The organism is Acinetobacter sp. SW-226, from assembly GCF_055632855.1.
Genome location: NZ_CM145752.1, coordinates 919,040 through 1,034,382 on the forward strand (window position 1 = coordinate 919,040; position 115,343 = coordinate 1,034,382).

Here is a 115,343-nt window from a genome sequence, read left to right on the forward strand (position 1 = left end):
TTAGTAAAATATAATTCGACTTTTATCTACCCATTTTTTAAATAAATACCGAAAATTAATGCAGAATATTGGATTAATTTTTTCTGCCAATCTAATCTGTATTCATCGCAACGAAGCGCTCTAAATCTAAGCAAAAGCTCGAGGGTCTGATTTTAGCCATTCGTTGAAGAAAATCCTAATATTATTACAGGAAATATCATGACTACATACCAAACAGCGATTGATGCAATCCGCGAATTAAAAGCAAAATTCGGTAGCACTTGGGCAGACATCAGTCCTGAAGATGCTGCGCGTATGCAATTACAAAACCGTTTTAAAACTGGTTTAGACATTGCTAAATACACAGCTGCGATTATGCGTCGTGATATGGCTGCTTATGATGCTGATTCTAGCAAATACACTCAATCTTTGGGTTGCTGGCACGGTTTCATCGCACAACAAAAAATGATTGCGAACAAAAAATACTTCGGTACAACTGAACGTCGTTATATCTACCTTTCTGGTTGGATGGTTGCTGCACTTCGTTCAGAATTTGGTCCACTTCCTGACCAATCTATGCACGAAAAAACTTCAGTACCTGCTTTGATCGAAGAAATCTACACTTTCCTTCGTCAAGCTGATGCGAAAGAACTTAACGATTTATTCCGTGCGCTTAAAAAAGCAAACGAAGCGGGTGATACTGCTAAAGCTGCTGAAATCACTGCTCAAATCGACGGTTTCCAAACTCACGTTGTGCCAATTATTGCGGACATCGACGCTGGTTTCGGTAACGAAGAAGCAACTTACTTACTTGCTCGTAAAATGATCGAAGCTGGTGCTTGTGCACTTCAAATCGAAAACCAAGTATCTGATGCTAAACAATGTGGTCACCAAGCTGGTAAAGTAACTGTTCCACACGAAGACTTCATCGCTAAAATCCATGCATTACGTTATGCATTCTTAGAAATGGGTCTTGATGACGGTATCATCGTTGCGCGTACTGACTCTGAAGGCGCTGACTTGACTCAAAAAATCCCAGTGGTTAAAGAGCCAGGTGACATTGCTTCTCAATACATCAGCTACTTAGACACAACTGAAATTGACATCGCTGATGCTCAAGAAGATGAAATCTTGATCAAACGTGATGGTAAATTACACCGTCCTAAGCGTTTAGCTTCTGGTTTATACCAGTTCCGTGCTGACACTCAAATTGACCGTGTTGTACTTGACTGTGTATCTAGCCTTCAAAATGGTGCGGATCTTCTTTGGATCGAAACTGCAACTCCAAACGTTGAAGAAATCGCTCACATGGTTAACCGTGTACGTGAAACAGTTCCAAATGCTAAGCTTGTTTATAACAACAGCCCATCATTCAACTGGACTTTAAACTTCCGTCAACAAGCTTACGACCGTTGGGTTGCTGAAGGTAAAGACGTTTCTGCTTACGACCGTGCTAAATTAATGAGCGCTGAGTACGATGCAACTGAATTAGCTGCTGATGCTGATGAGAAAGTACGTACATTCCAAGCTGATGCTTCTCGTGAAGCGGGTGTGTTCCATCACTTGATCACACTTCCTACTTACCACACTGCTGCTCTTTCTACTCATGAGCTTGCACAAGGTTACTTCGGTTCTGAAGGTATGTTGGCTTATGTTGCTGGCGTACAACGTAAAGAAATCCGTGGTGGTATCGCTTGTGTTAAACACCAAGCAATGGCGGGTTCTGACATCGGTGATGATCACAAAGAAATCTTCTCTGGTGACAACGCTCTTAAAGCGCACGATGATGCTAAGAACACAATGAACCAATTCTCAGCTCACTAAGCTTTGACTTGATTCAAAAAACCCTGCGAAAGCAGGGTTTTTTTATGGCTGGTGATTTTAATTGTGATTAGATATCAACTGGGCGATCAGATTTGAAATTTTAAGGGATTAATATAAATAGCCATATAATAAAGATCATACTCAAAGAAACGAATTGTGCAGCACTGCCCATATCTTTGGCATTTTTTGAAAGTTCATGACGTTCAAGAGAGATTCGATCCACCACGGCTTCAATTGCCGAGTTGAATAATTCAACAATGAGCGCCAGTAAACAGACTGCAACCATTAAAGCTTGTTCAAAACGGCTCACATCACATAAAAAGCTCACAGGAATAAGAATGAGATTAATCCAAAGAACTTGACGAAAAGCAGCTTCATGGGCAAAAGCGGCTTTGAAACCAGAAAGAGAATATTGCGTTGCATTTAAAATGCGTTTAACGCCAGAGCTACCTTTAAATGGGGAATATAGAGTCATAGCTGCCATTATTTTAAAATTTTAAACACAATACTCAAGTTATATTAAAAGTCGCTTAAAGATGTGATGAATGCCGTTGTGCTTTTAGATAAAGCTAGATAAAGAGTGCAGAACCATATACTCATATTTTTATTTTTTACCGAATGCCATTGAAAAACGAAGCGAGGTGCGCTGAGCAGAAAATATAATCTAATTGCTTCGGGAATGTAAATAACGAGCTTCTTTGCTTCTAAAAGCTGTGAATTGCTTTATGACCGAGAGCTGTGTAATTAGTGAAAATGCAATCTAAACTTGCTTTAATAAATATTTAAAACGTTGCCAGTGTATCTTTCTCTTATTTATAACCGAGATTGCACACCAGTCTAAAAGGGGGGAATCGTTTTCAGCGAGAAGGATATAAAGATGGGCTATTAGCCTTATGGCATGCACATGACCATAAAATCGGATGGTGTTGCTTGTTGTATGTTGGATTCGATTTAAGTCTGGTTAGGTCGTACCTATTTTTGCTCTCGATGCCCGATAATCAGTTATACAGCCTGAATGTATTCATTATTGATGGGGTATTGTAGCTACAACTGTACCGTTTTTATTATCCTGCTGATTGTCAGCTAAGCCTAGAGACCTTGTAAGCGATAGCGCATTTTTAGCTTTTTGCCTTCAAAGTTTAGTTAGTGTTGTGTCGTTAGTATTTGGATTAAACATGTCAAATTCATGTCTAACTACAGAAAATTAGTGGTTGTCATCAAATGGTCAAAAATATTTCTTCATAGTTTCTTCATATTTCGCTTTAATGTTCTCTTTCATGTTGTTAGGTCTTGTTTTTTAATGATTCGTCATGGAAGATCATGCATGTAGTTACATGAAGTTTTTAGATTCAGACCCTAACCCTAGAGTAACACCATTCCATGCTCTCTAAGTTTTTTATTCATCGGCCAATCTTTGCAGGTGTACTCGCAATTATTGTCATGGCATTTGGTTTGTTTGCAACCTTTCAGTTGCCTGTGGAACGTTATCCAGATATTGCACCGCCTAGAATTACGGTAGGTGCAACATACACAGGGGCATCGGCTGAGACTGTAGAAGAAAGTGTCACTCAGGTTTTAGAACAACAGATAAAAGGGATTGATCATTTACTTTATTTTAGCTCCAGTAGCGATTCAAATGGTCGTAGTCGAATCAGCATTAGCTTTGAAAATGGTACCGATCCTGATACTGCTCAGGTTCAAGTACAAAATGCGGTCAATGGTGTGATTAACCGTTTACCTGAAGATGTACAACGTCAAGGCGTCAATGTTTATAAGTCTTTGGGCGATACGCATATGGTGATTGGTCTATATGACCAAACAGGAAAAAGCAATAATATTGAGTTGTCAGATTATATGATGACCCACTTAGAGCAAGACTTAGCCCGTATTGATGGCGTTGGAGAGGTTGATGTTTTTGGTTCTCAGTATGCTATGCGTATATGGCTCAATCCACATAAACTACGCCAATATGGACTGATGCCCAGTGATATTCGTGCAGCGGTTGAAGCGCAAAATACCCAAGTTGCGGCAGGGGCAATCGGCGATTTGCCAACCCTATCAGATCAATATTTGAATGCTAAAGTGACATCTGGCACACGGTTAAAAACTGTTGAAGAATTTGAAAACATTATTGTGAAATCGAACCGTGATGGCGGTTTTATCTATTTAAAAGACGTGGCTCGGATTGAACTGGGCGCGGAAAATTACCAGTCGTTTAATACCATTAATGGGTTTCCTTCAGCTGGGATTGGGATTTCTCTGTCCTCAGGTGCCAATGCCTTAGCAACGTCTGCATTGATTAAACAAGAAGTTGCCCGCTTGTCTTCTAAACTGCCTGAAGGTTATCAAATTGTTTATCCGCGTGATAACACACCTTTTGTGCAAGAGTCGATTAAGGAAGTCGTCAAAACACTATTTGAAGCGGTGCTTCTGGTGATTGTGGTCATGTTTGTATTTTTACAAAACTGGCGTGCAACACTGATTCCGACCATTACAGTACCTGTCGTGATTTTAGGCACACTTGCTATTTTATACGTACTTGGGATGAGTATTAATACCTTAACACTATTTGCATTGGTCTTAGCGATTGGTCTTTTGGTGGATGATGCGATTGTGGTAGTGGAAAACGTTGAACGGTTGATGCATGAACAGAATATGAGTGCAGAGCAGGCCTCTATTACATCTATGCAGGAAATCAGCGGAGCATTGATTGGGATTACTTTGGTGTTAACTGCTGTATTTATTCCCATGGCATTTTTTGGTGGTTCAACGGGAGTGATTTATCGTCAGTTTTCTATCACTTTAGTGGCGGCCATGGCATTGTCTTTATTGGTGGCATTGGTGCTCACTCCTGCCTTATGTGCCCTCATTTTGAAACCGAATGATAAATCTGCCCGTTGGGCAACGTGGTTCAACTTAAAGCTAGATCAGTTAAAACAGCATTATTTACGATTAAGCACTCAGACGATTCAACACAGTAAAATCATGTTACTCATCTTTGTGGCACTCATTACCGTGTTTGCGTTGTTTTACCGGGCTTTGCCGACCAGTTTTATTCCAAGTGAAGATCAAGGTATTTTAAGTGTGCAATTTAAATTGGCTGATGGTGCACCACTGAGTCAAAGTCGTGTCGTTGGAGAAGAGATTCGCCAATATTTCTTAGACCAAGAACAGGCCAATATCAATTTGGTAATGATCCGTTATGGGCGTAACTTCTCGGGGACAGGACAAAACTTGGGTCAAGGCTTTATTGCACTCAAACATTGGGATGAGCGTAAGGGGAAGGACAACTCAGCGCAAGCGATTCGAGAGCGTGCAATTGCTCATTTTAATGCACATCGAAATGCACAAATTAATATTAATTTGCCGTCATCGGTGAATGGTTTGGGGCAAACCGATGGTATGGAGTTCTGGATCCGAGACATTAATGGTGAAGGTCGTGCTTATTTAGAAGCACAGTTCAAGGCTTTGCAGGAAGCATCCAAGCAGTACTCTAGTTTTAGCAATTTAGATAAACGTTCTAACCCCGATAAAGCTGAACTCAAGGTTGATATTAACCAACAGCAGGCATTAGCCAATGGGCTTAGTCAAACTGCGATTAACAGTACCTTGTCGAGTGCATGGGGTGGAACTTATATCAATGATTTCATTGACCGTGGTCGGATTAAGCGGGTGATTATGCAGGCTGATGCCGCGTTCCGTTCTAAACCTGAAGATCTTCAGGCTTGGACGGTGCGTAATGATCTGAACCAAATGATTCCATTTAGCAATTTTTCTCAAGTATCTTGGAGTGGCGGTCCTGAAGTGGTAAATCGTTTTATGGGTTATACCGCCCTAGAAATGGAAGCAGATACCGCCAGAAACGTCAGTTCGGGTCAAGCCATGCAAGATGTCCAGAAAATGCTACAAGCACATGAGGGGATTGATCTGGCTTGGAGTGGTTTATCTTATGAAGAAAATAAGTCTAATAACCAAGCATTGCTCCTGTATTTGGTCTCCATTGGCTTTATTTTTTTATGTTTAGCGGCACTGTATGAGAGTTGGAGTATTCCAACGGCAGTGATGAGTGCGATTCCATTAGGGATTGGTGGTAATATTTTGTTTAGTTATCTGACGGGCTTTCCAAATGATATTTATTTCCAGATCGCATTACTCACCACGATTGGTTTATCCTGCAAAAATGCGATTTTAATTGTGGAATTCGCCTCATTGGCACAGCAAAAAGGTCAAACAGCAATTCAAGCTGCATTAGAAGGGGCCAGCCTACGTCTACGTCCGATTTTAATGACATCTTTGGCTTTTGGGGCAGGTGTGACCCCTTTGGTTTTTGCCTTTGGTGCAGGGGCGGCAAGTCGTCAGGAAATTGGAGTAAGTGTACTCGGTGGAGTGATTTTTGGAACCGTGCTGGTATTGTTGTTTATACCTTTAATGTATGTTCTGGTTCGTCATGTGTTTCATGGGAGAACTCAGCAGGATGAAGTCTAAGTCCAAGCCGAAACATGTATAGAGTTTAATATGCATAGCGGATCTTTAAACTGTAGCCACAGGAAGCTCCAGATATTTAAAGATCCTTTGCTATACTCGGACAAATAAAGAAGAACAATATTTGAGTGGTATATGCCAAATCCATCATTTTCACAGCAAGATTTTGAAGATCAGCTAAATCAGCCCGATAACCATGCTTTTATCAAAAGCCTAAAACAGTACAGCACTGCGGATTTGGCTGATATTTTAATGGGTCTGCCTATACCTGCGCAAATTCAGCTATTGGAACAATTACCTCAAGCCAGTTATGTTTTTGAGTTTTTAGCGTTGACCGAGCAGCAGCAGCTAGCAGCGCAATTGCCTCAGACTTTGCTGCTGAGCTTACTGGCTCACATGCATTCGGATGATCGCACCGATTTATTTCAAAGCTTGCCTCTCGCGCTTCAAACTCAACTTTTTCTAAATTAGATGCGCAGATTCAAGTCCAACTGAAGACCTTGATGGATTATCCTGCTGAGTCCGCGGGCGCCATCATGACCACTGAGGTCATTACGGTACATGCTGAAATGACTATGCAACAGGCGATTCAACATATACGGTTACATGCAGCGGAAAGTGAAACTTTATATCTAATTTATGTCATTGATACATTGCATCGTCTGCAAGGGGTGATTTCGCTGAGACAAATCATCCAAGCCCCGCCTGAGCAATCTATTGCACAGGTTATGACTCACCATGTCATCACGGGTTTAGTCAGTGAAGATCAGGAAAGCATCGCACAGAAACTGGCCCATTATGATTTTATGGCTTTGCCAATCGTTGATGAGCAGCAGCGTCTATTGGGGATTGTGACCTACGATGATGCAATGGATGTGGTACAACAAGAAACCACAGAAGATATTTTAAAAAGTAGTGCGGTTGCGGCCAGTCCGCAGATGAGTATTAAAACGGCTCCAATCCTCTTACTGTATAAGAAGCGGGTGTTTTGGTTGGTATTTCTGGTTTTTGGCAGTTTACTCTCAGGGCTGGGAATTGCGCATTTTGAAGACTTGATTGCAGCACATATCGTTTTGGTATTTTTCCTCCCTTTACTGGTGGGAAGTGGCGGAAATGCAGGGTCCCAATCCGCAACTTTAATGGTACGCGCACTAGCAACGGGTGATGTACATTTTAAAGACTGGTTTTATTTGCTCGGACGTGAAAGTCTGGTTGCGCTGTGCTTAGGTGGGACCATGGCAACGGCAGTCTCTATTTTGGGCTATTTCCGTGGGGATATTTTGGTCGCCGTGGTTTTGGCGCTAAGTATGATGGGTATTGTGTTGATGGGGTGTCTGATTGGTATGAGTCTGCCGTTTATCTTAAACCGCATGAAACTCGACCCAGCCAGTGCATCTGCACCTTTGGTCACTTCAATTTGTGATGCATCAGGCGTGGTGGTATATCTGCTGATTGCATCGCAAATTTTAAGCTTGTCCTAAGCCTATAAGCACTTGTTTCAGCACAAAGTTAGCACAGAAAAAAGTGATAAAAACCAGCATAATTCAGTGGTTTTATGATGTTAATGTGGTTGAAATAATGGAGGTCAGTACCAACATGCCTGAACCCTTAGAACAAAAAAAATGAGCCAGCAAGATGTCATTCGTTTAGAGCGTGATTTGGCCAAATATGCCAATATGATGGATTCGGTGGTGCGTATTCCGTTCACCAAGCAGGGTGTAGGTGCCGATGCAGCGCTGAGTACTGTTCCCATCGCTGGGGATATCGCGGGTTTTGCCTTGACTTGTTATGCCATTTATAAAGCCAAACAAATTGGCGTGCCGCAAGAGAAATTAAGTCCAGTGTTGAAGCTGGCGATGATTGATGCCGTCGTTGGTTTTATCCCTGTATTAGGGACATTGTTTGATATTTTTATCCGTCCGAGTCGTAAAGCACTGGATGTGGTTCATGACCATATTCGGGAAGAATACCAAATTCATTCAGAGCATCATGTGACTCATCCCTTTCTTCATGAAAAATTGGAAAAGAAACAGCAACAGTCCGCATTTTGGCGAAATCCAGTAATTGCATGGCTTTGGCTACACATCCCCGATTTGTTTGGCCTGATCTTCTTGGTCTGTTTTATTGGCTTATTATGGTGGGGTGGCAGTGTGATGTGGCATTGGTTACAAGGACTAAACCTAGGATAGCTGCTGATGAAATTTGAAGGTCAGATTACGGATAATTTGCCAGCGATTGATTTGGTATGCACGGCTTCATTTTACCAAAGCTTGGGCTTTGATTTGATCTATCAGTCCGCAGAGTGGATGATTTTGCGTTTGGGTATGATGACACTGGAATTTTTCCATCATCCACATTTAGATCCAAACAGTTCATGGCATAGTGCCTGTATTCGCGCAGCGAAGATTCACCCCTATTATGAATATTGGTCTAAAGTGAATTGGGCGTTGTGGGAAACTGCCCGTATGACTGATATTCAGGATTTTGATGAGATCCGCCAGTTTTGTATCATTGACCCAAATGGCAGTTTATTACGCTGTATCGAAGTGACGATTGAATGAAGATGCATCTGTGATGCAGAGTCACAAAAAAGCCTCCAAGAGGAGGCTTTTTAAAATCTAGTGAACGAGTTTTTATGGACAATCGAGCTGTTGTAAAGCAGCAACACGTTGTTCAATCGTCGGGTGGGTTTGGAACAAAGCGGCTAAACTAAAGCCTTGCTCTTGACCTGCCGCGATCGCAAACGCTTTCATTTCTTTAGGCATGGCATCTGGAAGTTGTGATTCTGCTTGTAAACGCAACAAGGCTGAAATCATCGCTTGTTTGCCTGCAAGACGGGCACCTGCTTCATCTGCACGATATTCGCGGTAGCGGGAGAACCACATCACGATTGCAGAAGCTAAAACACCAAAGACAATATCAAGCACAATAGTAATGGCAAAATAAGCTAAACCAGGTGCTTCTCCGTCTTCACGTCCAAAGACGTTACGATCAATAAAATCACCTGCAACACGTGCAAAGAACATCACAAAGGCGTTCACGACACCTTGAACGAGCGCCAAAGTCACCATGTCACCATTGGCCACGTGACCAATTTCGTGAGCCAAGACTGCGCGAAGCTCGTCTTTATTCATACGCTCAAGTAAGCCAGTAGAAACGGCAACTAATGCATCGTTCTTGTTCCAACCTGTAGCAAAGGCATTCGATTGGTAAGAGGGGAAAATACCGACTTCTGGCATTTTAATACCAGAACGTTGCGCCAATTGAGCGACTTCTTGTAGCAACCATGCTTCAGCTTGGTTACGTGGGGCATTGGGGTCAATTAACTCTGTACCAGTTGTTTTCTTCGCCATCCATTTTGACATGAATAGAGAAATCATTGAGCCAACCATACCAAAGACAAAACAGATAACCAAAAGGTTACCTAGATTTAAGCCACCCGCGCCATGGTAACTACCGACACCGAAGAGTGACAAGATAATGCCAGCTACAACCAGTACCGCGAGGTTGGTTAGCAAGAACAAACCAATCCGCATCATTGAGAAAATCCTCTTATAATAAAAAAATAATCTGATTTATAAATCAAAAATCATTGATCTCAATATGAGGTGAAATTCTTCAAAATTCAAGAAAAAATAATAAAACTGCTATAAAAATTATTCAGAAATATGAATACGGGCGGAGGCGGTTGCATTTGTGGTGGCATAGGAACCCGGGGCATCAGTATAACTGCCATCAGAGGCTAGAATGATTTGGCGTGCAGGCGCAGTGCGACTCACGCTCAACTGTGTGCTTGGGGCTGAGTCTTCATTATAGTTAGCAGATTGCGCAATGACTTGAGTATTGCTTGCTGGACTATTTGAACTGATATTTAAGCTGCCTGAATATAAATTGCTATATCGACTGCTGACACGTCTCACGTAGTCTTGCGTTTCACGAAACGGTGGAATGCCACCATACTTTTGCACATTGCCTTCGCCCGCATTATAGCCTGCAAGGGCAAGGCTGGTATTACCATTAAAGCGTTTCATCAACCACGCAAGGTATTTTGCACCAGCGTTAATGTTTTGTTGTGGATCGTATGCATTCGAGACATTGAAGCGACGAGCAGTTGCTGGCATCAGTTGCATTAGGCCTTGTGCACCAACAGGAGAGCGGGCATTCACATTAAAGCCTGATTCTGTATGCATCACGGCTTTGATTAAGCCTTCTGAAACACCATGGGTTTGCGCTGCTTGGCGAATAATGTGGTCAAAAGCATTTTTGTTGCGACTATAACTGGGTAATACCGAGGATTCAGATGCTCCCCAATTGCTATAGCTGTGGATGTTGCTGTCTGGATAATAGGTTTTCTTTTCAACTTTTAAATTGCTATAACGACTTTGTTTATTGGTCAACAAAGTCGTGCCGTTCGAATCTTTGAGTTGATAGATGGTTTGACCTGCGTGACAATTCAGTGCTATGAACGAAATCGTCATACACCCCAAAACATAAAAATGAGTCAAAAGCAGCTTATTTTTCATTATCTATTATTAATCGTAAAAAATCGTTTTCAGTGACTAGAATTGAGTTTAGCAAAAAAATAACAGCCTGAAACTATTTTAAGTTCAAAAAATCTATGACTTTGTAAAAATCAAGTCCAATTGCTGAGAGAGTAATCAAAAAAAATAATTAATTTATTTTTAATGAGGATTGCTTGACTAAGATAAGATATTGAAATTAAACAAAAAATAAATTGATCAAAAAATGATCAATTTAAATAGAAGCCTTAAAGTATGGGATGAACACCTTGTCAAGCCTGCTAGAATCCACAAAGTTATCCACAGCTTTTGTGGAAAAATGTGGAAAAGTCCAAAAGATAAGCAGTTCAGCCAGAAAATGAACGCAATCGTTCAAAGTTAAACCGATTTTAATACATGAATATGACAGCAATGACAATTCATGAGAATTTACATTCTTTAGGTGCGAGATGACGACGAATCGGATAAAATTGCGCGGTATTTTTTTTAAGGTTTAACTCGTCTATGTTCTCGCCAGTTGAGTCCGATCAGGGATTTAATTTTAAACCAGAACTACCCACTAGCTCTGCGTATTATCGTTTGTTGAAAAAGCTACGCCGTCAGGTGGGTCATGCCATTCGTGATTTTAAAATGATCGAAGAAGGCGATAAAGTGATGGTCTGCATTTCAGGTGGTAAGGACAGTTACACCTTACTCGATATTATGTTGCAGTTTAAACGCATTGCACCGATCAATTTTGATGTGGTGGCGGTGAATTTGGACCAGAAGCAGCCTGGTTTCCCAGAAGATGTATTGCCGCGCTATTTAGAAGAAAATAATATTCCTTATTATATCTTAGAAAAAGATACCTATAGCATTACCAAACGGTTGACGCCTGAGGGCAAGACCTATTGTGCAGTGTGTTCACGTTTACGCCGTGGTTCTTTATACGGCTTTGCACAAGAAATAGGGGCAACCAAAGTAGCATTGGGACATCACCGTGATGATATCTTGGCGACGTTCTTCTTAAACTTGTTCCATGGTGGCAGTTTGAAAGCGATGCCACCCAAGTTGTTGTCTTCTGATAAAAAGAATATCTTGATTCGTCCACTGGCTTATGTGGAAGAAAAAGACATCATCAAATATGCCGAAATGCGTCAGTTTCCAATTATTCCGTGCAACTTGTGTGGTTCTCAGGAAAATCTGCAACGCGCTATGTTGAATGACATGCTGCGAGAGTGGGATAAGGCCCATCCAAAACGCCTACACAGTATTTTTGGTGCCTTGCAAAATGTGTCCCCATCACAATTGGCCGATCGTGAGTTGTTTGACTTTGAAGCCTTAGACAGTGAACGAGAGTTCGACTTTAAGGGTGAAAGTTGTTCAACGGAAGATGAACCTGAAAGCAAACGGATTAACATGGTCAATCTTGGCTTTGTGGCAGATTAATTTTGTCATTTCAGCCAATGCAAAACACCAATCATTGATTGGTGTTTTTTTTATGTGAATGATTTTGATAAACTTTGTATAAGAAATATAAAATATGAACGGTACGTACAAAAAACTTTAGGCACATATAAGATATACATGCTATAACAATCTGCAAGCGTATTTAGCTTCACAATGATGCCGTCTGGATAGGCAGCACACAACGAACAAAGAATTGAGGAAACATCATGCCTGCTTTTTTAACTGATGATTGGTTTTCAACCGTAGAAACATTAACTGCTCAAGCGGGGAATCTAAACCTTCCACCTGCACTTGCAAATCTTGCAATTAACTTAGTTGTTGCTGACAATGCGGGTAATACCGAATTATCTTTAGATGGTGGTGCAATTAAAAAAGGCTTGTCTTCAAATGCGAAAACAACCTTGAACATGGACGCTGAAACTTTACGTAAAGTCTTCCTTGAGTTTGATATGGCAGCAGCAATGCAAGCATTCATGACAGGAAAAATAAAAGTTCAGGGTGATATGTCCCAATTAATGGCATTGCAAACGGCAAAGCCAAGCCAAGAGCAAAAAGATTTATTTAAGAAAGTACTTGAGCTAACAGCTTAAGTATTCTGAAACAAAAAAAGCTTACCTCAAAAGGTAAGCTTTTTTTTGCGATGATGATCAATTCTGGGTATTCAAAGTTTAGATATTGACCAACTGTGGCGTGGTTTTAATGTGCTCAAGATAGGCACGGATACGTGTCACATACTGAAGCGCTTGTCGGTAGCGCCCATTTTTGGCTTGGTTATGCTCTAAATAAGCATAAAGATTGAGCCAGTTATTTGGGTCTTTACCTTGCGCTTGAATGCGTTTTTGAATCTGGCTCACCGCACCTGGCCCCATATTGTAGGCAACTAGTGCATACCAGTTGCGGTCAGGGAACGGAATATCGGTATAGCGGCTCAGCATTTGGTCGTAGTACTTAGCACCGCCTTGAATGCTTTGTGCAGGGTCGGTACGGTTATTCACGCCCATTGCTTTGGCCGTGCTATTGGTCAACATCATCAAACCACGAACACCTGTAGGAGAAACAGAGTTCGGTTTAAGATAAGATTCTTGATAACCAATGGCCGCTAACAAGTGCCAATCTAAGTCGTATTTTTGCGCTGTGCTTTTAAAACTGGCCTTATAGATCGGCATACGTTGACGCAAATCACGTTGAATCGTATTCCAGTTTTCAGGCTTCACGACATTGCGGTTGTAAAAAGAGGCCAATTGACCAATTGAACCTGATTGTTTACTTTGACATACGAATCCGCTGGCTGTTTGGGTGAGTGGATCATTCGCATGTTTAAACACCCAATTCAGCTCAGTATTGAGGCCATTTTTACGTAAAACGTTCAAATCACCACAAGTTGCAGAAAAAGTAGACAAATGCTTTTGTTCAATCGTTTGAACGCTGGCGGTTGTCATTGCAAAATTTGCTTTGCCTTGAGCGACCCATTTGAGTGCCGTGGCATTATCAGGAACCGTTTTGAAGTCTAGCTTTACATTTAAGCTATCTGCATAGTTACGTGCAAGGTCATAACCAAAACCATGCAAATGTTGACCATCTTTAAAAACGGTCGTTGGATTTTCCACTGAAACGACAGTCAATTTATTATGATTGACGACATTATCATATTGGTAAGTCTTACTTGCATTAATACTATGAAAAGGAATTAACAGAGTACTTAAAGCAAGGGCTTTCAACGGGAGAGAGAAAGTTAATGAATTAAGGCAAGGCCTCGATCCAGAAGTTGAACTACTGTGCATGTTGTCTCCGCTACAAGTAATTTATGCCCCAGAACGCAAAGGCAAAACCATGCCTTAAAACGAGTTCAAGTTTGCTAAATTCAATAAGGGGTTGGGCATTCATGACGTCATTCAAAATGACATGGGATTAAAGGAACTATGTAGAAAAACTACATAGATTAAAAAATAAGCAGCTAATTTAAGATGTGCGCATAATATCGGGCAAATTCTAAAGTGTCAAATTTTGTGCAATATTTTTTTAAGAAATGTAACATAACGATTTAATTTAATTAGGGAATTTATTTTATAAACTTCTGTTGTGAAGAAATAAGGGATAAAATAAATCTTTGTTGTAAATAAACCAGCTGATTTAGACGACATTCATCATGAAATCAAACTTAATTACACGTGTTGGTCACGACAAATTAGTGGCAGAATTAAAGCACCTTTGGCATGAAGAACGGCCTGAAATTACCAAGAAAGTAAACTGGGCAGCAAGCCTCGGAGACCGTAGCGAGAACGCAGATTATCAGTACAACAAACAGCTGTTACGAAAGATTGATCGACGTGTTCGTTACTTAGGGAAACGGCTTGAAGAGTTGCGAATTATTGATTTTTCAGAAGAGCAAGCGGGCAAGATTTATTTTGGGGCTTGGGTAGATATTGAAAATGAAGCGGGTGAGCAAAAAACTTTACGGATTGTGGGGGTAGATGAAATTTATGATCATCACCCACAGCATATTTCAATCGATTCGCCTATGGCGCGTGCTTTACTGTCCAAGCAAGTTGATGATGAGGTTGAAGTCGTGACACCAACGGGCAAAAAACTTTGGTATGTGAATGCGATTCGTTATGAAAACGGTGAAAATTTAGAGAACTAAATGATTTTGTTTTAATTTTAGCCACTTAGTGCGGTTTTTAAAGAAAAGTATTTGCCAAGTAGATCGAATGTTTATATTATGTCGCCCATGGAAGCGTGGCAGAGCGGTTTAATGCACCGGTCTTGAAAACCGACGAGGGTGTGAGTCCTCCGTGAGTTCGAATCTCACCGCTTCCGCCAAATATCTAAATAAGCCCTTGTAAAAACAAGGGCTTATTTTTTATCTGTGCTTTTACCCCTCAACTTACCCCATATCAAATTTTGGATTGGCCCAAACTAGAAATAACAATATAAAGCGATGCTGGACGGATAATTTATTTGGTCAAACTTATTCTTAAGTGCTCGAAGTTTGATTAATACTGAGATTATTCTTTCAATATTAATCATATAAGGTTTTGTTGTATAAACCTTCAAAGAGCTAAGGTTTAGCTAAGTGACTTAAGGTTTAAGTAATGACATTGGTAATGTAGTCTACTAGATTTAGTGAATCTTTGTATTTTTACTAGCTGAGATGGCTGCATCTGTCAGATACCCAGCAGATATGTAGGTTAGTTTTTCTTATGTTTCGATATACATTGCTAGAATTTTCAAACCAATCATTGTAAATGAGTAGATGAAGCTAGGCACTATTTTTTAGATAGCTAAGCCCAGTATTCGTCTATTTAGGTTTTTTAACAAAGGCATGAAAAACCACAGGATTTATGAAATTCTGAATATAGCCAGTGATTATATCTATAGATAGGCGAACTAAAATTCAATTCCCAAATAACATTAGGTCATTGTGTCTGGATCATTGCGATTTTAACCATGTTGACTTTGTGATTTAGCATAGTACTTATGAGTATGCAACCAAATCGCATATCCCTCATTTGATTCGAACTTACGTATACGCATAACCAACGATTAGTAGCCTGCTAAATTTCAGGTTCGAGCGTATTTGTGTTGCAAGTGTAGGGTTGAATCAGTATTTATCAGATGATTTGTTAACAAAGCTGAGTTTTCTAGTAAATGAACATATTTGCTTAACTCACTTGCATATTTTTTCACATCTTGTAAATTAGGTATATCGGTCTACCTATATAAAGCATTATGAATACCAAAACAGCAAAACAGAAAATTTTAGATGCAGCTGCAATTTTGTTTTATAACGATGGCATTACAAATACTGGCATTAATACCATTACGGACAAAGCTAAAGTTGCCAAAATGTCTTTATATAATAATTTCCCGACCAAGTCGGATTTGATCAGTTCTTATATTGAAGCGCGGCATCAAGAATGGCTGGAGCTGTATGCCGTGCGAAACCGTGATGCACATACACCAGTGGATAAAATTATTGCGGTTTTTGAAGCCTACCAAGATCATGCTGAATTTGCCTATGAGAAGGGCTTCCGCGGATGTGGTTTGTTGAATGCTGCGGCCGAGTTTCCTGCACACAGTGCTGAGCGTTTGGCGGTGAAGCAGCATAAAGATGAAATTGAAAGGATTATCTCCACACAACTGGTGCTGTTGATTGAAGAGCCAGAGCGAGTACAGCAAATTGCTTTGATGCTGTCTTTTTTACTCGAAGGTTCGATTGCTCGTGCGGGGCTTGAGAGTTCCAGTGAAAAAGTTTTAGCTGCAACGCAAATGGTAAAAACGATTTTAGCGCGAGAGATCATAGCGTGAGTCAGTCTATTTCTGCTGTTCCAAATTATGGTTTCATTGCGGTTCTTCTAGCCGCTTTTTTGTGGGGAACTACAGGAACGGTGGCATCCTTTGCACCTCATTTGAGTCCGCTGACAATTGGGGCTGCCGCGATGGGTGGTGGTGGTTTATTACAAGCACTGTTAGCACGTAAAAGTATCATCAGCCATCTGCCACACATCAAAGCCAATAGTGTGATGCTTAGTGTTGGTGTGATTTCCGTGTTTGTTTATCCTCTGGCTTTTTATTCGTCGATGCACTATGCGGGGATCACTATTGGCACAGTGGTTTCGATTGGCACAGCACCATTATTTACTGCGCTTTTAGAACGGGTATTTGACAGAAAACCGCTTTCCATGGCGTGGTTGGTGAGTTTTGTTTTGGGGGTAACGGGGGTGGTATTGTTGTCTTTGGGAGAGTCGCATACTACAGCAAATACAGAAGGCTTATCTCAACATAGACAGATATTGGGTATCGGCTTGGGTGGAGTGGCAGGCTTAACTTATGCTTTATATTCTTGGGCTGCAAAAAGAATGATTGACCAAGGATTAGATGCAAAAGCCACTATGGGACTGATTTTTGGACTCGGTGCTTTATTATTACTTCCCACTTTATGGATGACAGGCTCAAACTTGTTTGAAGAAAACATCAACCTGTATGTCGTTGGTTATATGATGCTTATTCCGATGTTTTTGGGTTATGTCTTGTTTGGTTATGGTTTGAAAACCGTGCCTGCCAGTAAAGCCATTACCTTAACTTTATTTGAGCCTTTGGTGGCTGCGGTATTGGCAATTCTGTTGGTGGGAGAGCAAATTGCACCAATCGGCTGGTTCGGGATGTTGCTAATTTCGATTTGCTTGGCACTGCTGAGCAAAGCAAAGTAAGTTTTTTGAAGCAGCCTGAAACAAAGAACAGCACTCAGTCATGCTATTGTAAATTTTTAGCTTCAGAAATTTACTGGTGTATAAAACATTTTAGCCGAGTGTTGGAAAAGCCGATACCCATTGATGCTTAGTTGAGCTAAGCATCAAGATGTGTACGGTAAATTTTATGATGCTTTATCCATAATTATAGATATTTCAAAATACGGATATGCTTGTTTTTATGTTTAAAAGCGGAGAATTTCAACATCAAAGGATAAAGTGCCACAGTCAAAATAATTGAGATCAGCCAAAGGGTAGAAACGTGATCTACACCAAAATATTCACCATGAGTTTTGCCAAATAGTGCGAGGGCAATGAGATAGAGGGCTTTAAGTGCATATAAATGGACGATATAAAAAAACATAGGTACGGAACCAAATACAATCAAGGGCTTGATCCAACCTTTACTTTCAAGTTTTTGAAGTAACACTAACAGGACTAGCCCTAGCCCGACATTCCATAAAATAAACAGTAGTGATGGTGGGTACTTGGTCAGATTCATAAAACTCATAACAGTTTCAATATTGGTCGGCATGCTAGACCATGCTTGATCGCCATAGATATTGAGCATTCTTAAAATAATAAATAAGCTGATACCGGCAAGCCCGAAGCCTAATAAGATTTGATTTCTTTTTGCGACATCGTGTGTGCTGTTAAATACGGTGTGGCCGATGCAATAGCCGAGAGTAATCACCCCAATCCAAGGCAGTACAGGGTAAGAGGTCCTAAAACGAATCAGATCTCCAAACTCAATCCAACCGCGTTCATGCAAAATAAACCAAAGGTTCTGTGCGATAGGCAGATGTGGGAATGACACTTGATCGAGTAAGTTATGTCCAAAAATAATGCTAAGACTAATACCCCAAAGCCATTTTTGCGACAAGCCAATTAAGCCCGCCAAGGCCACCATACTTAAACCGATAGCCCAAATTACCTGTAAATAGATGACATCGGGCGGGAACTGTCCTGTCCAAGCGAAATTAATCACAATCAGTTCGAGAAAAATCAAGAAGAGTCCACGCTTGAGTAAAAATTCGCGAGTCATTTGAACGCTGTTGTTTTTTGCTTGATAGAGATAAGCCGATAGACCCGTTAAGACCACAAAAACAGGAGCACATAAGTGGGCCAAAATTCGGCTAAAGAACAGGGGTTCTTCAGTGCCAGGGATTAGCATCGGGTCGGGGACTTGTTGATGGAGATAAAAAGTTTCTCGGACATGATCGACCATCATGATCAAAATGACGAGTCCTCTGAGGGCATCAATGGCTTGTAAACGTTGTGAAGGTGTAGACATAAATAAAGTTAAAAATGTTGTTATGGTATAATGTAACATTTGTTTTAATTCTTTGTAACTTAAATATCATCATTAAAACTTATATGTATGAACTAAATGGACTATTTAGAACGAAAATTTTTCTATTATTTTTTATAGACGACTGGTCTATTATTGATTTATAGTGTGGACATGAAACGATCAGACAAAAGTGAAGCCACACGACAACATATTTTAAATAGCAGTTTCGAACTGGTATTACAGAAAGGTTTTGTTGGCGTAGGCTTACAGGAAATTCTCAAAAACTGTGATGTGCCGAAAGGTTCATTTTATTATTACTTTGCTTCAAAAGAGGCATTTGGCTGTGCGCTTCTGGAACAGTACCTTGCTGACTATAAAGTCAAAATTGACCAACTGATGCAGCAAGAGCAAGGATGTGCTTATGCCCGTTTGGTTGCGCTTTGGCAGGCATGGATTGATAACCCATCTCATATTGAAAGTGATGTTGAACATCATAGCGATGGGGGATGGGCGCAGAACTGTCTGATCGTCAAATTGGCAGCAGAAGTTTCAGATTTATCTGAAGATATGCGTCGGATTTTGAACTTCGGGGTACGTAAGTTAACAGAACGCATATCAGGTCTAATCAAAGCAGGGCAACAAGACGGTTCAATTCCATCGCATATTGATGCTGAAAAGATGGCACAGACGATGTATCAGCTGTGGTTGGGCGCAGCTTTATTGGCAAGACTTGCACAAGATAAGCAGCCCCTATATTTGGCTATGGAAACTACTCAACAACTCTTACAACCCATCAAGGAATAAATAGATGCAAAGTATCATACATCATCATTTTGGTGAGCCTGTCGACGTATTGGAAGCAGCAGATATGCCAATGCCTGAGCCAAAAGCAGGTGAAGTGCGTATTAAAATGATTTTATCACCTATGCATAATCATGACGTGTGGACAGTGCGTGGTAGTTATGGTTATAAGCCGACACTACCCGCGATTGGTGGTAGTGAAGCTGTTGGTGTGGTTGATGCACTTGGTGAGGGTGTGCAAGGTGTATCATTGGGTCAGCGTGTGGCAGTTGCGGCGGTTCATGGTAGTTGGGCGGAGTATTTTATTGCACCAGCACATGGCATTGTCCCTTTAACGGATGCAATTGAGGATGAAACGGCAGCTCAGTTGATTGGCATGCCGATTAGTGCCTTGATGTTGCTTGAATTTGTTGACTTAAAAGCAGATCAATGGATGATTCAAAACACCGCCAATGGTGCCGTAGGGAAAACTGTGGCAATGATTGCAGCAGCACGTGGTCAAAAGGTAATTCATTTGGTACGACGTACTGAGGCTGTGGCTGAAATGCATGCTTTGGGCATTCAAAATGTCGTGGCAACAGACCAAGCTGATTGGAAAGCACAAGTCAAAGCTATTCATGCAAATCAGCCCCTGATGGTAGGGGTGGACTCGATTGGTGGAAAAGCCAGTGGTGAAATGTTGGCTCTACTGAGTGAAAATAGTCTCTTGGTGTCTTTCGGTAGCATGTCGGGAGAAGTGATGCAGATTTCTTCGGGAGATTTAATTTTTAAACAAGCGACCGTCAAAGGCTTCTGGGCAAGCGTGGTGAACAAAGAGTTGTCTTCTGAGCGTAAAAAAGCCTTAATTGTTGAGTTATTGACTTTAGCTGCCCAGAAAAAACTGTTATTACCTGTTGAAGGGGTGTTTAGTTTTACACAAATCAAAGATGCTGCCCTAAAAGCGACGCAAGGTGCGCGTCAGGGTAAAGTACTTTTGAAACCTTAATCATTTTTGACCTAGATCAGCGAAGTTGTTGATCTATCTATCATTCATAAAAATAAAGGATAAAGCGTATGGTGGGACAAGTTCTAATTGGCTTAATTGCACTGTTGCATGTGTATATTTTAGTTTTAGAGATGTTTTTATGGGATAAGCCCTATGGCTTAAAAGCTTTTGGCAATAGCCCTGAGAAAGCGCAGTTAACGAAAGTTATGGCTCAAAATCAAGGATTATATAATGGTTTTCTGGCTGCAGGTTTATTTTGGTCATTATGCGCACCTGAAAGTTATGCACTTGCTTTGGCGAACTTCTTTTTAGGCTGTGTTTTGGTTGCGGGAATTTATGGTGGGCTAACCGCTAGCAAGAAAATCATTTACATTCAGGCAGTCCCTGCCATTTTGGCACTGCTTGCAGTGAATTTTCTTTAAGTCGATTGAGTAGTCACTTATTGGATACACATCAAAAAAGCCAACGTGAAGACGTTGGCTTTTTTGATGTGTGGCTAGTTATTTTACTTCAGGTAAGTCAAACCAAATGACCTGAGCATCGTCCAGTGCTTTGATTTTAGTAACATCTATAAATGCAATCGCATCACCTGCATGGATTGTATGTTCAGCCACTTGGATTGAGCCAGAAATTACATGTACATAGTTAACATGTTGTGTGGCTTTAATCGAAAGGGTCTGATCTTTTTCAAGTACAGCCGTTTTCACTTCTGCATCTTGACGAATATGCATTGGTGCGTTGTCGTTTGGACCACAAATCAGATGCCATTGGTTGGGTTGCTCATGCGGATCAAGACGAATCTGTTGATAATTTGGGGCTGCATCTCGTTCATTTGGAATGATCCAAATTTGTAGTAAATGCACTTGCTCATCACCTTGATTCATCTCACTGTGTTGTACGCCAGTACCTGCACTCATCAGTTGCCATTCCCCCGCAGAAATACCGCCATGGTTGCCCATGCTGTCTTTATGGGTAATCGTGCCTTTGAGCACGCAGGTTAAGATTTCCATATTGTCATGAGGGTGTTGTCCAAAACCTTGATGTGCTGCAATGAGGTCATCGTTGATAACACGTAGAGCACTGACGCCCATGTATTTCGGATTATACCAACTGCCAAATGAAAAGCTGTGTTTAGACTCTAGCCAACCAATATTGACATGACCACGGTCTTGGCTACGATGAATGAAAGCATCCATTTTGAACTCCAATCTTATTTTTAATCTATGGCGTAATTTTAGTGTTTTATATTTGTTGATGAAATGGTGAATTTGCAATGTTGCGTTTCAATATTGAAATGATAGCTCTGTCTTAATTTAGATCACAATACTGTTCGCGAAAATCTTTCCAAATGTAGTTTTTGCCTTGCGCATATTCAGCTAAAAATTGTTGATGTAGCTTCGGTTGGGCTTGCATCCAATTATTTCCCCATTTCACACCGAGTGGGGCCGCTTTATCTTTAAAAACAAAATAATCATCAAGGCAAGTACTGCTTTCAACGTAGAAGGCTGTATCTTGATCGTCGAGATAATTTTCGTAATTAATAGAATTGGGTGGGTTTTTTAAGAATACTTTATCACTGGCGGTGAGTAGAATTTTCTGTTCAAAGTGCTTTAATTGACCTTGTTTGTACTCATAGCGGGTTTCAATATTATAAGGATGTACGGTTTGATAGTCACCTGGGGACTTGGTGCTGTATTCCAGTATTGCGTTATTGTAATCTGATAAATCTTTATCCCATTTGGGGCCAAAACTCATTCCATCTTCAATAACAGGAGCCACGAATTGCACGCGGTGGAGCTGTTGACCATTCGTGTCGATTTCAATAATTTCGTAGCTGTATCGGTAGCGATTGTTGGCATAGATAGAGTTTATCTCTGCATTGGCTTTTAATTCCGCAGGGGTATAGGCATAGCGGGTACGAAAGATCAGAGCAATGTATTTGTCTGTTGGCATAATTGCAAATAGCTCATGGTCTTTGACGGTGTGTTTGAGCTGTGGTTGTAGAGTAATTTTTTTTCGATTTTCCGCATAAGCATCGCCAATAGCGAATATGGCTGAGTGCGGCTGGTTTAAATAAAACAGTTTAGGCTTTTGCCCTGTTCGAATCGCGTAATAGTGAATCGGAGATTTGCCTGCGATGACATAATAGCGTGTATTCAAAAGTGGCTCTCTGAGACTATCTTGCTCTGGAATGTATTGGGGATGACGGATTTTTTCCTGATCCTCCAGACTGTCAAATGGGTTGTCAGATTCCACCGCATAAGCAGAAGCATCCACGCTGGTCACGATTTCCTCATCTAATTCAGCAAAAGTCGGTGTCGAAAGTGACAGTAAGCAAGCCAAAGGCATTATTCTTTTTAAAGTGTTCATCGTCATTTTTATGTTGTTATGATTGATAAAAAGGTGTTCTCTTGAGAACACCTTTTATAGCGTAAATACTTTAGAAAACCAATTATTCTAAGAATTTAACCGTTACACCTGGCTTCACTTTTTTACCTAGATCGTTCGCATCCCAGTTGGTCAAACGAATACAACCGTGTGAAGCTGTCTTGGAAATGGCCGATGGGTTTGGCGTACCATGAATACCAAATGATTTTTTACTTAAACCAATCCAGATATTCCCTACTGGGCCATTTGGACCTGGTGGTAAAGAAAGAGGTTTTAAGTTTTTACCTTGAACAAAGTTGCTTGGTGAGTAGCTATACCATGGATTTGGTGCAACACCTGTAACTTTATAGGTACCTGCTGGTGATGGCGTGTCCGAGCTACCGATGGTTGCAGGGAATGAACCGATCATTTGGTTGCGGCTGTTAAATAAATACAGCTGTTTTGCGCCTTTGTGCGCAACAATCAAGTGAATATCTTCTGGCACTTCATTACGAATGTTGGCAACGATAATTTTTTCGCCTGCTTTTTTGAAAGTTGCTTTTGGATTCAACTTTTTCAAAAAGTCTTCATCCATGTGGAACTTTTCACCGAACATTTCAGTCACACGCGTGTAATACAAACCTTTCATTTTTGACTGTAAGGCATAATCGTGTGGAATTGACGCTGCATAAGGCCCTTTCAGGTCTGCATCGGTGATAGTGTATTCAATAAATGCAGGTTTAGACCCTTGACTAGCAAGTAACGCATCCCAAGTTTCTTTGGTGAGCGTACCCGTTGCTTTTAAGCCACTCATTTGTTGGAAAGAGGCAATTGCTTTAAGGGTATTTTTACCGCTCATGCCATCAATTGCACCTGGAGATGCATGTGCATTGTTGAGCATGACGTGAGCACGTGCATAAACAGGAAATTGACCTTTACCAATATTGTCATACCAATCTGCACTGTTTAAACCATTTAAAGTCCACGATGCTTTTGCAGCAGCAGGATTCGTCGGGCTTGTTGTCGGTGCAGTCGTTGTTTTGCTTGGTGCAGCGCCAACGTCAGCAGTTTTATCTTCAGACTGTTCAAGTTGGTCTAAAGTTTGTGAAGCTTGGTTTAAGTCTGCTTGTTCTTTTGCTGTAATTTGAGTGTTTGCAACCGCAGTAGAAGCTGAAGCGACATCTGTTGCTAAAGGATCAATGGGATCTTGGACTGAAGTATCAATGATCTTTTTTGGCGTCAAGGGTTGTTCAGTAGTAGATGCAGCAAACGCTGTACCAGCAAGAATGCAACTTAAACTCATCGCGAGTATTGTGCGAACGAACATGTAATTCAACCTTAAGAATTATTCATTTACAAAGTAAAACCAGCCAAGTATTACAGAAAAAAGATAGAGATGCAGTATTTGTTTTGTGTAAATATCTGTTTTAAGCATCAACTGGATCTAATTTTAGTGTGATGAGAAGTTATTAAAAATTCGACCTTTTTGTTATGATGGTGAGCAAATTTAATTGAGATGGGAAAGTAAATGACGACCCTTAAAAATGATCGTTTTCTACGTGCTTTATTACGTGAACCTGTAGATACCACACCCGTCTGGATGATGCGTCAAGCAGGACGTTATTTACCAGAATATCGTGAGACCCGTGCTCAAGCAGGTGATTTCCTCTCATTATGCAAAAATACTGAATTTGCCTGCGAAGTGACGCTACAGCCTTTACGTCGTTATGAGCTTGATGCAGCTATTTTATTTTCAGATATTTTAACTGTACCCGATGCTTTGGGTTTGGGGCTTTATTTTGAAGCGGGTGAAGGGCCTAAATTTCATAAAACGGTTCGCACTGAACAAGATGTGGCGAATTTACCTCAGTTTAATGCTGGATCAGATCTTGATTATGTCATGAATGCGGTCAAGACGATTCGTTCAGCACTAGGCGGTCAAGTGCCATTAATTGGTTTTTCGGGCAGTCCTTGGACTTTGGCAACCTATATGGTGGAAGGTGGTTCGAGTAAAGATTTTCGTTTCACTAAGCAAATGATGTATGCGCAACCCGAAGTTTTACATGCGCTGCTCGATCGTTTAGCAGATGCAGTAATTGACTATTTGAATGCGCAAATTGATGCAGGTGCTCAAGCTGTACAGATTTTTGACAGTTGGGGTGGGGCACTAGCACACCGTGAATATTTAGAATTTTCTTTAAAATACATGCAAAAAATTGTTGCAGGTTTAAAACGTGAAAATGAAGGACGTAAAGTTCCTGTGATCTTATTCACCAAAGGCGGTGGTCAGTGGTTAGAACCGATGGTGGCAACAGGGGCTGATGCATTTGGTTTAGATTGGACGACGCCGTTAAATGTAGCTCGCCAAACGGTGGCGGGTCGTGCGGCACTGCAAGGTAACTTAGATCCTGCTACTTTATATGGTTCGCATGAGACCATCGTGAAAGCGACCAAAGCCATGCTAGATGATGCTTATGCAGATGGTGAGAAAACGGGTTATGTTGCAAACTTAGGTCACGGCATTACCCAGTGGGTTGATCCAATTAATCCGAAAGCCTTTGTCGATACCGTGCATGAATATAGCGCTAAATATCTCTAAGTTTCACTGGATCAATTTAATTAGGATTCATACGTGATCACAATTTTAAAATCATGTTTTGAGTTCTCATCTAAGGCAGCTTCGGCTGCCTTATTTGGGATATTGTTGTTGTTGGCTTTCGCATTCACAGCAAGTATGGCAAATCAGGAATATTGGGGTTTTTTCCGTTATGACTATTTATTGTTCTATGCGGTGCTGATTCAGGTATGTTTACTGTATTTAAAACTTGAGTCTTGGGCCGAAGCCAAAGTGATTGCGCTATTTCACGTGATGGCAATGCTGATGGAAATTTTTTTGACCCATCCGCAGATTGCATCATGGCAGTATCCACATCCCGCCGTGTTTAAAATTCTCACCGTGCCGTTGTTTGCAGGTTTTATGTATTCGGCTGTGGGCAGTTTTTTTGCGCGCTCATTACGTCTTTATCATGTTTCTTTTGAATACTTGCCTCGTTTTTCCTCCATGTTGATATTGGCTGTGTTGTCTTATATCAACTTTATGTCCAAGTTTTTTATTCCAGATATTCGTTATCTATTATTTGCATGGAGTGTAGTACTGTTTTGGAAAACCAAGATTGGCTTTGAGTTACAGCAGCATCGTTTTCAACTGCCGATGTTACCTGTACTGCTCTTGTTGGCTTTCATGATTTGGATTGCGGAAAATATCAGTACGTTTTACCAAATTTGGTTGTACCCTAGTCAAGTCGATGCATGGCATATGGTGGGTTGGGGTAAATTAGGCTCTTGGTATTTATTGCTACTCTTGAGTCTTGTTTTGGTGCTAAAAATTTTAGGGAAACGAGACCTGCGTGGCAACTGGGCGCTACACCGTTAAAATTGAGAATTAATGTCTGTTTTACTTTAGTGTAAATTGTTTTGCGTTATGCGCTTGTTACAGCTATCTTACAAGTGTGTAGCTCAAAATATACACAAACAATAGGAACAATAAAAATACTCGGAGATAATCGAGTCTGGAGAAACCTTATGTTGAAAAAAATGGCATTGGCTGCAGTTTTGGCCGTTGGTTCTACCGCTGCATTTGCAGATAAAGATGTAGGTTGTGGTATTGGTTCACAAATTTGGGAAGGGCAGTCTGGCAAAGTCGCTAAAATTTTAGCGGGTACCACAAACGGTCTTTTTGCTAACCAACTTTTCGGTATCACCTTTGGTACTTTAGGTTGTAGCGGTACAGGTACGGTGACTGCTCAGGCAGTAACATTTACCAATGAAAATGCAGAGTCTTTGGCACGCGATATGGCAGTCGGTGAGGGTGAAAGTCTAAATGTACTGGCTGAACTGCTCAATATTCAGTCTGAAGATAAAGCGCGTTTCTTTGAAGTATCTAAACAAAACTTCGCAAAAATCTATTCGGCTGAAAACCAAGATGCACTTCAAGTGTTAGCATCTTTACAAGCCGTTATGGCAACAGATAGCGTATTAAAAGCATACGTTTAATTGCACTATAAGACCCTGTCTTTAAGGCAGGGTTTTTCATATCTAAAAAGAAGAAGACTCAACTCTGCATGAAATCGCTTCTCCTCTTTTCCAGTGCGCTGTTTAGCACCACGATCTTTGCTCAGGCACCCCGCTCAGCAGAGTTTTATATTGAAAAAGCCCATCAGCTTGAGCTTGCCTCAAATGTGACTTGGCAACGTTTGATGTATGCGAATACTTCGGGAAATAGTGAAGTGACCTATCGCCCGTTCTTCTATAGCGAACACGGACAAACCCAACTCAAGCAAGAACTTGATGCAAATATTGTGGCACTTTTTACACAGGCCGCCGCGAATGAATCCATTCAGTGTCGCTTTCCTGCACGTTCAAAATGGCTCATAAGACAACTTGATATTGCACCGAATCGATTTCCTAAAGCATCCTGTCCTGAACTGGATGAATGGATTGGGCAAATTAAGCCGTATAAGGCGACTTTAATTTATGCCACAGACTTTATGGGTAATCCCAGTTCGATGTTTGGACATACTTTGTTAAGGCTCGATCCTAAAGACCAAAAACAACTAAACTTAGTCTCTTATGCGGTAAATTACGCAGCGACAGTGGCCAATAGCGACAGTTTTTCTTTTGCGTGGAAGGGATTAACTGGGCAGTATCCGGGTGAGTATTCGCTCATGCCATACTACCGAAAAGTGAAAGAATATGGTGATTTGGAAAGCCGTGATCTGTGGGAGTACGAGTTAGCCCTGACTCCTGAAGAAACCAAAACCATGGTTGAGCATATTTGGGAGCTCAAACATGTGCAATTTCCTTACTACTTTATCAGTGACAATTGTGCTTATCGTTTACTGGGTTTAATTGATTTGGTTCGTCCAGATATCAATTTACAACAGCAATTTAAAACCGCAGCCATTCCAGTTGAGACCATTAAGGCTGTGGATGACAATCATTTAATTGCAGAAAGCGCTTACCGTCCTGCCTTAGAAACTCAATTACTCGCACAGGCTAAACAACATGGACAGAGCCTGGCTGTGGCTGCAAATCATATTGTGCAATTAACACCTGCTCAAATGCCAACTTTTTTAAATCAGTATTCTTTGGTTGATCAAGCGCGTATTTTAGAGATGGCTTACGATCATCTATATTTACAATTGATTGCGCAAAAAGTTACAGCAGAAGAGGCTCAGCCCCGCATTCGAGAATTATTGGGTTTGCGTAGTCAAATTGATTTGGAAAAACAGCGAAAAGCGGTTGAAACTCCCAAAGTAGATCCTGTCAAAGGACATCATGCACGGACTTTGCAACTGGAGGGAGGTAAGTTACAGGGAGACTCGTACTTCCAACTGAGTCATCGTCAGGCCTATCATGATTTGATCGACCCACAAGGCGGTTTTCGTTTAGGCACACAGCTTAAGTTCCTCGCAGGTAGCCTAGAGTACCGTGATGACCGACTGAAATTACAAGAGTTAAATTTGTTAGAAGTGAATGCTTATAGCCCATTAACTGCATTTAAAACCCCTTTAAGTTGGGGCTTTAATGTGGGATGGCAGCAAGAATCATTGGAGCGAAATGGTGAATTTAGTGAGCAGGATCAACACGGTGTATTCAATCTATCCAGTCAGTTTGGTTATAGTGTAGCAGACCAAGATCGCAAGCATTTATGTTATGTCCAATTGCAAAACCGGATTCAAGTTGGTCAAGCGCTAGAGCGTGATTGGCGAATGGGGATTGGACCAACATTGGGCTGTCAGAACATTTGGACTGAACATGTCAATAGTTTGGTACAGGTAGAATTGCCATATTGGGAAGATAGTCATCAATGGCAAGTCAGACTGAACACTCAACTGCAATATGTATTGAATCAGCAAAATGCATTACGGATTCATTGGCAGTATCAACAGCAAAAAGGCAAAGATTGGGATCAGACTGGGCTGAGTTATATCCGTTTTTTTTAGTATGACTTAGTTTTAGAGCTCCACGAATGGAGCTTTTTTTATGTCTAGAATCGCTGTTAAAACAAACAAATATCAGTGTTTGATTTTTATAAGACCTTGAAAGCTTACCTTGATGATGAAAATATGCATTAAAATTTGTTATATTAATCACATAAATTTCGAGCGATTCTCAAAATATATAAATAGGTAGGCTTTATGAATGATGAATGCATGGCTAAGTTGGCCGAGCAGTGGGGTAAAATTTGCCAACATTATTCAGTGAATGATCACATTAAAGCGCAAAATTTCATACAGCAGCATTCATTTGTATTGGTCAATGAATTTTATCGCAATATTGTTTTGGAGCCTGAAGCGGCTGATTTCTTTAAAGATGACATTATTCAACAACGCTTAAAAAACAGTTTAAACCAATGGTTGATTGAAAGCTTTGATGTGGCTTTGAATCAAGCTTATTTTACTGCAGTCGAAAAACAACAAAAAGTGGGACAGGTACATGCGCGGGTAGGTATTCCTTCATGGTTGATCATGCGTGGTATTCGTGAGATTGAAATCAAGATTTTGCAACTACTAGATGAACTTCAGCTCAAAAACAGTCATCAAATGCTCAGTTATATGCTGCAAATTATGGGTTTTGCCACTGAAATTATGTGTAGATCTTATGAGGCAAATACCGAACAGAGCCATGAAGTAAAACATAGCTATCGTTTATTTTCTGCAATGCAAGATGTAGCCGTGCAAAAAGATAAGCAGCGCAGTATTTTACTCGATTGGGAAAATGAGTTGATGTTCAAGGTTTTTTCCGAGCATCCGCAGTTACAGCATATTGCTTTGTCCAAGTCTGAGTTTGGTTTGTGGTTTGTGCATAAGGCCGCGTATGCGTTCACAGGTGCAGAACAGGTTGAGACTATTATTGGTTTGATTCAGCAAGTAGATGCACTGAATTTGCATGTACTTGACTGCCAGGATCAAACACAAAAGATCGAGCGTATTCAAGACATTCGTGAAATGAACCGACAGATTCAGCACTTGGTCGATCAACTGTTTCAAGTGACTGAATATATAGATTCAGGTAATGACTCTCTGACTCAGCTTCTTAATCGCCGTTATTTAAGTACAATTGTATCTCGTGAAATTAATTTTGCTCGTAGAAATGATGCACCTTTAAGTTTGCTGGCGATTGATGCAGATTATTTTAAAGGGATCAATGATAAATATGGCCATACCGCAGGGGATTTGGCCTTACGTTTTATTGCTGAAGCCTTGTTGGATGTGGCGAAGGGGAGTGACTACGCTTTCCGAGTTGGCGGTGAAGAGTTTTTATTACTTTTGGTTGACAGTAATCTCCAAAGGGCTTCGGATGTTGCTGAAACGATTCGTAGCCGTATTCAAGAGACATCCATTCGAACGCCTTTAGGACAAAGCTTTAGCTTTACGGTGAGTATTGGTTGCACTATTTATAATGGTCATCCTGATTATCAGCGCTTTTTAGACACCGCTGACGCAGCACTGTATACGGCTAAAAATAATGGCCGTAACTGTATTCATGTAAGTGAAAAACTTTTGAGTGTTTAAGGTATAGGCTAAAAAACTCAGAACACAAAACAATTTTAAGTCGTTTCTTGAGGCACTTATACCTCAACAATTACATAGTATTTTTTGACAGCTTCAACGACTTCAAATGTGCCAATAAAACTTGGTGGAATAATGCCTGCCTGTCCTGCTTTTACTTCAATGACGTTTTGTGTGTGGGCATCATGAATACGGACACTTCCCTCCATGACTTGAAAGAATTCTTGTTTATTGTCTGCAAAGTGAATATTCCATGAGCCGACTTCACAGTGCCAAATTCCGCAAGCCATATGTGGATGCTTATATAGGCTGTAGGTTTGACGTTCAGGATTTCCTTGCACTAAACGGTCTGGACGAGGAAAATCAATACTGTGTTCGCCTTGGGTTAAACCATGACCTGCTAACCAAATTACTGACATTGTTCATTTCTCTAAACAAAAAAGAATCATGCGATAAGTTTTGCATAAAAAAAGCCCCAACATCTGTTGAGGCTGAATACCGCAGAGATTAATAACTTTCAGGAACCGCACTTAAAAACTCGCGACGTTCTTCTTTATTGGTTTTAAAGTCGCCAATAAAAGAAACCGTACGAGTCGTCGATTCTTGCTTACCAACACCACGCATCATCATGCACATATGAGCTGAGTCAATCATAACAGCAACACCACGTGCACCTGTCACTTCTGCAACTGCTTCTGCAATTTGTTGGGTGAGGTTTTCTTGGATCTGTAGGCGACGTGCAAACATTTCGGTAATGCGTGCAAATTTAGACAAACCAAGTACATGGCCTTCAGGCAAATACGCAATATGTACGCGACCATAGAACGGTAGTAAATGATGTTCGCACAATGAATAAAATTCGATATTTTTAACCAATACCATTTCACGGTTGTCCGATGGGAAAACCGCATTGTTGGTCACTTCTTCTAAGCTTTTGCTATAACCAGACGTTAAATACGAAAAAGCTTTAGCAGCACGCATAGGCGTATCGAGGAGACCTGGACGATTTAGGTCTTCACCAACGGCAGTTAGAATGTTAGCGTAGGATTGCTGCATAGACATAAGACGTGTTCACTTACACTGATATTGAACAAGGACGGCATTGTAGCAGAAAACTATTGCAATGCCTTGTTTTGGACTAAAATCCGATTACTGTTTAAACTTTGGATTTTTCTCGCTGCGTTTAAGTAAGACTAAAACAGCACCAGTACCACCTTGTTTTTCTGGAGCGCTTACAAAAGCGAGGACATCACGGTGTTGGCGTAGCCAGCCATTCACATAGGTTTTTAAAATGGCTTCTGGACCTTTACCATGTACAATTTTAATCACATTTTGATTTTCATCTTTCGCCATTTGAATAATTTGCAAGACAGCCACACGTGCTTCTTCAACGGTACAACCATGCAAATCAACAGCTTCAAACCAGCGGATGTTACCTGCTTTTAAGTCTTCAAATACTTTATGTTGTAGCGTAGCAATACGATAACTGAGCGCTGCTTGGCTCGCTACAGGGTTGAGCATCGCTTGAGTATCGGACAGCTCAGTTGCATCAGTTTGCATTGGACCTTCGGCTGCCGCACGTTTAGCTAAAGTTTGTGCATCCATTTTTTTCTTTGGATTTTTTTCTATTTTGGCAATATTTGCAGTCTCCATTTTCTGGACACCGTGCATTTGTTTTTGAAACAACGCGAAATCATCTTCTGGCTCAGCTTGAGCGACTTGAGCTTTGGCTTCAGACTGTTTGATGGCAGTCGAATGCGGATTGGTGATCTGCTTTTTAAAGTCTTTCAGTAAATTAAACTGCTCTTTAGAAAGCGATGAATCATGTTTGCTCATAGGGTCAGAAAAATACGCAAAATAAGGAATGAGACAGTAATTATAGTCTGAATTTGCAATGATTTGAACTGAATTGCACTTATAGGGAATAGTAATAAATTGCAGGGAAAATGATAGGTTATTTTAAAAACATGAGATTAAGTATCGCTTTTATCAGAGGCTGAAAATCATTGAATCTAAGTCAATGTTGTCCCGATAGGGCTCAACACATGACTTAGATTCAAGTTTGGCGTATTGCTTATACTTTAAGTGGGGGCAACTTAGCTTGCGTGTAAGCGACTGATGATTTTATCGAGCTTTTTATCAATTTGACCACGATATACATCAGGCAAAACACGTGAAATTTTTGCAAGTATACGGGCTTGAGTGCCAGGGATGATCATAAATTGAGAAGATAAAATTCCATCGTAAATTTCTGCGCAGGCTTTTTCAACGGGCATGCTACCTCCGAGTTGCTTTAAGGCTGCTGTAATTGGAGAACCATTTTTACGTTCCTCTGCCACGAGCGGCGTATCCACTTCTGGTGGACAGACTACAGCGACATCAATATTTTGACTGCGAAGTTCCATACGCAATACTTCAGCCAAGCCAACCACCCCAAATTTAGAAGAGCAGTAGCCTGTATAGCCATAGCAACCAACTAAACCTGCAGCAGAGGCAATAAACACCAGTTTAGGGTGTTTACCTTGTTGAGCGGCTTGCTTGAGATATGCTAATGCAGCATGGGCTACGTTTCGGCTCCCGACAAGGTTGATGTTGATCTGACGTAAAAACTCCTCAGCACTCATGTCTTCAAAGGATTTGGCAACCACGATTCCAGCTGAGTTAATCAGTAGATCAGGCGGACCAAAGGCAGTAACGGCTTCTGCAAATTTTGCCTGTAGGGTATTTTCATTTTGTACATCAATTTCAAATCCACATACAGCAGGTGAGCGTTTTTGTAAGTCAATAACCGCTTCTTCAATCCCTGTATGAGCAAAAATACATACTTGATAGCGATCTTGAAGTAAGCGTTTGCTGAGTTCAAGACCGATACCACTACTGCCGCCAGTAACCCATGCTGTTTTCATATTCTTTTTCATTTCAATCTCCTGATGTGTATTTTGATTGTTAGGGCGATCAGATCACTTCACTTGGGAGTAATGCATCCGCAAACAGTGTACGAAGTTCAGCTTTTACAATCTTCCCCGTACCATTAATGGGTAAAGCATCCACAAAAATGACTGCATCAGGAATCTGCCAACGCGCAAGTTTATTTTCAAAATAGGCCCGTGCTTCTTCTTCGGTTAGCGTTGAGTTTTCTTGTTTCACGGCAATTAGAATTGGACGTTCATCCCATTTTGGATGACGCGCGGCAATCGCTGCTGCCATACGAATTTCAGGGTGGCCGACGGCAATGATTTTCAATTTCAACTGAAGAAATCCACTCACCGCCTGATTTGATCAGATCTTTGGCACGGTCGCAAATGGTCATATAACCATCAGCATTCAGGGTTGCAATATCACCTGTATCAAACCAACCATCGAATGTGACTGCACTTTTCTCTTGGTTGAAATAGTGGTCGACAATCCAAGGACCTCGAATTTGTAAGTTGCCTTGTGTTCTACCATCATGAGCTAAAGGCGCGTGGTTGTTTTCGGCATCCACAATACGCAGTTCAACGCCAAAGGGTGGACGGCCTTGCGTTAGACGGAGTTGTTCAAACTCTTCAGCACTTAAAGAGGCATGTTTGGCTTTAGGCTGGTTGACTGTACCAAGTGGGCTAGTTTCTGACATGCCCCAAGCATGAATGGTGTCACATGCGTAATTGTCTTTAAAATCGCGAATGATGGATGGTGGGCAAGCGGCACCGCCAACGACATTTCGGTTCATACTGGCTAAAGTTGTGCCACGCTTTTTCGCCGTTGCCAGTAAACCTTGCCAAATGGTTGGAACGCCTAAAGCCACGGTTACTTTATAGTCGTCAATTAAGCTGACTAGGCTGTCCCCATCAAGATTTGGTCCAGGAAGGACAACACTTGAACCTACCATGGCTGCTGCATAGGGGACTCCCCATGCATTTACGTGGAACATTGGCACCACAGGCATGACCGTATCATTGGCAGATAAATTTAAAGAATCTGGCAAAGCAATTGCCATGCTATGCAGTAAAGTAGAACGATGGCTGTACAACACTCCTTTAGGATTACCTGTTGTACCTGAGGTATAACATAATGAACTTGGAGTTTCTTCACTCAGCTGTGGCCAGTTAAAGTCAGTAGATTGATTTAGAATTAACTCATCATAGAAAATGACATTTGGTAGTACGGCCAAGACTTTTTCATCAGGTGAACCGTAGCAAATGAATTTTTCTACAGTGGGTACCTTGTCTTGAATCGCAGTGATTAAAGGTAAAAAGGTTGAGTCAAAGAAAATCACTTTGTCTTGCGCGTCATTAATAATAAAAATCAGCTGCTCGGGGAATAAGCGTGGATTAATGGTATGACAAACATAGCCACTCCCTGAAATTGCATACCAAGACTCTAAATGGCGGTGATTGTTCCATGCGATCGTGGCAAGGCGGTCACCTAAGTCAAGGTGAAATGTTTTCAATGCGTGAGCAAGACGTTTGCTATTTTGTTGAACTTCGTGCCAATTGGTCGTGGTGATTTGTCCAGTGACTTCTCGAGAAATAATGGTGGTATCAGCATGATATCTTGCAGCATGCTCAATTAAGTTACTAATTAACAAAGATTGGTGCATCATTTTGCCAAACATTTCGGTCATCCTTGGATTGAATCATTGTTTTATAAATGAGGTTTTTAAGGTGAGTTAAAAACCTTTCGGCTTTTATTGAGCGCTCATTACAACTTCTGAGCCAGGCTTGATATAACGTGGCATTTTCTGTCCTGTTTGTTCTGCTATCACATGCAGTGTGCGCTCAATCCAGCCTGCATCCATAATGAACATGAGTGAGTCATCATCATTCAAATTCACATTTGCACCATCAATTACCATAAAACCTTCAGCCCCATCAGGTGTTGCTAAGGTGTGGATGGAACCTGCAGGTTCGAATAAATAGCTGCCCGCAGTTTGAACATCTTCTGGATATTCGACATAATGCCAAGAACCTGCTGTGGTGTAAAAATGTACAACACCTGTATGGAAATGGCGCGGTAGCACTGTACCTGCATCAAAGCGTGCATAAATCACCCATTTACCATTATCAGGATCTAAAAAGCACGGTGTTACGTGTACACCTGGTAAAGCATTTTTTATTTCGCCATCTTTAATGTTCATTGTTAATAAGCGATCTTGATGTTTGATTGACTGTGCAATGCTCATGACAAACTCCATGTATGTCTTCAATTTTAAAAAACAGGTATCAATTTCTTGAAATATAGATACCTGTGATTTCCACTTTTTGAGCATAACAATCTTGTAGAGGATGCAAACCATTCGAAAGAATGGATTTTCTATGCTTTAGCTAAACTCTAAAAGAATGGTTTAAGGTATGGGGGATCATGATTTTGGCTCAATATCACCTTATTCCATCAAACAGGCCAGACTAATTTATCAGTGTATTTGGTGTAGAATCGACTTAAGATGACCACTCCATGACAGTGTTGTGTTTTATGCAAAATTCAGGGAAATGAAGGTTGCTGCAACAATGTAATCAGAAAGATTGGATGAATAAAAAATGCAAGTGTTAAAGACCAAACTCAGTCGCCCAAGCATGGCAAGTGACCGAGCCATGCAACGCCCTCAACTGCTCAGTCAGATGGTGAATTATTGTCAGTCTTCCTTGGTTTTTATACATGCTGCAGCTGGGTATGGAAAAACGACACTCATGTACCAACTGAGTGAAAGGCTTGCTGCAAATGGAAAAAGAGTGGGTTGGTTAACTTTAGATAGTGATGATAATGACCCCATTCGTTTATATCAGTATTTACAATTGGCACTACTTCCCAGAGAGCAGTTAGTCGCCATTGCACATGGTCAAATACATAAGCAACATATTATTGAACTCGCCCAACAAGTCGCCTTAATAGAGATTGATACCGTTTTATTTATTGATGAACTTGATGTTTTAGACAACCAAGAAAGCTTAAATATCCTGTGGTGGTTATATCAATATTTACCTCAAAATGCCCATTTGGTGATTGCTTCAAGGGTTAAACCAAACTGGAGTTTTGTCAAAGAGTATCTCTTAGGACGCTTAAAATGGGTAACGGAAGAGCATTTAAGTATCAAGTCGCAAGAAAGCCCTGAGTTAATTCACTTTTTACAACAACAAAATTTCGATCATGTAAGTTTAAGCCCTGAATTGGCGGAACAACTGATCCATAAAACAGAGGGGTGGTTTACAGGTATTCAGCTTACCAATTTATATTTGAAGGAAAATCAAGATATTCATGGGTTTATTCAAAATTTAAATGGTGCGCATCATCAGATTGTTAATTATTTGAGTGAGCAAGTTTTTTTACAGCAGGATGCTGAGATTCAACAATTTTTATTGCAAATTAGTGTCTTGAGAAAACTGAATGTGGCATTGGTGATTGCACTTACAGCGAACAATACTGCACAGCAAATGCTAGATGCTATCAGTCAAAAGAGTCTGTTTATACAAGCTTTAGATGATCAAAGAATGTGGTATCGCATACATCATTTATTTCGAGATTTTCTACAAGCGAAGTTTAAACTTTTACAACCCGACTGCTATAAAAAAATGCATTGTAAAGCAGCAGAATGGTTTAAGCAGCAACGTTATTTGATGGACGCGATCTATCATGCTCAGCAGGCAGAAGATCAACAACTGATTCTGTCTTTGCTCAATTCAGTTTGTCGTGAATTAATTTTAGAAGGGCGACATTATACTTTTTTGGAGTTAGTCAAACAGTTACCAGATGCTATTTTGCTGCAAAATCCTAAGTTACTCTATGACATTATTTGGTCTCTGGTGCTGACTCATCAAGCGACTTTAGCCAATCATTATCTACAGCTTTGGCATAGTGTTGATCAGCATGAGGCTTTGTTACAACATGAAGACCAATTGGGTTTAGCGCCTTTAATTGCCGTCTTGGAAGATAAGTTGGAACTCGCTTATACACAAGCACAGCAAAACTTGGCACAACTGGCAAGCACAGCCTATTTTTCTCGTGCTCCGCTTATTGGGATTGGGGCGCTCTATCAGATTTGTTCAGGACACATGACTGAAGGGCGGAAGCTACTCTTACAGACGCGTATTCTCTATTTGCAAGGCCATAACTTATATGGTTTAGCGATGGTCGATTGCGTTGATGCTTTATGTGACTATTTGCTTGGAGATTTAACACTTGCAGCAGAGAAATTTAGTCAAATTGGGCAAAGTGACGAATACCGTAATCTAGGCTTAGATGCGGATAATAAAGCGGCCATTATGAATATTCTGAGTAGTTTTAAAGCCGATCTATATTATGAAATGAATCGAATATCGCAGGTTGAAGATGCATTAATTGATTTCAATGGCGGTGACCATTTGGCCATGCCTGATATGGTTATGGTCGGCTATATTCTTCAGATGCGTTTAGCGACTTTGCGCCAAGATCAGGCCGCAATACAGCTGTGTTCAAATCAAGCCCATACTCGTAGTAGTCAATGGTCACTTCCACGACTTGCACATACGGTGCAACTTTATGTGCAACAACAGTTAAACCCTTATTCAGACTTGGCTGACGTTGGACAAGGCACCTTTAAACCTTTTCTAAATTTTACTCATTTGCTACGTGGGGACGATTTAATTCCTATTCGCACGCAAATTTTTACAGGCCAAGTACAGCCCGCTGTAGAGTATCTTAGTCAACAGTTAGACCTTTTTAAGATTTATCCTATACGGCAGGCACGAGTTCAAGTTTTACTGGCATTAGCACTATATCAGTTGAAACAGGCTGAACAGGCTTTAGACCATTTACAACAAGCGCTTGAGCGACTCATGCCCACACACGCTGTGCGCGTCATTTTAGATGAGCATCCGTTCATTTGGGATATGTTAGCTGATTTAAGTCAGCATCTAGCTCGACAGCAACAAAAACATCTGACCACGCTTATAGCGTATATCCAGCACTTACAAAAGTTGCATCAAACTGAAACCAGTGGGGGTGTTTCGTTAAATAGCACGAAGGTTGAACCTTTATCGAAGCGTGAAATACAAATTCTGGAAAAATTAAGTCAGGGCTGTACCGATGCAGAAATATCCGAGTCGATTTTTTTATCCATCAATACGGTGAAGTGGCATTTGCGTAAAATCTATAACAAGCTACAGGTACGATCGAGAATGGAAGCAGTGAATGAAGCCAAAAAACAGGGTTTAATTGAATAATTTGAGATCTCATCAGTTTTGTAGGTGGTGTTATTTGACAAGATATTCAACAGCTTTTTGAAAGGACATACCAAAAAGTATTCAGGGCAAGACTTAGCTCTTACCCTGAAATTTTGATTAGAGTGTTTCGGGTGTTCCAAACAGCTCTGTGAAAGCGTGGTCAGGTCGTGGTTGTTTCATAAAACTTTCACCGACCAAGAAAGTATGAATGTCATGCTCTTGCATCATCGCAACATCCGTAGGTGTTGCAATACCGCTTTCAGTGACCAGTAAACGTGAGGGTTCAAGCAGTTTTTTCAAACGAATCGAGGTGTTTAGGTCGACATCAAAGGTTTTTAAATTGCGATTATTTACACCTAACAAACAACGTTCAGAGAGGCGTAGTGCACGTTCAAGCTCTGCTTCATCATGTACTTCAACCAACACATCCAAATTCTGCTCAAAAGCTGTTTTGGACATTTCTTCGAGTTGTTGATCAGATAAACACGCCACAATCAGAAGAATACAGTCAGCATGTAAAGCACGTGCTTCAATCACCCCATAAGGGTCAATCAGAAAGTCTTTACGCAATGCTGGTAGGCCACAGTGAGAACGTGCAATTTGGATGTTTTCATCGGCGCCTTGGAAGAAGTCGGCATCAGTAAGCACAGATAAACAGGCTGCGCCTGCTGCTTCATACTGTTGCGCAATTTCAGCAGGATCAAAGTTTTCACGAATGATCCCTTTAGACGGAGATGCTTTTTTAATTTCAGCAATCACACCAGGTTTTTTACTCAGTAAAGACTGAGCAAAACCACGTACAGGCGTTGCCTCAAGTGCCCATTCTTCAACATCTTTATAGCTACGTTGTTTGAGGCGTGCAGCAAACTCTTCCTGCTTACGATCTACAATTTTGCCTAAAATCGTATTTGCGATATCTACCATGACAAAATCCTGTCTATCAAGCGTCGTATTGTTTAAGAGTTTTAGTGAATTCAGCAAGGATGCTCATTTTTTCTAAAGCCTGACCACCATAGATAATGTCATGTGCCAAAGCCACACCTTGCTTATAGGTGGTGCAAAGTCCTGAGACATACAGACCAGCACCTGCGTTTAAAGCAATCATATTGGCTGCTTTTTCACCTTTTTCAGATTTCTTTTTACCTAAAGCATCTTTAATCAAAGTCAGGCTTTCCGCAGAGTTTTGGATCATCAAACCGGTTAAGGTTTGCGATTCGATACCAACATCTTCAGGTTGGATTTCCCACTCGACCACCTCACCATGTTTCAGTTCAGCCACATAGGTACTTGATGCAAGGCTAATTTCATCCAAACCATCTTTAGAATGAACCACCATGACATGTTCTGCACCCAGTTGTTTCATGACTTCTGCAATTGGACGGCACAATTCAGTCGAAAAGACGCCAATCACTAGACGTTTTACCCCAGCCGGATTCGTAAGCGGGCCGAGTAAATTGAAAATACTGCGGATGCCTAACTCACGACGTGGGCCGACTGCATATTTCATGGCCTTATGATGATTTGGTGCAAACAAGAAACCGACGCCCATTTCACGAATACAACGTTCAGTTTGTTGCATGTTTAAGTCAAGCTGGATGCCAGCTTGTTCTAACAAGTCAGATGAACCTGATTTGGTTGAAACACCACGGTTACCATGTTTAGCAATGGTTGCACCTGCTGCTGCAATCACAAAAGCAGATGCGGTCGAGACGTTAAATAAATTCTGACCGTCGCCACCTGTACCTACAATATCGACTAAATAAGGCACATCACTGACATCAATTTTGATGGCAAACTCGCGCATGACACGAGCTGCGGCGGTAATTTCATCAATACTTTCGCCTTTTAAGCGTAAACCCATCATCAGTGCACCAATTTGGGCATCTGTTGCTTCACCATTCATGATGGTACGCATGACCTCTTCCATTTGCGGTTGGGTCAATTCAATATTTTTGGTGATGTTATTTAAAGCCTGTTGAATATTCATTTTTCACTGCACTCATTTATGCATAAATTTCTAAAAAGTTCTTAAAGATTTGATGGCCATGCTGACTCAAGATAGATTCAGGGTGAAACTGAACGCCTTCAACGGCAAGCGCCTTATGTTTTACACCCATGATTTCTTCAATGGAACCATCTGTTTCATTGGTCCAGCAGGTCACTTCTAAGCATTCAGGCAAAGTTGCTTGATCAATCACCAGTGAGTGATAGCGCGTCGCTGAAAATGGAGACGGCAGGTTGCTAAAAATGCCTTTATTGGAGTGATGCATATCAGACAAACGACCATGCATTACTTTTTTGGCACGAATGATATCGCCGCCAAAAGCTTGACCAATTGCTTGATGTCCTAAGCACACACCTAATAATGGAATTTTTCCAGCAAAGTGCTGAATAGCTGGAATGGAAATTCCTGCTTCTGATGGTGAACATGGGCCAGGACCAATCACCAGATACTTAGGTTGCCATCGCTCAATATCTTCTAATGTCACGGCATCATTACGCACTACTTTTACTTCTTGATTTAACTCGCCAAAATACTGGACGATGTTGTATGTAAAAGAGTCATAGTTGTCGATCATGAGAAGCATTTTGAGCATAACCTCTTGAAATTTATTATAGTAATTAACATTGCTAAATAGTGTTTCTCACAATGTTACTCACTTTGCATAAAGTTATTAATAAGTGAAGGCCTGAAAAAAGCCGCTTATTAGGCGGCTACTTTAGCATTTTTACTTTGTTTTGTGACAATTTCATTTACATAACTATCGAGCCAATAACTTCTATTAGGTAGCAATACCGCTATTTATAAAGATGAACTTGTTGGGAATGTCATCGAAGCTATTCAAAGCAGATCTAAACTTCAAAATCTACAAGAAGACATCAAGAAAAATTTGAATGACTATTTTGGCTTTAGGTATAGACAAAAATATTTAAAAAACTGAAGTCAATACTATGAACAGAATAGAAATCGAGCTGGCTCGCCCATACTGGTCATTGGTCTATAACATTAGCGATAAAACCGTAGATGATGGTTACAGTATGAATTTGAGGGTATTTAAAAAGGTATTTGCGTCCCATAGTGCAGATAAGTTTACTGCGAGTTTCAACCTGAATAACAAAGGGTGTTTATAGTAGTGAAGTACAACCACTGGCGACATGGAAAGAAAATGATTATGTGCTGGTCAAAGTTCATCGCGATAAAGCCAAAGAGGCTTGTACTCAAAAATATATATTGAAGAAATAGATGCTGCTCTACTCAAAGCTGAAAGTTCATTTTATATCGGTCAAATGCTTGGCTAAATGTCGGTCTTTTTATTGATGTTGTTGTATCTCACTATGCAAAGCGAGCTTAATGGTAGGGCGAAAGTGCTTATGAAATTTTGTATAATTCAGTCTATTGTCTGCTTTGTGATTGCTTTCATTATAGTCTTGGGGCAAACAGCAACTGGACTTGATTTTATGTGTGATTTCGGTGTGTGAATGGCGATAAAGTCGAGTGAAGGTGTAAGAACAGTTCAACCACCAGTAAAATGTCACCAAAACAGAGCATATTTTTTTGAATAGACTGAACTATTCGGCTTGTAGCTACTTGTGTATTACGCTTTGTTGTTTTTTTATTTTATATAAAAACATATACTTGTAATCAATATGCAATTTTTTTTAGATAATCTTCATTTGGAAATATGTGCAATATATAGAAATAAAGATCAAAATAATGGACGATATACTCGCATATTTTAGAAAAAATGAGTAAAAAAAGCACAGAAAATACAAAAATGCACCATTATGAATCATGCTGAAAATCTTTTAGATTAAATATCATGAAGCATGCGTGAATATGGTGCATTTAGTTTTTAGCTCAGTATAATAGAGTAAAAGCGAATGCTTCAAAACGGTTATTCTAATAAGGAATTCAACATTTTAGCTAAGCTTTTTAAAGTTGGTACGGTAATTGCTTTAAAAGAACCAACTACTAACACGCACTCAAGAGTGCAACAAAAAATCATCGGAGTAAAATGAGCATGGCGAATAAGGTCCTACAACTCATCCAAGAAAGTGGTGCAAAATGGGTCGATTTCCGTTTTACGGATACGAAGGGTAAAGAGCAACACGTAACTTACCCAGCAGATACTATCGATGAAGATACTTTTGAAGACGGTAAAATGTTTGATGGTTCTTCAATTGCGGGTTGGAAAGGCATTGAAGCATCAGACATGATCTTACGCCCAGATGCTGCAACTGGTTTTATTGACCCATTCTTCGCTGAGCCAACAGTAGTTGTTACTTGTGATGTTATCGAACCATCAACTGGTCAAGGTTATGACCGTGATCCACGTTCGATTGCTCGCCGTGCTGAAGAATACCTAAAATCGACAGGTATTGGTGATACTGCATTCTTTGGTCCTGAACCAGAATTCTTCGTATTTGACGAAGTGAAGTGGGAAGTTGATATGTCTGGCGCACGCCATACATTGATCGCGGAAGAAGCTGCTTGGTCTACAGGTAAAGATTACGAATCAGGTAACTCTGGTCACCGTCCACGTGTGAAAGGTGGTTATTTCCCAGTTCCTCCAGTTGACTCTTCACATGACATGCGTGCTGATATGTGTGCGCGTATTGAAGACATCATGGGCCCAGGTCGTGTAGAAGTACATCACCACGAAGTTGCATCTTGCCAGTTAGAAATTGGTGTAAGCTTCAATACAATGGTTCGTAAAGCAGACGAAGTACAACAGTTCAAATATGCTGTTTGGAACGTTGCACATCAATATGCAAAAACCGCAACTTTCATGCCTAAACCAATGGTGGGTGATAACGGTTCTGGTATGCACGTTCACATGTCTATCTCTAAAGATGGCAAGAACTTGTTTGCTGGTGATGAATATGCTGGTCTTTCTGAGATGGCGCTTTACTTCATCGGTGGTGTAATCAAGCATGCTCGCGCATTGAACGCAATTACTAACCCTTCTACTAACTCGTACAAGCGTTTAGTTCCACACTTCGAAGCACCAATTATGCTTGCTTATTCAGCACGTAACCGTTCTGCTTCTATCCGTATTCCTTACGTTTCTAGCCCGAAAGGCAAGCGTATTGAAGCTCGTTTCCCAGATCCAATGATGAACCCGTACTTAGGTTTCGCAGCATTATTGATGGCGGGTATCGACGGTATCCAAAACAAGATTCACCCAGGTGAAGCTGCTGACAAGAACTTATATGATCTTCCTCCAGAAGAAGAAGCAAAAATCCCTACAGTTGCGCACAGCCTAGATATGGCTCTTGAAGCGCTTCAAGCGGATCATGAATTCTTACTGAAAGGTGGTGTATTCACTAAAGAAATGCTTGATGCATATATCGAACTTAAAACTGAAGAAGTGCGTCGCTTGAATACGACAACTCACCCAGTTGAATTTGATATGTACTACAGCTTGTAATTCTGAACTGAATTTCACTGTAAAAAACCCGCGCTAGTCGCGGGTTTTTTTGTATCATCTGTTTAACTTGAAAAAAAGTGATGAGAGTGATGGCACAACGTAAGAAGCACACCAGTTTTTATCCTTGGGTTGACCCTAAGAATCATGACAAAGGGTTTAAGTTAAATTTTTCGATGGTGACGTATATCGAAGTTGGTCGTACCTCTGAAGGTTATAAGCAGGCAGAGTTTGTTGCATTGAAAAGCCCTGAGTTGGCATTGGATTATGATTATCCTCAAAGTTTTTATTTGAGTGCTGAAGGTTTTATTTTAGTGAAAACACCACAAGGTACATTTGAAACCATTGCAAAGACAGATAATTGTTAGTGGCTGATCTTGGAATAGAATCAAAGGCATTTTCATAACTCAATAAGCGTGAAGTGCGCAGTAAAATCAATGGTACAGGTAGGCTTATGCAGCAGATTCCAACGGAACTAAAAACATGGTTATATGCTTCAGGTTCACTTACGCAACAACTAACGGATTTGGCAGATGGGGCGTTTAGGGTTCAACCCACTAAAGAGCATTTTCAGCGCCTTCAATTTATTGATGCTAAATGGATGAATATGCCGTATCAGCATATTTCATGGGTGCGAGAAAGTTTTTTATATGGCAGTGATGCAGAGCCTTGGGTTAAAGCTAAAAGTATTTTTCCGATTTTAAGTTTACGGGGTCGTGCTCGACTATTTAAACATATTGGAAAAAAACCTATAGGTTGGTTTTTATTTCAGCGTACCAATCCAGCATGTGAACGCCGTGTTATTTGGTTGGATGATGGCTGGACAAGACAGAGCTGTTATACTTGGCACGGCTGTAAGTTTATTGTTCAAGAAACGTTTTTAGCGAGCTTTGAACAGTTCTTGCAGAAGCAAAATTCAGCAAGTGAAGGACAGTCATGACCGCTGCACATCAGATTACTTGGCGTGAACGTTTAGAAGCCTATTATTATTTATGTCGTTTTGACAAGCCAATTGGTACGGAGTTGGTATTTTGGCCCACCATGTGGGCATTATGGATTGCTAACCGAGGTATGCCGACTCTAAACATCTTAATTCCGATGATTTTAGGCACAATTTTTATGCGTGCAGCAGGCTGTGCCATCAATGATTTTGCTGACCGTAAAGTTGATGCACATGTAGAACGCACCAAGACACGTCCATTAGCAACAGGGATTATTAGCGCTAAAGAAGCAATTTATGTGTTTTTAGCTTTGGTTTTCGCTAGTGCTTGTATGCTGTTGTTTTTACCAATTGAAACGTTCTATTGCTCCTTTGGCGCGTTGTTCCTTGCCTTTATTTATCCTTTTATGAAGCGCTATACCCATTTGCCACAGGTGTTTTTGGGTGCGGCATTTTCATGGTCAATTCCTATGGCCTATACCGCTGTTGGAGAGCCTTTAGGCCTTACATGTTGGTTGTTGTATTTTGGCAATCTTGCTTGGACAGTTGCTTACGATACTCAGTATGCAATCACTGACCGTGAATATGATTTAAAAATTGGCGTGAAATCAACAGCCATCCTATTTGGTCGTTTTGATATTCAAATTATTGCGCTATTACAAGTTGCGAGTGTTGTCTTAATTGGGACGGCACTTTACTTAGAAAGTTTATTGATACCGTTTGGTTTAATAGCATTATTTATGGTTATGCTGGATTTTCTTTACCAATGGACTAAAACCAGAGACAAAAATCCACAGCGTTGTTTTTGGGCATTTCGTCATAATCGTTGGGTAGGTTTGATTATTTTTGTTGGAATCTTTTTAGAATTAAATATTTAAAATAAACTTTTGTTCAAAAAGCATCCTATACAGGGTGCTTTTTTTATGCCTTAATAAAATGGCATGTAGTTTCATGCTTAAAAAACAATGATCAAAAAAGGATATTTTATGAAACATTCGAAAATAGCTTTAGCCCTGACAGTTGCTGTTTCAACACTGTCTTTAACCGCTTGTAATGATGATGACAATTCGTCTAGTTCACATCAACAATCAAGCTATGTGTCTGAAGGGAACTATGCTTTAGATACCGTGGAAAATAGTTCATCTATTAAAGTCATGACTTATAACCTGACGAATGTGCAGGGGAAGACAGCGACCGCAACGGCAATGGTTTTATTTCCACAGGTAACTCAACCTAAAGATGGTTATCGTGTGGTGGTCTGGGAGCATGGAACGGTTGGAGGTGCAGATGATTGTGCCCCAAGTAAAAACGTCATTCATCCTCGCTTCAAAATTTTAGCAAATAGCTTATTGGCTGCAGGTTATGTCATTGTTGCCCCTGATTATGAGGGGTTGGGTACACCAGGTGTACATCCTTATTTGAACTTATCTAGTCAGGCTAATTCCGCAATTGCAGCGGTAAAAGCGGCAAAAGAGCATTACGGTAAGCAGTTAAATGGCGCTTGGATGTCGATTGGTCAATCACAAGGTGGGCATGCTTCTTTGGGTACAGCAGAATTTGCCAATACAGATACAACTTATAAGGGGGCAGTAGCAGGTGCACCTGCATCTAGTCTAGGGCAAATTATTCAAATTTATCTTGATCCACAGTTTAATCTGGATACGAATGGCGTGCCCAAAGCACATGGTCTTAATAGGTTAGATGAGCAATTACAACAGGTTCGTTATGCAGTTGCAAACAAGATCATTACAGCAGAACAAGGACAAGCGACAATTGATCAAATTGCAGATGGTTATGCTGAACTTTTGGCTTATGCAGCACTGGCAAGCTCAGGTATTAAAGCGTATCAACCTGATTATGATTTAAAAAATATCTTTACCGCTGATGCTGCTGATATTGCAGAAAGTGCGTATGGTCGTAATGGTGATGATGGTGCCTGTTTGAGTTATCCAGAACCGAATAGTGCCAATGGATTACAAGAACAATTTAAAGCTGGCGTTGTAGAGTTTTTGGCAGATCCAACCCATTGGACTTCACAGTATGGTATTGATTTAAATAAAATGAAATCAGATCCAGTGGTTCAGAAATTCTTGGTTGATAATCAGCCTGCAACTAATGCGACTGCTGCGAAAGTGATTAAAACTCCTGTATTTATTATTCAAGGTGCAAATGATCAAGCCGTACTGCCTGTGGTAACACAAGCCTTATATGCAAACATGAAAGCGAACGCGACCAGCTACTTCCCGCAACAGGCTTATGCTGATGGTTATAAATTAACGATTGTACCGAATGCGAGTCACACCCAAGCTATTGTTTGTCAAAATGCAAATGCGGTTGATTTTATACAGACTTATATGTCTGCGGGGACAGGTATAGTGTTAACTGATGCAGAAAAAGATGCGAGTAGCAACCAACATTGCACAGGTATCGTGCCATCATAGTATAGATGGAATGATTTGATTGTAGAAAGAGCCTCATGATTAAGGCTCTTTTTGTTATAGTGTTGGCCCATTGAAATTTTAATATGTGAAAAATAGGCTTATTATGGTGAAATCAGCAAATAAATTAAGCCCAAAAGTCATACTGGTGGCAAGTCTAGGAATTGTGATCCCGCTTTTTATTTTGACGATGGCCTATGTAGCAGTAAAAAGTGATGCGAAAAACCAGGCTGAATATCAACGGATTAAAGAGAAGCAGCAGCAACTCATTCAAGAAAAAATGGCGGCTGAAAAGCGATTAGCAGAACAAAAGGCGAGTGGAGCAGTAGAGCGCTAGCCTATGCGCTTTTTGCAGAAGCATAATAATCCAGTTGTTTGTGTAATTGTCGTATGCTGGGAATTTCAGTAAAACGTAGAACCATATAACCTGCTTCATTCAACATCGCATCACGCTCAGCATCTTCTTGTTCTTTGCCTAGGTGGGAAGGGTCATCCAACTCAATAATGACCACCACATCCAATTGCTCATTCAATAAAACAAAATCGGTAACTTTACGGTTAAATTTGGCCCGTATTTTATAGTGATCACTGGTAATCAACGAACTAAATGAAACTTGAGCGAGGATATGATAGCGCGGAAAGGCTTCTTTTAAGCGAATAAACATTTTACGTTCAAACGGCGTAATGACGTGTTTGGCATAAAATTTTTGCTTAGAGCGAAACAGGTCAGGGTAGACCATCATCACTAAGATAATAGTGGCGAAGCAGCCGATGATAAAAAAGATGATTTGACTCAGATTGAACACAATATTTTCTATCGCAAAGAAAAAACCCACTCGAATGGAGTGGGTTTTTAGAATCTTGGCTCTCCAACCTGGGCTCGAACCAGGGACCTGCGGATTAACAGTCCGTCGCTCTACCGACTGAGCTATTGGAGAATCTGCACGCATTCTATGTGCCAAAGCACGCAGGGTCAAGTCTTTGCGCTGATATTTTTATGAAATTTACGTTAAATGATTTAAAAATAAACGCTTTAGCTTTTATCGAAGCTGTGCTGAATACTATATCTTTAGCGTCATCAACTTAGCTTAATATTTAATGGTATTGGTCAGTTCTATGAAAACATGGATTGAGAAGGAGTAGATATGGGTTTCTTGATTGCACACTGATGATATAAAAGAAAAAAGCCCAAGGCATTGTGCTTGGGCTTTTTAAAATTTGGCTCTCCAACCTGGGCTCGAACCAGGGACCTGCGGATTAACAGTCCGTCGCTCTACCGACTGAGCTATTGGAGAATCTGAAATGCAGTATAGAGAAATTTATACATGGGTCAAGTTACAAAGCCAAAAAAAGCTAAATTTTAGATTAATTGTTTTTTTCTAAGCAGATTGATAGGCTTATCTGCATTTTTAGGCAAAAGAGAAGGCGCTGATGTTTGAAAAAGTTGATCTATAAAAAAAGCCCAAGTCATTATGCTTGGGCTTTTTAGAATCTTGGCTCTTCCACCTGGGCTCGAACCAGGGACCTGCGGATTAACAGTCCGTCGCTCTACCGACTGAGCTATGGAAGAATAGTGGCTCTCCAACCTGGGCTCGAACCAGGGACCTGCGGATTAACAGTCCGTCGCTCTACCGACTGAGCTATTGGAGAATCTGATGCGCATTTTAGGGAGGAAAGGGAAATGGGTCAAGTAAATAATATAAAGAAATGAATTGTTTGCTTTATAAATATGCGTTTAGGCATCAAAAACAAAAAACCGCTCAAAAAGAGCGGTTTTTTTCAAATAAGACGAATCTTATTTTTCAACGCCAGCAGCTTGACCTGCATATTTCGCGTTTGCATAATCCCAGTTTACAAGGCTTTCAAGGAAAGTCTTGATGTAAACAGGACGTGCATTACGGAAGTCGATGTAGTAAGCATGTTCCCAAACGTCAATGGTTAACACTGCAACTTTACCGTGTGCAAGTGGAGTGTCTGCATTTGAAGTTTTAAGGATAGAAAGGTTGCCATTTACTTCGTCAGCAACTAACCAAGCCCAACCTGAACCAAATTGAGTTGTAGCAGCAGCAGCAAATTCTTCAGCGAATTTTTCGTAAGAACCGAATGCTTCATCAATTTTAGCAGCTAAAGCACCTGTTGCTTTACCACCACCGTTTTTAGCCATACAGTTCCAGTAGAATGTGTGGTTCCAAACTTGCGCTGCATTGTTGAAGATACCTGCTTTAGATGCATCACCAGCAGAAGCTGTGATGATTTCTTCTAAAGTTTTACCTTCAAGGTCAGTACCCTTGATTAGGTTGTTTAGGTTAACAACGTAAGTATTGTGGTGTTTGTCGTGGTGGAATTCTAAAGTTTCTTTGCTGATATGCGGAGCAAGATCTTCGTAGCCATATGGAAGTGCAGGTAAAGTAATGGTTGTCATGTTTCATTCCTTGCAAATTTGCTGGGTTTTACTTTAAGTGCATTTATTGTAAATGATTCTAGAGACAATAGGGCAGTCTTTTAATACACAAAATATGCAAAAATTTTCGCAAGGAGACATATCGGATACACAAGATGTAGTTAGAGCCTTTTGCACGAAATATGTGCATTTGAGCAGGCTCTAAGCTACTTTAATGGGTTTACTGATCTGAATAGACTGCGATCAATAACTAATCTTTAGATTGTAGAGCCATATCATAACGACGATTAACTTCATCCCAATCGACCACATTATAAAAGGCATTGATATATTCAGGACGACGGTTCTGATATTTCAGATAATAGGCATGTTCCCATACATCTAAACCGAGAATGGGGGTATGCCCCCACATAATCGGGGAGTCCTGATTTTCACTACTTTCAACAATGAGTTTGTTTGTAGGGGTCACGCTCAGCCATGCCCAGCCACTGCCAAAACGGCTAATCGCTGCTTTGGTAAATGCATCTTTAAACGCATCAAAACCATCGAGTTGCTCATCAATAGCCGTTGCCACAGCTCCTGTAGGTTGTCCACCGCCTTGTGGACTCATGACGGTCCAAAACAGTGAGTGGTTGGCATGACCACCTGCATTATTGATCACCATATTTTTAAGATCAGTAGGAACATCATTCACTTTTGCAACCAGTTCCTCTACTGAAAGTTTCTCCCATTCTGTGCCTGCAATCGCGCCATTAATGTTATTGATATAAGTTTGGTGGTGTTTACTGTGGTGAATTTCCATCGTTTTTGTATCAATATTAGGTTCGAGCGCATCGTATGCATAAGGAAGAGTAGGTAAAGAATATGCCATGTGTTTGATTCCTTTAATCATTCAAAATTGTTTATGGATGTTTTTCAAAGCAGTTTTATTATCTGCTTAAAAGTAAATGAGAATCAATATGTTTATTATTTACAATTTTATAGTATGAATTGAAATAAATTTTATGATTCATATTCGTTTGAACCTTAAGCGTATATGAAACAATGATTTTTTGAGTTGATGCTATGCTCTGATACAAGAATAAAAATATTGAAAATAGTATTTTAAATTAATGGCTTGTTTAAATTATGGTTTGGGCTGATATGGTCAGTAAAAGCTTATGGGAGAGCGGGATGAAAAGAGCTTCATCCCAGTGATTGCTTAAATCGGGTTATTTAATTCGAAATAAACATACTCAACATCAAATTGTGCTGTAAGGGCTTGACCTAATCGTTGCACGCCATAGCGCTCAGTCGCATGGTGTCCGCAAGCAAAATAATGCACATCGAGTTCTTTGGCTTCATAGAAAGTACGTTCACTGACTTCACCTGAAATATAGGCATCACAGCCTTGTTCAGCGGCTTTGACAATAAAATCTTGCGCACCACCAGTACAAAAACCGACTTTTTTGATCATGGTCTTGTCTGCAGGAAGATGGGTCACATCAAACTTTAATTTTTCAGAAATGAATTGTTTAAAGTCTTGCACAGGCATCGGTTGTTTTAAATAACCGATATTGCCAATAGGATGACGTTCAGAGGGGTCAAGCGCTTCAATCTGTTCTAGATCGAGCAAATCAGCAATTGCTGCATTGTTTCCAAGACTTGGGTGGCTATCGAGTGGAAGGTGATACGCAACTAAAGAAAGATCATGTTGAATGAGACTCTTAATACGTTTACCGCGCATCCCTGTGATAGGGTAAGCTTCACCTTTCCAAAAATAGCCATGGTGCACCAGTAACAGATCCGCATTTTCTCGAACCGCAGCATCAATCGCATCTTGTGATGCTGTCACCGCAGCTAAAATTTTACGCACTTCAGCCCTACCCTCAATCTGCAGACCATTGGGTGCATAGTCCTTAAATTCGGGAGATTTTAGAGTTTGGTCACACCATTGGATAATGTCTTGTAATTTTGCCATATCGACTTAAAAACTCATTTAAATTGATTAGATCGGAACTTATTGTTTATTGTAACTAAAGCATGACAAAACTCTTGCTTATTTTTGTGCTAGAGGTTGAATTTCGCTTTACAATAGGCATAAATTACTTAGTCATCAATGAATTAAAACATTTTAGAGGGTGAAATCGTGCGCAGGACTTTTTCCTGGTTACCTTGGGTATTACTCATTTTAGTCATTGCTGGATTTTTTGCGTGGCAGCAGTATCAAAAACCAAAAGCGCCTGTAGCTTCGGACGGTATCAAAATGCCTGCTGAAAAGGTCGAACCTTTAATTAATACGACGCGTATGCGGGTGGGGTGGTTTCTTATAGTGCTGCGGTGAAAGTGGCTGCGCCAGCAGTGGTGAATATTTTTACTACACAGAAAGTTAAACAACTCGATCATCCTCTACTTAATGATCCTGCATTCCGTGAGTTTTTTGGTAATCAAATTCCAGATCAGTTTAGTCAAAATAAAAATGAAAACAGTTTGGGGTCTGGAGTAATTGTTCGCCCAGATGGTTATATTTTGACAAATAACCATGTGATTGCTCAAGCAGATCAAATTGTGGTCGCACTGAATGATGGCCGCCGTGCAGTGGCAAAGGTGATTGGTACAGATCCTGATACGGATTTGGCTGTGATTAAAATAGAACTATCCGATTTGCCTGTCTTACCGTTTAAGTTGAGTGGTAATGAAGTCGGTGATGTTGTATTGGCGATTGGTAATCCCTTTGGTGTGGGTCAAACAGTAACTCAGGGGATTGTGTCGGCAACTGGGCGCTCTGATTTAGGCATTAATACCTATGAAGATTTCATTCAAACCGATGCTGCGATTAACCCAGGTAACTCAGGTGGCGCGCTGATTGATGTTGCAGGGAATTTAATCGGGGTCAATACCGCAATTTTCTCGCAATCTGGTGGTTCTTTAGGCATTGGTTTTGCGATTCCTGCAAAAATTTGTCAACAGGTACTAAATTCTATTCTCAAAGATGGTCGTGTTGTTCGTGGCTGGTTAGGTATTAGCTTACTTCCTGTCGAGCAAGTGAATATTTTAGAGCCGAAAGGACCAGGTGTGGTTGTAGCGGACGTATTGAAAAATGGCCCAGCTGCAAATGCTGGTTTAAAGAAAGGTGATAAAATTATTAAAGTAAATGAAGAGGTGATTACTTCAACTTCACATTTAATTAACTTTGTTGCGTTACAAGCTCCCAATAGCACCATTCAAATCTCGATTGAGCGTGATGGAAAACCAATGAACGTTGCTGTGGTCGTGGGGGAGAGAAAAGAGCAAAGTCAAGATTCACAGTTTATACCCTTACCTGAATAATACTGTAAACCATAAAAAATGCCTCTGTACTCAGAGGCATTTTTTATGGATGCTATGAATCAATGTAATTAAAGTTGCGGGTGGGTACAGGTTCTGGGCTTAAGAATCATTTGGTTATTTAGAGTTAAGGAATTGAAGACACTTACTGACTTTTTATCTCATTGTGTATGAGTTGTCCTTAAAAAGATCGAGATGCTTTGGATACTTTCTGCAATTTATAGTGAAATCTATACGAGCCTGTGACAGACAGAGCAGTCTATTTACTTGTAGTTGACTGAAATATTAATTCAAGTTCTTTGAAAAATTGTCTGGGTGGAGACTTATCGAATTTTCATGCAATTTATCATTAGCTCTATTGGATTTAGCTGAAATTTGAACAACTTATCATGATGATGAATCATCTTCGCCATACGGTAAGGCTAAAACTATACTTGAGTATAAACGAATCCCTTCGCGTGTCTTGAGCTACGCTACAGTTTGGAGATATTTAGGTTACATATGCCTTTTCTAAATATATTCTTCATCGAATTCAGTTTGTTAGTACAGCGGATGGTTTCCGTTATATGCAATTATGGCTCGATTTTTAGATAGAACAGTCTCTGGAGAATTGCTATTTATGAGGTGTTTTATATAAGTGAAGTTGGAGGGTGTTTTGAATCGACAAGCCTGTTTTAGAGATACGATGCGTAAAAAAATAGCGACCGAAGTCGCTATTTTTGTATTTAAAAATTAAGCTTCTTGTTGGATACCTGCAACTAACCAGTCTTGGCTAGAACCCGCAGGTTTTACAAAATGCCAAACTTCAGAAAACGGCTGAGGTAAGCTGTTAAGATCTTCACTTACTGTACCCGTAAAACGTACACTTACTACGTATTGACCATTTTCAGTTGCAGAATCTGTAACCATCGCATTCAGGTTTGAAAATTCAGCTACATCTTGATCTTGATTTGCCATGATATCTTGATACATAGACTGATAAAGATCTGGTGTTAAATAACGCTGAATCTCAGAAATGTTACTTGCTGTATTCATAGATTGAATATGGTTAAAACGTTGACGCGCAATACGTAAGAACGCAGCGGGCTCTGTACCATCAGGAAGCTGACTGCCACTGTTGGTATATGCTGCGCCAAAAGGTGCATTGTTCTGCGGAGCAGCAGTTGAGCCACCTACGGATTGACCAAAGATGTTGGTACTGTCGTTAGATGTACGTGGTGCAGCTTGTTGGCCAAACGGTGATTGATTAGAACCACTGTTTGGCGCATAAGGATTAGCCGCTACTTTTTTTTGCGCCCATTTTACGGAAAATGAAGAAAGCAACAGCAGCGGCAAGTAAAATCCAAATCCAACTTGGAATGCCGCCTTTTTCTTCCTGTGCTTGCGCTTGAGAAGCAGAATTGTCATCTGCCAATGCATTTGCAGCAACAGCACCAATTGCAGCACCCGCCACACCTGCTGCAACCATACCCCCTACGCCTGGGCCAGATTTAGCTGGAGCCGTTGCAGGCGCAGTAGGTTGTTGAGCTGGAGTTGCTTGACGAGGTTGTTGATAAGACTGAGTTGGTGCAGCTTGACGGCTCATGCCGTGGCTTTTACCACCACCTGCACGTTTAGCTTCTGCAGCTAAAGGTGCAACTAAAAGAGCCGCTGTTAATAAACCAGCAATCAAGCCACGCTGTCGAACTTCCATCAAATTTTCCTACTCTATAAAAAATAAATATTGACTCTACCTTTATGCAGTCTTTTATCCTAAATTTCAATAAAAAACGTGTATATTTTAGTTGAGTTCATCACTTAAGCTCATTGCTTCGGTTAAAGCTTCATGTAAGCGTGCAACTGAAATGACGGTAACACCTGCAATATCTTTTTGTGGTGCATTGCCACGAGGCAGGATAATGTACTTAAATCCATGTTTAATGGCTTCTTTTAAACGTTCTTGACCATTAGGAACAGGGCGAATTTCACCTGAGAGTCCGACTTCACCAAAAACAGCTAACTGTTGTGGCAAGGCTTTCGCTCGAAGACTAGAGGCACAGGCCAATAAGACGGCTAAATCAGAGCCTGTTTCGGTAATTTTTAACCCTCCAACCACGTTCACGTAAACATCTTGCCCAGATGTTTGCACGCCACCATGACGATGCATGACTGCCAAAAGCATATTTAAACGGTTTTGTTCTAAGCCTAAAGCGACCCGACGTGGTTGACCATGCGCATCATCCACCAAAGCTTGCACTTCGACCAAGAGTGGGCGAGTGCCTTCACGGCTAATCATCACGATTGAACCGGGAATCGCCTCATCATAACGGCTTAAAAAAATTGCCGATGGATTCGCTACTTCTCTTAAGCCTTTATCTGTCATGCCAAAAACACCAAGTTCATTGACTGCGCCAAAACGGTTTTTAACAGCACGAATCATTCGGTAACGTGAGTCGGATTGACCTTCAAAATACAACACGCAGTCCACCATATGCTCAAGTACACGGGGCCCTGCCAGTGAACCTTCTTTGGTGACGTGTCCCACAATAAACAGTGCGGTTCCACTATTTTTAGCAAAACGTGTCAGTAAGGCTGCAGATTCACGAATTTGAGATACACCGCCCGGTGCAGATTGGAGTGTCTCGGTATACAGTGTTTGGATCGAATCCAGAATAGCCACAGCAGGGCGTTCATGTGCAAGCACTTCACAAATACGCTCAACACAGGTTTCTGCCATAACTTTGAGTTTATCTGTTGGTAGGTCGAGGCGGCTTGCACGTAAAGCAACTTGAGAGAGTGATTCTTCACCAGTGACATACAAGGCTGCGCTATTGGCTGCCGCCATATGGGTTGCTGTTTGCAGTAAAATGGTCGATTTACCAATACCAGGATCCCCTCCGATCAGGACGACAGAACCTGTAACTAAGCCCCCCCCTAACACCCGATCAAATTCGCCTATCCCTGTTGCTAGGCGTGTTTCATGCGAAACTGAAATTTGGTTTAATGTGGTAATTGCTGCGGCTTGACCTGCATAACCCCCGCCCATTTTAGGTTGTGCGCGATGGCTGATAGCAGGGGCAATACTGACTTCATTTAAGCTGTTCCATTCACCACACTCTGAACATTGGCCTGCCCATTTGGGGTGATCTGCGCCACATTGTTCGCAACGATATACACTTTTTACTTTTGCCATGCTCGATTGGGTGCACTATTTTAAGATTAGACTGCTTCACAGCATACAGAGGATTGGATTTGAAATGAATGCTCAAAATCAAAAAGCCACCCGAAGGTGGCTTTGATATACAGACTTGCAAAGGAATTTTCAAAGAGACTTAATACAACTCACCTGATTTTCGTTTTTCGATAAAATCACGTGACTCTTTCACAATGACTGTTGAGAGTAATAGCAAAGCAATTAAGTTTGGAACGGCCATTAAACCATTAAAGGTGTCTGCAAATAACCATACGAGATCAAGAGATGCAACGCAGCCAATGAAAACGGATGCGATGTAAATAATGCGGTACAAGAGGACATACTTTTCGCCCAGTAAATAAGTACAGCATTTTTCACCGTAGTAGCACCAACCTAAAATGGTCGAATAAGCAAAGAACACAATACCAAAAGTCACGATCCAACCACCGACTCCAGGAAGTAACTTGTCGAAAACATGGGTTGTTAAAACTGCGCCTGTTTCGCCTCCAAAGCTATTGCCAGCCATGATAAAGCCCATGACCAATACAATCCCCGTAATACTACAAACAATAATAGTGTCAATGAAGGTGCCTGTCATAGAGACCAAACCTTGACGTGCAGGGTGATCTGTTTTTGCAGCAGCGGCGGCAATTGGTGCCGAGCCCATACCTGCTTCATTTGAGAAGACGCCACGTGCAACACCATAACGAATCACTGCACCAATCGCACCACCCGCTACTGCTTCACCAGTAAAGGCATCACGGAAAATTAGCTCAAGTGCAGGCATAACCAATTCAAGATGGTTAAAGATAATGATCAGACCGCCGAGGACATAGCCGATAGCCATGATGGGAACAATGAAAGAAGCTGCTTTGGAAATAGACTTAATTCCACCCAAAATCACTAATGCAGAAAATACAGTAATGACGATGCCTGTGATCCATGTTGCAACTCCTGTGCTGTTTTCTATAGCCAGGGCAACGGTGTTGGACTGTACGGAACTACCAATACCAAATGAAGCCAATGTGCCAAAAAGGGCGAAAATTAGTGCCAACCATTTCCATTTTAAGCCACGTTCAATGTAGTACATTGGGCCACCCGACATTTCGCCTTTTTCATTTTTGATGCGGTATTTTACGGCCAGTACACCTTCACCATATTTGGTGGCCATACCGAACAGCGCAGTCATCCACATCCAAAACACAGCCCCAGGACCACCTAAAACACAGGCTGTTGCCACACCTGCAATATTACCTGTACCAATAGTCGCTGATAGCGCGGTCATCAATGACGCAAAATGAGAAATATCTCCTGCATGTGATTTGGCATCCTCGTGTTTTCCAAAAACTTGTTTAAAGGCCAAAGGCAACATGCGAATTTGCCAAAAAAATAAACGTAAGGTGAGAAATATACCTGTCCCAACAATGAGGACCAGCATGTAGGGCCCCCAGACCCAGCCACTGATCATTTCCATAAATGTTTGTAAATTTTCTGTATTCATTTTTCTTTTGATCCTCTATGTTTTAAAACTTGAAATTTCTATAAAAAAATTGAGTTTTATTAAGCAATTGATATGCCATAGTCATGCATCCTGCACGATTTCTTGTCTTTTTTAGTCTTGGTCTATTTGTTGCATGGAATTTATTTTTTGACAAGCATTTTGAGATTTTTTTCTGAACAGCCTTTGGAGCATGATTTATTCCAAGGGAAATATAAGAAAAATTAATTAACTTTTCAAAATATGTTGAAAAAATAGATTAATGCAATTTTGTTTTTATTTTTGTGTTTTTTTCGGGTAATTTTGGCGGTTGGATATATAAGATGACATCAAGAATGAGTTTAGAAAATACAGAATCGACCTCTGAACAAGGCGATTTAAAACGGAGTTTGTCCAATAGGCATTTACAATTAATTGCGATTGGCGGTGCAATTGGTACAGGTCTCTTTATGGGGTCGGGGAAGACCATTAGCCTTGCTGGGCCGTCTATTCTCATCATCTACATGATTATTGGTTTTATGGTGTTTTTGGTCATGCGTGCGCTTGGCGAATTACTACTATCGAACTTGAAATATAAGTCATTTATTGACTTTTCAACGGATTTGATTGGGCCGTGGGCAGGTTATTTTGTCGGTTGGACATACTGGTTATGTTGGATCACCATTGGTATTGCTGACTTATCAGCCATTATTTATTACCTGCAGTTCTTTAATGGAGGCTTGCCTTTCACTCCGGGTGAAGGGGTGATGATCAGTATTGCCGCCATAGTCTTTATCATGGGTTTAAACCTAGTGACGGTGAAGTTGTTTGGTGAGCTTGAGTTTTGGTTTGCACTGATCAAAATTATTGCAATTGTTGTGCTCATCGCTGTGGGTTTGTGGATGATCTTCACAGGGTTTACCTCAACAGCAGGTCAGGTCGCATCCTTTACACATCTTTGGTCACATGGTGGGATTTTCCCTACAGGCGTGACAGGCTTCCTTGCTGGTTTCCAAATCGCTATTTTTGCCTTTGTTGGGGTAGAATTGGTAGGTACGACTGCTGCTGAAACCAAAGATCCTGAAAAGAATTTGCCTAAAGCAGTCAACTCGATTCCAATCCGTATCATCATTTTCTATGTGTTGGCTTTAGTGATTGTGATGTCTGTGACTCCATGGAACACAATTGACCCTACAGTTTCGCCCTTTGTGAACTTGTTTAGCCAAGCGGGGATTGCTGCTGCTGCCATCATCATGAATTTGGTGGTGCTATCTTCTGTGATGTCATCCATGAACAGTGGCGTGTTTTCAACTTCGCGCATGTTGTTTGGTTTGTCACGTGAAGAGCAAGGTCCAAAAGCATTTGGTCATTTAAACAAACGTGCTGTTCCTGCCAATGCACTGTATTTTTCTGCAGTGTGTTTGTTGTTGGGCGCAGCGCTTCAATATTTTGTTCCAAATACAGTTGAAGCCTTTACTTTGGCAACCACACTTTCGACGATTTTGTTTATCTGTGTTTGGATTATGATTATCTGGAGCTACATTGTTTACTATAAAACTCGTCCAGAATTACATGCAAAATCAACCTTTAAACTACCAGGCGGTTTATTTACCTGTTGGTTTGTGATTATTTTCTTCATTGGTGTGATTTATGTGCTGTCTTTAGAAGCCGACACCATGAAAGCTTTAATGGTGAGCCCAATTTGGTTCATTATTTTAATTATTGGTTATTTTGGTTTTTACAAACCGAAAAATAAATAATCACTGTGATTGAGAAAAACACCAGTCTTTAACTGGTGTTTTTTTTTCACACACTATAATCTTTAGCGCTTAGTGGTTTGGTCATGTCTCTTGATCAGGTTATACTTCTTCAAAATATTAAATAGGTGGTCAGATGCGTTCTGTCATTTTCTGCATCAGTGTCTTGGTGATGAGTACTGCATTCATTGGTTGTGGTCAATCTGGTGCATTACATATGCCAAATGATCCAAACTACGACAAACGGGCAAAATATTTGCTTTATAAAGATGCCGCTGAAAAACCAGTTGCACAAAAGGAAGACTCAACATCCGTTAAGCAAGAGTTTGCTGCACCTTTAGTTGAAACTAATCAACCTTAATCCCTTAAACGCTTCATAGAAAGGATACATTCATGAGTTTTACCCGCAATCATGGGGTTTTGCAGGCCGAGCAATGCTCACTGCAACAGCTTGCGCAGCAATTTGGTACGCCACTGTATGTTTATTCAAAGGCCACTTTTGAAAAGCATTACACAGAAATGGATCGTGCTTTTGATTTTATTGATCATCAAATTTGCTTTGCGGTCAAGTCAAACTCAAACATTGCAGTATTGAATGTTCTTGCGAAGCTGGGTGCTGGTTTTGACATTGTGACGGGTGGGGAACTGGCTCGAGTGCTAAAAGCTGGTGGTGATGCTTCTAAAATCGTATTTTCGGGTTTAGGTAAAACTGAAGCAGACGTTCAAAAAGCCTTAGAAGTGGGTATTGCATGCTTCAATGTCGAGTCTTATGCAGAGTTGGATCGGATTCAAAAAGTTGCAGCCAAGCTCGGCAAAAAAGCACCGATTTCACTGCGCGTCAATCCAGATGTAGATGCGAAAACGCATCCTTATATTTCAACAGGCTTGAAAGAAAATAAATTTGGGATTCCGTCTGATGCGGTCTTTGAAACCTATGCCTATGCTGCAACCCTACCGAATTTAGAGATTATTGGGATTGACTGCCATATTGGTTCACAGTTGACTGAGACACAACCTTTTGTTGATGCCTTAGATCGTATGATTTTGATGATCAATCAACTGAAAGCGATGGACATTCAGTTGAAACATATCGACATTGGTGGTGGTTTAGGCGTGACTTATAAAGATGAAGTCCCACCAACTGTGTTTGAATATGCCAATGCAATGAAGCCTGCTTTAGAAAAATTAGGTTTGAAAGTGTATATGGAGCCAGGACGTAGTATTTCTGCAAATGCAGGTGTGTTACTGACCAAAGTTGATTTATTGAAGCCGACTGTGCATCGTAACTTTGCCATTATTGATGCAGCTATGAATGACTTGATTCGTCCTGCGTTGTATGAGGCGTGGATGGATATTCAGCCCGTTACACCTCGTTCGGATGTTGAGGAACAAGCGTGGGATGTGGTTGGGGCGATTTGTGAAACGGGTGACTTCTTAGGTAAAGAGCGCATGCTTGCACTGAAAGAAAATGACCTGCTTGCTGTATTGGGTGCCGGAGCCTATGGTTTTGCCATGAGCTCAAACTATAACAGTCGTGGCAGAGCTGCTGAGGTGATGGTGGATGGTGATCAAGCGCATTTGATTCGTGAGCGTGAAACCATTGAGTCACTTTGGGATAAAGAACGTTTATTGCCTGAAGGATAATGCAGATGTTTTTAGAATTTACCAAAATGCATGGTCTAGGCAATGACTTTATGGTGGTTGACCTCATTAGCCAAAGAGCTTTTTTGGATACGGTAACGATTCAACGTTTGGCTGACCGTCATTTTGGCATCGGGTTTGATCAGCTTTTGATTGTTGAACCACCTGACTTACCCAATGTTGACTTCAAATATCGCATTTTTAATGCCGATGGTTCTGAAGTTGAACAGTGTGGTAACGGGGTTCGCTGTTTTGCCCGCTTTGTGCATGAGCGTCAATTGACCACGAAAACCAAGATTAAAGTACAAACCAAAGCAGGAATTGTGGAACCTGAACTCGGCCAAAATGGCTGGGTGCGGGTGAACATGGGCTATCCAAAATTTTTGCCGCAGGAAATTCCATTTATTGCGGATGCGCCTGAAGCTTTGTATGACATTGCTTTGGCAAATGATGAACAGCTTACAATTGATGTGGTCAACATGGGTAATCCGCATGCAGTCACTATTGTTCCTGATGTGATTAGAGCTGATGTTACAAGGATTGGTCCTCAGGTGGAGTCACATGAGCGTTTTCCACAACGTGTCAATGCTGGTTTTATGCAGATTATTGATGAAAAACATGCGCGTTTGCGTGTGTTCGAGCGTGGCGTAGGCGAAACACTTGCATGTGGTACAGGGGCATGCGCCGCTGCAGTTTCTGGTATGCGCCGTGGCTTACTGGCACCATCAGTTGAGATCGAGCTAGCTGGTGGTAAGTTACATATCGAATGGCGTGACGGTGATGTGGTTTGGATGACAGGTCCAACCGCAAATGTCTACGAAGGACGTATTGATCTGAGTTATTACCAAAACTAATTGAGACTCACATAAGAAGCACTGATTCGTCAGTGCTTTTTTTATGCAAAATGAAAGACACATCTAAAAAGCTTAGACAGTGTTACTATGCAAAATATAAGCATTCTTTATTTGACTGAACAATAGAGGCGATTTGTGACCTTGGAGCCCATGCAACTGCTCGCGATGTGGTTAAAACAACGAGAAATACAAAACCAGTCTGTGCATACTTTGCAGGCTTATGAGCGTGATGTGTCTGATTTTTTACTGTTCTGTGAGCAGAAAAAACTTCAACTTAATGATGTTGAAGCAACCGATTTGCGTGAATATGTGGCACAAAAAGTTGAACATCAACAACTTAGTTCTAGCAGTTTACAGCGGATGTTGTCTGCGATTCGTCAATTTATGAAATGGGCTGAGCAAGGGCAATATTTGGCTTTTAATCCTAGTGATGACTTTCAGCTTAAACGTAAACCACGTCCTTTACCGGGCTTGGTCGATATTGAAACCATCAATCAAATTTTGGATCAGGCTTTACCTGAAAAAGAAGTCGAACAGCAAATGTGGTACCGCGACAAAGCATTGCTTGAGTTGCTCTATGCCAGTGGATTACGCCTAGCAGAAGTACAAGGCTTAAGAATTAAAGATATTGATTTCAATCGACAGTTACTACGTATTACAGGTAAAGGGAATAAAACTAGAGTCGTGCCATTTGGTTCTAAAGCCAAAGAGGCAGTGATGAAATGGCTAAGCATTTATCCACTGTGGAATGGGGACTTTGTTCCTGATGCACAAGTTTTTATTACACAAAAGGGCAATCCTTTGGGGATGCGCCAGATTGAAAATCGGGTTAAGTTTCAAGCACAGCGTGCAGGGGTAAATATTGATCTGCATCCGCACTTACTCAGGCACTGTTTTGCCAGTCACATGCTGTCAAATAGTGGTGACTTACGCGCGGTGCAGGAAATGTTAGGGCATAGTAATTTAAGTACTACACAAATTTATACGCATGTTGATTTTGACCGCCTAGCGCAGGTGTATGACCAGACGCATCCCAGAGCACAGCAGAAATCTAAAAATTAGTTCATTGGTTTTTAAAAATAAAATCACAAAAGTTTGGTAATATTTCGTTGAATGTTTTCAGCCAAAAGTTGATTTAAGTGAGCTAAGAATAAAGTGGATACAAAAAAAGCAGAATATTAATAAAAAATTCGGCATTATTTTTGCTTTGTAATCATTGAAATAAACCCATTTGGTGACTGCGCTTAACTCGAAAAAACACTATTATGAACTTTTGTAGAATAATCATTTAGCAAAAATTAGAGTATAAACTTAAAAATAGGATTGGCTTGTTGTTCCCTGTTCAGAAAAATGGTGACTTTAAGCTTATATTGAAAATGACAAGTGTGAATATAGGTCAGTAGATGATTTCAGATATACAAGCAAAGTATGATCAACTTAGTTCAGCGCAAAAAGATATTTTTGCGGGTTACGGACTACGTCAAGTTAAACACTTTGTTGAAATTAGTTTAGCCAATATTGAGCCAGTACTGCCTGAAAATGCATTTGTTCAAGGGGTTAATGCTGCGGGTAAAGTTCAGGCGTTCAATCCAGAAACTGGACAATATTATCTTTGGATTTCTGACTTACAGTGGCAAGCAACAACTCAGCCATCAAATAGCATTGATTTGAAAGAGGACTTTCTTGAAGTCTGGAAAATTTTTAATCTTGAACAATATGAATTGATTGATTTAAGTCATATTCATCGTGATTTTTTAGAAAGTCAGTTGGCTTAATGCTATAGAGTGTATGCTCAAATAGCGGGCTGTTTTGATCGAGTTTGGATGATTAAAATAGCCACGATGTTGCATGGCCAGACGTTTTATCACGGCTTCAGAAGCTATGTTCTGAACTGCGGTAAAGGCAACGATTTCATTTAATTTTAAAATAGAAAAAGCAAAAAATAAGCAAGCCTGTGCCGCTTCAGTTGCATAACCTTGATGCCAAAACTTTGGATCAAATTGCCAACTGATTTTAATACAAGGTGAAAAGTCAAAGCGTTCAGGTTGAATATGTAAACCTGTATATCCAATAAACTTTCGCTTGTACTTCAATTCAACCGCTCAAAAGCCCAACCATTTTGATTGATGAATTGTTGAAATGTTGGCGCAAGGGCATTGTTTTTTGTTTGCGTGAGCGGACTTGGAAAATATCCTATCACTTGGGCATCGGCATTTAACTTTGCAAACGCATCAAAATCATTTGCATGCCATGATCTTCAGCGTAAACGCTGAGTTTCAATGCTAAAAGGTTTTGACCTGGTCATCAAATTTCATCAAGCGGGAGTTGAAAACTTTGCTTAATAATTTGGCTAGGCAGGTCTGTTTTGACACTGGTAATGCCATTCTTTTTAGTTAAATGTGTCGATTGAAATTTGCGATAGCTTTCTAAATCAGGTACCACGACTTTCAGCATTGCATCGCATTCTCCTAAAATAATGTAGCATTCCATAACTTGAGGGAGTTCTTTCATTGCCTCAATAAAAGTATCAATGGTTTCCGCATCCTGTCCCACCAACCAAATACGTGAAAACAGAATCAATTGCAGACCAATTTTTTGCGGGTCGACCACAGTTGTATAGTTTTGAATGACACCTGCTTCTTCTAAAAGTTTGACACGTCTTAAACACGACGAGGGTGAAAGGCCAATTTCACGGGCTAGGTCGTTATTTTGAATACGGCCATTGTCTTGCAAATAGCGAATGATATTTTTATCAATACGATCAAGTTTTATACGCACAGACTTTGGTGATTGTTTCATATCTTAGAATATAATTTGAAAAATACGTTTTATTATAGAATAAATTGAAAGCCAATTTTGTAATATTTCGCACATACTAATTTTCACTTTCTAAAACATGAAAGGGAAAAGGAAATGTCTGTATATGTACTCTTTGCACTCACAGTGCTACCGCTGATTTTTACACCTGGGCCAGATATGTTATTTATTTTGTCTCAAGTTATGGGCAAAGATGCAAAAGCAGGCATGATGGCAACAGTTGGTGTATGTACAGGCTACTTACTCCATTCCATTTTAGTGGCTTTGGGTATTGCAGCCATTATTGTATCGTTTCCTGTTTTGTTTGAAACTATTCGTTGGTTAGGAATTGGCTATTTATTGTATTTGGCTTTTGGTTTATTAAAGTCAGTGTTTAGTAGCAAAAAACTGCAACTGGAACGTCAAGTGGAACGTAATCCAATCAAAAAAGGCTTTTTTACCGCGCTATTAAACCCTAAGGGAATGTTGATTTACTTTGCAATTTTACCGCAATTTATAGATAAGTCAGGTCATACAGTTAGCCAAGGCCTGATCCTTTCTTTGCTGTTTATTGCTATGATTTTTGTGGTGTACTGTAGTTTGAGCTTTGTTTTTGCAAAAATCACACAGAAGTCTCAAATAGATGCGCGTAAACAAAAATGGGTTGATGGCACTTCTGGAAGTTTGTTGGCTTTGGCTGCAACATGGCTCATTGTGAACTAAGCTGAGATCAAAAGCATGTCTGAATGACATGCTTTTTTTTAATTGCGCTTTCAATAAAGCGTCATAAATAGCTTATATGATGTGATGTGGAAATGCAGAGAGTGTGACTTTAATTTACTCGAAAGCATTTCTATCTTAAATGACAAATTTCAACACCAAGACAAAGATGTGAACAGACAGTCAATAACTCGTAGTTGAAGCAAATTCGCAGAAAAGAAATCAGATCTGCCAATAATACAAATCAAATAAAAACATAATAAAAATCAATCCTTAATATATGTATGATTTTGTGCAAATAAACTGCGGATAAAAAAGTATGAACGCGACGTTCAGCTAAAATTACGCATTTTTACAGCTCTTTGATGAATTGTGACTTGACCGAAATGCCGTACACATTGCAAGATAGGGCACCTAAAAAAATTTAAGTGAAGAGTTAAACTAACTTTTCTCAACATTTACATTTGCTAAAACAGCCGAGGATTACATGAAGGCTCTTGTTGCTGTAAAACGTGTGGTTGATGCCAACGTTAAAGTTCGCGTTAAGCCGGACAACAGTGGTGTTGACTTAACAAACGTTAAAATGTCAATTAACCCATTCTGTGAAATCGCAGTGGAAGAAGCGGTTCGCTTAAAAGAAAAAGGAACTGTTTCAGAAATCGTTGTTGTTTCTATTGGTCCTAAAGAAGCGCAAGAACAGATTCGTTCTGCAATGGCGCTTGGTGCAGACCGCGGTATCTTGGTTGAAGCTGATGACAGCCAACTGGGTGCTTTAGAAATTGCGAAAGTGTTGAAAGGCGTTGTTGACGCTGAACAACCTCAGTTGATTCTTCTTGGTAAACAAGCAATTGATGATGACTCTAACCAAGTTGGTCAAATGCTTGGCGCACTTCTAGGTGCAGGTCAAGGTACTTTTGCTTCTGAAGTTAAAGTTGATGGCGACAAAGTACAAGTAACTCGTGAAATCGACGGTGGTTTACAAACTGTTGAACTTGCACTTCCAGCGATCATCACCACTGACTTACGTTTGAACGAGCCACGTTATGCTGCTCTTCCAAACATCATGAAAGCGCGTAAAAAACCGCTGGATACGAAGTCTCCTGCTGATTTTGGTGTTTCTACAACAACTAAACTTAAAACAGTTAAAGTTGAAGCGCCTGCTGAACGTAAAGCTGGCGTACAAGTGAAGTCTGTAGACGAACTTGTAGAAAAACTAAAAAATGAAGCGAAAGTGATCTAATACAGAAGGATAAAATCATGAGTATTTTAGTTATCGCTGAGCACGACAACAAAGCACTAAATGGTGCAACTTTAAACGTTGTTGCTGCAGCTCAAAAAATCGGTGGTGATATCACTGTATTAGTTGCTGGTTCTGGCGCTCAAGCTGTTGCTGATGCTGCTGCAAAAGTTGCGGGTGTAAGCAAAGTATTACTTGCTGACAACGCAGTTTACGCAAACCAATTGGCTGAAAATGTTGCAGCTTTGGTTGCAGATATTGCTAAAGGTGGTTTCAAACACGTATTGGCTGCATCAACTACAACGGGTAAGAATATTCTTCCACGTGTGGCTGCACTTCTTGATGTCAGCATGATTACAGACATCATTGCTGTTGAATCTGCAAATACGTTCAAGCGTCCAATCTATGCAGGTAACGCGATTGCAACAGTTCAGTCTGATGAGGCAATCATTGTTGGTACTGTACGTGGTACAGCATTTGACCCTGTCGCTGCTGAAGGTGGTTCTGCTGCGGTTGAAGCTGTAAGCGAAGCAAAAGATGCGGGTATCTCTAAGTTTGTTGCTGAAGAGATCGTGAAATCTGAACGCCCAGAATTAACTGCTGCGCGTATTGTGGTTTCAGGTGGTCGTGGTGTGGGTTCAGGTGAGAACTATCATACGGTTCTTGATCCGTTGGCTGACAAATTGGGCGCTGCTCAAGGTGCATCACGTGCTGCGGTTGACGCTGGTTTTGTTCCAAACGACATGCAAGTAGGTCAAACAGGTAAAATTGTTGCTCCTGATCTGTATATCGCTGTAGGTATCTCGGGTGCGATTCAGCACTTGGCAGGTATGAAAGACTCTAAAGTGATCGTTGCGATCAACAAAGACGAAGAAGCACCTATCAATGCAGTAGCAGATTACTGGTTAGTAGGTGATTTGAATACCGTTGTTCCAGAGTTAGTATCTAAAATCTAATTCCTGACAACGTTTCAAAAAAACGCTTTTGTGCAAGCAGTTTAAGCAATGCTTAACTGCTATGTGCAGGAGCGTTTTTTATGCGCGTAAATCATTCTCAATATTATAAAAAATCAAAATCACTCGATATTTATTTTGTTAATTTAAATCATTGTATTCTGCAAATAATAATGAAAATTTAAGCATTTCTTAAGCTGAGTGTGCAACTGAATATTCAGATTTATGATACTATTTGCCATCCATTTTTAAGCTTAACTTACATAAAACTTTTTTTGTTAAGTTGGGGGTTGTAATCTTGCTGATTGATACTCGCGTATCTTGGTCTGTTCTGATCCTTGCTGTTCTGTGTTTAATCTTTCCATTTTTAGCTGATCTACAGTTTCCACTTTTAGGTGGTGCTGTTGTACGTGGCGTGGAAAATATTCAAGCGTTACTTTTATTGATATTTGCTGTATTTAGCTATTTTTACATGCAGCCAATGCGTCTTCCTGAGGGTAAAAAGTATTTTTGGATCTGGGCTGTACTGTGGTGGTTGCTTCTATTTGGGCGTAGCACCAGTTGGGGGAGAGACTATTTTCCCGAAGTCCCAAAAGTATATTTTCGTGGCATCTCGGTGGTTTTGATTGGTTCAGTCGTATTTATGTTGTTGGTTAAACCATTGCGCGATGAGATTGCGATAAAAATGAAGAGCATGACGATCCCTGCTTGGGCAATGCTGCTCACGGTGTTGGGATTGATTATTTCTGACGGCATTGAGCACAGCCGCATTTATGGTGGAATTTTCTTACATCAGATTGCTTATAAAGACCTTATGGAGGAGCTGCATGAGTTTCCTTTAATACTGGGTTTGTTTATGGTGGCATTTCACATTATGCAGCGCGATAAGCAGGACATTGATCATTAAGTCCAAAGATAGGCGAGACATGACTTAAAGCTCTCAAAAATGAGGGCTTTTTTGCATTTTATGCGATGTTAATAGGGAATGTGATGGAGCTGTAAATGTACATATTATACATGTGTAAAAAATAACCCCTAAATTAAAGAAAATTAACGAGATTAACTGTGGTGACGTGACACAAAAATCAGAGTGTTTATGCTATAATTTACGGCTATATTTCAGTTTTTAGTTCAGTATTTTGAACTAATAATTTTGCAAGTTTTACGACATATAAATGCAAGCGGTTTTACGTTTGTAGAATAAGGAGTATGCATGAGCGTATCGGAAATCAGACCGATTGCGATTGAGGATGAACTCAAGAACTCGTATCTTGACTATGCAATGAGCGTGATTGTTTCTCGTGCTTTGCCAGATGTTCGAGATGGTCTAAAACCTGTTCATCGTCGTGTGCTTTATGCAATGCACGAATTGGGTAATGACTACAACAAAGCTTATAAAAAGTCTGCCCGCGTGGTTGGTGATGTGATCGGTAAATATCACCCACACGGTGATTATGCTGTTTATGAAACCATTGTTCGTATGGCTCAAGACTTTAGCTTGCGTTATCAATTGGTTGATGGTCAGGGGAACTTTGGTTCGGTCGATGGCGATAGCGCAGCTGCGATGCGTTATACCGAAGTTCGTATGCGTAAGTTGACTCATGAAATCCTTGCCGATCTTGAAAAAGATACGGTGGATTGGGAAGACAACTACGACGGCTCTGAACGTATTCCGCAAGTGATGCCAACGCGTATTCCTAACTTACTGATTAACGGTACTACAGGTATTGCTGTGGGTATGGCGACTAATATGGCGCCGCACAACATGACTGAAGTGGTGAACGCTTGTTTGGCTTATGCTGAAAACCCAAATATTTCAATTGAAGGATTGATGGAATATATTTCGGGTCCAGACTTTCCTACAGGTGGCATTATTTACGGTAAAGCGGGCATTGTTGATGCTTACCGTACGGGTAAAGGTCGTTTGCATATTCGTGGTAAATACCACTTTGAAGAAGACCAAAAAACAGGTCGTACCACGATCGTTTTCACAGAAATTCCATATCAAGTCAACAAAGCAAGAACGATTGAACGTATTGCTGAGTTGGTGAAAGAGAAAAAACTGGAAGGTATTTCTGAGCTACGTGATGAATCTGACAAAGACGGGATGCGTATTGCCATTGACTTAAAGCGTGGTGAAAACGCTGAAGTTGTGGTAAATAACTTATTCCAAAACACGCAGTTGGAAAACTCTTTCAGCATTAACATGGTGTGCTTAGACAACGGCCAGCCAAAGTTAATGAACTTGAAAGACATTGTTGCGGCATTTATTCGTCACCGCCAAGAAGTAGTGACGCGTCGTACCATGTTTGAATTGCGCAAGGCACGTGAGCGCGGCCATATTTTAGAAGGTTTGACGGTAGCATTAGCAAATATTGATGCGATCATTGAAACCATTAAAACTTCTGCAAACCCTGCTGAGGCACGTGAGCGTTTACAAGCAGGTGAGTGGGCAGCAGGCAATGTAATTGCACTGCTTGAAAAAGCAGGTTCTGTTTCTGTACGTCCAGACGAAATTGAAGGTGAGGATCCAAGTCGTCCGTTTGGTTTGGACGGCCAGATTTATCGTTTGTCACCTGCACAAGTGGGTGCGATTCTTGAACTTCGTTTACACCGTTTAACTGGTTTAGAACAAGACAAGTTACAAGCTGAATATACTGAAATTTTAGGTCAGATTGCTGAACTTACAGCGATTCTCAATGACTTTAATTTATTGATGGGCGTGATTAAAGAAGAGTTAGCTTTAATTTTGCAACAATATGGCGATGCGCGTCGTACCGCAATTGTTGAGTCGCGTATTGACTTCTCTCGTGAAGATTTAATCCCTGAGGAACAAGTCGTATTGACTGTTTCTAAAACAGGTTATGCAAAAACTCAACCGCTGTCAGATTGTGCTGCGCAGCGTCGTGGTGGTCGTGGTAAGTCTGCGACATCAATGAAGGAAGATGATTACATTCAACACCTGATTGTGACATCGAACCACGCAACTGTGCTGTGTTTCACCGATGTAGGTAAAGTTTACCGTCTGAAAGTGTTTGAGGTGCCACAAGCGTCACGTGGTTCAAAAGGTCGCCCAATGGTGAACTTACTTCCATTGGATGCAGATGAAACGATTACAGCGATTCTTCCTGTGATTGATGCACCGAAGAAATTTAAAGAGCGCTTAGCTGACTTTAAAAACTTTGTTCGTAGCAATGTGGCGACATTACGTGAAAACAGTGTTTTTGAAGCGCACTATGAAGCACTGAAAGCGTCATTTGATGAATTGGCAGAAGATGCGGATGAACTATCTGATGCACTGCGTAAGCAATTGAAAGAGTTAGGTGTTGAGCTTTCAACATCGGATTTGGACAATGAAACATTGGTGGAATTTGCTGATCTAGCAGAGAAAATGCGTAAGAATTTCTTTGTATTTATGGCAACGGCATCTGGTACAGTAAAACGTGTTGAACTTGAACAATTTAGTAATGTTCGTTCAAATGGTTTACGCGCAATTGAGCTCAATGAAGAAGATACTTTAATTGGTGTAGCTATTACCGATGGCGAGCAACAAATCATGTTGTTCTCGAACGAAGGTAAAGCTATCCGTTTTGCTGAAACTGATGTTCGTGCAATGGGGCGTTCTGCTAAAGGTGTCCGTGGTATGCGAGTGACCATTGGTTCTGCTCAAGCGGATGAAGTGGAAGAGTCTGATTCGGAAGAAGATGATTCAGATGCAAACTTTATTAGTCGTATTGTTTCATTAGTGGTTGTGCCTGAAACTGGAGAAGTTTTATGTGCTTCTGCCAATGGCTATGGTAAACGTACACCAGTAGATGATTTCCCAACCAAGAAACGTGGTGGTAAGGGCGTAATCGCCATTAAGACCTCTGAGCGTAATGGCGAGCTTGTGGGTGCAGTAGCGATTGATGAAACCAAAGAATTGATGCTGATTTCTGATGGTGGCACTTTAGTACGTACCCGTGCTTCTGAAGTTGCGCAGACTGGTCGTAACGCTCAAGGTGTTCGTCTCATTCGTTTAGGTGAAAATGAAACCTTGGTGGGTGTTGAGGCGATTGAAGCAGTTGAAGATGAAGAGGAAATTTTAGACGAGTCTTTAGATACTGTTGAAGAAACGGTGGCTGATGACACAAATCTAGAAGTACCTGAGAATTCAAGTGATTTGAATACACCAAATGAAGAATAAGTGAATGAAAATGAAAAGGGCGCTTCGGCGTCCTTTTTTATACAAACAATACAGCGATTGTTGGGAAAGATTATGAAGCTAAAATTATTGATACTAGGCTGTGCATTGGCTTTAACAGCTTGTGATAAATTGGGACAAAAAGCATTAGACTCAATTCCAAATCCGAGTCCTGTACAGGAAAAAGTGGCTCAAGACGCCTATCAAGCTTTTACTCGAGGTGATTTTCCACAGCTCTATACTTATTTTGAGCCAGAGTTACAGCGTGAATTTAAAACTCATGAAAAAGACATGCGTAAGTTCGCAAAAACCATTCCTAAACAAGCTATTACGACTCAAAAAATTGTATCGAAACACATTGAGAAATCCACAGAAAAACCGAGCTTATATGCTGTAACGTATGAATATGCTTATAGCAATAAAAACCTAGTTCAGTATGATGTTGGTTTTGACAAAGCAGGCGGAAGTACAAAAATTCGTAGTTTTGACGTGAAACTTTATGGGGCTTCAACGGATTAACAACTGAGACTAGAGTATTTGAGGCATCGGTGTTTAGCGGTGTCTTAGACGCCAATAGGCAAGACCTGAACATACCAGACCAAACACAAATAGGTATAGGAGTTTGGGGAGAACAAGAGCAGTTGGTACACCCATTTGGTTGAGTTGGATAAACATTTGAATCCCTTGGGTGGAAGGTAAAATGTGACCTAAATATTGTATCCATGTTGGCATTGCAGCATGTGGCCATGCTGTACCTGAGAGTAGAAATAGCGGAATAGACGTAAATACAATGACATGTCCTGCACGCTCAGGCATATCGAAAAATGTTGAAATCAACATGCCTAAAGCCACGATACAGCCTATAAAAATAGGTACAGCCAGTAACATGCCGCTAAAATTCCCTCCATGTGGGTAGTCATTGATCCAGTAAACAAAACCGAATAGATATAAACAACCGAGCATACCAATGGTCAAAATGGTTGAAAAAATAGCAAAAAACTCAGTTGTCGTTGGTCGCCATTTTTGTTCGCGATATCCAGCCAATAACATGCCTAAACCAAGCACGATGGTTTGATGAATAATCAACGGGGCTATGGCTGGGAAAATATAGCTGCCGTAGCCCGACATGGTGTTAAACAGCGGTGTTTGATGAATAGAAATAGCGGGTGAGAAGTGTGCGATATTACCAAATTTTTCCACATGCTCGTGTACAGCATTTTCAATTGAGGTCGCGAGCCCTAATCCAATTTGCTTGGTTTTTAAAAAATTTGCTGCACTGAGATATAGTCCAATTCCACCGACTTCTCCATGCCGAAGACTATTGGAAAGATTCTCAGGTAAAAGCAAAATGCCATCGGCTTGCTGCTGTTTAATCATGTTCTCAGCTTCAAGGAAATTGCCTGTGACAACTTTAACTTCAACATTTGGACTGAGCGAAACCTGTTGAATAATGTTATTCGTCACAATACTTTGCTCTTCATCCACAATTATAATGGGCAAAGCTTCTGCTTGTTGTGCTTTGTAGGCAGTCGGATAGAAAACACTATAAAAAATCACCGAGAGGATGAGTGTGGTTAGAATCGACTGATTGGCAATGATGTCTTTAAATGTCTTGAGATAATAGTGCAAAAATAACTTCATGACGCTACTCCTTTGATCCGTTTTTTGAGCAGTAGGACAGAGGTCACAGCGTAAAAGACCACATAAAGGATCAGAATGAATAAAGGCAACAGCGATGAGCTGATTGGGCTACCAATGACCCATTGTTCGGTTTGTAGTTTGGCATAGGGTGTATAAGGGATAATATTGGCCCAGAATTTGGTAAACAGTGGCGCGTTATTTAAGGGGAGGGTCACTCCTGCAAAACTGAGTGATGAGCCTCCATAGACCGCAATTAAACCAAAGGTTTTGGATAAATTATTGGTGGCTAAAACAATGCTGCTACTGATTAAGGCATAGGCACTATAAAATAAAAGCTGTGCCAGCATGATCAACCAAAGTTGACCTGCAACAAACCAACCACGAATTTCGATTAACCAAAACATCCAAGCCCATGTCCAAAGACTAAAAATGAGTACATAGGTTAGGTTTTTAGAGAAAATAGCTGTAAAAGCCGATTGTTTGTTTAGCCAATTTTGTGCTGTCTGGAACTTAAATTCCTGACCAACTGAGAATGCGACACAGCAACAGAGTAGTAAATGCAAAATCGCAGGAATCATAAAAGGTTCTAAATAGAACTCATAACTCAAGCTTGGGTTATATAAGGTCGAGACTTTAACGTGGGGTGTCGGTATGTCTAAGTAAGGAGTGATATTTTCTAAATAACTTTCACCAGCATAGTCTGCCATGGCTTCAACTGTGCTGACTAACATGGCTGATGAAATGGTGTTACCTACACTAAAGTAACTTTGGTTATAGGCGATGCTGATTTCAGCATCTTTAGCTTGCACAAAACGTTGTTCGGCGCCATGGGGAATACTGACATAGCCCCAAATTTTGGTTTGGTTCAGTAACTTTTCGACTTCTGTGTTTTGATCGCTGATGATGACTACATCTAAAGTATGGTTGAGTCTTAAGTAGCGTTGTATATTTTGGCTTAGCTCACTTTGGTCTTGGTCAATAATTGCAATAGGCAAATGTTCAGGCTTGCCTTGGGCAAACATGCTGGAAAACAACACGATAATAAACAGTGGGGCAAGCGTAACTAAACATAAATCCCACTTATGTTTAAGTAAATAATTCAGTTCCCGCAGTAGCCCAATTAGCATTATTTGCTCTCTTTGACTTTAAACAGCACACTCATGCCGACTTTTAAGTCAGGAATGTCTTGGGCAGGGGTTAAATGAAGTTTAAAACTGCGAATGTCGTAGCCCCCTGTTTGACGGGTGGTTTTAATGGTTGCAAATTCACCTTCGGCATCAATACTTTTAATATCAAAGTTGGCGTTTAGGTTTAAGGCTGGAATAAAGCCTTGAATTTGTTTTGCTTGGTAAATGTTGGCATATTGGTCTTCACGAACGTTGAGTGACACCCAAAGCTCGCGATCTTGAATAATACTCACAATCGGCACACCCATTGCTACTAGCTCGGAGGGCTTACCATAAGTTTTAGATACGGTGCCATTAATTGGCGAGAGTAGTTTGGTTTCGGCTTCAAGCGCATTCGCTTCTGCAACTGCTGCTTTTGCAATTTGAACTTGTGCATCTGCTGAGCTTTTCTGTTGTGGTGTACTGCCACGCTGTGCACGTTCATATTGTTGATATGCCGCTTCTGTCATTTGAGTCGCGGACTGAGCCGCAGCATGCATTTCATCACGACGTTGGCGTGAAATAACACCTTGTTGGTATAAGTTAGCCCCACGTTGATAGGTGGTTTGCGCTAAGTTTTGCTGTGCTTTGAGCGCTTGCCAGTTGGCATACAAACTGGCAATATTTTCTTCCTGAGAACCACGGTCAGCGGTGGATTGTAGTGCTAAAGCGGCTTGTAAACTGGCAAGAGCTTGTTGTTTTTTTGCATCAACTTCTGGGCTGTACAGTCGAACGAGTTCTTGGTTTTTAGTGACCTTTTGTCCATCATGCACATAAATTTCTTCGATTCGGCTTGGTACTTTGGTGCTTATATGAAGCGTTTCAGCTTCAACACGGCCTTGAATATCAACAGTTTTAGGTTGTTGATAGGCTTTCCAAAGACCAAAAGCAATTACGCCCAAAACTAGGATGAGTGCTACTGTGCCGAGGACTTTAATTCTTTTTGACTTTTGATGTGTGTCGGTCGTATCTGATGATGAATTATCCTGATTTATTTTAGTCTGGGCTTGGTCTTCTCGTTGCTCTGTTGTTAACTCATCTTGTGAGGGCGCTATTTGATCTTCTACTGTTTCAGATTTTTGTGGATCGGGCTGATTTTGATCTTGATTCATTAAATGGCTCTCATCAAAGAATTAACGAATAAATCGTGTATTGGGTTGTAGAAGATAGGTTTGAAATTGATCAATCGAACCGTGGCTCTGTAATAATGTTGCCAGTGACATGACATATTTATAGGCATTGAGTGCAGTTTCTGCTTTTAGAGCACTCAGCATGTTTTGTGCATCAATCACCTGAGTGGCGGTACCCATATCTTCTTTAAAGGACAGTTCTTGTATACGTAAATTTTCTTGCGCTGCTTTTATATTTTGCTGCAATAGCTGATCACTTTGCTGCGCTGTGGTGGCCTCGCTATACGATTTATAAATTACATTTTCAATTTCTTGCTTGGTTCGTGCTGTCATCAATTCAGAAGCATAGCGTTGTAACTCTGCTGCTTGGACATTTTTATTTTTATCAATGCCTGAGAACAGATTGTACTGTGCGGCTAAACCAATAATCCAGTTGTTTTTATCATCTAAACTATATTCACCGAAGGCAAAAATATGCGGTTTTTTGGCGGCATTTTGTACCTTAACATTAGCTTGAGCCAGTTGCGTATCCATTTGCATTTTCTGTACTAAAGCAGAGTGATCTGTATACGATTTGAGTAGTGCATTCAAATCTTGATTTTGTGTACTGTTAATGAACAATGGTGTGGTTAATTCTGTAATTTGGCTGCTTTGTAAGAGATTATTCAGTTGAAATAAACTGGCTTTTAAATTGGATTGGCTCGCTTGTTCACTCCGCTGGGCATTGTTTTTTGCCACTTCAAACTGCATGCGTTGTCCCTTACTGATAAAACCTTGTTGTTCAAGCTTGAGTGCATTGTTGTAATGTTTTTGCATGGACAGCAAATTATATTGACTAGAGCTCAATAGTTGCTGTTGCAGTTGAACATTGAAATAGGCTTGAATCAATTCAAAGCGTTGTAGGTCTCGCTGTTGTTTTGTATTGAGTTCGCTACGTTTGGCTTTAATGTTGGCGACTTGTTTTGCACTTGAGGTTAGTCCACCTGTATAAAGTGGCATCATTGCTGAAATGCTCGGGCGAATGACTTGATCTTCTAAAGTGACCTGTGAACTGTCTGGAATCAGTCCTACGCCTTGATGGATGGTCTGATCAATACCTTGTTGTAGACCGCTTAAATCGCCTAAATTAGGGTTTGAATTTTGCCATTGATCAATTTGTGTGGTTACACCATCAGACAGTGTTTGTTCTAAATTATTTTTGAGTGCTCCAAGCGGTATATCAAGCTCATTATGAAAGGCATAAGCACGCACGTTCAGATCGACACGAGGCAACCCCAAGCCTTTTACTGCTTCAGCTTCAAGTTTTGACGCTTGCTGCAAGGCTTGAGTGGCTTGTGTGCTATAAGAATCTTGTAACACATTTTGTTCAGCTTGCTGGTAGCTGATAGACGCTGCAAAAGCAGTAGAGTTAGTGCCAAAACTAAAAGCTAACATGCTGAATGATAAGATTGATGGCAGTGATATACGCAATGAGAATTTGTTGGTCGGTGTGTTAAGCATGTTGGATAGTCTTTGTGGCATGGACACGACTCTTTTCTATGTTTTTGCACATTATACGCATAATCTAGTTATGCTGAATGTTGACTCAGTTATTGAATTGTTTAATTTGCAAATGTATATCAATAGATTAGCGATATTTTTACACAAAATAAATGCATTTGCCTTGGTGTAGATAAATGGCTGATACCTTTCTGTAGGGGATGTGGCTTATGGTTCGTTAAAATTGGAGTGTTGATCTTGATTGAATTTTTGACTGTAAAGGTGAGACAACATTGAAATTTTTCCGTTGAATTTACTGCAAGCCCCGTCTATCTGTGGTTAAATGCCATCATTTTATTGTGTTTCACTTTGAAAGGAAAAATCATGCGCGCGTACAACTTCTGTGCTGGTCCTGCTGCATTACCTACTGCCGTTTTAGAAAAAGCTCAAGCTGAAATTCTTGATTGGCAAGGCAAGGGTCTTTCCATCATGGAAATGAGTCACCGTAGTAAAGACTATGTTGCAGTTGCGGAAAAAGCAGAGGCAGACTTACGCAAACTCATGAACATTCCAGAAAATTACAAGGTATTGTTCCTTCAAGGGGGAGCATCACTTCAGTTTTCTGCGATTCCTTTAAACTTGTTGGGTAAAAACAGCAAAGCGGATTATATTCATACGGGAATTTGGTCTGAAAAAGCGTTGAAAGAAGCGCAGCGCTATGGCGATATCAATGTCGTTGAAGCGGGCACGCAGATTGATGGAAAACTAGCGATTGCAGACGCAAGCACTTGTAACTTGTCCCAAGATGCGGCTTATGTGCACTATGTAGACAATGAAACCATTGGTGGTCTTCAGTTTGCGGGTGTTCCAAAAGCTAATGCTCCACTGGTTTCAGATTTCTCTTCAAGTATTTTGTCTGCACCAGTTGATGTTACTCAATTTGGGATGATTTATGCAGGTGCGCAGAAGAACATTGGCCCTGCGGGTTTAACCTTAGTGATTGTTCGTGAAGATCTGCTAGATCAAGCTAAACCTGAAATTCCAAGTATTTTGAAATATTCTTCACAAGCGAAGAATGATTCAATGGTGAATACACCATCAACTTATGCATGGTATTTATCTGGTTTGGTGTTTGAGTGGTTGCTTGAACAAGGTGGTGTCGAAGCAATTCATAAAGTGAACCTTGCAAAAGCAAATCTGCTGTATGGTTATATTGACTCAAGCGATTTCTATGCAAATCCAATTGCTGTGCAAAACCGTTCGATTATGAACGTACCATTTACTTTGGCGAATCCTGATCTAGAGAAGTTATTCCTTAAAGAAGCTGAAGAAAACCATTTGTTGAATCTTGCAGGTCACCGCTCAGTTGGTGGGATGCGCGCAAGTATTTATAACGCGGTTCCATTAGAAGGCGTTCAAGCACTTGTGAACTTTATGGATGACTTTGCGAAACGCAATGCTTAAGCCATAGAGCCATAAAAGCCAACTTAAAAGTTGTAATGCCAGTCAGTTCAGAAACTGACTGGCATTTTCTTTTAGACTTTATCAGATATGCGGAAGCGTCATCCGCAACCTGCCTAACTTTTGGCTTGGGCTGTTTTTTTTACAAAAGTTGTTCAAACGACGCAAGTGAACAGGTTTTGTGGATGACAAATGTTTTCCTTGCGAAGCTTCGCCTCTCATTTGGCTAAACAAAAGAACAGAGCGAACTCCCAAAAATTGATTTAGAACAGTAAGACTCCGTTGAGAATAGCCCAACAGTAAATGCATTTACTGATCAGTCGTACATTGTTTGATGGGCTTTTTTATTGGTTTTTTCACACATTATCTAAAAGAATCGTGACATTTTAGTGTCATGCCAATGAATGATTCATTTTAGGTATTGTCTAGTACGGACGTCCACCAGCAAGACTAATCCGTTTCAGTAAGCGACGTTGATCGACGGGAAAGGGGCGGCTTGAGTGCAAAGTCACTTGATTATCCCAAAAAACAATATCACCTGTTTCCCAATGATGCTCATAACGAAACTCTGGTTTCAATATGTGCGCACGAAGTTCAGCAATCAATTCACTGCCTGTCGTATCATCGACATTGACCAATTCAACTTCCGAACGCGTATTTAACCAAAGTGCTTTTCGCCCAGATTCTGGATGTGTGCGGACTAAAGGATGTGGATAGGCATGCCCTAAAATCGGTTGATCTTTAAAACGATAATAAGGTGAGTCTGCATAACCCGAATTGCCTGTATTGCTCTGCGCACGGACGAATGGGTTATAAGTAATCAGCTGTAGCTGGTCGATTTGTTTTTTGACATCATCGGAAAGCGCATCATAGGCTTTGATGGTATTGAACCATGATGTTTGTCCGCCATCTTGAGGAAGCTCAAGGGCATAGAGCAGAGAGCCAAAAGAGGGAAGCGGTGTCCACTGGTGATCCGCATGTGGGGTGAGTTCGCCGTGACCTGTGTAGTCGCCTTGCCCAACTGCATTAGAGACAGGAACCACATCGGGGGGGACGCCTGTGTCGGACTGGCTGGCGAGTACCGGATTGTCGGCACTTGGGCGAAAAATAGAGCCAAAATAACTGGCAAAGGCTAAATATTGTAGATCATCCAGAGTTTGATTTTTAAAAATTAAAATCAGGTGTTCAGCCAAAGCTTGTTTTAAGCGATAGATGGTTTCTCCTGCTTGGGCTTTACGGGCATCTAAACCCAAAACCACCGCGCCTAAGGCTTCTTTCGCAAGTGGGATAATGTGTATTTCTTCTGGGTTTTGAAATTGTTCTGGTTGATGCCAACGTGGGGCATCATGAATTGCTTGTGAAAGTTGGGTTAATGCGGTCATGTTGATTATTTTCTCTAGATATGGGGTCTAGAGAAAATGTAGTCAATATATGTACAAGCTTAAAATTAAAAGAAATTCTAAGCTTATAGGACTTACGCACTATTACTTATAGATTCTCTGTGGTAGCAGATGATTTTTATCGAGAATAAAGTCATCAATGAAGTTTTTGATAATTGGTCTAAATAATTTCTTCTGCCAACGATATATATTTTCAAAGATCCGCTCAAACTGGTTCTTTTGTATCTCAACGTAGGCCATCAAGGCTGAAAAAATATGATTCAAAATCAGTTTAGATCGTCTTACTTGAAACTTTTCAATATGACAAACCTGTTTAATCACCCGGTGATATTGCTCTATTTTCCAATGACTTGAATGTAATTCATGAAAACCTTCAAAGGACAATAAATCATCTTCATCTTGATGCACAATATAAAACCTCTGCTGTTCTTTTAACTGAGTCTTAAATAATTGTACAAAGCCAAAATCTTTGAGCCAGATCACTTGACCCTGATGGAAATCTGGCAATAAGCGCAGTTGAAACCATTGTCCTTTTTCTGGGGAAACCTTACGGTTACAGTCGATACCAAACATAAATCGAATACCATATTTTCTTATGGTTTTTAGATTTCCAGTCGATGAATACCAACTATCACCTGTAATAAATTGAATCTTTGCACCCCAACTGAGTACTTCACTTAACATATCCATAAAGTAATCATTCTTGGTTTTACTTTCAGATTTGTCATAAATTCGGAAATTAATTGGAATATTTTGACCATTTCGATCTGTCGCATACAAGGTAATGAGATTAATACCCTTGACGGATCGGTGGTGTTTGCCTGACCAAAAATAGCTAACCAAGTCCATATGTTGACTATATGGTTTATCTAAAACAGTATCATCAATACTGACTATAAGTTTATTATTATCAATATGTTGAATTGATTCTTGATATAGGTCGTGAGGTGTGTAGTCTTCACGCTCTAGAAAGCGATTTACACTATCATGCGAGATATTATAAGTCTCGGCAAGTTGTGTGCAGCTAATAGAGTTCGGTTCTGTCATGAGAAAGCCCATATAAATGGGTAATGTACAAGTTGCTGTAGAAGCATGTTTAATTCGTCTGATCACAGATACTTTATAAAGTATTTTAATACTTTTTTGAATCCGTCAATGCGTAAGTCCTAGCTTATGAGAAAAATGCTAAAGCAATGATTATTTTACTTTTATTTAAAACGAAATATGTAGTTCAAAATGTGCAGATTTAATGTGCGCAAAATGCCTGATTAAAATACTCAAACAGGTCTGGCGTATTGAACCAAAGAGCAATGGATAAGCCGAATAGTGCAACCATTGCAAGACCAATACTACACTTCAGCCATAAAAATGAATTAGTCATGGACAACCGCCTTTTCATCGACAAAGAAATGTACCAGTACACCCAACACACTCAGGGCGATAGAGAACAACCAAATCAAGTCATAATTACCTGTAACGTCATGATTCACACCACCTAGCCAGCCACCGAAAAATGAACCGACTTGATGGGTAAAGAACACGATCCCACTCAGCATGCTGAGGTATTTAATGCCAAACATATTGGCCACAATACCGTTAGTTAAAGGTACGGTAGATAACCATAATAAACCCATCACTACGCCAAAGCTATAGATGGTGAGTGTGCTCAGCGGTAGCAACAAGAAGGCAATAATCGCAATGCCTCGGAGCCCATATAAACCCATGAGTAACTTCGGTTTGGAATATTTACCGCCTAGCCAACCTGCGGTATATGTGCCGACAATATTGAATAAACCGACCAATGCCAAGAACACAGTTCCTGTGGTGGCATTAAAACCATGATCAATCAAATACCCAGGTAAATGGATACCAATAAACACAACTTGGAAACCACATACTAAAAAACCGAGTGCTAAAAACCAAAACGGTTTATGGTTTTTAGCAATGATGAGGATATCTTTAAAGCTGAGTTGAACTTGGTTGGTTGGTGCATTGGCTACAACAAAAGCAGGGGCTTTGAGCATCCAGGCTAAGGGCACAATAAATGCGATCAAAATGGCACTCACGACCAATGCCGCCGACCAGCCATAGTTTTGTAGTAGAAGCAGAGTGGAGGGCAGCATAATGAACTGACCAAACGAACCTGCTGCACTGGCAACCCCCATAGCAAGGCTACGTTTTTCAGGTGGTGCAGCACGCCCCACCGCAGACAAGAGTACCGAAAAAGAGGTGGCAGATAATGCTAAACCTAAAATAAGGCCGACACTTAGGTTGAGTAGCCAACCTGTGGAGCTGATCGCCATCAGGAGTAATCCGATGGTATACAGAACACCACCAATAGCTACGACAATTTTAGACCCGTACTTATCAGCTAAGGCCCCTGTAAAGGGTTGTGCAGCGCCCCAAATCAGGTTTTGCATGGCAATAGCCAAACTAAAAACATTATGTCCCCAACCAAATTCATTGCTCATAGGAACAAGGTAGAGTCCAAAACCATGCCGAACACCGAGTGAAAGTGCCAAAATCATGGCACTGCCAATGAGCATATAAATCAAAGGTTTGGAAAATTGACTCTGAGACATACGTTAGATGCGCAATGAAGATAAGAATAGTCGCTATTGTACGTAATATATCGAAGTAATTCGATATTTGAATGAATTATTTGAAAAGTGTTATAAAAAATTTGGGTCATTAGGCAGAAGTTGCCCAGACCTGAATGTATCAATTAGCCTGCTTCCAAAGGGAAAAGATGCTTACATATCTCATTTGTAAACTGAGCCAGACAGAACTGTGGTGCATCGAAAGGAAAATGAGATATGTAGTGCATGTTTAAACAGAGACTTTGCCTACTTTGGGCTAAACAAAAGTAGGCAAAGGATTAAATTGAATGAGAACTCGATATTCAGATGAAATTAGTATTTATAATCGAGTTGTAACCAGAATTTATCGGTATTTACGCCATAGTCTTCAGCTTGATAGCTTGAAAATTTGCCGAGTGCGGACAAACCTTTGAGTGGAAGAGGGTGGGTAAATGACACAGCAAACTCTTGTCCATAATCCATATTTTTTTCATCGCTACGATAATGGTGATATTCCGTACCTAGCTTGCCTTGCTTTAAAATATTAAGGTTTGAGCTGAGGTACAAATCAGTTAGACCATTTGCAGGTGTATTGAGAAAAACATCTGTCCAACCATTAAATTTATGTTTCGTTGCTAAAGGGGTTTGAAAGCCAATTTTTCCGTCATCACTTCCGAGGACTTCGTAGCCAATTGCAATTTCACCTAATGGTTTAGCTGCACCTACGTTATAGCCAAGTTCGAAGGTATAATAGTCTGCATCATAAGATGTTGGTTGGTCAGCATATTCAGATTGTTTGGCATATTCAGCCACATAACGTAAATTTTTATTTTTGCCTGTTAAACGTAGACCATAGGTTTGATTTGACCACGCTGGTAAGTCTTCAAAATCCATGAAATAACCATAAGCTGTAGCATTCAATAGTGGATTGTAATTAAATTTGGCTTGAATTAAGTGAATTTCACTGTCTTGTTCGCCATCTTGAGCGGCTACATATTTGGGCTTTGGCTCTTCGCTTCCAAAAATGGTATTGACCTGATCTATGTATGCATAATACAAGCCCAACTGCTGTGTTGGCTTAATATTTAAACTGACTGCATCGAAAGTTTGGTCGTTTTGACGCCATGCAACAGAACCCACAAAACGTTGATTATCTAGATTAATTACTTGACGACCAACCGTTAAATCGGCCTTAGGACTATAAACATACTTTAAATAAAGCTGATTTAATTGTAGGTTTTCAGGATCAGGTACACTGCTATAAGCTGTTTCAGCATTACGTGTACTGTTAAAATGATCATTAAGTTCAAGCGTTCCTTCACCTTGCACAAAGCCGCTTAATCCATGCCAACTGCCTGTTTGTAGTGCAGGACGAATGCGGAGAGTAAAAGCTTCTGCGTTATCAAGCTTATTATCTTGATCTACCATTTCATAGCGTAAGCGCGTGTCTAGTGAAAACTTGGTTTGTGATAAAAAGTTATCGGCTGCATAGGATGTCGTTGCTGAAATGCAGGCAAGTGAAAGCGCAGAGAGAGTACGTAATTTCATAGAAATTCCCCTGATTTTTTTTAAAGATAAGTTTAGAAAGTTAGGGGGATGGTGTGTCTTCACCATCACCCTAGAAAAGGCATGAAAGTTTAAGAGGCGAGGCTGTTGCGTTCTAAGACGGCTTGTTCAAATAATTGTTTTTCTTTTGCTTTATGTTCAACTGAGAAGCGAATTAGAATTACGCTAAATGCAGCTATAGTGACCAAACCACCTAAAATAAACAGGCAAGTCTGAACATCTAATACACCTTTAAGTAATAAGCCTGCAGCAACAGCACCCACGTTACCACCAGCACCAATAATGCCTGCTACACCACCTAGAGCATCACGATCAATGAAAGGAACCAGAGCGTAGGTTGCACCACATGCCATGTGGGTAAACAGGGCGAAAACGGTCATGCTAATAATGGCAAGCATTGCTGTATTCATCTGTGAGAATACGATTAAGAATAAGCCTTCAAGTAAAACCAATAAGAATAGTACTTTAGTGCGACCATCTAGACCTTTAGAGATAGCAACTTTGTCAGATACGATACCACCTAAAGCGCGTGCAAATAATGCAAGTAAACCAAAGATACCAGCAGCTAAGCCTGCTTCTTTTAAGCCCATGTTAAAGTGATCGGTATAGTACATTGCTGCAATATTGTGGATGAAAATTTCAATACCGAAACATGCTCCGTACGATACAAATAGGATCCATACACGGTAGTTACGAGCAGCTTGAAGTAAAATTGCTGTTCCACCTTTTTTACCGCTACCCACTTCGATTCCTTGAGCGCGAAGTTCTTTAAAGTTCCCTTGTGGACAGTCTTGAGTAAATTTCCAATACAGCATCCCAACGATCACCATCATAATCCCTGGTATAAGGAGAGCAATACGCCAGCCCATTGCTTGTTCAACACCAAACATTAGGATTGCACCCAGAATAAGTGGCATTAATGCTTGAGTTGCGCCTCCACCTGCATTGCCCCAGCCAGCAGCTGCAGCATTTGCAGTACCTACTACGTTGGGTGCAAACATCACACTAGTATGATACTGGGTAATAACAAAACTTGCTCCAATTGCACCAATCAGCAAGCGGAAGAATAAAAATGATTCATAGGTATTGGCAGAAGCAACACCAAACACAGGAATGCTGCCTAATATTAGAAGTGCTGTATACGTTTTTCTAGGGCCATATTTATCACATAATGGACCAACAATAAGACGGATTAGAATGGTAATGGCAACCGCAGCAATATTAATATTCGCGATTTGGTCTTTGGTTAAATTAAATTCGCCTTTAATCACAGGCATCAGCGGTGCACAGGCAAACCATGCGAAGAAACAAACAAAGAATGCGAGCCAAGTCATATGGAAAGCGCGCATTGCTGGCGTGGAGAAACTAAAGAGTTTTATTTGTGTTGCTTTTTTTGCTTCGCGATTAATTGTTGAAGACATAAGCCATCCCCTGAACTGAACGTAAAAGTGATTGCAAATAAAAGATAATTTGCAAACCGATCAGAACGGACATCTTTGGCCGTCTATATAGTTGAGGAATCTACGTTGATTTCTCGTGTTGTCTAAAAAGCAAACAGTATGCCAACACATAAAATAAATGAAAAAAATCGGCTTTATTGGCGATAGAACGCGTTTTTAGTGGGATGTTTAAACATTTTCGTTGGGGGAAGGGAGTGTCTTAATCACAGTTTGTGGATGTGATTTAATGATCAAAAATAATTCGTATGAAAAAATGGTCAATAAAAATGCATCATAAAAATGCATATTCTAAAATGATTTGATGATGTGCATCTTCATAACACTCCATGATTCATCATAATCCTCATGGAGTATTTGAGGTGCAAATATGTAAGCTTAGAAGCGATAACCTAGGCCTGCATAGGCAAGAATCGGGTTAATTTCGATATCTGCTTTTGATTTAATCAACTCGCCATGCGTGGCATCTTTTACTGTAATAGTCGTTTCATTTTTAAGATGGGCATAAGATACAGAACCCACTGCAAACCATTTATCATTAAAGTCATAAGTGAAACCAACGGTTGCAATGGGAGCAAAAGCATCGGTTGCTTCCAACTCCACTTTAGGGTCCGCTGAACTGGTTTTACCCTCAAGTGATGCGCCTGCATTACCTTCTTTAATATTGGCAATCATATGACCTGCTGCAATGAGATCTTTCTCTGTTTGCGGGTTAATTTCCAACTCATTAAAGTAAGCGTACATCAACCCAACACCAACATAGGGGCGGAATTTATTTACCCCCGTTTTACCAAAGTGATATTGGAACTCGAAAGCAGGTGTCCATGCACGTGCTGATGCTGCTGGACCATTTGCTTCTAAGTCAGTAATGAAAATATCATTTTCAAGTTCTAGGTTTCCAAACACTCCGCCTAACGGTTTCGCTATCGCAGAAAAAGGCGCATAAATTTTCCCTTTACCTTGTAAGTCAACTTTAGGTGGAATCCCAGCTTTCATTTCAAAAGAAATATTATCGGTAAAGAAGTAGTTGGTCATGATGCCAAGCGTTGTAACATCATCAGCTTCTAAACCAGTACCCGGATTATCCCAACTTTCTAGGCCGTGAATTTCGGCTGTGCCACTCAAGGCACTTGGAATGGTATCTAAAGTATTCAGAGCGACTTGTAAGACTGGTGAGGGGGTAAAGCCCTCTTTTAAATTGTCTTTTACCGTTTGGGATTGGACATCTCCGACCGTTGCTGTCTCACCTTCTTTAACGGCTGTATTGACACGGAAGGGTTGGGCTTTACCTTGTGGCATAACATGTAAAGCACCGACAGATACAGAGAAACGTTTAAATCCATCACCATCTTGTAGACTAAAATAAGGTGAATCTGCATGCGTGAGTATAGGTAAGGTAGCAATAGACGTTGCTACGCAAAGCAATGTTTTTTTCATTTTGGGACTCCATGTCCAATGAGCTATTCGTTTTTATAGAGCGTATTATTAAGCTTGCAATTAGAATAAAGCTGTTGTTTTTAAAGGATATGTGTTTTTGACATTTGTGAATGTCAAAATGAGATTTGTGTGATCGTGTTACTTAGTTGCACGCTTTGTTACAGAAAACTGATCCTGTTTGAACATGGATATTCAGGTGTTACAGCAACTAGTTAGCTGTAAATTAAGAAATAAATGTAAAGTAAAATGTTTAACCCGCCATAAAAAAGACCACCATGTGGTGGTCTTTTTGACAGTCGGCATTGTATTTCATGCCAATGACAGCGTTTAAGCTTGAAAACGAGATAAATCTTCTTCAGGACGCGCTGTTAAGATTTCAGCGCCTGTTTTAGTCACTAAAATGGTATGCTCGTATTGTGCTGACAAACTATGATCTTTGGTGACGACTGTCCATTTATCGCCCAATAGTTTGGTTTTCCAGTCACCACCATTGACCATAGGTTCAATGGTAAAGGTCATGCCTTCTTCTAAAATCATGCCTGAGTTGGGTTGACCATAGTGTAAGACTTGAGGTTCGTCATGGAACACAGTCCCAATACCGTGACCACAGTATTCACGCACCACGCCAAAACGCTCTGATTCGACATATTGTTGAATGGCATGACCAATATCCCCAATGGTCGAACCTGGCTTCACTGTCGCTATTCCACGGTACATCGCTTCTTGTGCTACTTTACATAACCGATTCGCAAGAATAGAGGTTTCACCACCCACGATGTACATCATGTTGGTATCGCCGTGGAACCCATCTTTAATAACCGTCACATCAATATTTAAAATATCGCCTTTTTTCAACACTTTTGCATCTGACGGAATGCCGTGACAGACCACATGGTTTACTGAAGTACAAATCACATGTTGGAACGCAGGGCGACCCGGCGCTGCGCCGTAACCTAAACATGCTGGAATAGCGTCTTGTTTATTGACAATATAATCGTGACAAATCGTATCTAACTCAAGTGTAGTTACACCAGGTTTAATATGTGGCTTGATCATATCCAAGACTTCAGCCGCCAGTCGTCCAGCGACACGCATCTTTTCGATGTCTTCAGCGCTTTTGATGAGTCGACGGGGTGCTTCGTAAGTACTGTTCATGATCTCTAAAAACTTTTGGAAATTTGTGTGTGACTATGGTATAAATAGCCGCCCATTTTATCAAATGCTTTTTCGTGAATATATTTATGTCAAGTCAAAGTGATGAATGGGCTTTAAAAATCCGCACATATATCGACACATTTCTCTGGGTGCCCTTTGGGGTGGAGGATGCGGATATATGGAGGCCTAACCCAAACTTTAAGGTAAAGAAAATGGCAGATTACAACGTAAGCATGCGCGACCTTCTTCAAGCAGGCGCACACTTCGGTCACCAAACACGTTTCTGGAATCCAAAGATGCGTCAATACATCTTTGGTGCGCGTAACAAAATTCACATCATCAACCTTGAGCACACTGTTCCTGCGTTAAATGATGCTTTGAACTTTGTTAACAACCTTGCTAGCAAAAAGAATAAAGTATTGTTTGTTGGTACTAAACGTGCTGCTTCTAACATCATCCGTGAACAAGCACAACGTGCTGGTCAGCCTTATGTTGATCACCGTTGGTTAGGTGGTATGTTGACGAACTGGAAAACACTTCGCCAATCTATCAACCGTCTTAAAGACCTTCAAACTCAATCTCAAGATGGTACTTTCGCTAAGCTTACTAAACGTGAAGCTTTAGAGCGTACTCGTGAGATGGAAAAACTTGAACGCGCTTTAGGCGGTGTTAAGAACATGGGTGGTTTACCTGACGCATTATTCGTAATCGACGTTGATCACGAAGCTATTGCAATCAAAGAAGCTAAAAACCTTGGTATTCCTGTAATCGGTATCGTTGATACAAACTCTAACCCAGACAACGTAGACTACGTTATTCCGGGTAACGACGATGCGATCCGTGCAGTTACTCTTTATGCTTCTGCTATGGCTGATGCGATTCTTGCTGGTAAAGAATATGCTCAATCACAAGCAAATGCACAAGCTAAAGGCGAAGAAGCACCTGCTTCTGAGGCTTAATGCGTTTGACGTAAGCTTGTCATTTTTGCGACATGTGATGGTGGCAAAGTAAGCGTCATGTATGCAGACGGCCCAAGAGATAGCTCTGGGCCGTTTCTGTTCTAAAAAGAATTCATTTTCTACCGTATTTTAGGAGATTGACATGACTGCAGTTACAGCAAGCATGGTTAAAGAATTGCGCGATCGTACTGGTCTTGCAATGATGGAATGTAAAAAAGCATTAACAGAAGCGAATGGTGACATCGAGCTAGCGATTGATAACCTTCGTAAATCTGGTCAAGCTAAAGCGGCTAAAAAAGCAGGTAACATTGCAGCTGACGGTGCAATCACAATTGCTCAAGAAGGCAATAAAGCAATCCTTTTGGAAGTAAACTGTCAAACTGACTTCGTTGCTAAAGACGAAAACTTTGCTGGTTTCTCTGCTCAAGTTGCTGCTGCTGCGTTAGCTGCTGGTGAAACTGATGCTGCTAAAATTGCTGAATTGAAACTTGCAGATGGCGTAACTGTAGAAGAAGCGCGTATCGCTCTTGTTCAAAAAATCGGTGAAAACATCCAAGTTCGTCGTGCAACAATCGTTGAAGGCGACAACCTTGCAGTATACAAACACGGTCTAAGAATCGGTGTTGTTGTATCTTACGCAGGTGATGCTGCAACTGGTAAAGGTATTGCAATGCACGTTGCTGCATTCAACCCAGTGGCTGTAACAGAAGCTGACGTATCTGCTGAGCTTATTGCTAAAGAAAAAGAAATTGCTGAAGCAAAAGCAATTGAATCTGGTAAGCCTGCAAACATCGTTGAGAAAATGGTCACTGGTTCAGTTCAAAAGTACTTAAATGAAGTTGTACTTGAGAACCAAATGTACGTTATCGACAACGACAAAAAAGTTTCTGATGTGCTTAAGTCAACTGGTACTACAGTTGCTCAATTCGTTCGCTTTGAAGTGGGTGAAGGTATTGAGAAGAAAGCTGAACTTTCTTTCGCTGAAGAAGTTGCTGCTGCTCAAGCTGCTGCAAAATAATTGAAAAATTATTTTGAGTAAAAAAAGCCCCATTGGGGCTTTTTTTATACAATAAAAACGAAATAAAGGAAAAATACATGGCAAATAAAACAAATCTAGGTATTGGTGCAGTGATCGTGGTTTTGGTTGCTGCATATTTTGGGATTGATCTTCAAGAAAAACAGCTTAATACTTCAACTTCACCATCCAATCTAGAAAGATCGGCTACACATCGGGAAGTGCAAAACACTGGGTCTGATGACGCTGCAAAAATTGCTCAAGCCTTTCAAAACCAAAAAAGTAATGTTCAAGTTCAATCTCAAGGGCGAGTGGTGGCTGTACTGAAAGATGACAATGATGGCTCTCGTCATCAAAAGTTTATTTTAGCATTGCCGAATAATATGACAGTTTTAGTTGCGCATAATATTGATCTAGCTCCAAGAATTGATCGTTTGCAAAAAGGGGATACGGTCAGTTTTAATGGGGAATATGAATATAGTGAAAAAGGTGGGGTCATTCACTGGACGCATCGGGATCCACAGCAACGTCATGTGGATGGCTGGTTAAAGCATCAAGGAAAAACCTATCAGTAATAGAGCAATTTTGTTCTATACGTTTTACTGAATCACAGTATGCTGAGTGGTTCAGGAGAAGCTAACTCATGCACAAAATCAGATCCAGTGAATTTGTAAATTATCATCATGTTCAAGAACTTGGTGGTCTTGAGATGTTAAAAGCCTCCTATCAACATACTCAGTTTTCAAAACACACGCACGAAGGCTACTGCATTGGTTTGATTGATGAAGGTGCGCAATCTTTTTTACGCACAGGAAATCAGCATATTGCACCGCAAGGAGATATTATTTTAGTCAATGCGGATGAGGTGCATACGGGTTCATCTGCTGTTGAAACAGGTTGGTGTTATCGAGCAATTTATCCGACCCCTGAAATGATTCAAGATATTAGTCAGGATTTCTTTCATGAAACTGGTACTATGCCGTGGTTTCCACAAGCTGTGGTGCATGATGAGGGACTGGCAGAGCAGTTGAATTTACTGTTTGATTTGTTATTGCAGCCTAAAAATATACTGTTCAAGCAGAGTTTGTATATTTCAACTTTAGCATATTTATTAAGTCGTTATAGCCAGTCTAGGAAAACATTAAAAGATTTACCTGAAGCGCAGCGTAAGGTCGTGCTGATTCAGGAGTTACTCGAAGCCGAACCAGAAAAAGAGCACCAACTTACTGAGTTGGCGGCTGTGGTGGGGATGAGCCCTTGGCATTTACTACGTCAATTTAAAAAGTTTACTGGACTTCCACCTCACGCATGGTTGATACAGTTTCGTTTACGTAAATCCTTATCTTTGCTAAAACAAGGTTGTGATATTGCGACAGTAGCACAACTGTGTGGCTTCTCCGATCAGAGTCATTACACACGTCATTTTAAAAAGGCATTGGGTTGTACACCAGCACAATATATGGCACATAAAATCTAAAATAACAGCAATTTCATACAAGAAAGTCACTTCCTCAATCTTGCATATTAATTCCTATGGATAGAAATCATAGGGTTTTTCATGCAACAACAAGCGATACAACCACAAAGTCTAAGTTTTTTTCGGGGCGTACAGGACATGCTACCTCTGTCTGTTGCTGTGATTCCATGGGGAATATTGGCTGGCTCAGCTGCGATTAATGCGGGATTGAGTGTGATGCAAGCTGTGGGAATGTCAGCTTTGGTATTTGCTGGTGCTGCTCAATTGGTCAGCTTGAGTATGCTGATGACAGGTGCATCTTTGCTGAGCATTATTTTGACGGTATTTTTTCTGACTAGTCAGCATTTTATTTATGCGTTGAGTTTAAGAGAAGATGTGAAGCCATGGTCATTAAGCCGGAGACTCAGTATTGGTTTTTTGCTGACCGATGAACTCTACGCCACCGCGATGCTAAAACAAAAGCCATCTTATGCTTATATGTTGGGGGCAGGATTCAGTTTTTATGTCTGTTGGGTAGGGTTTAGTTTAGTCGGCATACTGCTTGCAAATACAGTGCCTGATCTTTCAAATCTACATTTGAAGTTTTCAATAGTGGTGGTGTTCTTGGTGATGGCGGTAATGCTGATCCAAAATAGAGCTGCAATTTACGGTGTTATTGCATCATCACTCACTGTTTTGCTGTTGAGTTGGTTGGGTGTGAAATCAGCCATCTTGTTAGCCGGTTTTACAGGTATGTGGGTTGCTGCGATGTTTGATCGTTCGGAGTGCCGAAGATGACTTGGCTATTTGTTTTTAGCTTAACTTGTGTGACTTTTTTTAATCGGTATTTATTTTTAGAGCCTAAAACTCAAATTCGACTGCCTAAATTTGCGACACGCATGCTGAAATATGCCGCGCCTTGTCTCATGGTTTCGATTTGTTTGCCACTGGTTTTTTTTGAGGGTTCACAGTGGAAAGGGATATTTCAAAATAGCTATTTTTATGGGGCAATTTTTACCTTGTTGATCACCCTTTTGACCAGAAAGTTATTGCTCAGTATTTTACTCAGTTTAGGATTTTTTTATGGTCTGAATCTGTTATTCGATTTTTAGCATTTCATGAGCAAATAGACCCATAAAAGACCGAAAAAAGGATGAAAAAGTGCAAGAGTTTGATCTTTTTCATCGCTTTTAAATTTGTATTGCTCTAAATGCGCACTGTTTGCGATTTTTACACTGTTTAGCAATTTGACGTAGCTTTGATTGGGAATATGAAAATATTGAAAATTGAGCAAATGAGGGGTTGTTTGAGAACTTTGAAGAAAGAACAGCATTTTCTTTAGCATTTGTAAGCATAAAATGCTTCTATTTATACAAAAATCAGTAGAGCTCTAACACCTGCCATATCGTAAAAAAGAAGCTGAATTCACATGCGAATTTGTCAAATAGCTCTGAATTCGAGAATAGATAAAATCACGCTTCAAAGTGGATGAAAAATAGCTTTGAATATACAAAAAATGAATTAAGAACACATTAGCTCGGCTAAACCTACAAAGTTACCAAGATTGTGAGCACAGCCAACTCAAAAACTGGAGCGATTGGATTTTTTTATTCGATGTAAACATGGTTTTGAGCGATGTTAAAGCATCGAGATAGAACGGCTAAGGATCATATGCAGTCATTTGTATAAAGACTAGGTATTAAAAAAGCCACATTACTGTGGCTTTACTGTCAAATACGTGTTGTAGGTCTGAATCTTAAGAGTTTGGTCCATCAATACGTTCAATGCTAACTTTCGCAGTACCTGAATTAGTAATACCCAATTGTTTTGCTGCGCCGTAAGATAAATCAAGTACACGGTTACCGTGGAAAGGACCGCGGTCGTTAACTTTAACCACAACGCTCTTACCATTGGTTTTATTCGTTACGCGGATATAGCAGTTTAGTGGCAGGCTACGGTGTGCAGCAGTTAATGCATTCATATCGAATGTCTCACCACTTGCAGTTTTACGACCGTGGAACTGACGACCATACCAAGAGGCCATACCGGTTTGGCTAAACTTACGTACTGTATTTGATGCAACAGTATTTAACTTTTCAATCACTGAAGGCTCTTCTTCAGGGATTTCAATTTTTGCAGCGATTGTTTCGCGGCGAATTTTATCGCCTGAACGTTCAGTGATTGAAAGGCTATTTAAATTTGAGAAGTGTGAGTTGAAGCCTTGAGCATCTTTATTTAAGACACGTGCAGCTAGACGAGAGTTATCATTATCATTGGTAAATGATGACTGAACCATCTCTGCTTGCGATTGGCTCAGCACGATGGTCGAGGCAATGGCCAGTATATATTTAAGTGATGACTGCATTTATAAACTCCAAAAGACAACGCTTTTTTCTTTAAACTAAGTGGCTGAAAGATAAAAAAACTTGCCTGTTAATTCACTTTTGCAACAGCATTTGACGAAATGGATAATATTCATGCAGTCATAAGCATGTCTAGTGTTTAATTAAAATAATGATAAAAACTACATAAACTGAACGTTTTTTGATTAAAAAATAATCAACATTGTAACGTAATATTAAAAATGCCGAATTTTACATCATTTTTAAATATTTTTTTGTTGACATTTTAATCTTGAGTAAAAAGCTAGCCTTATCGGCTAGCAATTTCAGCCCCTAACTGCCACACCGCAGTCGCATACATACGACTCTTATTGTAGGTTGTGATCACCTGAAAATTAGGGTAGGTAATGTAATAACTTTGCCCATAGTTTTCCTGTAGTTGGATCACATTCACCATATCTAAATCATCAATTTTCACAATCGGATTGGTGGGTTGAATGCCCTGATTTTTCAGCACACCATAAGGCGTCGGTAAAGTTAAATCTTTGGCAATCACAGATTCAGGATTAGAACCACTATAGCGTGCTGCGAATCCAATTGGCTGATTACGTTGCCAGCCATGATTTGCTAAATAGTTGGCAATTGAGCCGATAGCATCCACTGCTGAATTTCGTAAATCGACATGACCGTTACCGTCATAATCCACCCCAAACTTTGGAATGTTGCTTGGCATAAATTGTGGGTAGCCCACCGCACCCGCGTATGAACCTACAACCGAGTTGGTTGGCACGCCATCTTTATAGCTCCACGCGATTAATGCACTGAGTTCATCTTGGAAATATTGCTTACGGCGTTCGTAACCAAAACCTAAAGTCGCTAAGGCATCACGAGTCACAAAATTACCTTTATTGCTCCCAAAACCTGTTTCTACCCCTAAAATGCCGAGAATGACGGACTGGGGTACACCAAATTGTTGTTCGGCACGGTTTAGGGTATCCGCATATTGTTCTTTAAAGCGGACACCACGTTGAATGGTGCTCTCTGCCATAAAGTTGGTTTTATATTCGTACCACGGTTTGCTTTCACCAGGGCGGTTCATAATGTTGATGATGTTGGGTACATTTTTAGAGCCACTCATCGCCCAATCGACTTGTTCAGCAGACAGGCCATAATTTCGCATGGTTTTTTGTTTAAAGCTGAAATAGTCAGGATGAGAAGCAAAATCGTTAGCTTGGCAAAAACTGGTGATCGACAAAGCGCCAATCAATAAAGGTAAACGTTTAACTTTGTTATAAAAGTTTAAATTTAACATAGAAGTCTAATTTCCAGAGTCGTTATTGGCAGTGGAGCAAAGCGAATAGGGGAAGGCCTATAGTTCGCGTTTCTGTTATGTCGAAATTCTTGTGAACGGAGTCTAGCGTGAATAGGCTTTAAGATAACATTGTCTGTACTGAAGAGGGCAAATAGGTATACAAAAAAAGACAAACTCAGCCTATATAAAGGACAGATCATTCAAAATAGCGCAGATTTTCAGGCAGATTATTTGCGTGACTATATAAGTCAAGTTTTACTGACTGATATAAAAAGTCTTCTATATATAGAAGCAATTAAAATTGTAGTGTTTAGAGTCTCATGACAATGACAAATAGATCTGGTCTCAGCTTATATATGAACTTTATATATAGCTTTATTAAAGACTAAGAAATCATAGCTTAGAAACAAAAATGACCCTATATAAATAGAGTCATTTGATCTGAAAAGTCGCGAAAGACTTTTAGTCCTTAAGCATGAAATAAAGTGTCGTGATACTCAGCTAAAGCTAAAAGTTCATCTTTGGTTAAATTTGGGATGATTTTATTCGCTGCAATATGAACCGCTTTAATGACAGCCGCAGAACCGATATCGGCTGCTTTACGCTTGATCATGCCCAAATCGAGGGTTTTATTAAAGTCATTCATGAAGTGGCGTACAGTCGCTTCAGCAAACTGTTTATACAGTTCGGTTAACGCGGCTTTATCTACTTCATTGCCTGCTTTAATTTCAGCAAAGTTATATTTGAGGCTGGTCACTAAGCTTGCATCTAAAGCTTCACCCACACGGAACTGACCTTCAGCATCTTTAAACAAGCTTTTTTCAGAAAACTGAATTGAAGCTTGCACTACGTCGTTTGATGCTTTGCCTAAGAGTTGCTTCAACAAAACCGCAACTGTTGACTTAATATAGCCAGCCAGTTTTTCCGCTGTGTCTCGTTTATCACTCGGTGGAAAACGGCGTACTAACTCAGTCAAAATGGCATCAATAATTTCATCATTGATCAGTAGTGCTGTTTTGTCTCGAAGTGGATATAAAGGTTCACTTGAGTCTTTCTTCTGCTGAGCAGTTTGAATAGTCTGTAAAAGTTCAGTCGATGGAATAAAACCAAAAAATGGCATCGTGTATTAACCTCAATGTTCTTTATTTTATTGTCGCGCCAATCGAATTGGGCGGGGCATCCATGACACATCTGACACACGACACGGGTTAATATCTAAACCACCACGGCGTGTATAAGCTGCGTACACCATCAGCTTTTCAGGTTTCAAATTTTGCCAAATATCGGCAAACATTTGTTCCACACATTGTTCGTGGAAACCGTTGTGCTGACGGTAAGAGATAATATAAGCCAGTATGCTGTTATAACAAGGCTTTTTACCTTTATATCTGATAAATACTGTACCCCAATCTGGTTGTCCTGTGACTGGGCAGTTACTTCTGAGTAAATGCGAGTAAATCTGTACTTCAACATCTTCAGCAGCGCTATCTAATGTCAACAGATTTGCATTGGGATGATTTTCCAATTGAGTCGGGATCAGTTCATCAATACAAATGCCTTCAGGTTGACTAACTTGCACATCATCAACATGAAACAACTCAATACTCACATCTGCGCCAGCAGCCACCGATAAATCCTGTTCAACTGTTGCTTTAAACGCAGCTTTAGACTCAAACTGAGTAAAGTTCATGCTATTAAAGTAAAGTTTTAATGACTTTGACTCAATGAGATTGGGCGAGGTGGCAGGCAGGCTAATGCGACCAATGGCAACTTGTGGAACACCATGGGTGTTTAACCAAGAAATTTCAAAAACATGCCACCAGTCTTTACCTTGTTGAATACCTTCAACATGTGCATAGTGCTCACGTGCTGTGGCACGCGCAATAGGAAAAAGAATATCGGGTTGATAAGTTGTAGGGTAATTGGTGTCTTTACCCAAAAGAGAATGTTCTACACTCATTATTCACGCATTCCTGAACCACGAGAAAGTAAATAGTAAGCAATGCCATAAAGCACTGCACAACATATAGTCATAACAGATAGGGAGACGACGACATTAACATCGCTATGACCTAAAATACCGAAACGAAAAGCATTGACCATATATACAATCGGATTGATCAACGATAAATTTTGCCAAAAAGGGCTGAGTGCTGAAATGGCATAAAATACGCCACCTAAATAAGTTAAAGGCGTCAGCACAAAGGTTGGAATGATGGAGATGTCATCAAAAGATTTGGCATACACAGCATTGATAAAACCACCTAGTGAAAATAAGAACGAGGTGACCAAGACGGTGTAAATGGTAACAAACCAATTGGTAATATACAGGTCAGTAAAAAATAAACTCATAGCCGTCACAATAATACCGACCAAGACCCCACGACAGACACCGCCTAAGACAAAGCCCCATAAAATGGCATGCAAAGGTACAGGACTCATGATCAGCTCTTCAATACTTTTTTGAAATTTGGCACTAAAAAAGCTCGAAGAAACGTTAGCATAACTGTTGGTAATCACCGCCATCATAATCAGTCCAGGGACGATGAACTGCATATAGCTAAAACCGCCCATCTCGCCAATACGAGAACCGACCAAATTACCAAAAATCACAAAGTACAAACTCATGGTAATGGCAGGTGGAAGTAAGGTTTGCGGCCAGATACGCATAAAGCGGCGAATTTCTTTATGCACCAGAGTATATAAAGCTACGCTAAGTTGATTTAAGTTCATGGCGTAGTTCCTTCGAGATTTTTTTCGACCATCTTCACAAACAGTTCTTCTAAACGGTTGGATTTGTTCCGCATACTACGAACTTGGATCCCTTGCGATTCGAGCAATTGAAATAAGTCATTGAGAGTATGTGCTCTATCCATAGTCACTTCTAGAGTCACGGCGTCGACTAAGTGGAAACGAACCCCAATAATGTCGATATGAATCGGCTCAATCGGTGTGGCCAAATCAAAAATAAAGGTTTCCTCATTGAGCTGATTGAGGAAATTTTTCATGCCGGTGTCTTCTTTAATCACACCACGGTCAATAATGGCAATTCGACGACATAGCATTTCCGCTTCTTCTAAATAGTGCGTCGTTAAAATGATCGAGGTACCTTTACTGTTCATTTCTGTGAGGAAGTCCCACATCGAACGACGCAGTTCAATGTCAACCCCTGCGGTAGGTTCATCTAAAATAAGGAGTTTTGGTTCATGCATCATGGCACGGGCAATCATCAGGCGACGCTTCATACCACCTGAAAGCATGCGAGCTTGAACACCACGTTTTTCCCATAAGCCGAGTTTTTCTAAATATTCTTCGGCACGAACTTCTGCAATTTTTTTAGGAATACCATAATAGCCCGCTTGTGTGACTAAGATATCGAAGGTTTTTTCAAACTGACCGAAGTTAAACTCTTGAGGTACAACTCCTAAGCACTGTTTGGCTTGAGAAGGGTGGGTGTCGAGATTATGTCCAAAAATTTCGACAGTACCTGCGGTTTTCTTGGTCAATGAGCTGATAATACCAATCGTTGTAGATTTGCCTGCACCATTTGGTCCAAGAAGGGCATAGAACTCACCTTCAGGAACAGTTAGATTGATGCCTTTTAAGGCCTGAAACCCATTTTTATAGGTTTTGGACAAATCTCTTAACGTCAATGCATCAGTCATGAAATTCTCGAATGATTAATAATGGCACTATTGTGAGCGATTATGCCTAATAAACCAAGTAATCTACTCGCAATTCTGTGTTGCAGATATGGAACATTGTATAAAGCATAAGCAGGAAAATCACTCTAAGCTATATAGATGCTTTACCTTGTGATTTTTTTTGATATGATGTGCTCGCGCGCTCATAGCTCAACTGGATAGAGTACAGGTCTCCGAAGCCTGTGGCGTGGGTTCGAGTCCCGCTGAGCGCACCAATTTTACGTTTTATCCCATCCCAAGATGTTCTGTATATATTGAAAATAAAGGGTTTTAAGCTTATTCTTGTTTCATGGTGTCCCATGACTTCCACAACTTACCGCAACTTATAACGGTAAGAACTGCGGTAAGTTTAAATTTAACTTTTTTAGTTACCGTGAAACATGGCAAAACTCGTTATAAGTTTGACAGATAAACAGCTTAAAGCTGCGATTATTAATCACCGAAAAGAAGAAAATAAATCATTGGTTAAGCTAGCCGATGGTAATGGACTTTTTTTCTTATTGATAAAAAGGGATATATTTATTGGCGTTTTGACTATACAAGGCCAATAAGTAAAAAGCGTAACAGCATTTCCTTTGGAGCATATCCAGACGTATCTTTAGCAGAGGCCCGTGAAAAAAGAGCCGAATATAGAAAACTAATTGCTCGAGAAATTGACCCAGCTATTGAAAAACAGAAAGTTGAGGAAAAAGCTCAATTTGCCTTGAATAATACATTTAAGGCAGTAGCGGAAGAATATCGCAAAACAGAAGAGCTTGAAGCCAGCACACAACGTCGTAATGAATTTGTTTGGACTAAATTATATATGGCGATAGGTAATTATCCTATTTCAGATATTACCGCTACCCAGATTTTAGATGCTTGTCGATTATACGAAAAACAAGGCAAAACGGATTCAGCTAAACGGATGCGTAGTAAGGCTTCGCAAGTTTATCGTTATGCGATTGCATTGGGCTTATGTCAATTTAATGTAGCTGATCAGATCAGTGGGATTTTAAAAACAGGAAAGGTGCAACATCGATCAGCTATTACTGATACTGAAATGTTGGGCCAATTGTTGAGAAATATAGACCAAAACTTTGGGCGTGGTGAAATTGTAGTTGATTATGCTATTAAAATTTTACCGCATGTTTTTGTCCGCCCAGGCGAGTTACGTGCTGCAAAATGGGCAGATATTGATTTTGAAAATAGATTATGGAAATACACACCACCCAAAACAAAAAATCAAACAGCTTTAGAGCACATTGTTCCATTGTCGGATCAAGTTTTTTCATTTTTTAAAGCTCTGTATGTAATTATAGGACAGACAGAATATTGCTTTACTTCAATGCGTAATTCGCAAATTGTCATTAGTGACTCGACAATTAATAAGCGCCTTAAGCAGTATGGGTTTGAAAACGGTGAAACGACGGGTCATGGTTTTCGAGCAACTGCACGAACGTTACTTGATGAGGTTTTAAAATTTCCAATTGAGCGTATAGAGCAGCAGCTTGCACACCAAGTCAGAGATATGCATGGACGGGCTTATAACCGTACTCGATATCTTGATGAACGCAAGGTGATGATGCAAGCTTGGTCTGATTATCTAGACTCACTGAAGGTATAAATATTCGCAGAATATTTAGCTTTTATAGAATTAGATTTCTATCTACTTTTACTATTGATTGTTAGCTTCGCTCACAATAATTGGTAGCCTGTAAAAAAATAAGGCCCTGCATATATTTTAGAAGTCAGCAGGCCATTTTAGCGATCAACCTGCTGAATTAGTGTATTCACACTGCCGGTTAAGATGTCTACAGCCTTAGATGTTTATGACTTTTGATAATTTTTTGGAAAGTAGTTCCAGCGTATCGGGCACAGTGCTTTTTAAGCTATCTTTGCTGATTTTATGCGTATGAGGTGCTCCATTATTTGTACACAAAATGCTTTCAATTTTGCCTGAGATAGCATTCTGAGTCGCTGTACTCATTTGGATATCTTCAAAACTACTGAGTAAATCATACAACCTATCCATATGCTGAGTTAAATCATAATCATCATTTCGATTGATACATTCAGCCAAATCATGAGCTATTGCTAAATCAAAAGTTGCTTTTTCTACATCGGGAATTTCTATATTCGACTGTTCTAATAATATTTTCGAATAATTGATACCTTGGAATTTGGTTGGGTTACCTTTCAGAATTTTACTTTTGAAAACTTGTTCATAGAAAATTAGGCTGATCAGTGCCGATAAAACAGTATCAGCTCTTTTTAGCGTAGAGGATGCATTCCCCACAATATCCAGTTGACTACGAGTTTGGTGAATTTTTTGGAATTGTACTTCGTTGATAGGAATTGCTGCATTCAAACCATTTCTAAGTCGATCTACTTTTCGTGCAACCATATGATGTAAGAAATCATTGATGATGGAAGGCAAATTGTTAAGCTCCTCATCTAAGTGAATATTTAAACTGAGATATTCTGCGGATGTGGCATTTAAGTTATAAGAAGAAGCATCGATAAACGATTTGTTATATGCAGGTAAGGGTGAGTTGTATTTAAATAATCGAGAAAGTACCAATCTGCATTCTTCTGGAGTAGGCTGTTTAGTAATATTTGGGTTTTTTACTTTGCTATTATTAAATTTATGGTAGTCAATGAAAATCATAAAATAATCTAAAAAAAGCTGTTCAATCGTCCAATGTGGGAAAAGATTTGGCAGATATAAATTATTGTTTTTTAAATGGGTTCGAAGAGTTTCAGATAGGTGGGTATCATTTGAAATTCTTTCGTATTCTTTGATCTGATCCCAGAAAAAAGCATAAGACTGGTCAAAAAGCTTTAATATTTCATAGTGTTGTAACAAGTCATTGATTAGGTATTCATCTGCTAAAGATAATTCATGGGTTTGACAATACCCTACGACATGATCGATTAATCGCCGATCTAAAAGAATAGTTTCAACATTTTTTTGAATTACTGTAGCTGATAGGGTGGTCTTTTCTTGGTATTTTGCAATGAGCAGGTCTTTTAAATTTATCCCTATTTGAATGATTACATGTTCGAGATAGACATATAAATCTGGAAAAGTTGCCTGAAATTCTTTGTTCTGCACCGCTTGCTGGATAAGTTTTTGCATAACAGGGTGAGCGATTCTGAAAATTTCATGATCGAAGACTGGTTTACTCATATAAATACACTACTTAACTATTCGGAAACTTGTTTTTCTGAAGTTTCTCGCGATTCTACTGCACATTTACATCTGAAGACATCCACACATGTTTTAAATCGGAGTAAGTAATGCAATCCACAGAAACTAAAAAAAACCAGATCCTTCGCACGAAGCAAGTACGTGAGTTATGTGGGATAGGGAGAACAACCCTGTATGACAAAATGAATCCCAAATCCAAACGTTATGATGCTACTTTCCCGCGGCCAATTAAGCTGAGTTTGTCCGCTGTTGGTTGGTTTGAGCAGGACATCGTTGATTGGTTAAATTCGAAAAAAGTTGATGCCATCAGCGCGATAACTTAACACACCTTAAATCAACCCGTACCTCGATTACACCGTAAACCCTGAGTTTCAATACGATGGATTTATGGTGTGATCTGCATTCGGCTATTTGTGGAACTTATATGATTAATATATTACTTATTAATTATAAGTAATTAAATTATATAAATATTTAATAAATTTAATATCTACAAGCTTGAATGTAATGAATTACTGATGAGTCTATTATCATGAACCAAATACCCTATGTTATGAACAATAATCAGAAACCAGTTTTATCCAATGAATACTTAACACATGTACCAGAACTATTTCTGAATCAGCAAACAGAAATAAATGAAACTGACCCATCAGATCGGTCAGTACAAATGACAGTCACAGCAGAAGAGCAATTTCTATTATTCAATTCTATGTATGACGGATGCTTAAATGCAGCAGATGATCAGCATACAGGTTCATTGGTGCTAGATTATTTAACGGAATACAATGAAGAATTTGATCACTATGTCATTCGGTCTAACCCTGAAGCTGAGAAGATATTTGCTCGGATAGAATTGGTTAATAGAATAATTGAAAAACAACATGTACATGCTTATCAGGAGTTACATGCAAATAATCCTCTTAAGAAGCCCTATAATAAATACGGAATGGTTGATAAGCAGTTAATACATTTACTTAAAAAAGTGATTGAACAAGATTGTGAGCCATTAGAAAAATATGATTGTGAACATAGTAAAATAGTTGTACAGGCTTTCAATGAAATTTTAAGCCAATTTGACCGTAGAGATTTACATTCATTTTTTAATACTCCAAATGAGCCTTTTGCTGTGAACAGTCCAGCTGGAACTAAGGCATTTATCAGCTTTACTCAGCTAATGAATCAATTTGTTGAACGTTTATATCAGCTTACTCAAGAGCAAGAATTTAAGTATCAACAAAAGAAGCGAATGGATCGATCACGATATCAGCAAAAAGTTGCTACAGATTGTGTAGATGCGATACTAGCTTTGCATTCAAGAATTGTAGTTGCTCGTGTTGATTTTCGTTATGGTAGAACACAAGATCCAAGCCTCAGCCAAGTCAAAGAAGATTTAATAACATGCCTTCGGTATATAAAGCGTACTAAGAGTTTGAATGTATTAGGCTATACGTGGAAACTGGAATTTGCTGAGCATACAGGCTATCACTACCACTGCTTTTTCTATTTGGATGGTCGTAAGCATTCACAGGATATTAAGTTAGCACAGCAAATCGGTGAGATTTGGAAAAAAGTGGTTGGCAGTGAAGGTACTTACCATAATTGCAATCTTGATGCGCATAACGGTAAATATCCAGAGATTGGTATTGGTACAGTACAGCGTAATGATTTGGATAAATATCGCATTTTGATTGAAGTTATCCGATATATCACGAAACGAGATCAGTTTATTGTACATAAACGGATTCTAGAGGATGAGCAAAAAGAGCGAGAGCTAACTGATAAAAAGGCTTATTTTGTCCGTGTATTTGGGACGAGTTTTAAAATAAAACCTACTGTAAATGCCAAGCAGGAGGGTGTATAAGATGATGCATTATGCTGCAATTCCACAAGCCCAAGCTTTACAACAGATACAATTTTTTCCGTTTACGTTGGATACTCAAGCACATTATTTTTTAAGTCAAAGTGTAAGAAATGCCAGTCGAATTGAAAATGGAAAGCTTTTGGTGCGGGACAAACGTGCACCAAAATGTTTAGATCAAGACTATCGAGCATTCTTGAATTTCTTGCCATGGTTGAATCATCAGCGTATAGCATTACATGGGTTTCAATTGAATCCATATTGGAAAGCTATGATAGATACAGTAGGTTTTTCACATTACGGTAATTTAAATTATAGTTTTGCGAATGCTGATGCTATTCATGAGCGGTTTAAACTTAAGTTTGTAAAACGACGTATTGCGCTGGAAAATTCTACATTTATAGCGCCTATTACAGAGCAAATAAAAACACAAAAGGCAGTATTTAAACGCTGTTTGGACAAGCATAAGCAGATGAATTGCTTGCTCTTAGAACTACCGTGTATTTTTACTAATCCATTGCAATTCCATGATGAAGTTAAATTGTCGAAGATTACTCGTAAGTGGCGAGAACGTTTGCATAAGTCCGAAGAGTTAAGTAGCAAGTTGTATGATGTGCAATGGCGTATTGTAAAGTCGTTGAATGGTTTTTACGTTATCCATGCAATGATTTATGTCATTGGTGATGAAGCACAATATTCAGATTTTATTTTACAAAAATGGAGGAGAGCGTGCTTTAAAAATGGATATGATCTTATGCAAGGATCGCCATATCAAGTTTTGGAAAAATATTGTTATTTCGCGGACAGTGATATGCGTAGCTTTTGGCGTTTACAGATTGAGCTTTGCAATGAGTCATTGAAAATTTATAGATATGCAAGTGAACATATTTCATATTTGTGGCAAACCTACATAGGCAATATACTTATTAACAGTAAGTAGCTGATACATAAGGCGTTCAATACAGAACGCCTTTTTTATACTTGCATGGGTTTTTGAGATGAATTAAAAATTATAGGTATAGGTCAATCCGCTGTTGGTAGTGATGGTCACCTCACGCACATTTTCAGCAGCACAACCGAGATACACCTGAGCTACTGAGCCATAGCGCATATTTTGATAATCATAAAAACCTTTGGTTCTACAATTACCACGATTGATTGAAACATTGGTCAGGCTGGTGGGGTCATTATTTAGTGACATGATATTGAGTTTATCCACATAGCCTGTCATGGAATATTGTGATTCATCACGACGAACACGGACTTCAAATTGTTCCTGTAAGGGTGGTTCTTGTGACAGTTCTTGTGCTTGCTCAGCATCAGTACCATTTTCTAAAAATGATTTATCAACGACAAAATCATCCTCGGATGGATTGGCCATCTCAGACTGAGCAGAAGTGCTATTCTCAGTAGAGTTTGTTTGTGTTTGGGTATCTTTAGGCTTTGGCGCATCATTGCCTGAATTACAGGCTGTTAAAGTCAGCAACAGCACACTAGATAAAAAAATAGATGGAATAAAATTCATTATAAATACCTGTTCTTAATCGAATATGGTGATCTACAGGGGTGAGCCCACTCTTGTATGTTTGATAGTTAATAAAATCAATGCCTTGATCTTTATAGGTCTGAGAATTACTCCCCGATCTTTTTAAATACATTCTCAATCGGCGTGTAGTTATCCAAAGTAAAATCAAAATTAATTGGCTTTTTTAATGGGACATCAAATTTCTTTAATCGAGCATTTTCGATACCGTTGAAATGCTTTCGTTGAAAAGACATCGTACTCGGCTCAAGTATTGCGATAGGCTCATTTGCTGAACCAGTTTGAGTATTGTTAGCTTGATAAATGACTAAGCTATCCAACTCTAATTTATTCTTATTAAAGTTAAAAATGTAACCGACATACTTTTGTCCACCAGCTGTAATAATATTTTGGGCTAGCTCTGGCGTGGATGTGGCTGTGAAATTTACGATAAGATCAGATGAGAAATTCATGTCCTCAAAATGTAACTGTTTCGAATCAGCATCATAGTAAACAAAGTTATCAATCGGGCCACTTGGTCGATCATTGGGTGTATAGCTACTCGGCATGAACAAACTTTGTGAAGAAGTGGCATTTAAACTTATTTCTAAAAGCTTTAAGTCATATTTTAGATGGGCATTTTTACTATCCAGTTCATTTTGAAGTGTCTGAATACGTTGTTGATATTGCTCTGTACTTTCAAATTGATCTTTTTGTGGTGGAATCACCTGCATCGTCGATCTTATATAATTGATTGCCGTATCATGCGCTGCACGCAAAGAATAGTCGTCACCCAAAGCAAAGGTGAATGCAGGAAACTGTTGACCTGTATGCCCGATTACCAAAACTTGATTGTTTTTTAAAGCCAGAGTATTTCTTAAGTCATTGAGAACCGTCTGGAAATTCACGCAATTTACACAATTTTCAGCAACATCGTCATTTTCAGCAAACATCTGTAATCCAGATATCGTTTCATACGGAGGATAAAATGAAAAATACCCCTCATCTTTTATTAATTCCTGAAAGTCTTTTGCTGTCTTTGTCAGCGGAGGGGTAATTTGATTTCGAGCGATAATCAAAGGAGAAGAAACAGTTTGTACGTGGGCATCATCATTCAATGACATTTTTTCAATACTTTGAGTAAGTTCTTCGTTCTTTGCATCGTTTTGTGGTTTTGAACAGCCTACCAACGCTAGGCTGGTAAGCAGTGCAATTGAAATGTATTTCATCCTATTATTTCCCCATCAAATATTTTTAAAATTTTAAAAATTCATTATGAAATTGACTGTAACTTCAAATACATTCTTCGACGCTGTCACAGGCCCTAGGTATGTTGTTACTGAGCACAATAATGACCACTTAAATCAGCTGTACGATCAATTTCATAAGGTTTTTCCAGCACAAAGCAGCCCCTGAATTAAAAACTCAGTGGTTGATCAGTGCGGTGAAATGAATCAGTGCACAGGGCAAGACAATAAAGTTGGAATCGGAATGAAATGCCGAAGTCGAGAAGTAGGTATAAATGAAGCGAGTGCAGGGGAAGCACAGAAATTGAATAGCGTCATAGATGACTCCTATATGCATTAGAAGTTCTACCGAATCACTGTCAATTGATTATGGTGGCAGAACGAAAGGGGGTTGACAGACTGGGCATATAGAACCAGCACGCGCGAACGCGTCCCCCTCCCGTTCTACCGCAAAGGGGGACGAGAAGGTTTCGCACAAGTAACATACTCAGGAAGAATATGGATACCTGATACGCTATACGCTCGGTCTGTCAAAACCGACTGGCAATGTAGGCCAGCCCTTGCATCATAATCGCTGATAAAAATCAGGTCAATTGATCCCTGTATCCAGTCATTAAAATTGATGTAAAAAAGCATCGATTAAAAACACATACTAAAAAAATACAGATACATATCATCTGAATGAGAAGCATGTGGCTCCTTTAAAACAGCCCTATGTCATAACCCGATTCACGTTTTGCCTGCTTTCCCCCAAAGCAGGCTTTTTTTATTTCACTCATTTTTATTACAGGAATTAGTCAGATGAGTTTGCCTTGTCCTTATTGTCAGTCCCGAGACACGGTACTGCTGGAATCTCCACAACATTTAGTGATCAACAGTAATTCACCTTCAGCGCAAAACAATGTGATGTCACCTCTGGCACTGGCGACGTTCGGTATCAGTGTTTCTAAAAGTTTAAATATCCCCCCGATTGCAGGTGCCTTAGTGGGTGTCCTGATCGGTGGCATTTGGATGCTGATGACGGAGGATGAAGTTCAAAGTAACTCCCATCCTGTTTATACCCGACATTATTACTGCAATGACTGTGACCGTGATTTTAGTCCGAGCCTGCGTAATTAAGCTTTTTCATCTTCATCTTTTACAGCAATTCAACTTTTACAGGAATTAAAATCATGGCACATCAACTTGAACAAATGGCCTATGTCGGTGAAACCCCTTGGCATGGCTTAGGTAATCAACTCACGCAAAACCAACCGATTGAAGTCTGGGCGCAGCAGGCGGGGATGGACTGGCGCATTGAATCCTCTGATGTCAGCTATATGGCTAAAAATGATCGTGGACAAAGCATCATTATGCCGTATGAAGAGCAACGGGTGTTATATCGTTCAGATACCCATGCACCATTGTCTGTGGTCAGTCAGCGTTATCAGGAAGTGCAACCCAAACAGATCTTGGAGTTTTATCGTGATCTGACTGAACAATCAGGTTTTGAATTAGAAACAGCGGGTGTACTCAAAGGCGGGAAGAAATTCTGGGCTTTAGCTCGAACTGGACAAAGCTCAGCTTTAAAGGGCAAAGATGTCAGTAATGGTTACATCCTCTTAGCCACTGCGTGTGATGGCACTTTAGCGACCAGCGCACAATTCACCAGTATCCGTGTGGTGTGTAACAACACCTTAGCGATTGCTCTGAAAGGTCAGAACTCAAGTGCAGGTGTAGTCAAAGTGCCGCACAGTACCAAGTTCGATGCACAGAAGATTAAACAGCAACTGGGTATTTCAGTGCGTACATGGGAGGATCACATGTATGAAATGAAACAACTCAGTCAGCGTAAAGTCACACAGACTGAAGCGGCAGCATATTTTGATGCGGTATTTAACAATACCAGTCTCAGCCCAATTGAGCAGGACGAAGGCATTATTCAGTTCTATCGTAATGTAGCAACGCAAGCCAATTCAGCCACGAAAGCTGAAAATAAGACGGAACCGAATGGTCGAGCGATGTCTAAAGTCATGACCATGTTTAACGGGCAGGGTCGTGGTGCAGAACTGAGTTCAGCCAAAGATACCGCGTATGGTTTACTGTGTTCGATTACGGAATTTTCAGATCACGAACGTCGTGCCATGAGTCAGGATCATCGACTCGATTCTGCATGGTTTGGTGCAGGAGCAGGTCTCAAGCAACGTGGACTCGAACAAGCTTTACGGATGTTGGCCTAATTTCAAAGCATCTATTGATTAGCCTAAGCCAACTCATCGCAATACTTAAACGCTCAACCTTACAAAAATTTAACCCTTTTTATTCAAAAGCTGTGTCTACGGACACGGCTTTTTTTATGCCCAAAATTCAACAATGACAGGAAATTGCTATGAACTCAGCCGTAATTCATCCAAACAACGCGACACTAAATATTCATGCCAACCGCCCAAAACTGTTTACAGCAAAGCGTTTTGTAGAGACTAAAAATATGACTCAAGCCGAATGGCTGGAAGTACGACGCAAGGGCATTGGCAGCAGTGACTGTGCCGCAGCCTGTGGACTTAATCCGTATATGTCGATGCTGGAATTATGGATGATCAAGACAGGACGGATTCAACAAAACATTGAAGAGGACAGCGAAGGCCATGCACCCTTGTACTGGGGTAAACAGCTTGAACCTTTAGTGGCTGAATACTACAGCATGCATACCCAACATAAAGTCCGTCGGGTCAATGCGGTGCTGCAACACCCTGATCCTGAGAAGCATTTTATGTTAGCCAACTTGGATTACTCTGTGGTGGGCAATCCTGAAGTACAGATTCTGGAATGCAAAACCGCAGGAGAATATGGTGCCAAGCTATGGCGAGATGGTGTACCTTTATATGTGCTGTGTCAGGTACAACATCAATTGGCAGTCACAGGCAAACAAACAGCGCATATTTGTGTGTTGCTGTGTGGACATGAAACCAAGATTTTTAAAGTCACACGCTCAGAGTCAGTGATTCAACACATCATCAATGCAGAGCGTTACTTCTGGGACTGTGTGGAAAAGGATACACCACCTGAAGCGGATGCCAGTGAATCGGCAGCCAAAGCACTCCAACTTTTATATCCAGAACATGTACCACTTTCGACCACGGACTTATCTGAAGATGAGCAAGCCAATCAACAGTTTGAGCAACTGATTCGAGTACGCAATCAAGTTGAAAAGCACCAAGAGCAATTTGACCTACTTAAACATCAGCTACAAGCCAAGATGCAAGAGGCTGAACGCGCAACCTTTAAAGCAGGTTCAGTGACGTGGAAAAAGGCTAAAGACACGGTCAGTTTAGACAGTAAAGCTTTACTCAAATCACATCCTGAGTATTTAAACCAGTTTCCACAAGCCAAGCAAGGGACACGGCGTTTTCAGATTTATGCCAATCGTGGATAAGTTCATTTTATCCATATAAGCATCAGACAAGATACCAACAAGCAAGCTCATATCAGCCCTGCCCACAGCATGGGCTTTTTTATGCTTATTCAATTTATAGAAAGTGAGGATATCAACATGATCAAAGGTTTAGCGATTACTCCGCCAATACTCGGGCGGATCAGCATCGGTAAGATGGTGGAAAAGAATGGTAAACGTGTCCCTGAAAAGGATGATCAATTTACCTTGACCTCCCAAATCCAAAATAAAGAGGGTTGGGTAAAACATCCACTCGATGAACAACTCCGTGCCAAAGCACCCAATCAAAAGCTACGGACTATTCCAGTACGGATGATCTTCAATGATCCTGAACTGAACTTACGTGCTGAGTACAGCCTATTTGACCGACAAACGGGTAGACCTGTTTGTGTGGGTAATGGTGAAACTTGTCAGCGATTGACCAACCAAGGGGTTGAACATCATCCCTGTCCATCACCTGATCTATGCTCATTGGCACAAGGCGGGTTATGTAAGCCTTATGGGCGTTTGTATGTGAACTTAGATGAATCGGATGAATTTGGCAGTTTTGTATTTAGAACGACAGGCTTTAACAGCATTCGTACTTTGGCAGCACGACTCCGTTATTACCACGCAGCATCGAATGGTCTGCTTTCATGCTTACCACTACAACTCATCTTAAGAGGAAAATCTACCATGCAGAGTTATCGAACACCTGTGTATTACGTGGACCTGACTTTACGAGAGGGTATTCATTTACAAGAGGCGATTCAAACCGCTAAGGAGATTGATCAGAAAAGTAAGTTGGTTGGTTTTAATCAGATGGCTTTAGATCAAATGGCAAGGCAGGGTTATGGCAATGCACAGTTTGAAGTGAATACGGAGGAAGGGTTGGATTTGGTAGAGGAGTTCTATACGGAAGAATCGTCTAAAGCTGAGCAACAGCCTATTGGTTCGAGATCCAAGACTATACCTAAGCTCAATCAAGATGATGGATTTGTACAGGATATGCAGAAAGGGTTGCAGCAGTCTGTCAGTACAGTGAATTGATACTTAAGCAAAACGCGAAAGTTAAACTTTACGAATCGCTCAATTATTTGAGCGAATTTTCTCTAGCATTAAACATCATGAATGTGATCATAGGTTATACTTTTTAGATGCATAAACTCATTAGTATTAAGCAAATTGCAGAGTATATAGGGCTTAGTAATTCTACAGTTTATGAGATAATGTATGAAAGATCTTTATATTATGACTCTACGTTTCCGAAGAAAAATAAGATGAAAAAAATCGTATTTGCTGGTCGGCTAGGGAAATAAATCAATGGATCGACGCTGGGAGAGCTAATACTCTCTTTTTTGATATTTTATTTCTGGGCGCTCATTTTTTTGATTTTAGCAACTAAGACCGATTTAATATTGTTACTTTAGTGTTGAAGCATGTCTTTAATTAGATTCGATAAAATTGATAAGGGGAAAAAATGTTAGAAGTTAAAAATAAACAACAAACTAATCCTGAATATTCATTAAAAGTTGATTGTGCATCAGCTTTGAATTTTGTTTTACAGCAAAATTCAGTGCCCCTTATTCGACAAGTTCTAATCACTTCAACTGAAACAATTTCTGGTTCTCGAATCGTTATTCGTTCTAATCCTGAGTATTTCAAAGAACACACTATCAATATTGCGAGCTTGGAAGGCAATCAAGTCTTGGCTCTTGATAAACCAAAATTAGCTTTTGATATTAAATTATTGCAAGAGATACCTGAGAATATTAAAGGGAGTATCGAAGTAATTTGGTTAAGTGAAAATGAAGAACTACTAGCAGAACAACAGATAGAAATCGATGTATTGACTATTGATACTTGGGGGGGAGAAAGTCAGCCAATTGAGTTGTTGGCAAGTTTTTCACAACCTAATGCTTCAGCACTTAGTCCAATTCTTGTTAAAGCGAGTGAAATTCTAAAATCAAAACAATTAGGTTCATTAAGTGGTTATCAAGACCGAGATCGAGATTCTGTTTTATCTCAGTTGAATGCGTTATGGGAATCTTTATTACAACAAGATATTTATTATATTGTTAACCCAGCAAGTTTTGTTAAATCGGGTCAACGAATTCGTTTGGCAAAGCAGATTTTTGAAGAAAAGTTAGCATGTTGTTTAGACACAACAATACTTTTAAGTGCTTTGGCAGAACAAATAGGCTTAGATACTTTACTTATTATTGAAGAAGGACATTCTTATCTTGGTGTTTGGTTAAATGAGACGCCAAATGTCGACTTGATCATTGATGATATTCAAGCTTTAAGAAAACGTTATGATTTAGGTGAGGTTGTCTTTATTGAAACAACGTTGCTTACACAACAAGGCAAATTTACAACTGCACTAGAAACTGCAAAACAATATATAAAGGATGAATCTCGTCAGAATAAGTTTTATCTTGCGATAGATGTCCGTCAATCCCGTTTGCGTGGTATTAAGCCGATTTCTGCAAATCTGGAAAAGAAAAATCATTTGGATAATACAGAGATTGAATGGGCGACGGCATCTATTCCTGTTTACGATAATGAGCGCCCTCTTGAAAATAAAGCCACACGTGTTGATCGTTGGTTACGCCGTTTATTAGATTTAAGCCTTCGTAACAAACTCTTAAATTTTAAAGATAATCGTTACAGCATCCCATTACAGTGTTCTGAGTTAACACTTAGCAAACTTGAAGATGCGCTAGCAAATCAGGAAGGTTTCTTATTTAAAAGTGTTGATAGTATTTCTCTAAAAGATGTCCAGCGCGACAATGAAAACCATCATATTAATCAATACGTTGATGAAAACCTTTCTAGAAAATTATTATTTAGTCCTTTAGATACACCTTTATTAGAAAAACGCTTGATTGAAGTCTATCGTTCTTCGCGTACTGCTTTAGAGGAAGGCGGGGCTAATACATTATTTCTTGCGGTTGGTTTTCTTGAGTGGAGAGAGTCTGAACGCTCGAAACGTACATTTAAGGCACCGTTACTACTCATTCCTGTTCAGATTACACGTGAAACAGCTAAAACAGGCTATCGTCTATTTATGTATGATGATGAGCCACGTTTTAACTCGACTTTACTACAATTATTAAGACAGGATTTTGAACTTGATATTGCGGGCTTAAATCCTTTACCAACAGATGATTCTGGCATAGATGTTAATAAGGTTTTACATATTGTACGAAAGGCGATTGTAAATATAGCTGGATGGGAAGTAAAAGCTGAGGCTGCAATTGGTCAGTTCTCATTCTCAAAATATTTAATGTGGCTTGATTTGTCTTCACGGATGGATCAACTAAAAAATCAATCTGTAGTAAATCATCTGATTGAATCACCACGGGAACCTTTTATTAAACAAGATGAATTCCCGCAACCTGCTCAATTAGACCAACGATATAAGCCACAACAATTATTTACGCCATTATCGTCTGATTCTTCGCAACTGGCAGCAGTCATGTCCGCAGCATTGGGGCGTACTTTTGTGTTATCAGGTCCTCCTGGTACAGGTAAGTCACAGACCATTACCAATATGATTGCTCAATGTTTGGCAGATGGCAAATCGGTGTTATTCGTTTCTGAAAAAATGGCTGCATTAGAAGTCGTTTATCGTCGTCTGACACAAATTGGCCTAAGTGAACTGTGCTTGCAGTTACACTCATCAAAATCTCAAAAAATGGAAGTACTTGATCAACTTAGAGAAAGAGCGCAGAAAAATAATGATCCTTACTTCCTCAGTGCTCAACCCAAAACAACAGAATGGCAGAAGCTTTCAGATAGACTGATTCAAACCCGTGATGAACTGAATCAACATGTAAAAAATCTCCATACATCACATTCAATAGGCTGGAGTTTATATGCTGCAATGAGTGATGAACTTCGATATAGGGATACGCCGCATTTACGTTTTCCTGATATCAGTATTGCGACTTTGACAGCAGAAAAACGGGAGCTAATGAGTGAGACAGTGACACAAGCTGTAAGTTTACGTCAGCTCGTCAACGAAAATGCGAAAGATGTATTGAATGGTTTCGCTGAGGGTTTAGCTGATCCAATTTGGAGTTTGGCATGGCAAGAACAGTATCAGATATTACAAGATCAACTTGTGGAGCAGATACAACGTTTGCACAATTCAATGTCTACTTGGCAAGAGGTCTTTGGATTTGAAGAAAAGCAAAATCTGAGTCAGGTTAAACATGATGTTTCTATTTTTAAGGCATTATCTGATCTCGTTCAACAAACTGATTTAAAATTACTAAGTATTATTAAAGATTTAAATTTAGGAACAATCACACAAGCGAAGCAAATAGTCCAAGATTTAAAACAGCAGCGTTCTTCGTTAGTTGGACAATACCAATCTCAAATTTATCAAGCAGATTTAAGCCAAATTTCTTTTAAATGGCGTGAAGCAGAATCAAAAATTTTCCCATTCTCATGGTTCTCTAAATTTCAGCTAAGAAACTTAGTCAAAACTTATCAAAGCTCGACCCAACGTCCTACAGTTTTGGCTGTTACTCATGACTTGCCAATTTTACAACATATCCAAAGTCAACAAAGACAGTTCGCTGAATGTGAAAATCAGTTGGCGAGTAAACTTGGTCCTTACTGGCAGGGTGAAGAGAGTGCGTGGGAAAATTTCGAATCTATTCACAATCAGTGGCAAGAAATTAAGAAAATAGTTGCATCAACAAGTACTGATCAGGCAACTTTATTAAAAGCTGTGGAATTTAGTAAAAATAATAGTTTGAATGAAATAAAACAAAACATAGCTCAAGTGGGAAATACATTCAGTCAATTGCTGATTGACCATGCACTAAAAAATGATG

Annotated in this window: 95 protein-coding genes, 6 tRNA genes and 6 pseudogenes (1 of these 107 cut by a window edge); 56 read left to right on the forward strand and 51 right to left on the reverse strand. The window is 40.2% G+C overall.

Features of this window, described 5'->3' with window-relative positions:
• The first annotated feature begins 198 nt into the window (after positions 1–198).
• Positions 199–1,803, forward strand: a complete 1,605-nt coding sequence (locus tag ACZ8ZH_RS04350) for an isocitrate lyase (protein ID WP_086208038.1) — start codon at positions 199–201, stop codon at positions 1,801–1,803.
• Between the two features lie 100 nt (positions 1,804–1,903).
• Here ACZ8ZH_RS04350 and ACZ8ZH_RS04355 read toward each other — a convergent pair whose 3' ends face one another.
• Complete coding sequence (locus ACZ8ZH_RS04355; protein ID WP_470247858.1) at positions 1,904–2,278, reverse strand: diacylglycerol kinase; 375 nt, start codon at positions 2,276–2,278, stop codon at positions 1,904–1,906.
• A 905-nt stretch (positions 2,279–3,183) separates the two neighbouring features.
• On the opposite strand from ACZ8ZH_RS04355, the gene ACZ8ZH_RS04360 reads away from it, so the two are divergent.
• The 4 genes and pseudogenes from ACZ8ZH_RS04360 to ACZ8ZH_RS04375 all read left to right on the forward strand — a co-directional run bounded on the left by ACZ8ZH_RS04360 (position 3,184) and on the right by ACZ8ZH_RS04375 (position 8,846).
• The gene (locus ACZ8ZH_RS04360) at positions 3,184–6,288 is read left to right on the forward strand and encodes a multidrug efflux RND transporter permease subunit (protein WP_086208037.1); all 3,105 of its coding nucleotides are present in this window, start codon (positions 3,184–3,186) and stop codon (positions 6,286–6,288) included.
• Positions 6,289–6,420: 132 nt separating this feature from the next.
• Positions 6,421–7,766: pseudogene (mgtE, locus tag ACZ8ZH_RS04365) on the forward strand (magnesium transporter).
• Between the two features lie 141 nt (positions 7,767–7,907).
• A complete protein-coding gene (locus tag ACZ8ZH_RS04370) occupies positions 7,908–8,474 on the forward strand; it encodes a DUF4112 domain-containing protein (protein ID WP_470247859.1) in 567 nt (188 codons plus the stop codon).
• Positions 8,475–8,480: 6 nt separating this feature from the next.
• Positions 8,481–8,846: a VOC family protein gene (locus ACZ8ZH_RS04375; RefSeq protein ID WP_119063131.1), complete on the forward strand. Its 366-nt coding sequence runs from the start codon at positions 8,481–8,483 to the stop codon at positions 8,844–8,846.
• A 72-nt stretch (positions 8,847–8,918) separates the two neighbouring features.
• On the opposite strand, the gene htpX is transcribed toward ACZ8ZH_RS04375, so the two are convergent.
• Both htpX and ACZ8ZH_RS04385 read right to left on the reverse strand, forming a co-directional pair.
• Positions 8,919–9,824, reverse strand: coding sequence for a protease HtpX (gene htpX / locus ACZ8ZH_RS04380; RefSeq protein WP_058870051.1), 906 nt, complete (start codon positions 9,822–9,824; stop codon positions 8,919–8,921).
• A 117-nt stretch (positions 9,825–9,941) separates the two neighbouring features.
• Positions 9,942–10,808, reverse strand: a complete 867-nt coding sequence (locus ACZ8ZH_RS04385; RefSeq protein WP_119063130.1) for a lytic transglycosylase domain-containing protein — start codon at positions 10,806–10,808, stop codon at positions 9,942–9,944.
• A 501-nt stretch (positions 10,809–11,309) separates the two neighbouring features.
• On the opposite strand from ACZ8ZH_RS04385, the gene ttcA reads away from it, so the two are divergent.
• Positions 11,310–12,233 carry a tRNA 2-thiocytidine(32) synthetase TtcA gene (ttcA, locus tag ACZ8ZH_RS04390; RefSeq protein ID WP_086208033.1) on the forward strand — a complete coding sequence of 308 codons (924 nt, stop codon included), beginning with the start codon at positions 11,310–11,312 and terminating at the stop codon, positions 12,231–12,233.
• Positions 12,234–12,460: 227 nt separating this feature from the next.
• Positions 12,461–12,844 carry an SCP2 sterol-binding domain-containing protein gene (locus ACZ8ZH_RS04395; RefSeq protein WP_086208032.1) on the forward strand — a complete coding sequence of 128 codons (384 nt, stop codon included), beginning with the start codon at positions 12,461–12,463 and terminating at the stop codon, positions 12,842–12,844.
• Between the two features lie 78 nt (positions 12,845–12,922).
• Here ACZ8ZH_RS04395 and ACZ8ZH_RS04400 read toward each other — a convergent pair whose 3' ends face one another.
• Positions 12,923–14,035: an MltF family protein gene (locus tag ACZ8ZH_RS04400; RefSeq protein WP_119063129.1), complete on the reverse strand. Its 1,113-nt coding sequence runs from the start codon at positions 14,033–14,035 to the stop codon at positions 12,923–12,925.
• 365 nt (positions 14,036–14,400) lie between these two features.
• Here ACZ8ZH_RS04400 and greB point away from each other — a divergent pair, with 365 nt between their 5' ends.
• The 4 genes from greB to ACZ8ZH_RS04420 all read left to right on the forward strand — a co-directional run bounded on the left by greB (position 14,401) and on the right by ACZ8ZH_RS04420 (position 17,464).
• The gene (greB, locus tag ACZ8ZH_RS04405) at positions 14,401–14,895 is read left to right on the forward strand and encodes a transcription elongation factor GreB (RefSeq protein ID WP_119063128.1); all 495 of its coding nucleotides are present in this window, start codon (positions 14,401–14,403) and stop codon (positions 14,893–14,895) included.
• 89 nt (positions 14,896–14,984) lie between these two features.
• Positions 14,985–15,074: transfer RNA gene (locus ACZ8ZH_RS04410), tRNA-Ser, on the forward strand.
• Positions 15,075–15,983: 909 nt separating this feature from the next.
• A complete protein-coding gene (locus ACZ8ZH_RS04415) occupies positions 15,984–16,562 on the forward strand; it encodes a TetR/AcrR family transcriptional regulator (protein ID WP_119063127.1) in 579 nt (192 codons plus the stop codon).
• A complete protein-coding gene (locus tag ACZ8ZH_RS04420; RefSeq protein ID WP_119063126.1) occupies positions 16,559–17,464 on the forward strand; it encodes a DMT family transporter in 906 nt (301 codons plus the stop codon). Before ACZ8ZH_RS04415 ends, ACZ8ZH_RS04420 begins: the two co-directional genes overlap by 4 nt.
• A 184-nt stretch (positions 17,465–17,648) precedes the next feature.
• Here ACZ8ZH_RS04420 and ACZ8ZH_RS04425 read toward each other — a convergent pair whose 3' ends face one another.
• Positions 17,649–18,797, reverse strand: a complete 1,149-nt coding sequence (locus tag ACZ8ZH_RS04425) for an acetyltransferase domain-containing protein (protein ID WP_119063217.1) — start codon at positions 18,795–18,797, stop codon at positions 17,649–17,651.
• A gap of 171 nt (positions 18,798–18,968) precedes the next feature.
• On the opposite strand from ACZ8ZH_RS04425, the gene ACZ8ZH_RS04430 reads away from it, so the two are divergent.
• The 3 genes from ACZ8ZH_RS04430 (at position 18,969) to ACZ8ZH_RS04440 (ending at position 21,005) form a co-directional block, all read left to right on the forward strand.
• Positions 18,969–19,601, forward strand: coding sequence for a TetR/AcrR family transcriptional regulator (locus ACZ8ZH_RS04430; protein WP_110974485.1), 633 nt, complete (start codon positions 18,969–18,971; stop codon positions 19,599–19,601).
• 4 nt (positions 19,602–19,605) lie between these two features.
• Complete coding sequence (locus tag ACZ8ZH_RS04435; protein WP_119063125.1) at positions 19,606–20,583, forward strand: zinc-binding dehydrogenase; 978 nt, start codon at positions 19,606–19,608, stop codon at positions 20,581–20,583.
• Positions 20,584–20,651: 68 nt separating this feature from the next.
• Complete coding sequence (locus ACZ8ZH_RS04440) at positions 20,652–21,005, forward strand: DUF1304 domain-containing protein (protein WP_086208025.1); 354 nt, start codon at positions 20,652–20,654, stop codon at positions 21,003–21,005.
• 78 nt (positions 21,006–21,083) lie between these two features.
• Here the strand turns inward: ACZ8ZH_RS04440 and ACZ8ZH_RS04445 are convergent, their stop codons facing one another.
• From ACZ8ZH_RS04445 to ACZ8ZH_RS04455, 3 genes are all read right to left on the reverse strand, one after another.
• Complete coding sequence (locus tag ACZ8ZH_RS04445; RefSeq protein ID WP_119063124.1) at positions 21,084–21,779, reverse strand: pirin family protein; 696 nt, start codon at positions 21,777–21,779, stop codon at positions 21,084–21,086.
• 112 nt (positions 21,780–21,891) lie between these two features.
• A complete protein-coding gene (locus ACZ8ZH_RS04450) occupies positions 21,892–22,953 on the reverse strand; it encodes a hypothetical protein (RefSeq protein WP_228199385.1) in 1,062 nt (353 codons plus the stop codon).
• An 82-nt stretch (positions 22,954–23,035) separates the two neighbouring features.
• Complete coding sequence (locus tag ACZ8ZH_RS04455) at positions 23,036–24,277, reverse strand: L,D-transpeptidase family protein (RefSeq protein WP_086208022.1); 1,242 nt, start codon at positions 24,275–24,277, stop codon at positions 23,036–23,038.
• A 201-nt stretch (positions 24,278–24,478) separates the two neighbouring features.
• Between ACZ8ZH_RS04455 and hemE the strand changes: the two genes are divergently transcribed.
• The 5 genes from hemE to ACZ8ZH_RS04480 all read left to right on the forward strand — a co-directional run bounded on the left by hemE (position 24,479) and on the right by ACZ8ZH_RS04480 (position 30,527).
• Positions 24,479–25,549, forward strand: a complete 1,071-nt coding sequence (gene hemE, locus ACZ8ZH_RS04460) for a uroporphyrinogen decarboxylase (RefSeq protein ID WP_119063122.1) — start codon at positions 24,479–24,481, stop codon at positions 25,547–25,549.
• Between the two features lie 36 nt (positions 25,550–25,585).
• Positions 25,586–26,383 carry a DUF817 family protein gene (locus tag ACZ8ZH_RS04465; protein ID WP_171264404.1) on the forward strand — a complete coding sequence of 266 codons (798 nt, stop codon included), beginning with the start codon at positions 25,586–25,588 and terminating at the stop codon, positions 26,381–26,383.
• A gap of 149 nt (positions 26,384–26,532) precedes the next feature.
• Positions 26,533–27,003: a DUF3015 family protein gene (locus ACZ8ZH_RS04470; RefSeq protein WP_110974490.1), complete on the forward strand. Its 471-nt coding sequence runs from the start codon at positions 26,533–26,535 to the stop codon at positions 27,001–27,003.
• A gap of 68 nt (positions 27,004–27,071) precedes the next feature.
• Complete coding sequence (locus tag ACZ8ZH_RS04475; protein ID WP_119063121.1) at positions 27,072–28,955, forward strand: Lnb N-terminal periplasmic domain-containing protein; 1,884 nt, start codon at positions 27,072–27,074, stop codon at positions 28,953–28,955.
• A 195-nt stretch (positions 28,956–29,150) separates the two neighbouring features.
• Positions 29,151–30,527 carry a diguanylate cyclase gene (locus ACZ8ZH_RS04480; protein WP_119063120.1) on the forward strand — a complete coding sequence of 459 codons (1,377 nt, stop codon included), beginning with the start codon at positions 29,151–29,153 and terminating at the stop codon, positions 30,525–30,527.
• Between the two features lie 56 nt (positions 30,528–30,583).
• Here the strand turns inward: ACZ8ZH_RS04480 and ACZ8ZH_RS04485 are convergent, their stop codons facing one another.
• The 6 genes and pseudogenes from ACZ8ZH_RS04485 to ACZ8ZH_RS04510 form a co-directional block, all read right to left on the reverse strand.
• Positions 30,584–30,943, reverse strand: a complete 360-nt coding sequence (locus tag ACZ8ZH_RS04485; RefSeq protein ID WP_119063119.1) for a cupin domain-containing protein — start codon at positions 30,941–30,943, stop codon at positions 30,584–30,586.
• A gap of 88 nt (positions 30,944–31,031) precedes the next feature.
• The gene (folE, locus tag ACZ8ZH_RS04490) at positions 31,032–31,580 is read right to left on the reverse strand and encodes a GTP cyclohydrolase I FolE (protein WP_171264403.1); all 549 of its coding nucleotides are present in this window, start codon (positions 31,578–31,580) and stop codon (positions 31,032–31,034) included.
• 93 nt (positions 31,581–31,673) lie between these two features.
• A complete protein-coding gene (locus tag ACZ8ZH_RS04495) occupies positions 31,674–32,360 on the reverse strand; it encodes a Smr/MutS family protein (protein WP_086208014.1) in 687 nt (228 codons plus the stop codon).
• A 260-nt stretch (positions 32,361–32,620) separates the two neighbouring features.
• On the reverse strand, positions 32,621–33,442 hold the full coding sequence (locus tag ACZ8ZH_RS04500; protein ID WP_228199384.1) for an SDR family NAD(P)-dependent oxidoreductase: 822 nt from the start codon (positions 33,440–33,442) through the stop codon (positions 32,621–32,623).
• 37 nt (positions 33,443–33,479) lie between these two features.
• A pseudogene (locus ACZ8ZH_RS04505) lies at positions 33,480–35,118 on the reverse strand (long-chain fatty acid--CoA ligase).
• Positions 35,119–35,190: 72 nt separating this feature from the next.
• Positions 35,191–35,685, reverse strand: coding sequence for a 2,4'-dihydroxyacetophenone dioxygenase family protein (locus ACZ8ZH_RS04510; RefSeq protein WP_119063117.1), 495 nt, complete (start codon positions 35,683–35,685; stop codon positions 35,191–35,193).
• A gap of 355 nt (positions 35,686–36,040) precedes the next feature.
• Between ACZ8ZH_RS04510 and ACZ8ZH_RS04515 the strand changes: the two genes are divergently transcribed.
• Positions 36,041–38,698 carry a winged helix-turn-helix domain-containing protein gene (locus ACZ8ZH_RS04515; RefSeq protein ID WP_162900237.1) on the forward strand — a complete coding sequence of 886 codons (2,658 nt, stop codon included), beginning with the start codon at positions 36,041–36,043 and terminating at the stop codon, positions 38,696–38,698.
• 117 nt (positions 38,699–38,815) lie between these two features.
• On the opposite strand, the gene trpC is transcribed toward ACZ8ZH_RS04515, so the two are convergent.
• Genes trpC through ACZ8ZH_RS04530 form a run of 3 tightly spaced genes read right to left on the reverse strand, consistent with a single transcriptional unit; the run spans position 38,816 to position 41,286 of the window.
• Positions 38,816–39,622 (reverse strand): indole-3-glycerol phosphate synthase TrpC, encoded by an 807-nt coding sequence (gene trpC / locus ACZ8ZH_RS04520; protein ID WP_119063116.1) that lies wholly within the window; start codon positions 39,620–39,622, stop codon positions 38,816–38,818.
• A 16-nt stretch (positions 39,623–39,638) separates the two neighbouring features.
• Positions 39,639–40,685, reverse strand: a complete 1,047-nt coding sequence (gene trpD / locus ACZ8ZH_RS04525; protein WP_119063115.1) for an anthranilate phosphoribosyltransferase — start codon at positions 40,683–40,685, stop codon at positions 39,639–39,641.
• Positions 40,686–40,701: 16 nt separating this feature from the next.
• Positions 40,702–41,286: an anthranilate synthase component II gene (locus tag ACZ8ZH_RS04530; RefSeq protein WP_119063214.1), complete on the reverse strand. Its 585-nt coding sequence runs from the start codon at positions 41,284–41,286 to the stop codon at positions 40,702–40,704.
• A gap of 1,428 nt (positions 41,287–42,714) precedes the next feature.
• On the opposite strand from ACZ8ZH_RS04530, the gene glnA reads away from it, so the two are divergent.
• The 6 genes from glnA to ACZ8ZH_RS04560 all read left to right on the forward strand — a co-directional run bounded on the left by glnA (position 42,715) and on the right by ACZ8ZH_RS04560 (position 47,842).
• On the forward strand, positions 42,715–44,130 hold the full coding sequence (gene glnA / locus ACZ8ZH_RS04535) for a type I glutamate--ammonia ligase (protein ID WP_171264393.1): 1,416 nt from the start codon (positions 42,715–42,717) through the stop codon (positions 44,128–44,130).
• 89 nt (positions 44,131–44,219) lie between these two features.
• The gene (locus ACZ8ZH_RS04540; RefSeq protein ID WP_086208006.1) at positions 44,220–44,495 is read left to right on the forward strand and encodes a hypothetical protein; all 276 of its coding nucleotides are present in this window, start codon (positions 44,220–44,222) and stop codon (positions 44,493–44,495) included.
• An 86-nt stretch (positions 44,496–44,581) separates the two neighbouring features.
• Positions 44,582–45,067, forward strand: coding sequence for a chorismate--pyruvate lyase family protein (locus tag ACZ8ZH_RS04545; RefSeq protein WP_119063114.1), 486 nt, complete (start codon positions 44,582–44,584; stop codon positions 45,065–45,067).
• On the forward strand, positions 45,064–45,945 hold the full coding sequence (gene ubiA / locus ACZ8ZH_RS04550) for a 4-hydroxybenzoate octaprenyltransferase (protein ID WP_086208004.1): 882 nt from the start codon (positions 45,064–45,066) through the stop codon (positions 45,943–45,945). The genes ACZ8ZH_RS04545 and ubiA overlap by 4 nt, the downstream gene beginning before the upstream one ends.
• A gap of 108 nt (positions 45,946–46,053) precedes the next feature.
• Entirely contained in the window at positions 46,054–47,508 is a 1,455-nt protein-coding gene (locus tag ACZ8ZH_RS04555) for an alpha/beta hydrolase family protein (RefSeq protein WP_086208003.1), read from the forward strand.
• A 103-nt stretch (positions 47,509–47,611) separates the two neighbouring features.
• Complete coding sequence (locus tag ACZ8ZH_RS04560; RefSeq protein ID WP_086208002.1) at positions 47,612–47,842, forward strand: hypothetical protein; 231 nt, start codon at positions 47,612–47,614, stop codon at positions 47,840–47,842.
• 1 nt (position 47,843) lies between these two features.
• On the opposite strand, the gene ACZ8ZH_RS04565 is transcribed toward ACZ8ZH_RS04560, so the two are convergent.
• From ACZ8ZH_RS04565 to ACZ8ZH_RS04600, 8 genes are all read right to left on the reverse strand, one after another.
• The gene (locus ACZ8ZH_RS04565; protein WP_139841337.1) at positions 47,844–48,311 is read right to left on the reverse strand and encodes a DUF2726 domain-containing protein; all 468 of its coding nucleotides are present in this window, start codon (positions 48,309–48,311) and stop codon (positions 47,844–47,846) included.
• A gap of 56 nt (positions 48,312–48,367) precedes the next feature.
• A tRNA-Asn gene (locus tag ACZ8ZH_RS04570) sits at positions 48,368–48,443 on the reverse strand.
• Between the two features lie 281 nt (positions 48,444–48,724).
• Positions 48,725–48,800, reverse strand: a tRNA-Asn gene (locus ACZ8ZH_RS04575).
• Between the two features lie 199 nt (positions 48,801–48,999).
• A tRNA-Asn gene (locus tag ACZ8ZH_RS04580) sits at positions 49,000–49,075 on the reverse strand.
• A 4-nt stretch (positions 49,076–49,079) separates the two neighbouring features.
• Positions 49,080–49,155, reverse strand: a tRNA-Asn gene (locus ACZ8ZH_RS04585).
• Between the two features lie 145 nt (positions 49,156–49,300).
• A complete protein-coding gene (locus ACZ8ZH_RS04590; protein ID WP_010327236.1) occupies positions 49,301–49,927 on the reverse strand; it encodes a superoxide dismutase in 627 nt (208 codons plus the stop codon).
• 229 nt (positions 49,928–50,156) lie between these two features.
• Entirely contained in the window at positions 50,157–50,777 is a 621-nt protein-coding gene (locus ACZ8ZH_RS04595) for a superoxide dismutase (RefSeq protein WP_119063113.1), read from the reverse strand.
• A gap of 330 nt (positions 50,778–51,107) precedes the next feature.
• Positions 51,108–51,866: a Nif3-like dinuclear metal center hexameric protein gene (locus ACZ8ZH_RS04600; RefSeq protein WP_119063112.1), complete on the reverse strand. Its 759-nt coding sequence runs from the start codon at positions 51,864–51,866 to the stop codon at positions 51,108–51,110.
• A 168-nt stretch (positions 51,867–52,034) separates the two neighbouring features.
• On the opposite strand from ACZ8ZH_RS04600, the pseudogene ACZ8ZH_RS04605 reads away from it, so the two are divergent.
• Positions 52,035–53,215: pseudogene (locus ACZ8ZH_RS04605) on the forward strand (S1C family serine protease).
• 729 nt (positions 53,216–53,944) lie between these two features.
• Here ACZ8ZH_RS04605 and ACZ8ZH_RS04610 read toward each other — a convergent pair.
• From ACZ8ZH_RS04610 to ACZ8ZH_RS04620, 3 genes and pseudogenes are all read right to left on the reverse strand, one after another.
• Positions 53,945–54,905, reverse strand: a pseudogene (locus ACZ8ZH_RS04610) (Tim44 domain-containing protein).
• A gap of 87 nt (positions 54,906–54,992) precedes the next feature.
• Positions 54,993–56,384 carry a DNA repair protein RadA gene (gene radA / locus ACZ8ZH_RS04615; protein WP_119063110.1) on the reverse strand — a complete coding sequence of 464 codons (1,392 nt, stop codon included), beginning with the start codon at positions 56,382–56,384 and terminating at the stop codon, positions 54,993–54,995.
• A gap of 139 nt (positions 56,385–56,523) precedes the next feature.
• A complete protein-coding gene (locus ACZ8ZH_RS04620) occupies positions 56,524–57,885 on the reverse strand; it encodes an alanine/glycine:cation symporter family protein (protein WP_086207994.1) in 1,362 nt (453 codons plus the stop codon).
• 332 nt (positions 57,886–58,217) lie between these two features.
• On the opposite strand from ACZ8ZH_RS04620, the gene ACZ8ZH_RS04625 reads away from it, so the two are divergent.
• The 6 genes from ACZ8ZH_RS04625 to ACZ8ZH_RS04650 all read left to right on the forward strand — a co-directional run bounded on the left by ACZ8ZH_RS04625 (position 58,218) and on the right by ACZ8ZH_RS04650 (position 63,888).
• A complete protein-coding gene (locus tag ACZ8ZH_RS04625) occupies positions 58,218–59,621 on the forward strand; it encodes an amino acid permease (RefSeq protein WP_119063109.1) in 1,404 nt (467 codons plus the stop codon).
• A gap of 133 nt (positions 59,622–59,754) precedes the next feature.
• A complete protein-coding gene (locus tag ACZ8ZH_RS04630; RefSeq protein WP_119063108.1) occupies positions 59,755–59,979 on the forward strand; it encodes a lipoprotein in 225 nt (74 codons plus the stop codon).
• Between the two features lie 32 nt (positions 59,980–60,011).
• Positions 60,012–61,262, forward strand: a complete 1,251-nt coding sequence (lysA, locus tag ACZ8ZH_RS04635) for a diaminopimelate decarboxylase (protein WP_119063107.1) — start codon at positions 60,012–60,014, stop codon at positions 61,260–61,262.
• A gap of 5 nt (positions 61,263–61,267) precedes the next feature.
• Positions 61,268–62,113, forward strand: a complete 846-nt coding sequence (dapF, locus tag ACZ8ZH_RS04640) for a diaminopimelate epimerase (protein ID WP_119063213.1) — start codon at positions 61,268–61,270, stop codon at positions 62,111–62,113.
• A gap of 150 nt (positions 62,114–62,263) precedes the next feature.
• Positions 62,264–63,175: a tyrosine recombinase XerC gene (locus ACZ8ZH_RS04645; protein WP_086207990.1), complete on the forward strand. Its 912-nt coding sequence runs from the start codon at positions 62,264–62,266 to the stop codon at positions 63,173–63,175.
• 341 nt (positions 63,176–63,516) lie between these two features.
• Positions 63,517–63,888, forward strand: a complete 372-nt coding sequence (locus ACZ8ZH_RS04650) for a hypothetical protein (protein WP_086207989.1) — start codon at positions 63,517–63,519, stop codon at positions 63,886–63,888.
• Here ACZ8ZH_RS04650 and ACZ8ZH_RS04655 read toward each other — a convergent pair.
• A pseudogene (locus tag ACZ8ZH_RS04655) lies at positions 63,815–64,418 on the reverse strand (GNAT family N-acetyltransferase). The gene ACZ8ZH_RS04650 and the pseudogene ACZ8ZH_RS04655 overlap by 74 nt on opposite strands.
• Positions 64,418–64,912 carry an Lrp/AsnC family transcriptional regulator gene (locus ACZ8ZH_RS04660; RefSeq protein WP_086207988.1) on the reverse strand — a complete coding sequence of 165 codons (495 nt, stop codon included), beginning with the start codon at positions 64,910–64,912 and terminating at the stop codon, positions 64,418–64,420. The pseudogene ACZ8ZH_RS04655 and the gene ACZ8ZH_RS04660 overlap by 1 nt, the downstream one beginning before the upstream one ends.
• A gap of 114 nt (positions 64,913–65,026) precedes the next feature.
• Between ACZ8ZH_RS04660 and ACZ8ZH_RS04665 the strand changes: the two genes are divergently transcribed.
• The 6 genes from ACZ8ZH_RS04665 (at position 65,027) to ACZ8ZH_RS04690 (ending at position 72,521) form a co-directional block, all read left to right on the forward strand.
• On the forward strand, positions 65,027–65,632 hold the full coding sequence (locus tag ACZ8ZH_RS04665) for a LysE family translocator (protein ID WP_119063106.1): 606 nt from the start codon (positions 65,027–65,029) through the stop codon (positions 65,630–65,632).
• Positions 65,633–66,116: 484 nt separating this feature from the next.
• Positions 66,117–66,869, forward strand: coding sequence for an electron transfer flavoprotein subunit beta/FixA family protein (locus ACZ8ZH_RS04670; protein WP_470247860.1), 753 nt, complete (start codon positions 66,117–66,119; stop codon positions 66,867–66,869).
• Positions 66,870–66,886: 17 nt separating this feature from the next.
• Positions 66,887–67,822: an FAD-binding protein gene (locus ACZ8ZH_RS04675; protein WP_004982561.1), complete on the forward strand. Its 936-nt coding sequence runs from the start codon at positions 66,887–66,889 to the stop codon at positions 67,820–67,822.
• 295 nt (positions 67,823–68,117) lie between these two features.
• Positions 68,118–68,726 carry a hypothetical protein gene (locus tag ACZ8ZH_RS04680; protein ID WP_470247861.1) on the forward strand — a complete coding sequence of 203 codons (609 nt, stop codon included), beginning with the start codon at positions 68,118–68,120 and terminating at the stop codon, positions 68,724–68,726.
• Between the two features lie 306 nt (positions 68,727–69,032).
• Complete coding sequence (gyrA, locus tag ACZ8ZH_RS04685; protein ID WP_470247862.1) at positions 69,033–72,005, forward strand: DNA gyrase subunit A; 2,973 nt, start codon at positions 69,033–69,035, stop codon at positions 72,003–72,005.
• A gap of 72 nt (positions 72,006–72,077) precedes the next feature.
• Complete coding sequence (locus ACZ8ZH_RS04690; protein ID WP_119063211.1) at positions 72,078–72,521, forward strand: DUF3887 domain-containing protein; 444 nt, start codon at positions 72,078–72,080, stop codon at positions 72,519–72,521.
• A gap of 33 nt (positions 72,522–72,554) precedes the next feature.
• Here ACZ8ZH_RS04690 and ACZ8ZH_RS04695 read toward each other — a convergent pair whose 3' ends face one another.
• From ACZ8ZH_RS04695 to ACZ8ZH_RS04710, 4 genes are read right to left on the reverse strand one after another with little or no spacing between them, the layout of a single operon-like run.
• Positions 72,555–73,643 carry an ABC transporter permease gene (locus tag ACZ8ZH_RS04695; RefSeq protein ID WP_119063103.1) on the reverse strand — a complete coding sequence of 363 codons (1,089 nt, stop codon included), beginning with the start codon at positions 73,641–73,643 and terminating at the stop codon, positions 72,555–72,557.
• On the reverse strand, positions 73,640–74,770 hold the full coding sequence (locus tag ACZ8ZH_RS04700) for an ABC transporter permease (protein ID WP_119063102.1): 1,131 nt from the start codon (positions 74,768–74,770) through the stop codon (positions 73,640–73,642). The genes ACZ8ZH_RS04695 and ACZ8ZH_RS04700 overlap by 4 nt, the downstream gene beginning before the upstream one ends.
• Entirely contained in the window at positions 74,770–75,921 is a 1,152-nt protein-coding gene (locus ACZ8ZH_RS04705; protein WP_119063101.1) for an HlyD family secretion protein, read from the reverse strand. Before ACZ8ZH_RS04705 ends, ACZ8ZH_RS04700 begins: the two co-directional genes overlap by 1 nt.
• 21 nt (positions 75,922–75,942) lie before the next feature.
• Positions 75,943–77,373: a TolC family protein gene (locus ACZ8ZH_RS04710; protein ID WP_228199397.1), complete on the reverse strand. Its 1,431-nt coding sequence runs from the start codon at positions 77,371–77,373 to the stop codon at positions 75,943–75,945.
• 429 nt (positions 77,374–77,802) lie between these two features.
• On the opposite strand from ACZ8ZH_RS04710, the gene serC reads away from it, so the two are divergent.
• Positions 77,803–78,882 (forward strand): 3-phosphoserine/phosphohydroxythreonine transaminase, encoded by a 1,080-nt coding sequence (serC, locus tag ACZ8ZH_RS04715; protein WP_470247863.1) that lies wholly within the window; start codon positions 77,803–77,805, stop codon positions 78,880–78,882.
• Between the two features lie 422 nt (positions 78,883–79,304).
• Here the strand turns inward: serC and ACZ8ZH_RS04720 are convergent, their stop codons facing one another.
• The 8 genes from ACZ8ZH_RS04720 to map all read right to left on the reverse strand — a co-directional run bounded on the left by ACZ8ZH_RS04720 (position 79,305) and on the right by map (position 88,473).
• On the reverse strand, positions 79,305–80,261 hold the full coding sequence (locus ACZ8ZH_RS04720) for a TauD/TfdA dioxygenase family protein (RefSeq protein WP_119063098.1): 957 nt from the start codon (positions 80,259–80,261) through the stop codon (positions 79,305–79,307).
• Positions 80,262–80,363: 102 nt separating this feature from the next.
• Entirely contained in the window at positions 80,364–81,392 is a 1,029-nt protein-coding gene (locus ACZ8ZH_RS04725) for an IS701 family transposase (RefSeq protein ID WP_086197162.1), read from the reverse strand.
• A 133-nt stretch (positions 81,393–81,525) separates the two neighbouring features.
• Positions 81,526–81,660 (reverse strand): hypothetical protein, encoded by a 135-nt coding sequence (locus ACZ8ZH_RS04730; protein WP_265735888.1) that lies wholly within the window; start codon positions 81,658–81,660, stop codon positions 81,526–81,528.
• A complete protein-coding gene (locus ACZ8ZH_RS04735; protein ID WP_086207976.1) occupies positions 81,653–82,861 on the reverse strand; it encodes an MFS transporter in 1,209 nt (402 codons plus the stop codon). The genes ACZ8ZH_RS04730 and ACZ8ZH_RS04735 overlap by 8 nt, the downstream gene beginning before the upstream one ends.
• Positions 82,862–83,191: 330 nt before the next feature.
• Positions 83,192–84,406 (reverse strand): alginate export family protein, encoded by a 1,215-nt coding sequence (locus ACZ8ZH_RS04740; RefSeq protein WP_110974515.1) that lies wholly within the window; start codon positions 84,404–84,406, stop codon positions 83,192–83,194.
• 89 nt (positions 84,407–84,495) lie between these two features.
• Positions 84,496–85,845, reverse strand: a complete 1,350-nt coding sequence (locus ACZ8ZH_RS04745) for an MFS transporter (RefSeq protein WP_470247864.1) — start codon at positions 85,843–85,845, stop codon at positions 84,496–84,498.
• Positions 85,846–86,259: 414 nt separating this feature from the next.
• Positions 86,260–87,318 carry an OmpW/AlkL family protein gene (locus ACZ8ZH_RS04750; protein WP_110974517.1) on the reverse strand — a complete coding sequence of 353 codons (1,059 nt, stop codon included), beginning with the start codon at positions 87,316–87,318 and terminating at the stop codon, positions 86,260–86,262.
• A gap of 327 nt (positions 87,319–87,645) precedes the next feature.
• Positions 87,646–88,473 (reverse strand): type I methionyl aminopeptidase, encoded by an 828-nt coding sequence (map, locus tag ACZ8ZH_RS04755; RefSeq protein WP_086207972.1) that lies wholly within the window; start codon positions 88,471–88,473, stop codon positions 87,646–87,648.
• A 212-nt stretch (positions 88,474–88,685) separates the two neighbouring features.
• Between map and rpsB the strand changes: the two genes are divergently transcribed.
• From rpsB to ACZ8ZH_RS04785, 6 genes are all read left to right on the forward strand, one after another.
• A complete protein-coding gene (gene rpsB, locus ACZ8ZH_RS04760) occupies positions 88,686–89,432 on the forward strand; it encodes a 30S ribosomal protein S2 (RefSeq protein ID WP_086207971.1) in 747 nt (248 codons plus the stop codon).
• 142 nt (positions 89,433–89,574) lie between these two features.
• Positions 89,575–90,450 (forward strand): translation elongation factor Ts, encoded by an 876-nt coding sequence (gene tsf, locus ACZ8ZH_RS04765; protein WP_086207970.1) that lies wholly within the window; start codon positions 89,575–89,577, stop codon positions 90,448–90,450.
• Positions 90,451–90,527: 77 nt separating this feature from the next.
• Positions 90,528–91,022 carry a DUF3465 domain-containing protein gene (locus ACZ8ZH_RS04770; protein WP_119063096.1) on the forward strand — a complete coding sequence of 165 codons (495 nt, stop codon included), beginning with the start codon at positions 90,528–90,530 and terminating at the stop codon, positions 91,020–91,022.
• A gap of 68 nt (positions 91,023–91,090) precedes the next feature.
• Positions 91,091–91,924: an AraC family transcriptional regulator gene (locus ACZ8ZH_RS04775; protein WP_119063095.1), complete on the forward strand. Its 834-nt coding sequence runs from the start codon at positions 91,091–91,093 to the stop codon at positions 91,922–91,924.
• A gap of 81 nt (positions 91,925–92,005) precedes the next feature.
• Positions 92,006–92,701 carry an AzlC family ABC transporter permease gene (locus ACZ8ZH_RS04780; RefSeq protein ID WP_171405782.1) on the forward strand — a complete coding sequence of 232 codons (696 nt, stop codon included), beginning with the start codon at positions 92,006–92,008 and terminating at the stop codon, positions 92,699–92,701.
• Complete coding sequence (locus ACZ8ZH_RS04785) at positions 92,698–93,015, forward strand: AzlD domain-containing protein (protein ID WP_110974522.1); 318 nt, start codon at positions 92,698–92,700, stop codon at positions 93,013–93,015. Before ACZ8ZH_RS04780 ends, ACZ8ZH_RS04785 begins: the two co-directional genes overlap by 4 nt.
• Before the next feature lie 644 nt (positions 93,016–93,659).
• On the opposite strand, the gene ACZ8ZH_RS04790 is transcribed toward ACZ8ZH_RS04785, so the two are convergent.
• The 6 genes from ACZ8ZH_RS04790 to ACZ8ZH_RS04815 form a co-directional block, all read right to left on the reverse strand.
• Entirely contained in the window at positions 93,660–94,268 is a 609-nt protein-coding gene (locus tag ACZ8ZH_RS04790) for a septal ring lytic transglycosylase RlpA family protein (RefSeq protein ID WP_086207964.1), read from the reverse strand.
• 287 nt (positions 94,269–94,555) lie between these two features.
• A complete protein-coding gene (gene mltB / locus ACZ8ZH_RS04795) occupies positions 94,556–95,557 on the reverse strand; it encodes a lytic murein transglycosylase B (protein ID WP_119063093.1) in 1,002 nt (333 codons plus the stop codon).
• A 469-nt stretch (positions 95,558–96,026) separates the two neighbouring features.
• Positions 96,027–96,677 (reverse strand): hypothetical protein, encoded by a 651-nt coding sequence (locus ACZ8ZH_RS04800; protein ID WP_086207962.1) that lies wholly within the window; start codon positions 96,675–96,677, stop codon positions 96,027–96,029.
• Between the two features lie 27 nt (positions 96,678–96,704).
• Complete coding sequence (gene queF / locus ACZ8ZH_RS04805) at positions 96,705–97,517, reverse strand: NADPH-dependent 7-cyano-7-deazaguanine reductase QueF (RefSeq protein ID WP_119063092.1); 813 nt, start codon at positions 97,515–97,517, stop codon at positions 96,705–96,707.
• Positions 97,517–98,290, reverse strand: a complete 774-nt coding sequence (locus ACZ8ZH_RS04810) for an ABC transporter permease (RefSeq protein ID WP_004982514.1) — start codon at positions 98,288–98,290, stop codon at positions 97,517–97,519. The genes queF and ACZ8ZH_RS04810 overlap by 1 nt, the downstream gene beginning before the upstream one ends.
• Entirely contained in the window at positions 98,287–99,222 is a 936-nt protein-coding gene (locus ACZ8ZH_RS04815) for an ABC transporter ATP-binding protein (RefSeq protein ID WP_119063091.1), read from the reverse strand. Before ACZ8ZH_RS04815 ends, ACZ8ZH_RS04810 begins: the two co-directional genes overlap by 4 nt.
• 178 nt (positions 99,223–99,400) lie before the next feature.
• Here ACZ8ZH_RS04815 and ACZ8ZH_RS04820 point away from each other — a divergent pair.
• Positions 99,401–99,476: transfer RNA gene (locus ACZ8ZH_RS04820), tRNA-Arg, on the forward strand.
• Positions 99,477–99,641: 165 nt separating this feature from the next.
• Positions 99,642–100,867 (forward strand): annotated as a pseudogene (locus tag ACZ8ZH_RS04825) (tyrosine-type recombinase/integrase).
• Positions 100,868–101,062: 195 nt separating this feature from the next.
• Here ACZ8ZH_RS04825 and ACZ8ZH_RS04830 read toward each other — a convergent pair.
• Positions 101,063–102,433: a hypothetical protein gene (locus ACZ8ZH_RS04830; protein WP_119063089.1), complete on the reverse strand. Its 1,371-nt coding sequence runs from the start codon at positions 102,431–102,433 to the stop codon at positions 101,063–101,065.
• Between the two features lie 110 nt (positions 102,434–102,543).
• Here ACZ8ZH_RS04830 and ACZ8ZH_RS04835 point away from each other — a divergent pair, with 110 nt between their 5' ends.
• From ACZ8ZH_RS04835 to ACZ8ZH_RS04845, 3 genes are all read left to right on the forward strand, one after another.
• Complete coding sequence (locus ACZ8ZH_RS04835; protein WP_119063088.1) at positions 102,544–102,777, forward strand: helix-turn-helix transcriptional regulator; 234 nt, start codon at positions 102,544–102,546, stop codon at positions 102,775–102,777.
• Between the two features lie 209 nt (positions 102,778–102,986).
• Complete coding sequence (locus tag ACZ8ZH_RS04840) at positions 102,987–104,318, forward strand: YagK/YfjJ domain-containing protein (RefSeq protein ID WP_470247865.1); 1,332 nt, start codon at positions 102,987–102,989, stop codon at positions 104,316–104,318.
• A 1-nt stretch (position 104,319) separates the two neighbouring features.
• Positions 104,320–105,255: a hypothetical protein gene (locus ACZ8ZH_RS04845; protein WP_119063086.1), complete on the forward strand. Its 936-nt coding sequence runs from the start codon at positions 104,320–104,322 to the stop codon at positions 105,253–105,255.
• A gap of 63 nt (positions 105,256–105,318) precedes the next feature.
• On the opposite strand, the gene ACZ8ZH_RS04850 is transcribed toward ACZ8ZH_RS04845, so the two are convergent.
• Positions 105,319–105,840, reverse strand: a complete 522-nt coding sequence (locus tag ACZ8ZH_RS04850; protein WP_119063085.1) for a hypothetical protein — start codon at positions 105,838–105,840, stop codon at positions 105,319–105,321.
• Between the two features lie 107 nt (positions 105,841–105,947).
• The gene (locus ACZ8ZH_RS04855; RefSeq protein ID WP_119063084.1) at positions 105,948–107,066 is read right to left on the reverse strand and encodes a hypothetical protein; all 1,119 of its coding nucleotides are present in this window, start codon (positions 107,064–107,066) and stop codon (positions 105,948–105,950) included.
• 819 nt (positions 107,067–107,885) lie between these two features.
• Between ACZ8ZH_RS04855 and ACZ8ZH_RS04860 the strand changes: the two genes are divergently transcribed.
• The 5 genes from ACZ8ZH_RS04860 to ACZ8ZH_RS04880 form a co-directional block, all read left to right on the forward strand.
• Positions 107,886–108,203: a hypothetical protein gene (locus ACZ8ZH_RS04860; RefSeq protein WP_119063082.1), complete on the forward strand. Its 318-nt coding sequence runs from the start codon at positions 107,886–107,888 to the stop codon at positions 108,201–108,203.
• A 53-nt stretch (positions 108,204–108,256) separates the two neighbouring features.
• The gene (locus ACZ8ZH_RS04865) at positions 108,257–109,303 is read left to right on the forward strand and encodes a DUF932 domain-containing protein (protein ID WP_119063081.1); all 1,047 of its coding nucleotides are present in this window, start codon (positions 108,257–108,259) and stop codon (positions 109,301–109,303) included.
• A gap of 149 nt (positions 109,304–109,452) precedes the next feature.
• Positions 109,453–110,496 (forward strand): YqaJ viral recombinase family nuclease, encoded by a 1,044-nt coding sequence (locus ACZ8ZH_RS04870; RefSeq protein ID WP_119063080.1) that lies wholly within the window; start codon positions 109,453–109,455, stop codon positions 110,494–110,496.
• A gap of 117 nt (positions 110,497–110,613) precedes the next feature.
• Positions 110,614–111,543, forward strand: a complete 930-nt coding sequence (locus ACZ8ZH_RS04875) for a recombination directionality factor (RefSeq protein ID WP_119063079.1) — start codon at positions 110,614–110,616, stop codon at positions 111,541–111,543.
• 430 nt (positions 111,544–111,973) lie between these two features.
• Positions 111,974–115,343: the 5' portion of a DUF4011 domain-containing protein gene (locus ACZ8ZH_RS04880; RefSeq protein WP_119063078.1), read on the forward strand. It continues 1,787 nt past the right edge of the window; 3,370 of the gene's 5,157 nt are visible here — the first part of the coding sequence; its start codon is at positions 111,974–111,976; its stop codon lies off the right edge, out of view.

Excerpts from the sequence above, each read along its gene's own strand:
- ACZ8ZH_RS04350 (WP_086208038.1), top strand. The coding sequence starts at position 199 with ATGACTACATACCAAACAGCGATTGATGCAATCCGCGAATTAAAAGCA.
- ACZ8ZH_RS04355 (WP_470247858.1), bottom strand. The coding sequence starts at position 2,278 with ATGACTCTATATTCCCCATTTAAAGGTAGCTCTGGCGTTAAACGCATT.
- ACZ8ZH_RS04360 (WP_086208037.1), top strand. The coding sequence starts at position 3,184 with ATGCTCTCTAAGTTTTTTATTCATCGGCCAATCTTTGCAGGTGTACTC.
- ACZ8ZH_RS04370 (WP_470247859.1), top strand. The coding sequence starts at position 7,908 with ATGAGCCAGCAAGATGTCATTCGTTTAGAGCGTGATTTGGCCAAATAT.
- ACZ8ZH_RS04375 (WP_119063131.1), top strand. The coding sequence starts at position 8,481 with ATGAAATTTGAAGGTCAGATTACGGATAATTTGCCAGCGATTGATTTG.
- htpX (WP_058870051.1), bottom strand. The coding sequence starts at position 9,824 with ATGATGCGGATTGGTTTGTTCTTGCTAACCAACCTCGCGGTACTGGTT.
- ACZ8ZH_RS04385 (WP_119063130.1), bottom strand. The coding sequence starts at position 10,808 with ATGAAAAATAAGCTGCTTTTGACTCATTTTTATGTTTTGGGGTGTATG.
- ttcA (WP_086208033.1), top strand. The coding sequence starts at position 11,310 with ATGTTCTCGCCAGTTGAGTCCGATCAGGGATTTAATTTTAAACCAGAA.
- ACZ8ZH_RS04395 (WP_086208032.1), top strand. The coding sequence starts at position 12,461 with ATGCCTGCTTTTTTAACTGATGATTGGTTTTCAACCGTAGAAACATTA.
- ACZ8ZH_RS04400 (WP_119063129.1), bottom strand. The coding sequence starts at position 14,035 with ATGCACAGTAGTTCAACTTCTGGATCGAGGCCTTGCCTTAATTCATTA.
- greB (WP_119063128.1), top strand. The coding sequence starts at position 14,401 with ATGAAATCAAACTTAATTACACGTGTTGGTCACGACAAATTAGTGGCA.
- ACZ8ZH_RS04415 (WP_119063127.1), top strand. The coding sequence starts at position 15,984 with ATGAATACCAAAACAGCAAAACAGAAAATTTTAGATGCAGCTGCAATT.
- ACZ8ZH_RS04425 (WP_119063217.1), bottom strand. The coding sequence starts at position 18,797 with ATGTCTACACCTTCACAACGTTTACAAGCCATTGATGCCCTCAGAGGA.
- ACZ8ZH_RS04430 (WP_110974485.1), top strand. The coding sequence starts at position 18,969 with ATGAAACGATCAGACAAAAGTGAAGCCACACGACAACATATTTTAAAT.
- ACZ8ZH_RS04435 (WP_119063125.1), top strand. The coding sequence starts at position 19,606 with ATGCAAAGTATCATACATCATCATTTTGGTGAGCCTGTCGACGTATTG.
- ACZ8ZH_RS04440 (WP_086208025.1), top strand. The coding sequence starts at position 20,652 with ATGGTGGGACAAGTTCTAATTGGCTTAATTGCACTGTTGCATGTGTAT.
- ACZ8ZH_RS04445 (WP_119063124.1), bottom strand. The coding sequence starts at position 21,779 with ATGGATGCTTTCATTCATCGTAGCCAAGACCGTGGTCATGTCAATATT.
- ACZ8ZH_RS04450 (WP_228199385.1), bottom strand. The coding sequence starts at position 22,953 with ATGAACACTTTAAAAAGAATAATGCCTTTGGCTTGCTTACTGTCACTT.
- ACZ8ZH_RS04455 (WP_086208022.1), bottom strand. The coding sequence starts at position 24,277 with ATGTTCGTTCGCACAATACTCGCGATGAGTTTAAGTTGCATTCTTGCT.
- hemE (WP_119063122.1), top strand. The coding sequence starts at position 24,479 with ATGACGACCCTTAAAAATGATCGTTTTCTACGTGCTTTATTACGTGAA.
- ACZ8ZH_RS04470 (WP_110974490.1), top strand. The coding sequence starts at position 26,533 with ATGTTGAAAAAAATGGCATTGGCTGCAGTTTTGGCCGTTGGTTCTACC.
- ACZ8ZH_RS04475 (WP_119063121.1), top strand. The coding sequence starts at position 27,072 with ATGAAATCGCTTCTCCTCTTTTCCAGTGCGCTGTTTAGCACCACGATC.
- ACZ8ZH_RS04480 (WP_119063120.1), top strand. The coding sequence starts at position 29,151 with ATGAATGATGAATGCATGGCTAAGTTGGCCGAGCAGTGGGGTAAAATT.
- ACZ8ZH_RS04485 (WP_119063119.1), bottom strand. The coding sequence starts at position 30,943 with ATGTCAGTAATTTGGTTAGCAGGTCATGGTTTAACCCAAGGCGAACAC.
- folE (WP_171264403.1), bottom strand. The coding sequence starts at position 31,580 with ATGCAGCAATCCTACGCTAACATTCTAACTGCCGTTGGTGAAGACCTA.
- ACZ8ZH_RS04495 (WP_086208014.1), bottom strand. The coding sequence starts at position 32,360 with ATGAGCAAACATGATTCATCGCTTTCTAAAGAGCAGTTTAATTTACTG.
- ACZ8ZH_RS04500 (WP_228199384.1), bottom strand. The coding sequence starts at position 33,442 with ATGAAAAAGAATATGAAAACAGCATGGGTTACTGGCGGCAGTAGTGGT.
- ACZ8ZH_RS04510 (WP_119063117.1), bottom strand. The coding sequence starts at position 35,685 with ATGAGCATTGCACAGTCAATCAAACATCAAGATCGCTTATTAACAATG.
- ACZ8ZH_RS04515 (WP_162900237.1), top strand. The coding sequence starts at position 36,041 with ATGCAAGTGTTAAAGACCAAACTCAGTCGCCCAAGCATGGCAAGTGAC.
- trpC (WP_119063116.1), bottom strand. The coding sequence starts at position 39,622 with ATGGTAGATATCGCAAATACGATTTTAGGCAAAATTGTAGATCGTAAG.
- trpD (WP_119063115.1), bottom strand. The coding sequence starts at position 40,685 with ATGAATATTCAACAGGCTTTAAATAACATCACCAAAAATATTGAATTG.
- ACZ8ZH_RS04530 (WP_119063214.1), bottom strand. The coding sequence starts at position 41,286 with ATGCTTCTCATGATCGACAACTATGACTCTTTTACATACAACATCGTC.
- glnA (WP_171264393.1), top strand. The coding sequence starts at position 42,715 with ATGAGCATGGCGAATAAGGTCCTACAACTCATCCAAGAAAGTGGTGCA.
- ACZ8ZH_RS04540 (WP_086208006.1), top strand. The coding sequence starts at position 44,220 with ATGGCACAACGTAAGAAGCACACCAGTTTTTATCCTTGGGTTGACCCT.
- ACZ8ZH_RS04545 (WP_119063114.1), top strand. The coding sequence starts at position 44,582 with ATGCAGCAGATTCCAACGGAACTAAAAACATGGTTATATGCTTCAGGT.
- ubiA (WP_086208004.1), top strand. The coding sequence starts at position 45,064 with ATGACCGCTGCACATCAGATTACTTGGCGTGAACGTTTAGAAGCCTAT.
- ACZ8ZH_RS04555 (WP_086208003.1), top strand. The coding sequence starts at position 46,054 with ATGAAACATTCGAAAATAGCTTTAGCCCTGACAGTTGCTGTTTCAACA.
- ACZ8ZH_RS04560 (WP_086208002.1), top strand. The coding sequence starts at position 47,612 with ATGGTGAAATCAGCAAATAAATTAAGCCCAAAAGTCATACTGGTGGCA.
- ACZ8ZH_RS04590 (WP_010327236.1), bottom strand. The coding sequence starts at position 49,927 with ATGACAACCATTACTTTACCTGCACTTCCATATGGCTACGAAGATCTT.
- ACZ8ZH_RS04595 (WP_119063113.1), bottom strand. The coding sequence starts at position 50,777 with ATGGCATATTCTTTACCTACTCTTCCTTATGCATACGATGCGCTCGAA.
- ACZ8ZH_RS04600 (WP_119063112.1), bottom strand. The coding sequence starts at position 51,866 with ATGGCAAAATTACAAGACATTATCCAATGGTGTGACCAAACTCTAAAA.
- radA (WP_119063110.1), bottom strand. The coding sequence starts at position 56,384 with ATGGCAAAAGTAAAAAGTGTATATCGTTGCGAACAATGTGGCGCAGAT.
- ACZ8ZH_RS04620 (WP_086207994.1), bottom strand. The coding sequence starts at position 57,885 with ATGAATACAGAAAATTTACAAACATTTATGGAAATGATCAGTGGCTGG.
- ACZ8ZH_RS04625 (WP_119063109.1), top strand. The coding sequence starts at position 58,218 with ATGAGTTTAGAAAATACAGAATCGACCTCTGAACAAGGCGATTTAAAA.
- ACZ8ZH_RS04630 (WP_119063108.1), top strand. The coding sequence starts at position 59,755 with ATGCGTTCTGTCATTTTCTGCATCAGTGTCTTGGTGATGAGTACTGCA.
- lysA (WP_119063107.1), top strand. The coding sequence starts at position 60,012 with ATGAGTTTTACCCGCAATCATGGGGTTTTGCAGGCCGAGCAATGCTCA.
- dapF (WP_119063213.1), top strand. The coding sequence starts at position 61,268 with ATGTTTTTAGAATTTACCAAAATGCATGGTCTAGGCAATGACTTTATG.
- ACZ8ZH_RS04645 (WP_086207990.1), top strand. The coding sequence starts at position 62,264 with ATGCAACTGCTCGCGATGTGGTTAAAACAACGAGAAATACAAAACCAG.
- ACZ8ZH_RS04650 (WP_086207989.1), top strand. The coding sequence starts at position 63,517 with ATGATTTCAGATATACAAGCAAAGTATGATCAACTTAGTTCAGCGCAA.
- ACZ8ZH_RS04660 (WP_086207988.1), bottom strand. The coding sequence starts at position 64,912 with ATGAAACAATCACCAAAGTCTGTGCGTATAAAACTTGATCGTATTGAT.
- ACZ8ZH_RS04665 (WP_119063106.1), top strand. The coding sequence starts at position 65,027 with ATGTCTGTATATGTACTCTTTGCACTCACAGTGCTACCGCTGATTTTT.
- ACZ8ZH_RS04670 (WP_470247860.1), top strand. The coding sequence starts at position 66,117 with ATGAAGGCTCTTGTTGCTGTAAAACGTGTGGTTGATGCCAACGTTAAA.
- ACZ8ZH_RS04675 (WP_004982561.1), top strand. The coding sequence starts at position 66,887 with ATGAGTATTTTAGTTATCGCTGAGCACGACAACAAAGCACTAAATGGT.
- gyrA (WP_470247862.1), top strand. The coding sequence starts at position 69,033 with ATGAGCGTATCGGAAATCAGACCGATTGCGATTGAGGATGAACTCAAG.
- ACZ8ZH_RS04690 (WP_119063211.1), top strand. The coding sequence starts at position 72,078 with ATGAAGCTAAAATTATTGATACTAGGCTGTGCATTGGCTTTAACAGCT.
- ACZ8ZH_RS04695 (WP_119063103.1), bottom strand. The coding sequence starts at position 73,643 with ATGAAGTTATTTTTGCACTATTATCTCAAGACATTTAAAGACATCATT.
- ACZ8ZH_RS04700 (WP_119063102.1), bottom strand. The coding sequence starts at position 74,770 with ATGCTAATTGGGCTACTGCGGGAACTGAATTATTTACTTAAACATAAG.
- ACZ8ZH_RS04705 (WP_119063101.1), bottom strand. The coding sequence starts at position 75,921 with ATGAATCAAGATCAAAATCAGCCCGATCCACAAAAATCTGAAACAGTA.
- ACZ8ZH_RS04710 (WP_228199397.1), bottom strand. The coding sequence starts at position 77,373 with ATGTTAGCTTTTAGTTTTGGCACTAACTCTACTGCTTTTGCAGCGTCT.
- serC (WP_470247863.1), top strand. The coding sequence starts at position 77,803 with ATGCGCGCGTACAACTTCTGTGCTGGTCCTGCTGCATTACCTACTGCC.
- ACZ8ZH_RS04720 (WP_119063098.1), bottom strand. The coding sequence starts at position 80,261 with ATGACCGCATTAACCCAACTTTCACAAGCAATTCATGATGCCCCACGT.
- ACZ8ZH_RS04730 (WP_265735888.1), bottom strand. The coding sequence starts at position 81,660 with ATGACTAATTCATTTTTATGGCTGAAGTGTAGTATTGGTCTTGCAATG.
- ACZ8ZH_RS04735 (WP_086207976.1), bottom strand. The coding sequence starts at position 82,861 with ATGTCTCAGAGTCAATTTTCCAAACCTTTGATTTATATGCTCATTGGC.
- ACZ8ZH_RS04740 (WP_110974515.1), bottom strand. The coding sequence starts at position 84,406 with ATGAAATTACGTACTCTCTCTGCGCTTTCACTTGCCTGCATTTCAGCA.
- ACZ8ZH_RS04745 (WP_470247864.1), bottom strand. The coding sequence starts at position 85,845 with ATGTCTTCAACAATTAATCGCGAAGCAAAAAAAGCAACACAAATAAAA.
- ACZ8ZH_RS04750 (WP_110974517.1), bottom strand. The coding sequence starts at position 87,318 with ATGAAAAAAACATTGCTTTGCGTAGCAACGTCTATTGCTACCTTACCT.
- map (WP_086207972.1), bottom strand. The coding sequence starts at position 88,473 with ATGAACAGTACTTACGAAGCACCCCGTCGACTCATCAAAAGCGCTGAA.
- rpsB (WP_086207971.1), top strand. The coding sequence starts at position 88,686 with ATGGCAGATTACAACGTAAGCATGCGCGACCTTCTTCAAGCAGGCGCA.
- tsf (WP_086207970.1), top strand. The coding sequence starts at position 89,575 with ATGACTGCAGTTACAGCAAGCATGGTTAAAGAATTGCGCGATCGTACT.
- ACZ8ZH_RS04770 (WP_119063096.1), top strand. The coding sequence starts at position 90,528 with ATGGCAAATAAAACAAATCTAGGTATTGGTGCAGTGATCGTGGTTTTG.
- ACZ8ZH_RS04775 (WP_119063095.1), top strand. The coding sequence starts at position 91,091 with ATGCACAAAATCAGATCCAGTGAATTTGTAAATTATCATCATGTTCAA.
- ACZ8ZH_RS04780 (WP_171405782.1), top strand. The coding sequence starts at position 92,006 with ATGCAACAACAAGCGATACAACCACAAAGTCTAAGTTTTTTTCGGGGC.
- ACZ8ZH_RS04785 (WP_110974522.1), top strand. The coding sequence starts at position 92,698 with ATGACTTGGCTATTTGTTTTTAGCTTAACTTGTGTGACTTTTTTTAAT.
- ACZ8ZH_RS04790 (WP_086207964.1), bottom strand. The coding sequence starts at position 94,268 with ATGCAGTCATCACTTAAATATATACTGGCCATTGCCTCGACCATCGTG.
- mltB (WP_119063093.1), bottom strand. The coding sequence starts at position 95,557 with ATGTTAAATTTAAACTTTTATAACAAAGTTAAACGTTTACCTTTATTG.
- ACZ8ZH_RS04800 (WP_086207962.1), bottom strand. The coding sequence starts at position 96,677 with ATGCCATTTTTTGGTTTTATTCCATCGACTGAACTTTTACAGACTATT.
- queF (WP_119063092.1), bottom strand. The coding sequence starts at position 97,517 with ATGAGTGTAGAACATTCTCTTTTGGGTAAAGACACCAATTACCCTACA.
- ACZ8ZH_RS04810 (WP_004982514.1), bottom strand. The coding sequence starts at position 98,290 with ATGAACTTAAATCAACTTAGCGTAGCTTTATATACTCTGGTGCATAAA.
- ACZ8ZH_RS04815 (WP_119063091.1), bottom strand. The coding sequence starts at position 99,222 with ATGACTGATGCATTGACGTTAAGAGATTTGTCCAAAACCTATAAAAAT.
- ACZ8ZH_RS04830 (WP_119063089.1), bottom strand. The coding sequence starts at position 102,433 with ATGAGTAAACCAGTCTTCGATCATGAAATTTTCAGAATCGCTCACCCT.
- ACZ8ZH_RS04835 (WP_119063088.1), top strand. The coding sequence starts at position 102,544 with ATGCAATCCACAGAAACTAAAAAAAACCAGATCCTTCGCACGAAGCAA.
- ACZ8ZH_RS04840 (WP_470247865.1), top strand. The coding sequence starts at position 102,987 with ATGAACCAAATACCCTATGTTATGAACAATAATCAGAAACCAGTTTTA.
- ACZ8ZH_RS04845 (WP_119063086.1), top strand. The coding sequence starts at position 104,320 with ATGATGCATTATGCTGCAATTCCACAAGCCCAAGCTTTACAACAGATA.
- ACZ8ZH_RS04850 (WP_119063085.1), bottom strand. The coding sequence starts at position 105,840 with ATGAATTTTATTCCATCTATTTTTTTATCTAGTGTGCTGTTGCTGACT.
- ACZ8ZH_RS04855 (WP_119063084.1), bottom strand. The coding sequence starts at position 107,066 with ATGAAATACATTTCAATTGCACTGCTTACCAGCCTAGCGTTGGTAGGC.
- ACZ8ZH_RS04860 (WP_119063082.1), top strand. The coding sequence starts at position 107,886 with ATGAGTTTGCCTTGTCCTTATTGTCAGTCCCGAGACACGGTACTGCTG.
- ACZ8ZH_RS04865 (WP_119063081.1), top strand. The coding sequence starts at position 108,257 with ATGGCACATCAACTTGAACAAATGGCCTATGTCGGTGAAACCCCTTGG.
- ACZ8ZH_RS04870 (WP_119063080.1), top strand. The coding sequence starts at position 109,453 with ATGAACTCAGCCGTAATTCATCCAAACAACGCGACACTAAATATTCAT.
- ACZ8ZH_RS04875 (WP_119063079.1), top strand. The coding sequence starts at position 110,614 with ATGATCAAAGGTTTAGCGATTACTCCGCCAATACTCGGGCGGATCAGC.